Source organism: Parahaemophilus parainfluenzae (assembly GCF_001055095.1).
GTDB lineage: Bacteria > Pseudomonadota > Gammaproteobacteria > Enterobacterales > Pasteurellaceae > Haemophilus_D > Haemophilus_D parainfluenzae_Z.
The window spans coordinates 1-115,343 of record NZ_JVHG01000015.1; the positions used below are offsets into that span (position 1 = coordinate 1).

Consider the following 115,343-nt stretch of genomic DNA (forward strand, 5'->3'; position numbering starts at 1 on the left):
TTCAATTCAAGTTCAATCGCTCAATACTGCTGACATAAAATGTCACTACTTAAAAAGTATATGAATTTCTAGTTAGCACCTATTAAGACTTCAAAATTAAAAAATATTTTTAAAACAAGTCAATCAACAAGTGCCCACACAGATTGTCTGATATATTGTTAAAGAGCAAAAAATAACGACGCACTGGTTTTTCTTAAGATTCACAACAGTGCGTCGTTGTGTGGGGCGTATTATAGGCATTTCAGACGCCTTTGCAAGATCTTTTTGTAAAAAAATGTAAATTTTTTTGCTATTTGCTTACAAACGCATCAACGTGACGAGAAAAAATCATTTTAAAACGGTAATTCCATCAAATCCCCAGAGAGCCAACGCTTGTTCTAATTGGTACTTATTCTCTACATCTTGCGTACAAAAAACCTGATTTTTCATCTCAGATTTTGACCGCACTTCTAATTTATCAAGTAAAAATTGTAGCCGTTTGGCAATAGCGAATCCTGGATCCATAAAATTCTTCACTTGAGGTAAGCAAATTTGAATTTCATCTTTAATTAAAGGGAAATGCGTACAGCCTAAACAAATCGTATCTAAATTCTCTATTGAGGCCCAGGGACTTAATTCATTTTTCAATGCAATCAAATCAACCGATCTCCCTTGGATTTTATGCTCTGCGATTTCAACCAATTTAGTTGAGCCTAACCGTTCAACCACACAATGGGCGGCAAACTGATGGATAAGCTCATTAACATAAGGGCGTTTAACCGTCCCCTTTGTCGCCAATAGTCCAATATGTTTCGTTTGTGATATTTCTGCCGCCGGCTTAATGGCAGGTACGGTGCCCACAATAGGAATAGAAAATTGTTCACGTAAAGGCGGTAACACCACCGTACTCGCGGTATTACAAGCAATCACAATGGCATCAAGTGGATAATTCCGATTAATTTTTTTACAAATACCCAATGTTCGCTGAATAATTGTTTCTTCTGATTTTTCTGAATAAGGAAAGCCAGCATTGTCAAAGCAATACAAATAATGGTTATCTGGCATCAGCTTTTTCGCTTCGCGATAAACGCTTAAGCCCCCCATTCCAGAATCAAAGAAAAGTACCGTTGATTTATTCATTTATAAAACTCTTTCCAAAATAACCGCACTTTAGGCATTCGAATAAATTTCTCGATTATTTAGCCAACGGCGGATTAAACTTTCTGCCACATCCGGATATTTTACAATTAATGCCTTAGCATAATGTTGAACTGTTGGGATCATTTTACGATCGCGCATTAAATTCGCCACTTTAAATTCGGCAATTCCCGTCTGTTTGGTGCCTAACACCTCACCTGGACCGCGAATTTCTAAATCTTTTTCCGAAATCACAAAGCCATCTTGGCTATCACGCAACACCTGTAAACGTTTTTGCGACACTTTGCCCAACGGCGGTTTATACATTAAGACACAAAAAGACGCCGTACTGCCACGCCCTACTCGTCCACGCAGCTGATGAAGTTGTGATAAACCCAAACGCTCAGCATTTTCAATGATCATGAGACTGGCATTCGGTACATCTACGCCTACTTCGATTACGGTTGTCGCCACAAGCAAGTCGAGTTCTGCATTTTTAAAGGCAGCCATAATATCTTGTTTTTCTTGCGGTTTCATTCGCCCATGTACAAGACCAATTTTGAGCATTGGCAAGGATTTCGTTAAATCTTCCCAAATTGCCTCTGCAGCTTGCGCTTCTAATACTTCAGATTCATCAATTAACGTACAAACCCAATAAGCCTGGCGTTTTTCATTAATACAGGCGTTTTTGACTCGAGCAACGATTTCATCTCGACGCTCTTCAGAAAGAACAACTGTCGTAATCGGCGTTCTACCTGGAGGCAATTCGTCAATAATTGACGTATCGAGATCGGCATAAACCGTCATCGCTAAAGTTCTCGGAATTGGCGTTGCCGTCATAATCAGTTGGTGTGGATAAAATCCTGCTTTTTCGCCTTTTTCTCGCAACATTAAACGCTGATGCACACCAAAACGATGCTGTTCATCAATAATCACCAAGGCTAAATCAGCAAATTCCACTTCCTCTTGGAACAAAGCATGCGTGCCCACCACCATTTGTACCGCACCAGACCTAATTTTTTCTAGCTCGGTTTGGCGAGCTTTCCCTTTCACCTTACCCGCTAACCAGCCAACTTCAATACCGAAAGGCTCTAACCAACGGCGGAAATTATTCGCATGCTGTTCAGCCAAAATTTCCGTTGGCGCCATTAATGCCACTTGTTTACCATTATCAATCGCTAATAAGGCAGCTAAGGCAGCAACTAACGTTTTCCCTGAGCCCACATCACCTTGAACAAGTCGCATCATCGGATAATCTTTTGCTAAATCCTGTTCAATATCGGCCACCACTCTATTTTGAGCATTCGTTGGTTGAAAAGGCAAAGATGCAAGAAAACGTTGTTTCAAATCGGTTTGATAATGCAATGGTAACGCTAAAAACTGCTGCGTACCCAACCGCACTTTTTGCATCGCAAGATTATGTGCAAGAAGTTCTTCAAAGATAAGTCGTTGTTGTGCCGGATGCTGTCCTTTCTCCAAAATATCTAATGAGATATCTGGTGGTGGACGATGCAAAAATCGAATAGCCTCCTTTAGGCTAAAAGGATGCGGATTAAATTCATTAGGTAAAATTTCCGTTAATTGGATTTTATCGAGTAAAGCCAATGCTTGATCGGTTAACTTACGTAATGAATTTTGTTTTAAACCTTCTGTTGTGGAATAAATCGGCGTGAGCGTTTCCTCTAGAACCAATGGTGCATTATCCCGAATGATTTGATACTCAGGATGATGTATTTCCGCCATAAAGCGTCCACGTTTAATTTCACCGAACGCTTTGACGCGCGTACCAATCTGAAAACTATTTTTCATTCCCGCGTTAAAATTGAAAAAACGGAGCATAATCTTGCTCGTTCCATCAGAGAGACTTACAGTTAAAATAGGACGGCGCCCAAAGGCAACTTCACAGGTTTGAACAACACCTTCAATGGTGGCATATTGTTCAGGACGAAGATCAGCAATAGGCGTAATTCTCGTGCGATCTTCATAACGGATAGGTAAATGAAAAAGTAAGTCTTGGAGATTATGAATTCCAAGACGGCTTAATTTATCGGAGATTGCCGCCCCAACACCAGATAAAGTGGTTAGAGGAACGGCATCGAGAAGTTGCGTGCTCATTATGCTTCATTAATATTGCGCTTCAAACGAATCACACTGGTAATTTGTTTTATTTTTCGCATAATGTTTTCTAAATGATAGATATCTCTCGCGCCAACTTGGATAATGACTAATAGCACATTATTCTCTAATTCTTCCGTCCAAATACTTTGAATATTACTTTCACAAGTCGCGACGGCTGTCATGAGGCTACCTAATACATTTTGTTCATTAAGCATTTCAATGTGTAATTCGGCATCAAAATTGACCGCACTTTCAGCCTCTTCCCATTTTGCGGCAGTAAAATCTTTCGTATTACTTGATGCTAAATTCGAACAAGCTTGATGATGAACAACCACACCTTTCTTCGCGGTGCTTAATGCTACGATTGGATCGCCCGGAATTGGATGACAACATTGAGCGAAAGATGCTTTCATTTCACCATCTCGGCTCAATGTTAGTGTGCTTTGCGTATTTTCAGAAACACCATCCACATCAATTTCAATAGCTTCATCCATTAATTGGTGAGCAATAACGCTCGACATTTGATTGCCCACACCAATTTCCTCAAAAAGCTCATTAAGGCTTGAGAGATTCAATTCATTCAATACGGCTTGGATTTTCTCTTCAGAAACTTCAGAGAGATAATGTGGTTTCAAAGCCATTTCCAACTGTTTTTTACCAGTTTGAACGGCATCATCTGCACGCAATAATTTTAAGAAATGACGAATACGAGTTCTTGCGCGAGCGGTCACTACAAAGTTTAACCAGCTAACACTTGGATGAGTATTTTCACTGGTCACAATCTCAACGGTTTGACCAGATTCTAAAGCTTGTGATAATGGATAAGGTTTATGCTCTACTACTGCCGCAACACAATGATTTCCCACATCAGAATGCACGGCATAAGCAAAATCGACAGCTGTTGCGCCCATTGGTAATTCAACGATACGACCTTTCGGCGTAAAGACATAAATTTCTTTCGGGAAAAACTCTGATTTTACATTTTCAATAAACTCAAAGGAGTTACCCACATTTTGTTGAATATCCACCAAACTTTGTAACCAACGTTGTGCACGCACTTGAGCCGTGGTGCTATCGTTTTTACCACCTTCTTTATACACCCAATGGGCGGTAATTCCCATTTCGGCAACCTGTTCCATCTCTTCAGTTTGCAAGTGGACTTCCACGGGCACACCATGAGGGCCAATCATTGAGGTTTGTAAAGCTTGGTAGCCATTTGCGCGTGGCACAGCAATATAATCTTTCACTTTACCCGGGCGAGGCTTATACAAACTATGCATTTGTCCCAATCCACGATAGCAATCATCAACCGAATTCACAATAACGCGGAAAGCATAAATATCCATAATCGAATGGAATTTCTGATCTTTCATGCGCATTTTTTGATAGATTTTATAGAGATGTTTTTCACGTCCCCAAATACGACTTGGAATACCCGCATCCTCAAGGCGTTGTGAAATATCATTAGAAATACGTTGGATCAATTCTTGACGGGAACCACGTGCCTGTTCGACGAATTTTTTAAGCACTTCATAACGACGAGGATGCATTGCCTCAAAAGATAAATCTTCTAATTCATTCTTGATATGTTCAATGCCTAAACGGTGAGCTAATGGACAGTAAATCTCTAGGGTTTCTTTTGCTATTCGACGACGTTTATCTGGACGTAATGCTCCCAGTGTTCGCATATTATGGGTACGGTCAGCCAGTTTGATTAAGACGACACGAATATCTCGAGTCATCGCTAAAATCATTTTTCGGAAGTTTTCAACCTGTGCTTCTTGGCGGGTGCGGAATTTTAATTTATCTAGTTTAGATACGCCTTCCACAATTTCGGCTACGCTAGCGCCAAATTCATCTTTTAATTGGGATTCAGTATAAGGGGTATCTTCGATAACATCATGCAATAATGCAGCCATGATTGCTTCATGGTCTAAATGCATTTCCGCAATAATTGAAGCTACCGCAACAGGATGAGTAATGTAAGGTTCGCCGCTTGAGCGAAATTGTCCTTCGTGAGCATCTCGCGCAATGACGAATGCACGTTTGATTAATTCAATTTTATCGGCGGGCAAATACCCCTGAATAATTCGATCTAAATCTGCAAACAATTCCAAAGGACACCTGACTTTTTGTAGAGAGAAAGACTAGGCGATCAAAATAGCTTTAATTTTGACCGCACTTTAATGAGATTATTCTGCGATTAACGCTACTGCCACTTCTTCGTTACGTTGAGAAACTGCCGCATCTAAATACTCTTTTGCATCCATGATTTCTTGGTTGATTAACCCTTTTTCGATTTCACGTAATGCAATGACAGTTGGCTTATCGTTCTCTTCCGGCACTAACGGCTCACTTTGATGTAACTCTAATTGTCTTGCACGACGAGCGGCGGTTAAAATTAAATCAAAACGGTTACCAATTTTTTCTACTGCATCTTGCACAGTCACTCGAGCCATGTTTTACTCCGATGTTAAAAATAATGTCTATAAAGGGAAAATATTGTACTCAATTCAAGCTTATTTTGCTAGTAGCTGATGAATTAAGTCTGCATTTTCTGTTTGTTGATAAGCTTTAGTCAAGCGTTCTGCCTGCAAAATGCTCTGCAAATCCGCTAATGCCTGTTCAAAATTATCATTCACAATAACGTAATCATATTCATCATAATGCGAAATTTCGCTGATTGCTTTTGACATTCGCTCCGCAATGACTTCTTTACTATCCTGTCCACGTCCAATCAAGCGACGTTCTAATTCAGGCAATGAGGGAGGCAAAATAAAAATACTTTTTACAGAAGGTACTTTTTGACGAATTTGCTGTGCACCTTGCCAATCAATATCTAAAAACACATCAATGCCTTTAGCCAAGTTTTCTTCAATTGCTGGTAATGAAGTGCCGTAATAATTACCACCAAACACTTTTGCATATTCTAAGAAGTGGCCTTTTGCAATTAAGGTTTCAAATTCTTCTACTGAAACAAAATAATAATGCACACCATGACTTTCGCCTGGACGAGGAGAACGCGTTGTGTGTGAAATAGACACCATTTTTTTCGTGCCTTGATTTTTTTCTAATAACGCCGAAATTAATGATGACTTGCCCGCCCCACTTGGTGCAGAAAGAATATATAAATTACCTTGAGACATAATTGAAACCTCTTCTTGTTGTTTGTTTTTATTATACAAAAAGAAAATGAAAAGTGCGGTCAAATTTTCATTTGTTTTACCAAATTGTTAAAAAGTGATCGAGATCACAAAAAAGTGGTATATACCCTTTTTTTTATCAAAATGCCCATGCTATAATCGGCGGGAACTCGTTAGAGCAACGATTTTGTTTAACTTAAAAAATAGAAGGTGAAAATCTTATGGCTATTAAAATTGGTATCAACGGTTTCGGCCGTATCGGTCGTATCGTATTCCGTGCAGCACAACATCGCGATGACATCGAAGTTGTAGGTATCAACGACTTAATCGACGTTGAATACATGGCTTACATGTTGAAATACGATTCAACTCACGGTCGTTTTGACGGTACTGTTGAAGTTAAAGACGGTAACTTAGTCGTAAACGGTAAAACTATCCGTGTTACTTCTGAACGTGATCCTGCAAACCTTAACTGGGGTGCGATCGGCGTTGATGTTGCAGTTGAAGCAACAGGTTTGTTCTTAACTGATGAAACAGCACGCAAACACATCACTGCTGGTGCGAAAAAAGTCGTATTAACTGGTCCTTCTAAAGATAGCACACCAATGTTCGTACGTGGTGTAAACTTCGGTGCATACGCAGGTCAAGACATCGTGTCTAACGCTTCTTGTACTACAAACTGTTTAGCACCTTTAGCACGTGTTGTTCACGAAACTTTCGGTATCAAAGATGGTTTAATGACTACTGTTCACGCAACAACAGCGACTCAAAAAACTGTTGATGGTCCATCAGCTAAAGACTGGCGCGGTGGTCGTGGTGCATCACAAAACATCATCCCTTCATCTACCGGTGCTGCGAAAGCTGTGGGTAAAGTATTACCAGCATTAAACGGTAAATTAACTGGTATGGCGTTCCGTGTTCCTACTCCAAACGTTTCTGTAGTTGACTTAACTGTAAACTTAGAAAAACCAGCAACTTACGAACAAATCAAACAAGCAATCAAAGATGCAGCTGAAGGTAAAACTTTCAACGGCGAATTAAAAGGCGTTTTAGGCTACACTGAAGATGCAGTAGTTTCTACAGACTTCAACGGCTGTACTTTAACTTCTGTATTTGATGCTGATGCAGGTATTGCATTAACTGACTCTTTCGTTAAATTAGTATCTTGGTACGATAACGAAACTGGTTACTCAAACAAAGTATTAGACTTAGTTGCACACGTATACAACTACAAAGGCTAATCAAAATAGCTAAAAAATTAACCGCTCTTTTTAGAGCGGTTTTTTATTTCTAATCAATTTAAATTTTCTCAATACTTTATATATTCTTTATTGCTCATTTCAATATAAAAATAGAAAAATAATATGTCTATTATTTATTCTATATTCACAAAATAATAACATTTTACTAGATTTTAAATTTATTTCGTTTATATTAGCGTACAGTTGTTCGCTCAAATAAGGCTTATATGAATTTAGAACGTCATTTCGTCAATCGAATTCGCCAGCAGGCAAAAACTCGTCAAAATGCAACCGCACTTCGCCATAAAATTAATGGCTTGTGGAAAGATATTTCATGGAACTCATTCCAACAACAGCTTGATCAGCTTTCATTAGCTTTTCTTGCTTGCAATATTCAAGTACAAGATAAAATTGCAATTTTTGCGCACAATATGTCACGTTGGACAATCGCCGATATTGCGGCACTTCAAGTCCGAGCTATCACCGTTCCAATTTATGCAACCAATACGGCACAACAGGCAGAATTTATTTTAAATCATGCCGATGTCAAAATTCTGTTTGTTGGCGATCAAGAACAATATGATCAAGCGTTAGAAATTGCGCATCAGTGTCCACAATTACAAAAAATCGTGGCCATGAAAGAACAAATTCAACTGAGTGAAAACACTCTTTCTTGCCATTGGGAAGATTTAATTCAATTAAGTACAGCCGAATTTCAGACTGAATTTGAAACTCGCTTGGCAAATAAAACGATGGATGATTTATTCACGATCATCTACACCTCTGGCACAACAGGTGAACCGAAAGGCGTAATGCTCGATTACAATAACTTGGCTCATCAACTTGAAGCCCATGATATTGCATTAGATGTTAATCAAGATGAGGTTTCACTTTCTTTTTTACCATTTAGCCATATTTTTGAGCGAGCTTGGGTTGCCTATGTGTTACATCGTGGAGCAATCCTTTGTTATCTCGAAGATACCAATCAAGTACGTGAAACATTAACAGAAGTGCGCCCAACCTTTATGTGTGCAGTACCGCGTTTCTATGAAAAAATTTATTCTGCCGTGCTTGATAAAGTACAAAAAGCCCCTTTTATTCGTCAGATGATTTTCCACTGGGCGATTGCAGTGGGGCAAAAACGTTTTGATCTTCTCTCTCAAAATAAAAAAATCCCGTTCTTCTTGCAAAAACGCTATGCGCTTGCTGATAAACTGGTACTGTCTAAACTGCGTTCATTGTTAGGCGGACGTATTAAAATGATGCCTTGCGGTGGTGCAAAATTAGAACCAACCATTGGGCTTTTCTTCCATAGTATTGGGATTAATATCAAACTTGGTTACGGCATGACTGAAACCACAGCTACCGTTTCTTGTTGGGATGACCATCATTTTAATCCAAATTCTATTGGTAAATTAATGCCAAATGCCGAAGTTAAAATTGGGGGAAATAACGAGATTCTGGTTCGTGGTGGCATGGTGATGAAAGGCTACTATAAAAAACCTGAAGAAACGGCCCAAGCCTTCACTGAAGATGGCTTCTTAAAAACGGGAGATGCCGGTGAATTTGATGCTGAAGGTAATTTATTTATTACCGACCGCATTAAAGAATTGATGAAAACGTCTAACGGTAAATACATTGCGCCGCAATATATCGAAGGTAAAATTGGTAAAGATAAATTTATCGAACAAATTGCAATTATTGCTGATGCAAAAAAATATGTTTCAGCGTTGATCGTGCCTTGTTTTGATAGCGTAGAAGAATATGCGAAAAAACTGAATATTAAGTATCAAGATCGCATGGAATTACTCAAACACTCTGAAATTATCAAGATGTTTGAACAACGTATCGAAAGTCTTCAAAAAGAATTGGCGCACTTCGAGCAAGTGAAGAAATTTACGCTACTCTCTCAAGCATTTAGCGTAAAACTTGGTGAAATCACGCCTACGCTAAAATTACGCCGAAAAGTGATTATGGAACGCTATCGTCATATTATTGACTCGATGTATTCCAACAACAAAGAAAACAAGGAAAATAAAGAATAAAAAAGTGCGGTGAATTTCACCGCACTTTTATTTTGACGAAAATAATTTATTCAACTTTAACCAATACACCCTCTTGATGAGGTTTTAATACACCGACCTCGCTAAGCTCAATACCGGCTTTTTTCGCAATCTCTAAGATTTCCACCTCACTTTCTGGTTTCACCGCAATCAACAAGCCACCAGAGGTTTGAGGATCGCAAAGTACCGCCTTTTGATAATCCGTAAGAGGACCAATTTTATGACCATAGCTTTCAAAGTTACGGTTGGTTCCACCTGGGACACAACCTTCTGCAATGTAATCTGCTACGCCATCTAATAATTTGATTTTATCAAAATGCACAACCGCATTAAGATTTGAGCCTTCACAGATTTCAGCTAAGTGCCCCAATAAACCAAAACCAGTTACATCCGTCATGGCGGTTACACCTGCAACTTCTGCAAATTGGCTACCAATCAGGTTCATTTGACACATGGCTGCTGTTGCCAATCCTTGATGTTCTGGTTTTAATTTGCCTTTTTTCTCTGCAGTAGTCAGCACACCGATACCTAATGGTTTGGTTAAATAAAGCTTACAACCCGCTTCTGCTGAGGCATTACGTTTTACACGATCCGTTGCAATAACGCCTGTTACCGCTAAACCAAAAATAGGTTCTGGTGCATCAATCGAGTGTCCTCCTGCAAGGGAAATCCCCGCTTGATGACAAGCAAAACGGCCACCATCAACAATTTTCTGTGCCACTTCCGCCGGCAATTTATTAATCGGGAAACCTAAAATGGCAATTGCCATAATCGGCTTACCGCCCATTGCAAAAATATCGCTAATGGCATTGGTTGCGGCAATACGACCAAAATCAAAAGGATCATCCACAATTGGCATGAAGAAATCCGTGGTACTAATAATTGCAGTACCATTGCCAAGATCATAAACCGCAGCGTCATCCGCTGTTTCATTTCCCACTAATAAATTGGGGTCAGCAAATTTTTCGAGTTTAGTCTGTAAAATTGTCCCTAACACCTTAGGCGAAATTTTACAGCCTCAACCTGCGCCGTGGCTGTATTGTGTTAAACGAATCTCATCCGTCATATTCAATCCTTTGTAAAAATAACGTACTTCTTAAAAAAGAGCAGTCAGAAAAAGCCATATTTAGGAGGCTAACTTCTCCACTTTTGCTTGCTTGATCATGTTATCGCTGACTTCTAAAATGGTAATTCTTAAGCCATTGATTTCACAAACAGTTCCTTCATCAGGAATATCTTCAAGATGCTCGAGAATCAAACCATTAAAGGTGCGTGCATCTTCTGTATCTAATTCCCAACCAAACATTTTATTCAAATCACGAAGATTTGCCGAGCCTTCAATAATCATCGAACCATCAGATTGCTGAACGACTTCTTGTTCAATAGTCGGTGCAGTAGTGGTTGTAAAATCACCCACAATTTCTTCTAAAATATCTTCAAGCGTGACGAGTCCTTTAATGTCACCATATTCGTCCACTACTAAACCAATACGTTCTTTTTTCGTACGGAAATTCGCTAATTGTGTTTTAAGTGGTGTCCCTTCTGGAATGAAGTACACTTCATCGACGGCACGTAATAAAGTTTCTTTGGTGAATTCATTTTTTTCTAATAACAAACGAAAGGCTTCACGCACACGCAAAATCCCTAATACTTGCTCATCAAGGCTACCTTTATACAACACAATTCGGTTGTGTGGTGCATGATTAAGCTGACGCATAATGGCTTTCCAATCATCATCAATATCAATCCCTGCTATTTCATTACGTGGCACCATGATATCGTCGACGGTAACCGTTTCCATATCTAAAATAGAGAGCAACATTTGTGGATGCTGTTCATCGGGTGTGGCTTCTCCCGCTTCTGATACAATACTACGTAGTTCTTCACGGCTAATCACTTGTTTTTGCATATCGGGTTTTAAACCCACCATTCGCATTAACGTTTTCGTGAAAATATTCATTAACCAAACTAATGGATAGAATACTTTTAACAATAGCGACAAAATGTGACTTGAAAAAAAGCCCACTTTCTCTGGGTGCATCGCCGCGACGGTTTTAGGGAAAATTTCAGAAAAAACAAGCATCACAAAGGTTAATAAACCTGTTGCAATAGCCACACCCGCATCGCCATATAAACGCATACCAATCATGGTTGCAATAGCTGAGGCACTGATGTTAACAAGGTTATTAAAAATCAGAATAAAACTTAACAAGGTATCAGGCTTTTCGAGCAGTTTTTCTGCTTTTTGCGCCCCTTTATTACCTTGTTCCGCCATAAAACGAAGGCGATATTTATTGAGAGAGAGTAATCCGGTTTCTGAGCCGGAAAAATAGGCTGATAAAACTAAACAAATAATGAGTGTAATAAATAAAGTACTAAGGGGGATACTGTCCAAGGGTAAATCCTTTTGTTCGTTAATCAACAAAAAGTGCGGTTATTTTCACCGCACTTTTTACCTGTTCTTTGATTTTGATTAAATCAAACGGCTACCAAAATAGCCAATCGTGAGCAGAATGATACCTGAAATTGCGTAAATAATCATCCTTTTTCCACGCCAGCCTAATCGCCAATGACCAAAACAAGCAATACCAAAACTAATCCAAGCAAGGAAAGAGAAAATTGCTTTGTGCAGATTTTCTAGAGTCACCGCTTGTAATACATGATAAGTACCCGAAATTAAAGTCAGTGTCAGTAATACTTCTCCCATCGCAAATAAACAGAAGAAATGACGTTCTACCGCCATTAATGGTGGAATCGCTGGCGAAAATTGAATTTTACGTTTTTTCAAATTACGGTCTAACCAGACCAACTGAATCACATAAAGCGTTGCAATAAAACAAACTGCATAGGTAAACAGCGACAAGCCGATATGGAACAGCATCAATGTATTTTGATTAAGCATCTGAATGATATGGCTTGATAAGAATGTCGCAAAGATCAAGCTAATGATCGAAAACGCATACACTATCGGTAAAACAAACCACATCGTGGAAACCAGAAACATTGAAAGCGTCGCTAAGGCAGCAATAATTACGCTCATTAAAGAAGCGATTTCCATTAGCGTAAAACTCTGCCCTGAGGCCAAATCCTCTAACAAAGGAAAAGTGCTGACCGCATGCAGAATAATTGCGACAAGTGCGGTCAGAAAAAATGGAATTTTGCTTTGACTCAACTTCCCTTCTGATGAGTTCATCAAAAATGGAGCGATCAGCAATAGACTAAGAATGTAAAAAATAATCGAAAAAAGGGCAAACCACATAATGCGTTCTCTTTACTAGGAATTATTCTTATTTTAACGGATCTTTTCTCTAGATCGCCATAATTTTATTTGAAATGATGAAAAACGCCCAAATTTCGGTATAATCACGGCAATTTTTTAAGAAAAAACAGGATTTAAAATGTTTGAGAATTTATCGGATCGCCTTTCCAAAACGCTACGCAACATTAGCGGTAAAGGTCGCTTAACTGAAGATAATATTAAAGAAACCCTACGCGAAGTACGTATGGCTTTATTAGAAGCTGACGTTGCGTTGCCTGTCGTACGTGAATTTATCGCCAAAGTAAAAGAAAGCGCATTAGGCGAAGAAGTCAATAAAAGCTTAACACCAGGCCAAGAGTTCTTAAAAATCGTTCAACGTGAGCTCGAAAAAGCCATGGGTGAAGCCAATGAGAGCTTAAACTTAGCAACACAGCCACCTGCAGTTATTTTAATGGCGGGTTTGCAAGGTGCAGGTAAAACCACCAGCGTGGGTAAATTAGCGAAATTCTTACGCGAACGTCATAAAAAGAAAGTGCTCGTGGTATCTGCCGACGTATATCGTCCTGCGGCGATCAAACAGCTTGAAACCTTAGCACAATCTGTTGGCGTGGATTTCTTCCCATCGGATGTCAAACAAAAACCGGTAGAGATTGCAAAAGCGGCACTTGCTGACGCTAAACTCAAATTTTACGATGTATTAATCGTGGATACCGCGGGTCGCTTACACGTTGATAGCGAGATGATGGATGAAATCAAGCAAGTTCATGCAACATTAAATCCAATTGAGACGCTTTTCACGGTTGATGCGATGACCGGTCAAGATGCGGCTAATACAGCAAAAGCCTTCAATGAAGCCTTGCCACTTACGGGGGTTATCTTAACCAAAGTGGATGGTGATGCACGTGGCGGTGCGGCCTTATCTATTCGTCAAATCACAGGAAAACCGATTAAATTCCTTGGTGTGGGTGAAAAAACAGAAGCCCTTGAACCATTCCATCCTGATCGTGTAGCGTCGCGTATTTTAGGCATGGGTGATGTGCTTTCCCTTATCGAAGATCTTGAACGTTCAGTGGATCGCGAAAAAGCGGAAAAAATGGCACAGAAATTCAAGAAAGGCGATGATTTCACCCTAGACGATTTCCGTGAACAGCTCCGCGAGATGAAAAAAATGGGTGGCATGATGTCGATGCTTGAAAAATTACCGGGTGCGAAAAACTTACCTGATCATGTCAAAAATCAAGTAGATGACAAAATGTTCATCAAAATGGAAGCTATTATTAATTCCATGACCTTAAAAGAACGTGCCAATCCAGATATTATCAAAGGATCTCGCCGTCGTCGTATTGCATTAGGTTCTGGTACACAAGTGCAAGATGTGAATAAGTTGCTGAAACAATTTGACGAAATGCAACGTATGATGAAGAAAATGCGCAAAGGTGGAATGGCGAAAATGATGCGCGGCATGCAAGGCTTAATGAGCGGAGGCGGCTTAGGTGGGCTTGGTGGTTTAGGTGGTATGTTTAAACGTTAGTTTTCTTATAAAGATCAACCTATAAAATCAAATAGATCAATTAATAATATTCTGAGTTCTGTATAATACAGAACTCAATTATTTTTACTCAAAATTAATTTATTTTTGATAGAAAGTGCGGTCAAAAAATTAAATGTTTTTTGTTATACTTTCGTACAAAATATTCATAATTACTCATTTCAATGAAACAAAAACGCCCTACTTTACAAGATATTGCCGACCATCTTGGAATGACTAAAATGACGGTAAGCCGTTATTTACGCAATCCTGATTCTGTTGCAAAAGATACCCAACAACGTATTGCTGCCGCCATTGAACAGTTTGGTTATATCCCTAATCGTGCACCGGAAATTTTGTCTAATGCAAAGAGTAAAGCAATTGGTGTGTTACTCCCTTCTTTAACTAATCATGTGTTTGCCGATGTATTAAAAGGCATTGAGCAAGTTGCCGATATTGCAGGTTATCAGACGATGCTTGCGCACTATGGATATAGTGTCAAAAAAGAAGAAGAACGTATTGAAAGTTTACTTTCTTACAATGTGGATGGGTTAATTTTATCGGAAAACTACCACTCTTTGCGTACGCTTAAAATGATTGAAATCGCCAATATTCCAGTCATTGAAATCATGGATAGCTCACAAGCAGGCATTCAACAAGTTATTGGTTTTGATAACGTTGCTGCGGCACAAACTATGGTAGAAACCATGATTCAACGTGGTTATAAAAATATCGTCTATTTCACGGCAAGAATGGATAAACGAACCCAATTAAAAATGCAAGGTTATGAACAAGCCATGAAAAAGTATGGGTTAGAACCTTATAGTTTGATTACTGAAGCCGCCTCTTCTTTCACCTTGGGTGGAAAGCAGCTACGTAAAATTTTAGAAGAACGCCCAGAAACAAACGGCATATTTTGTACAAATGATGACTTAGCAATTGGTGCATTATTTGAATGTCAGCGCTTAGGTATTGCTGTGCCTAAACAGATTGCAATTGCAGGGTTCCATGGACATGACGTAGGCTTTTCGGTCTCGCCTCAGCTCGCAACGGTTATGACTCCTCGTTTAGAAATTGGAAAACTTGCCGCACAAGAATTATTAGCGAGACTGAATAACGAGCCACTAAAAGAAAAAATAATTGATCTGGGATTTAAAATCCATTTAGGCGAAAGCATATAAGCTGTGCGATCAAAAAAATACTCACATTTTGACCGCACTTCTTTTATTTTAGATCAGTGGTTTTAATGCCTCTACACAACGTTCAACCACTTGCTCAAAGCTACCAGAAATATCCACATGAATAACATCTGATTCGTCTTGACCTGGCACTTCTAACGTCTCAAACTGACTTTTTAGCATATCGGTTTTCATATAATGTCCTTTACGCTGTTTCATGCGCTCAAGTACCAGTTCAAAAGAGCCTTCTAAAAATAAGAATTTCACATTTCCATTCCCTTCACGGATGAGATCGCGATATTTTTTCTTTAGTGCTGAACAAATAATGATCCCCACTTCACTTTTTCGTTCTAAACTAAATGCTGCATCACGAATACGCTCCAACCAAGGTGCGCGATCTTCATCATTTAACGGATGTCCCTCTCCCATTTTAATGATATTCGCTCTAGGATGAAGATCATCACCATCAATTAATTTTATTCCTAAACGGTGAGCCACCTCTGTTCCTACGGAGGTTTTACCCGTACTTGATACGCCCATTAGAATAAAACTTTTTCCCATATTTTCTTGTTTATGACTCATCATACACCTCTTCAAATTTTCATTTACCATACTCTAATTACAAACAAAATGTTACTGGTAACATTTTGTTTTGTGATCCAGATCACAAAATAAATTCGTCGCCATAATTAACCGCACTTTTAAAGATAAAAATAATGTGAATGAGATCACAATTTTAAAAAGTAATCGTTTACCAAATGTTAAATCAAGCGTATGTTACGGGTAACAATTCAATTCGGAGAACAACCATGCTCATTGCAATTATGATCGTAGCAATCTTATTGCTACTTTTACTCATTATTAAATTCAAAGTTCATGCTTTTGTGGCATTAATTATTGTGAGTTTACTTACCGCACTCGCTGCTCAGATTCCGGTAGATAAGATCTTGCCAACCTTGCTCAGTGGATTTGGTAACACGCTTGCAGCAGTTGCCTTATTGGTAGGTTTAGGCGCAATGATTGGTCGACTTCTTGAAATTACTGGCGGAGCTAAAGTCCTTGCAGATTCACTAATCAACAAATTTGGGGAGAAAAAAGCCCCCTTTGCATTAGGTATTGCTGCATTACTTTTTGGCTTCCCAATTTTCTTTGATGCAGGTCTCGTCGTGATGTTACCTATCGTCTTTAGTGTCGCTAAAGGTTTTGGTGGCTCTGTTTTACGTTATGCCTTCCCTGTTGCTGGTGCATTTGCTGTAATGCATGCCTTTTTACCTCCGCATCCCGGTCCGGTAGCATCTGGTGATTTATTAGGTGTGAATATCGGTTTATTGGTGATTGTTGGCTTAATTTGTGCAATTCCAACATGGTATATCGGTACTTATTTATTTAGCCTATTAATTAGTAAAAAGGTTCATATAGATTTACCAAAAGCATTCTTAAATGCCACTGCAATCAGTGAAACATCGGTACAAAATCCACCGAGCTTTGCCCGTGTAATAACAATATTATTACTCCCAATTTTATTGATCTTATTAGACACGGGATTAAATACATTAAGCGTAGCCAAAGTCATTGATGGCTCACAAACTTGGGTTGAAGCACTTCGCTTAATTGGTAAAACGCCTGTTGCACTGTTAATCACCTTAATCGTCGCAATTCTGTTACTAAAAGACCAACGTAGTTATGAACAAATTGAAAAAATTTGTGATAATGCCTTAGGTCCTATCTGTTCTATCGTACTCGTTACTGGTGCAGGCGGTATGTTTGGTGGTGTATTACGTGCCAGTGGTATTGGTGATGTGTTATCTACGATGCTTTCCAATACCGGAATGCCAATCATTGTTGCCGCTTTCGTTATCGCCATGGTAATGCGTGTCGCACAAGGTTCTGCAACCGTTGCTTTAACCACTGCTGCTGCACTAATTTCTCCTACTATTGCTGCGGCAACTGACTTAAGTCAATTTGATCTTTGCTTTATTGTGATCGCTATTGCATCAGGTGCAACAGTGCTTTCTCATGTAAATGACTCAGGTTTCTGGCTAATCAGTCGTTTCTTAGAAATGGATACAAAAACGACTTTAAAAACATGGACATTACTAGAAACTTCAATCGGTGTCGTAGGTTTTATTATTGCATTAATTGGCAGCATCATTCTCTAGTCTTTAAATAAAATATTTTCTTACAATTAATACCTTCTATTCTGAGCTTTACCATCGTAAAGCTCAGTCTTTTTTATAATCTGCTTGATTTTTCCTTAGCCTCTATCCTTTCCTTTTAAACTTAATAACACCATTCATCGCCAGAGAAACACATTATCTTTCGCCCAGCATTCCTATTACCTTATTAAATTACTCAATTTTAGGTAATTTGGGAAAAACATACCATATATAATTGCTCAGGTATTCTACTTGGCGTAGAATCTAGGATCTGATGATTATCTACAGCATTTAATCATCAGGAAGTGATATTTTCTAATAATCTAGGAGTGATAAAATGGGACAGTATAAAAAGTTCTGGTACCTATTAGTCGCCGTATTGATTGGAGCTTTCTCCATCCTCGGTTACTATGGGTTCGAAGTTTATCGTGAAGCACCACCGATTCCGCAACAATATGTTTCTGAATCTGGCGAAAAAGTGATTACTCACGATGATATTTTACATGGTCAAACAGCTTGGCAAACTACTGGCGGTATGCAAGTGGGGTCGGTTTGGGGGCACGGTGCATACCAAGCACCTGACTGGACGGCAGATTGGCTTCACCGTGAATTAACTAACTGGTTGGATATTACAGCGAATCAAGAATTTGGTAAAAACTTCGCTGATTTAAATGATGAACAACAAACGTTATTAAAAGCGCGTCTAACCAAAGAATATCGTGGTAGCAAAGTTGAAAACGGTACCGTTGTCCTTTCAAACACCCGTTTAGCGGCAATGGAAAAAACAGCACAATACTACATCTCTTTATACGGTGATGATCCTGCAACCAAAGTGACTCGTGAACACTTTGCGATGAAGGATAATACTCTTCCTGATTTACAAGCGCGTAAAGACTTAGCAAAATTCTTCTTCTGGACAGCATGGACTGCATCAGCTGAACGTCCAAACACTCACGCAAGTTACACCAACAACTGGCCACATGAACCGTTAATTAATAACGTACCAACACCAGAAAACGTGATTTGGTCTATTGCGAGTGTGGTATTCCTCATTGCAGGTATTGGTTTTGTTGTATGGATTTGGTCATTCAAAAAACGTGAAGATGAAAAAGAACCACCAATGCCTGAGTTCGATCCACTCACCAAATTACAACTTACTCCTTCTCAACGTGCGTTAGGTAAATACCTCTTTACTGTGCTTGCTCTTTTCGTATTGCAAGTCACATTAGGTGCGGTTGTAGCACACTATACGGTTGAGGGTCAGGAATTCTATGGTATTGATATTTCTCAATACTTCCCATATTCATTAGTGCGTACATGGCATATTCAAGCTGCCTTATTCTGGATTGCAATGGCATTCTTAGCCGGTGGTTTATTCCTTGCACCAATCATTAATGGCGGTAAAGATCCGAAATTCCAAAAATTGGGTGTGGATGTTCTCTACTGGGCATTAGTGGTATTAGTCGTTGGTTCATTCACTGGTAGCTACTTAGCAATTGCTCATATTCTCCCTGAAGAATGGAGCTTTATGTTCGGCCACCAAGGCTATGAATTCATTGACTTAGGTCGTTTCTGGCAAGCAGTGAAATTCGCAGGCATCTTATTCTGGTTAGTCTTAATGCTTCGCGGCACAGTGAATGCATTCAAACAACCTGGTGATAAAAACTTATTGGCATTATTCTTCGCCTCAGTAATTGCGATCGGTTTATTCTATGGCCCAGCATTATTCTATGGCGAGCACACTCACATTTCTGTGATGGAATACTGGCGTTGGTGGGTAGTTCACCTATGGGTAGAAGGCTTCTTTGAAGTATTCTCTGTAGCGGCACTCTCATTCATTTTTGTAAGTTTAGGTTTAGTTTCACGTCGTACTGCAACTGTGGCAACCATTACTGAAGCGGCGTTATTCTTAATCGGTGGTATCCCTGGTACTTTCCACCACTTATACTTCGCAGGTGCAACCACTCCAATTATCGCAGTAGGTGCATCATTCTCTGCGCTTGAAGTGGTTCCATTAGTGTTATTAGGTCATGAAGCTTGGGAACACTGGGCAATGCAACAAAAAACACCTTGGATGGACCGTTTAAAATGGCCTCTTTACTGCTTCGTAGCTGTAGCGTTCTGGAATATGTTAGGTGCTGGCGTATTTGGTTTCTTAATCAATCCACCAATTTCGCTTTACTATATCCAAGGCTTGAACACGACTGCTGTTCATGCTCACGCCGCATTATTCGGTGTGTATGGCTTCTTAGCACTAGGCTTCGTATTCTTAATCGCTCGTTATTTACGTCCGGATACACCATTTAACGATAAGTTAATGAAATGGGGCTTCTGGTTATTAAATGGCGGTTTAGTATTAATGATCGTATCAAGCTTATTACCAATCGGTATTATTCAAGGTTATGCAAGTATCTCTGAAGGCTTATGGTATGCACGTAGTGAAGAATTTATGCAACAACCATTATTCGATACCCTACGCTGGGTTCGTTTCGGTGGCGACGTGGTATTCATCTTCGGTGCACTAGCCTTCTTCTGGCAAATCTTTACGATGATTTTCTTTAAACCGAAAAAAGCAGCGTAACTAAATTTATTATCGTACAAAAGCGGCTAAGTAATTGGCCGCTTTTTATTTGTGAAAAATTCGTTAAATTTTCTGACTCTACTTTGATCTCCATCAAATCATTTACCTTCTTTTAAGTATGATTAAATTTGTCTTTAGATCTATACTTTCCATACTTTTCAACTTTTCTTATAACATTTCAACATGAGTGACAATCCATTCAACGCTAGTTGGTCATCAAAGGGCAATACGCTATGTCTAGGTCATTGGGACATTACTTATCTTAGTTTACCTGTGGTACTGCCACTTGAACGCCGTGATAAAGATATGGGAACAAATAATATTTATAATTTTATGGATCCCGAGGATGAGCTTTATCGAGAAGGCTTAATGGAAGATGATTGGATTGTGGAAAACATCGATTGGCTTTCGGATGTTTTTATTGAGCACAATATCCCCTTAGAAGAAGAAATCATGCGTGCATTCTATCAAGCGGTGAATAAGGAAGATTGGCGATGTGGGAGCTGTGGTGGATGTATTTAATAGCAAAGTGCGGTCAATTTTATCCCTGTTTTTATACCGAACTGTCATAATAAAAACACTAGGAAATTCAATATTTCTGATATAGAATTCTTCGATTTGTTTTTTAAAAGGGAGAAAAAAGATGAAACTTGTTGAAGTTAAACATCCGCTAGTTAAACATAAATTAGGCGTGATGCGCGAAGCTGATATTGATACCAAAAAATTCCGTGAACTTGCAACTGAAGTGGGTAGCTTACTTACCTATGAAGCCACTGCCGATCTTGAAACAGAAAAAGTGATTATTGAAGGCTGGAATGGTCCTGTTGAAATTGAACGTATCAAAGGTAAAAAAGTTACTGTTGTGCCAATTTTACGTGCTGGCCTTGGCATGATGGATGGCGTGTTAGAACATGTTCCTAGTGCTCGCATCAGTGTAGTCGGGATTTATCGTAATGAAGAAACCCTTGAACCCGTTCCTTATTTCCAAAAACTTGCGAGTGATTTAGAAGAACGTTTAGCTATCGTTGTGGATCCAATGCTCGCAACCGGTGGTTCAATGATCTCCACAATTGATTTATTAAAAGCAAAAGGTTGCCAACACATCAAAGTATTAGTATTAGTTGCGGCACCTGAAGGAATCAAAGCATTAGAAAAAGCACATCCGGATATCGAACTTTATTGTGCATCGATTGATGATCACTTAAATGAACAAGGCTACATCATTCCAGGCTTGGGTGATGCAGGCGATAAGATTTTTGGGACGAAATAATTCCCTTTTAATAAGACGGCATTTATGGCCGTCTTTTTTCCGTGCGTGAAAACACAAAAGCTAAAAAAGCATTAAAACCGACCGCACTTTCAGTTAATTCAAACCGAGAGTTGAAACTAAATGAGTAATCAAACTACAACCGCACCTGTTGAGGTGCAAAGCATGGGCAAACAAGCGTTTGTCGGTTTACAGATGTTATTTGTGGCCTTCGGCGCCTTAGTATTAGTTCCCTTAATCACCGGATTAAATTCTAATACAGCCCTTCTCACAGCCGGTATCGGTACACTACTTTTCCAACTTTGTACCGGTAAACAGGTTCCTATTTTCTTAGCCTCCTCTTTTGCCTTTATTGCGCCTATTCAATATGGCGTACAAACTTGGGGCATTCCAATCACAATGGGTGGACTTGCTTGTGCAGGCTTCGTCTATTTCGCACTATCAACTTTAGTAAAATTGCGTGGTAGTGCTGCGCTCGAACGAATCTTCCCGCCTGTTGTTGTGGGTCCCGTAATTATCATTATTGGTATGGGACTTGCCCCCGTTGCTGTGGATATGGCATTAGGTAAAAACAGTGCATATAGCTATGAGCATTCTGTATTGGTTTCTATGATCACCCTAGTCACAACCCTTTCTGTTGCGGTATTTGCCAAAGGCATGATGAAACTGATTCCAATTATGTTTGGTATCGTTGCTGGCTATGTGGTTTGTTTATTCCTAGGATTAATTAACTTCCAACCAGTTTTAGATGCAAAATGGTTTGAATTACCTGAATTAACCAAACCAGAATTTAATTTAGAAGCGATTCTTTATATGCTACCAATTGCTATCGCACCAGCTGTTGAACACGTGGGTGGTATTATGGCAATCAGTTCTGTAACAGGTAAAGATTTCCTTAAAAAACCAGGCTTACATCGCACCTTATTAGGCGACGGTGTCGCAACGGCTGCAGCGTCATTAGTAGGAGGTCCTCCAAATACCACTTATGCAGAAGTAACAGGGGCTGTAATGCTAACTCGCAACTTCAATCCAAACATTATGACCTGGGCAGCGGTATGGGCAATTGCAATTTCCTTCTGTGGTAAAGTAGGCGCATTCCTTTCTACTATTCCAACCATCGTAATGGGTGGCATCATGATGTTGGTATTCGGCTCGATTGCTGTTGTCGGGATGAGTACCTTAATTAAAGGCAAAGTAGATGTAACTGAACCTCGCAACCTTTGTATCATTTCGGTAGTTATGACCTTCGGTATCGGTAATATGTTTGTCAACGTAGGCGATGTTGTTTCCCTAAAAGGAATTAGCCTTTGTGCCATCGTTGCCATTGTGCTGAACTTGATTTTGCCAAAAGCAAAAAATGAAGTAGAATAAAACCTCCCAAACAAAAGGGTTAAATGAAAATTTAGCCCTTTCTTTTTTATTTTAAATCAACTCGTTAATCCGTGAATCAGCAACTTTCTTTACCTATTCATCAAATTGATGATAAAACGCTTGAGAATTTTTATAGCGATAATAATGCATTATTGCTTAATTCTTTACGTCAAAACATGACTGATTTACAACAACAATTCTTCTACCTTTGGGGCAGCCAAAGCGTTGGGAAAACCCATCTTTTGCGCGCACTTTGTAATGAATATATTCAGCAACAACGAAGTGCCATCTATGTCCCACTGAGTAAATCACAATATTTTTCCACGGCGGTTTTTGAGAATTTAGAACAACAAGAACTGGTTTGCTTAGACGATTTGCAAACAATTATTGGAAATTCAGAATGGGAAATTGCCTTATTTGATCTTTTTAATCGCATTAAGGCTAATGGTAAAACCTTATTAGTTGTCAGTTCAGATCAATCTCCAACTGCCCTACCCGTTAAATTACCGGATCTTGCTTCTCGCTTAAAATGGGGAGAAAGTTATCAATTGATTCCACTCAGCGATGAACAAAAATTTGCAGTATTGAAACAGAATGCCCATCAACGAGGTATCATACTTTCAGATGATACTGTCAATTTTATATTCACGCGTTTAGATCGTGATATGGCGACACTAAAAGAAGCATTAGTGAAACTCGATGAAGCCTCACTACAAGCAAAACGAAATCTGACGATTCCTTTTGTAAAATCGATTTTAGGCTTATAAACAAGCAAAAAAATAACCGCACTTTTTCAAGCGCGGTTATTTTTTCTTTATTTAATTACCAGCAATGATGGCAATAACCGAATGCCGGCATAATAGCCACTGGATAACGAGAATAGCCTGTCATTTTTGGACGATGATCGCTTGCATTCACTTCATTTGGAACACTATCTCTTTGTGCGACTCTCGCTTTTTCTCGAGCTGTAACAGTATTACCACTTGTTACTCGAGCATTATAATCTTGTACAGCATTCATATCATACTCAGCTGCGCCATTACCAATACTTGAAGCTTCCTGAGGTGCAGTACACGCAGTTAAAACAGCTAACGCTGCAATAGAGATCAATTTTTTCATAAATTTTACCTTTTGTTACAAACCACTTTATTAAGTGTTTCTCTGCCTTCTTTGATCCGTTCGTTCGCTTTTCTTCTAACATTCGGATCTTCGTTATTTTCAATGTATTTCGCTACATTGGCATTCTTTATTGCATAAACAGGCACATACTGCGAAGTTTTTGTTTCGCCCTGTTTATAAATTGTCGCCCCTAACACGCTTCCATAATATTCACTGGCATCATTTGGCTTAATGTAATAATTACTAGAATTTGTTACATCTACACCATCTGTGCTTTTAAAACCACTACAGATTCCCGCGGGTGACAGAAACGTTGTTTTAGATGCCGCAACTTCGTTAAATTTATATACTTCAAATTCAACACTGTTGGCCAGCTCTTCCATATCTTTTTCAGATTTAGGATCTAAACTTCTTTGTCCTTTTCCATCAATATATTTCACCGTTTCAGAAATATTAATTTCAGAAACATAATTTTCAGGTGTCTTCGCTTTTGTTGCATATACAACACTACTACCTTCGGCTAAAACAACTGATGATGCTAAAACACAAAAAGAGTAAATCCCAATTTTTTTCTTAATATGACTCATAATAATTTGATTTTCTACGTTAATAATTATTTTCGTATAATTCGATGGGTAAATAATCTGGGTCTCGGAAGAAAGTGTACTTCATTCCCGTTAATTCATCAACTCGAATTGCTTCACAATCAATGCTATTTTCCAAAAGATAAGCAACATATTCATCAATATTTTCGACTTTTAATGCTAAATGTCGCAAACCACAAGCCTCTGGAGTGGTTACTCTTAATGGCGGATTTGGAAAAGAAAACAATTCTATTTGACTCCCATCGGGAAAACTTAAATCCAATTTATAGCTATCCCTTTCTGCCCGATAAGTTTCATTTAGCTGTTTAGCGCCTAAAATCTCCATATAAAAATGCTTCGAACGTGCGTAGTTCGAAGCAATAATCGCAATATGGTGAAAACCTAATAATTGAGGCTTCATTATTTCTCCGGTGTGACACTCTTCGCTTTTTCTTCTTCCTGTAAAGCGAGTGCATCACGTGCTGCACGAATACTTTTCTCAAGCATTGGCACACGAGGATCATCTGGCTCCAATAAACGTAACATCATCGCCCAGGTTACTGCCGCCATTTTATAATCTTCCCCTTCAAAATAACTGAAAGCAAGTAAACTTAAGGCTTCAGGATTCGAATGATCTTGACGAATAACATCACGTAAAAGCTGGTTACCTTTGAGTTTATCTGTTTGATCTTCAGAAGACATTAACATACGCGCATAAGAAAGCTTATAATCTAAATTATCCGGCTCAAGTTTATTCGCTTGTTGGTAACTATCAAAGGCTAATTTTCCATTACCTAAATTCATCCCTACCTGACCGAGCAACCACCATTTTTTAGCATCCTTTGGAGTTTTTTGTAAATCCAAACGAAGTGCGGTAGAAAATTGCTGCATCTCTGCATCTGTCATTGGATTTGTGTCTTCTTCTTTGATTCGTTCAAAGAAATAAGGTAATTTTGCCAATGTTTTTTCCATCATATCTTCAGCTTTCCAAGATCCCAAAGGGAAATAAGTCCCGCCTGCAATAATGGCCAAACCTAATAAACCAGAAACAAACCACAACTTACCGTAATTTTTGGCATTTTTATCGATGGTTTGGCTCTCTTGTTGAGGAATATCTTCTAATAATGTTTTTTGTAATTCTTGTTTGAGTTGTTCAACATTCTCGACTAAGCCTTGCTGATTATCTTGCTCAATCTCTTTTAAGCGAGAAAAATACAATGCTTTATTTAACTCATCACGCTTTTTATCTTCTTTCGCTTTAACTGAACGCAACAATGGATAAAAACAAATCAATGCTACGACTAAAGTGAGCGCAATAATACTTAATGCAAAATTCATTATTTATCCTTTTCTTTGAGTAAAACCGATAAACGCGCATTCTCTTCATCATCTAAAATCGCGTCGGAATTAACCGTACTTGTTTTTTTTGATTTACGTTTAAATACAAATAAAATGCCAATCAACACTAACAAAATTGGGGCAATCCATAATACGATTGTTGACGTCGTCATTGGTGGATCATAGGTCACAAAATTGCCATAACGTTGAATCATATAATCGACGACTTCACTTCGTTTTTTGCCTTCTTGTAACAATTCAAATACTTTGCCACGCATATCTACAGCAATAGTTGCATTCGAATCTGCAATATTATTATTTTGACATTGAGGACAACGAAGCTCTTGCGTTAATTGATGATAATCCTTTTCTTGCTCTGGTGAAGCAAAATTTAGCGCATCAATTGCGGCAGTCGCAGAGACGCTCATAAAAAGTGCGGTCAAAAAAAGCCATGATTTTCTCATTATGGTTTCTCCGCGAGTTTGTCATAAATCGGTTTTAAAGTCTCATTCCAAACGCGTTCATTCACATCACCCGCTAAGCGATAATGAATCACACCTTTGCCATCTACAATGAATGTTTCCGGTGCGCCATAAACGCCTAAATCTAATGCAAAAGAACCTTTCTCATCTTTAAGCACAAGACTATAAGGATTGCCTAAATCTTTTAGCCATTTTACAGCTTTTGGTGATTCATCTTTATAGTCGATACCAATGATTGTTACGCCCTGTTTAGCCAATTGATTCAAGTATTGATGCTCTGCATAACAAGTTGGACACCAAGTCGCCCACACATTTAAGAGAACCGGTTTACCTTGTTGGAAAATTTCATTACCGTACGTTTTATTTTCCAATAAATCCGTTAATATTTTCTGTGGCACAGGTTTCCCCACAAGAGCAGATTCCAACGCTTTGGGATCATCACCTTGTGCATTGCGTCCTAACTGAACTAAAAAAGCTGCAGCTACCGCAAGAAAAACAATAAGTGGGATAAGTAGTTTTTTATTCATAACACTATCAATTTCACATCTATTTCTAGGGGCAATGCGCCCCTTATTACAATTAAGACTGTTTAACTAATCGACTAAAACGATAACGACGGTCAAACATACAGAGCAAACCACCTAATGCCATAAACAATCCTCCAATCCAAATCCAACGGATAAAAGGTTTATAGTAAAGGCGTAGCGCCCATGAGTTATCATCTATCTTTTCGCCCAAAGCAACATACAGATCGCGAGTAAAGCCCCAATTAATTGCCGCTTCCGTCATTGGCATTTTACTGACGGTATAAAAGCGTTTTTCGGCAAATAATGTTGCTTCCGTTTTACCCTCTTTTGAAATATCAATTTGTGCTTTACCGCCCATATAGTTAGGACCATTTGCATCACTCACGCCAGCAAATTTAAAGTCATAATTAGCAATCTGCACTGTATCACCAACAGCCATTCGCACATCACGTTCCACACTGAAGTTTTGGCTAAAGGCTATTCCCCAAACTGTCATGGCTACACCAAGGTGAGCCAAAATCATCCCCCAATGGGAACGGGAAAGCTTGGTAATACCTTTAAAGAAAGATTCACGGTGTGTTGCACGTTGTTTCATTTCGTAGAGGCTCAGTAATACAATAATGACAGACATCATAGTACCAAGCACCGCACTAACAGTGAGTTTATTTTGTAGGAAATATGGTAAGGCAAAGCCTGCAATCGCCATCACAATCACACTCACTACAACCGGTGTACGAATTTCAGAGAACTGATCACGACGCCATTTAACCAATGGCCCAATACCTAGTAATAAGGCAAATGGGGTCATAATAATCAGGAACATTTGATCAAAGAACGGCGCACCGATCGAAATAGAGCCCAGACCTAATTGCTTGTGAACTAACGGCAATAATGTCCCTAAGAACACCACACAAAGTGCGGTCATTAATAGGATATTATTCAATAACAATAAGGTTTCGCGAGAATAACGTTCTGCATTATCACGCGAACGAATTTGATTGCCTTTGTAAGCGTACAAAGTTAAAGAACCACCAATTACTACAACCAAATAAGCAAGAATATATAAACCACGTGTAGGATCTGAAGCAAAGGCGTGTACTGACACTAAGATACCGGAACGAACTAAGAACGTACCCAGTAAGCAAAGTGAGAAAGCAAGGATCGCTAAAAGCACTGTCCAAGCTTTAAAAGAGCCACGTTTTTCAGTAACCGCTAAAGAGTGGATTAATGCGGTTCCTGCAAGCCAAGGCATTAAAGAAGAGTTTTCTACTGGATCCCAGAACCACCAGCCACCCCAGCCGAGCTCATAATAGGCCCACCAAGAACCGAGCACAATCCCGAGTGTTAAAAAGACCCAAGCTGCCATCGTCCAAGGGCGAGACCATCTTGCCCAAGCGGAGTCTAATTTGCCCGTCATTAATGAGGCAATCGCAAAGGCAAAAGCCACAGAAAAACCAACATATCCCATATAAAGTAATGGAGGATGGAAAATCAAGCCCACATCTTGCAACATTGGGTTGAGTTCTCTGCCATCTACTGGGAAGTCTGGGAATGTACGGGTAAATGGATTTGAGGTAAATAAGACGAAGAGTAAAAAGCCGATGCTAATAATCCCCATAATACCTAATACACGAGCTACGGCTTCTTGTGGCAAGTGTTTGCTAAATAAGGCTACGGCTGCGCCCCAAAGTGTTAATAACCAAATCCAAAGTAATAATGAGCCCTCATGTGAACCCCAAACGGCAGATAAACGATAATAAATCGGTAAGCTACTGTTAGAGTTATTCACCACATATTGCACACTAAAATCATTGACTGCAAAGAGGTAGAACAATGCAGCAAACGCAATGGTTAAAGTAAAAAATAAACCATAAGTCATTGGACGAGCCAATGACATTAATTGAGGGTGACCTTTTTCTGCGCCCCATAATGGGAAAATCGCTAAAAAGAATGAAACGGCAAGACTTAAAGCAAGCGCATAATTTCCTAGTTCAGCAATCATTATTGACCTTCTTGCGGTTTTTGCTGGGTTTCTTTATAACGACGATCAGCTTCACTCTCGCCTTTTAACTCTGCGCCCATTGGCTTATGTACTTTCTGCATTTTTTCGCCTAATTCTGGTGGTACATAATTTTCATCGTGTTTAGCAAGTACTTCTGTCGCCTCTAATAAAGTTGGCTCTTTTAATACGCCTTGCGCGACGATACCTTGCCCTTCACGGAAAAGATCAGGAAGAATACCTTCGTATTCTACAGTGATCGATGGACCAATATCATTTAAGTCAAAGCGAACTTTTAAGCTTTTTGGATCGCGTTTTACTGTGCCTTCCACAACCATGCCACCTACACGGATGCGTTGCCCCACTTCAGGTTTTTGATCTGCTTTGCCTTCTTTACCTTCAATGACTTCTGATGGCGTATAAAATAAATCGATATTTTGGCGAAGCGCATAAAGGACTAAACCTGTTGCAATCGAAATACCTAAAATCACAAAGATAATGATAGAGAGTCTTGATTTACGTCTTGGATTCATAGTGTATTCCCTTTATTTGCTTGGTTTAAACGGGTTTCACGCTGTTGCTCGCGTAACACTTCTTTTAACACCGTTTTACGCCCTTTGACACTTTGTATCGCCAAAATGATCATTGCCACAAGACTAATGCCGTAGGAAAGCCACACATAAAAACCATAGCCTCCCATATTGATAAAATCACTCCAACTTTGGAAAAACATTTTCCGCTCCCTAAAATAAAAATAAAAAACTATTTCAGCTTACTTGCTAACTCTTTTACCCATGGACGTTTGCTATCTTCTTTTAGCAATTCAACGCGATAACGCACGAGCGTAAACCAAATGGATAAAAATAAAAATCCAAAAATACATAAAATCAGTGGAATTAACATCGGCGTTGCAATAGACGGTTTTTCAAACTTCGTGATACTTGCCCCTTGATGTAAAGTATTCCACCACTCTACGGAGAAGTGAATGATTGGTAAATTCACCACACCAACAATACACAAAATACCCGCTGATTTTGCACCCACAGCACGATCAGAAAATGCAGAGTAAAGGGCTAATACACCGATATATAAGAAGAAAAGAATGAGTTCTGCGGTTAAACGCGCATCCCACACCCACCAGGTTCCCCACATTGGTTTACCCCAGATTGCGCCTGTAACTAACGCGATAAAGGTAAACATCGCACCAATAGGTGCCATGGCAACCATCGAAAGGTGTGCGGCTTTAATCTGCCAAACTAACGCAATAATCGCTGCAATCGCCATCGAACCATACACACCCATTGACCAAATCGCCGCCGGCACATGCACATACATAATTCGGAAACTATTGCCTTGCTGATAATCTGCCGGTGCATAAGCTAAGCCCCACACGATGCCAACAGCCAATAATAAAACCGCAATCGCACCAAAAAATGGGCTTAATTTGCCACATAAATGATATTGGGTTTCATGTTTTGCGTAAGGATGTAACCACTTCCACATAAAAGATCCTTAATTCCAAAAAATAAAAAACAGTTAAAAATCTGACCGCACTTTCACCGTAATAGTGATTAATTATCTAAACTAATTCGTAGTGCCGCTGCAATAGCGAAGGGCGATAAGGTTATCGCGCCAGCCAAAATTGCGCCTAAAATAGCAAGCTGTCCACCATAAGGGAGATTTAACGCAGCGGCATCTAAAATTGCTGAGGCAAAAATTAAAACCGGAATGAATAATGGTACCACAAGTAAACTCAGCAATACGCCACCTTTACGTAATCCTACCGTCAATGCTACGCCAATCGCACCAATGCAGCTTAAAATTGGTGTTCCCACTAGCAAAGTGACCACCAGCGCCCACCAAATATTTACTTCCAACGAAAGTAATAAAGCCGCAATAGGTGAAAGTAAAATCAACGGCAAACCTGTTAATAACCAGTGCGCAACAACTTTTGCGAGCGCCGTTAGCGCTAAAGGTTGAGCCGTAAGCATCAATTGTTCTAAAGAGCCATCAATAAAATCATCTCGAAATAAGCGCTCAAAAGACAGCAACGCAGAAAGCAGTGCCGCCACCCAAGCAACCCCCGGTGCAATGCGAGAAAGGAGTTTAGGATCCGGCCCAATCACCAATGGAAACAGCGTGATAACGATCAAAAAGAACCAAAGCGGGTTCAATATTTCCGCTTGTTTACGGGTCGCAATCTTCAGCTCACGCTTTATAATCTGTAAAAATATCATAAAAATCTAAGAGTTATATTTATAATCAGCAAGATTGATTTTTTTCAATAACGTACTTGGCACTTCTTGGTGGCTCGTTAAAATTACCATTCCACCTTTTTTAGCATGATTTTCAAAAAGTGCGGTCAAAACTTCAACCCCCTTTTTGTCTATTGCTGTAAAAGGTTCATCCAAAATCCAAAGAGGTGCTTCTGAGATCCATAATCTCGCCAAGGCAATGCGCTTTTGCTGACCTGCTGAAAGTTGAGCTGCCGGTAAATCTTCACGTCCAAGTAAACCCACAGTTTCAAGCACATCCCATAAAATATCGGTGCCTTGCTGGCTTTGACTAATCTGCTGATAAAATTTTAAATTTTCCCATGCTGTTAATTCAGGTTTCACACCAGAATGATGGCCGAGATAAAGTAGCTGATGATAGTATTCTTCTCGTTGTTTTGTAATCTCGTCTGAATTCCACCGCACTTTACCTTCTACAGGCTGTGCAAGGCCAGCTAAAATGCGCAATAAACTTGTTTTGCCGATACCATTGTGCCCTTCAATTTGCACGAAATCACCGCTTTGAAATTGCAGTGAAAGATCGGTGAACAACACACGATCGCCACGCTGGCACGCTAATTGTTCTAATTGAAGTTGATGAGCAGGAAACATAGCCTCAGCCTTAAAAATAAAATCTTGTGAAAAATCAGCGGGTATTCTACCACAAGGGGAAATTTTGACGAGATTTTAAGGGCTAAAAGGTATAACTATTTAGAAGTAGATTGGTGTGTTTATTGATTTAAAACAAATTAAGCTTTTCTAGTCTATTCATCGGATAATCAAATAATTAAAAGATTTACTGATCTAAATCAAATTTTCTGCTACTATTTAACTACTTTTTGATGTTTTTTATCAAAAACATTACCCTAACTTCATTTAAAAAAGGAACATATTATGTCTTATACTCTACCTGAATTAGGTTACGCTTATGATGCGTTAGAACCACATTTTGATGCACAAACAATGGAAATTCACCACACTAAACACCACCAAGCCTATGTAAACAATGCAAACGCGGTGTTAGAAACTTTACCTGCTGAATTTTCTGAAATGTGCTCAGGTCAATTAATCAGCCAATTAGACAAAATCCCAGCTGAAAAACGTACCGCATTACGTAACAACGCAGGTGGTCATGCAAACCACAGCTTATTCTGGAAATCATTGAAAAAAGGTACTACTCTACAAGGTGATTTAAAAGCTGCTATCGAACGTGATTTTGGTTCTGTAGAAAACTTCAAAGCTGAATTTGAAAAAGCAGCGGCAACTCGTTTCGGTTCTGGTTGGGCATGGTTAGTGATCAACCAAGGTAAATTATCTGTTGTTTCTACCGCAAACCAAGATTCTCCATTAATGGGTAAAGAAATCGCAGGTTGTGAAGGTTTCCCACTTTTAGGCTTAGATGTTTGGGAACACGCTTACTACTTGAAATTCCAAAACCGTCGTCCAGACTACATCAAAGAATTCTGGAACGTAGTTAACTGGGATTTCGTTGCGGAGCGTTTAGCTAAAAAATTAGCAGATTGCGGATGTGCAGCTAAATAATCGCTTCTCAAAATATATAAAAAATCGCCTATTTTTAGGCGATTTTTTTATTGGTTAAATCCAGCGTCTCACTTTTTTCTTGTAAGCCAAATAAGACTCACCAAACTTCTTCTCTAGCCAGTATTCTTCAGGTTTAATTTGCCATTGTGTGATGAGATAAATAAATAGAAAAACACCTAAAAAACTAACCGCACTTTGCAAATAAAGCGCCCATGCCACTAACAAGCCAGCTAAGCTTAAATACATGGGATTACGGCTAAAACGATAGATACCACTTACCACAAATACTTTGCTTTTCTCTAAATGGATGGGATGAATATTGGCTTTATTTTTGTAGAATTGCCAAACACTGAAAAAACCAACAAAAGATGAAGCCAACGCAATCAGATAAGCAATCACGATATTGATTGTAACAGGATAAGGATTAGGCAAATATGCCATGATAAGTGCACAGCCAATAAAAATGACGGGTGGCGGCACAATAGGTTTCTGAATCATAAGATCAAAAATCCAATAAAAAAGCCCGAGCAATTCGGGCTAAATTAAAATATTACAGATTATTTAATTTCATCTGCGCCATTTGTTTCTCTAACGGGTTACCGCTTTTTTGTGCATTCTCAAAGCTTGCTTTAGCACCATTTACATCGCCTTTTGCGATTTGAATATCGCCCGCTAAAAGATCTTTACGCGCGCTAAAGCCTTGGCTTTTCACTTGATTTAGACTTGCTAATGCTGCATCAAATTGACCTTGTTGGAATTGCACGGCAGACAAACGAAGCGCTGCAAGAGAAGTTAAGATATCATCTTGTGATTGAGCAATCGCTTGTTTTAAGCTATTTTCAGCAGAGGCGTAATCTTGTTTTGCAACAAAACCTTTTGCTTCATCTAATAAGCTAAATACCGCATAGCTGGTTTTATCATGCGCTTTCACAAATTCAGCTACTTTAGCTTGTTGTGCGGCGGCATCTTTGTTTGTGGTATAAACTAAGGCATCATATTCAGCAGACGCTTGCATAATTTGATTGGCTTGATAAGACTGCCAATAACGCCAGCCCAACATCCCGCCTACGCCAAGAATAAAAGCGGCAATAATGGTTTTGCCATTGTCTTTCCACCACTCTTTTAACTGGTTCAGTTCTTGTTCTTCTTCAATGGTATATGCCATTTTCCTATCCTTCTAAAATTAAAATTGGGCTTTCACGTGTTCAATTAAATTGTCCACATCAATGGTTTGCTGCTCTGCTGCGCCAAGTAAGTGTTTTACCACAACTTGATTATTTTGCACTTCACTTTCGCCAAGTACAAGGGCTAGAGTCGCACCAGACTTATCTGCGCGTTTAAATTGTTTTTTAAAGTTACCGCCGCTGCAATGCAACATTGTGCTTAAGTGCGGTAATTCTGAGCGAAGTTTTTCAGCGAGCTGGAATGCGGCTAATGTTGTACCTTCACCTTGATAAACAACGTAAATATCTACCGCACTTTTTACCGGAATCGATTTATTCACTTCTTGAACGAGTAGTACTAAACGCTCTAAGCCCATTGCGAAACCAACACCACTTGTTGCGTGGCCACCAAGTTGTTCAACTAAGCCGTCATAGCGTCCACCACCACATACAGTACCTTGAGCACCTAATGCTGATGTCACCCATTCAAATACGGTTTTATTATAATAGTCTAAACCACGAACCAATTTTGGATTAATTTCATATTGAATACCAACTGCATCTAATAGACCACATAGCTGCGCAAAATGCTCGCGACTTTCATCATCTAAATAATCCAATAATTTTGGCGCGCCATCCAATACATCTTGTAATGCTTGATTTTTAGTATCCAAAATACGTAATGGATTTTTTACAAGACGTTCTTTCTCTTCTTCGCTCATTAAATCTTGGTGATTTTCTAAGAAGGCCACTAATGCAGAACGATAGTTTGCACGTGCTTCTAATGAACCAATCGAATTTAATTGAAGTGAAACATGTTTATCAATACCTAACGCTTTCCACAGACGTGCCGTTAAAATAATTAACTCTGCATCAATTTCAGGGGTTGCGATACCAAATACTTCGACACCCGCTTGATGGAATTGACGGTAACGACCTTTTTGTGGACGTTCATGGCGGAACATTGGTCCCATATACCATAAACGTTGTTCATTGTTGTAAATCCAACCATGTTCAATCGCAGCACGCACGCATCCCGCCGTACCTTCTGGACGAAGTGTTAATTGTTCATCATTATCCCAGAATGTGTACATTTCTTTTGAGACGACATCTGTGACTTCACCGATTGCACGAGCAAATAATGGTGTGCTTTCCACGATTGGCATACGCACTTCTGAATAGCCGTAGCTACTTAAAATTTGGCGAATCTGCCCTTCAATCCATTGCCAAAGTGGAGATTCAGTTGGGGAACAGTCATTCATTCCACGAATTGCTTGAATATTTTTTGCCACGAGTTTTCCTTAAATAATTCGATTTTTTGGATCTTGTTGTGCAACTTTGGCACGAATTTTTGCTTCTAATTGGTCAATAATCGCGTCGTTATCAAAACGTTCTTTTTGACGCTCACCATCTAAATAATAACCACTTTTCTTATTACCACCGGTAACGCCAAGATCAGACACTAATGCTTCACCTGGGCCATTTACCACACAACCAATAATAGACACATCCATTGGGGTAATAATATCTTCTAAACGTTGTTCCAGTGCATTCACCGTGCCGATCACATCAAACTCTTGACGAGAGCAAGTTGGGCAAGCAATAAAGTTAATCCCACGAGAACGAATACGTAATGATTTCAAAATATCAAAACCAACTTTGATTTCTTCTACAGGATCGGCGGCTAAAGAGACACGCAAGGTATCACCAATGCCTTCCGCTAACAACATACCTAAACCAATCGCTGACTTCACAGAGCCCGCACGCGCGCCACCTGCTTCTGTAATACCTAAATGCAACGGCTGTTTAATGGCTTTTGCCAATAAACGGTAAGATTCTACCGCAAGGAAGACATCGGATGCTTTTACGCTCACTTTAAATTGATCGAAGTTTAAACGATCCAAGATCTCAACGTGGCGTAACGCTGATTCTAATAAGGCTTCTGGTGTTGGTTCACCATATTTCTCTTGAATATCTTTTTCTAATGAGCCAGCATTGACACCGATACGAATCGGGATATTTTTATCACGCGCACAATCCACCACTGCACGAATACGATCTTCACGACCGATATTGCCTGGATTAATACGTAAACAATCCACCCCATATTCAGCCACTTTTAACGCAATGCGATAGTCAAAATGAATATCCGCCACTAATGGCACATTCACTTGCTGTTTAATGATTTTAAAGGCTTCGGCTGCATCCATGGTCGGAACAGAAACACGCACGATATCTGCGCCCACACGTTCCAAAGATTTAATCTGTGCAACGGTCGCTTCAACATCAGTTGTGCGAGTACTTGTCATGGATTGCACGGCAATCGGTGCATCACCACCGATTGGTACATTGCCCACATAAATTTTTGTCGATTCACGACGTTTGATAGTAGGTTTTACTGCTGACATTCTTTCGTAAATTATTCGTTAAGGTTTTGGTAATTTAAATTTAGCCACACGGCCATCAACTGTAAGCGGATACGCTTCGCCTTTATAAGTAATGCGAACGTTACCCGGCGCACCGATAATCAAGGCGTATTCGTCACCATTAAAGGTTAAGGTTTCACCTTGTTTATATTCTTTTTGCGCTAATACTTTACGGTTTTTGTCTTTCACACTAATCCAGCTTGAATTTTTGGTAATCTCAATAACGAGATCACCTTTCACCGTAGTTGGTGCTTCAGAAATAGCGGGGTTTTCAACCGCACTTTGTGTATCTGGCACCGTTTGCTCTGTTGTTGGTTCTGTGTTAGGTAACGTTTGTTCCACAACAGGTGCTTGAGCTTGTTCAACAGTAGGTGCTGAAGTTGCTGTGGTTGAAACTTCAGTGTTTACGGTTTGAGCTTGATTTTCTTGAGTAGTTGAAACAGCGGGTTCAGTAGCATTATTTGTTTTTTCCGCTACAGACGTAGTTTCACTGCTTGACACCGCAGGCTGACTATTTACTGTTACTGGAATTTCATTCGAATGAGTAACAGGTACCTCTGCTGTTTTTTCTTTTTCAACGTAGGTTTGCACTAAATTATCACGTTCTTCGTTTGATTTTTGATAATTTTGCCACCACCATAAGCCAGTCATTCCAACAGCAGCGAGTAAAATAATAGTTGTGAGTGTGCCTACCCAACGGCTGTGAGATGAATATTGGTTAACTGAACGAGTCGCACGTGTATTTTTACTTAAATCATTTTTATGTGCTTCACCAAAAGTTAAATGTGCCCATTCAGCATCAGGAATACGTAAAAATTTCGCATAACTGCGAACATAACCTCTCAAAAAGGTTGAAGGTACATTTTTTTGGACAAACTCATTATTTTCTAATTTTGCCAAAATGCTTGGACGTAAAGAAATGGCCTTTGCCACATCTTCTAGAGAAAGGTTTAGTGCTTCGCGTGTTTGGCGAAGTTTATCCCCAAAAGAGATTTCAGTTGTTTCAGTTTGTTCGACGATTGTATTCATAGGTATAAAAATAGAGAAATAGAAATAAAAAACTAAATACCAAATTTTAAAGTCGAAAGGGGCTTTTGGCAATGATTATTTGAGTGTGCGGAGCTTTTCCGCTCTAGAAGGATCAACTTGACGCAATTTCTCCAACGCTTGTTGATAAACGTCGGTTTGTTTTCCGGCAAAAGCACAAAGTGCCATGTTTTCGTAGGTATCTGCTTGATGATAATAATTTGGTGCAGCGAGTGCCGCATTAAATTGTGAATAAGCTTGTTCAAACTCACCTTGCCCACATAGAAATGCACCAAAGTTGTTATACACATCGCCTTGCTTATCATCTAACTTAATCGCCAGTAAATAAGCTTGCTTCGCTTTTTCCGTATCGCCTTGTAATTGATAAAAATGCGCAAGTGCCGAGTGCACAAGATAATAGCGTTCATCATGTTCAAAGGCTTTATCTAAGTTAAGTTTTGCTTGAACAAAATCCTCTTGTTGCAGATAGCCTAATGCCAATTCAACGCGCGCTTTTGCTGCTTGTTGTTTATTAAAATCAACAGAAGACTGAGAGACGCAAGCAGAAAAAACAAAAGGAAAAATGACCGCACTTAGAATGTTAATTGGGATTAATTTCATCTTATCACTCCTCTATCTTATCACTCTTAGCTAGACCATTTTCCCTTTACAAGTATTGCTATATTTAGCTTAGTTAACCGCTTTTACGTCAATACCTTCGCCAAACTTACGTTTCATTGCTGTACGTTTGGTTCGGTCGATAACATCCCCCGCCAGCTGACCACAAGCGGCATCAATATCATCACCACGGGTTTTGCGTACAATGACCGTAAAGCCGTATTCCATTAAGGTTTTTTGGAAGCGATCGACACGGCTATTTGAGCTTTTACCATAAGGTGCTTCTGGGAACGGATTCCATGGGATCAAGTTAATTTTACACGGGGTATTTTTTAACACTTGAGCTAATTGATGCGCATGCTCTGTACCATCATTCACATGATCTAATAACACATATTCAATAGTCACTTTACCATGGTTAGCATTTGATACTTCTAAGTATCTGTGTACCGAATCCATCAACATTTTGATGTTATATTTTTTATTGATCGGCATAATTTCATCACGCAATTCATCGTTCGGTGCGTGAAGCGAGATCGCTAATGCTACATCAATCTTATCACGTAACATATCGAGTGCAGGCACGACTCCTGAAGTGGATAACGTCACGCGTCGTTTAGATAATCCATACGCGAAATCATCTAGCATAATTTCCATCGCGGGTACAACATTGGCTACATTTAACAATGGTTCACCCATACCCATCATTACCACATTGGTAATAGGACGTACACCCGTCACACCAAAATTACCGATAATTTTTGATGCACGCCAAACCTGACCGATAATTTCAGACACTGTTAAATTACGGTTAAAGCCTTGCTGTGCTGTGGAACAGAAGGTACAAGCTAACGCACAGCCTACTTGAGAAGAGACACAAAGTGTTGCGCGATCCGCCTCAGGAATATAGACCGTTTCAACTTGCTGTTCACCTACCTGCATCGCCCATTTAATGGTGCCATCCGCAGAGCGTTGCTCAACCGCGACTTCAGGCGCTTTAATTTCAGCGACCGCTTTTAATTTTTCTCGTAATTTTTTATTAATATTGGTCATATTGTCGAAGTTATCTTCGCCAAAATGATAAATCCATTTCACTAATTGATCCGCACGAAATGGTTTCTCGCCTAATTCAGCAAAAAACTCACGCATCTGCTGACGCGTTAAATCCATTAAGTTAATCTTTTTTGTATTCGTTTCGGATAAAAGGGGTTGTTCTAACATAAAGCCTCGTTATTACACATTACGGCGATGATGTTACTCAGAATTGAGCAACAAAAAATTCGCATATTAAAAATGAGCCGAGATTTTACAGATTTACCGACAGATAAGCTAGCAGATTTAAAAAACAACGAAAATTTTGACCGCACTTATTTGCGATCCGCATCGCAAAAATCAAAAAAACAAAAGAAAAAAGTGCGGTTAAAAAACTTCGAATTTTTTATCTTTCATACATCCCAAACCCCTACAAAAACTGATAGAATGTGCACTTCGTTTTATTCTCTGAGTTAGCTATATTGAAGATATGTTAAAAAAAGTTCTTTCTGTATTGTGTTTAGTACCCGCAGTCGCAACGGCACAATCTTATATCGTATATGATTTCACCCATGATAGAGTGCTCGAAAGTAGCTCACCTAATCATGTGCAACCTATCGCCTCTGTCACCAAGTTAATGACGGCGAATGTGTTTCTTGAAAATAATCGAAACACAAACTGTACAGCCTCAATTACAGACGATGATTTCGATTACATCAAAGGCACTCATACAAAATTACCTAAATATACGCCAATTTCTTGTAATGAATTGTTAAAAGCAATGCTCGTTCATTCTGATAACTATGCTGCCCATGCACTTTCTCGCTCTGCGGGCATGAGTCGTTTGCAATTTATTCAAAAAATGAATGAGAAAGCGAGAGAATTAGGTATGCGCTCTACCCGCTTTTCAGATAGCTCAGGTTTATCTGACAGTAACATTTCAAGTGTGATGGATCTGGTTAAATTGGCTAAATACTCTCTTAACAAAGCACAAATCAAAAACCTCTCGAATATGCCAAGCGCTTTCATTCAAGCAGGCGGACGCAGCGTTTTTGTTAAAAACACCAATAAATTAGTGCGTGAAGAAGTGTTTGATGCGGCAATTAATAAAACCGGTTACATTCGCGAATCTGGCTATAATTTAGTCTTTGTGAATAAAAATCCATGTAATCGCGCGACCATTGGGGTGATCAGTTTAAATAACCATTCATCTGCGTTTCGTACTAACTTTACTAAAGGAAAATTGGAACAATACGGTTGTATCGCAGGGCGTAGCATGCACAACTTTACTGTTGATGAAGCCCAATATGAAGAAGGCTATGATGAAGCGGGTATGGATCGCCTAATTCAACAAGTTGGTGGTTAATCATTTCAAAAAGAGCGGTCAATTTTGCACAAAATTTTCCGCTTTTTAATTTTAATCACCTATCGATTTGATAATTATTTTCATTTAAAAAGCTTGTAAAAAATGATATTATTATGCAGAATGCTAATTCATCATTATTTTTAAGGAGATCTCATGAAGCATTTATTTAAAAGCCTATCTGTTATCGCTCTAGGTTTAGCAGCTTTACAAGCCGAAGCGAAATTTAAAGTGGTGACCACATTTACGGTTATTCAGGATATCGCACAAAATGTTGCGGGCGATGCCGCGACGGTGGAATCTATCACCAAACCTGGTGCAGAAATTCACGAGTATGAACCGACCCCTAAAGATATTGTAAAAGCTCAATCTGCTGATTTAATTTTATGGAACGGATTAAATTTAGAGCGTTGGTTTGAGCGTTTCTTCCAAAATATCAAAGATAAACCAGCCGTTGTGGTAACCGAAGGCGTCACGCCACTTTCTATTTATGAAGGCCCTTATAAAGATGCCCCTAACCCACACGCTTGGATGTCGCCATCTAATGCGTTGATTTATGTCGAAAATATCAAAAATGCATTAGTTAAATACGATCCGCAAAATGCTGATACTTATCAAAAAAATGCAGCGGCGTATGCAGAAAAAATCAAACAACTCGATAAACCTTTACGTGAAAAACTCGCACAAATTCCTGCCGACCAACGTTGGTTAGTGACCAGTGAAGGTGCCTTTAGTTATTTAGCGAAAGATTACGATCTCAAAGAAGGCTATTTATGGCCAATTAACGCTGAACAACAAGGTACGCCTCAACAAGTACGTAAACTTATCGATTTAGTGAAAAAAAATCACATTCCAGTGGTATTTAGTGAAAGTACCGTGTCAGCCAAACCTGCTCAACAGGTAGCGAAAGAAAGCGGTGCTAAGTACGGTGGCGTACTTTATGTCGATTCTCTTTCTGCCGCTGACGGTCCTGTACCAACTTATATTGACTTACTGAATGTCACTGTATCCACCATAGTCAAAGGATTTGAAAAATAATGACTGAACTTTCCGCTTCTATTTCCGTTAATGATGTAACCGTACGTTACAACAACGGGCACACTGCAATTTATGATGTTACCTTTGCATTACAAGGGGGAACAATCTGTGCTCTTGTCGGCGTAAATGGGAGCGGAAAATCAACGCTATTCAAAAGCATCATGGGCTTAATCAAGCCACAGCAAGGCAATATTGCGCTTTGTGGTTTGCCAATTAATCGAGCGTTGAAACAAAATTTGGTTGCCTATGTGCCGCAAGCGGAAGAGGTCGATTGGCAATTTCCAGTCTCCGTTTATGATGTTGTCATGATGGGACGCTACGGCTACATGAATTTCCTACGCATTCCAAAAGCTGAAGACAAACAAAAAGTGCTCGAAGCGATGCAACGAGTAAACATCGAGCATTTAGCTGAACGACAAATCGGCGAGCTTTCTGGTGGACAGAAAAAACGCGTATTTTTAGCTCGCGCGTTAGCACAACAAAGTAAAATTATCTTACTCGATGAACCTTTTACAGGTGTGGATGTTAAAACTGAGAATGCCATTGTGGAACTCCTTCGCCAATTACGTACTGAAGGCCATTTAATTTTAGTTTCCACCCACAATTTAGGCTCTGTACCAGACTTCTGTGACCAAGTGGTAATGATTAACCGTACTGTGATTGCTGCCGGTAAAACAGAAGATACATTTAATCAGCATAATTTGGAAAAAGTCTTTGGTGGTGTATTACGGCACATCAAATTATTGGGTGAAGATCTGCATAATGATGAAGATAAACGTGCAGTCACCGTGCTTACGGATGATGAGCGCCCTGTTGTCTTCTATGGCGAAACCAAAAATGATCCGCCTGCAACGGCTGTAAAATCCTGTCGTCTACCTCCGTCTGACAAGGAATAAGTCATGCTTGAATATTTACTGGAACCTTTCTCCTATGAATATATGCAAAAAGCCATGTGGATAAGTGCCGCAGTTGGTGGCATTTGTGCCTTTCTTTCTGCCTATTTAATGTTGAAAGGCTGGTCATTAATTGGCGACGCGCTCTCTCATTCCGTGGTTCCGGGTGTGGCGATAGCTTATGCCTTTTCACTCCCCTATGCTTTAGGTGCTTTTTTTGCCGGAATTTTGGCCGCACTTTCCATTTTATGGATCAAATCCATTTCTAAACTCAAAGAAGATGCCGTTATCGGCTTTATTTTCAGCACATTCTTTGCCTTGGGATTGTTGATTATTTCTCTGAATCCAACTTCAATAAATGTGCAAAACATCATTCTCGGTAATATCCTCGGGATTGCTGATGAAGATATTTATCAAGTAGCTATCATTATGTTGATTTGCTTGGTCTTATTGCTTATTTTTTGGAAGGATCTGTTACTGATTTTCTTTGATGAAACACAAGCAATTACAGTTGGACTTTCACCACTGTTTTACAAAGTTCTCTTTTTTACACTCTTGAGTGCTTGTGTCGTTGCGGCATTACAAACTGTCGGGGCGATTTTAGTGATTGCGATGGTAATCACACCAGGCGCAACCGCCTATTTACTTACTGACAAGTTCAAAACTCTTATCAAAATTGCCGTAGCATTAGGCGCAATCACTGGTTTCGTCGGTGTCTATTTAAGCTATTATCTGGATGGCGCAACAGGTGGTGTCATCGTAACATTACAAACCTTGTTATTTTTATTGGCTTTTCTATTCTCGCCCAAATACGGATTAATCAGTCAAAAACGACGTAAGGTGGTGGATTATGACTGAGATGTTCACTATTTTCGTTGAGCCATTTCAATTTGCCTTCATGCAAAATGCGCTACTCACCGCATTAGTGGTTGCCGTGATTTGTGCACTACTCTCTTGCTATTTGGTGTTGAAAGGATGGTCATTGATGGGCGATGCCATTTCCCATGCTGTACTACCTGGGATTGTCTTGGCTTTTCTAGCGGGTATTCCATTAGTGATTGGTGCCTTTATCTCAGGTATTGCCTGTGCCTTAGGGGTAGGTTATTTAAAAGAGAACAGTCGAATCAAAGAAGATACCGCGATGGGAATTGTATTTTCGGGAATGTTTGCCATTGGGTTGGTGCTGTTCACTAAAATCCAAACCTCACAACATCTTACACACATCTTATTCGGAAACGTACTGGGTGTAAGCCAACAAGAGCTGATTCAAACGGCTATCATCGCCTTGATCATTTTTATTTTACTTGGATTAAAGCGTCGTGATTTTCTGCTTTATTGCTTTGATCCTAGCCATGCTCGCGTTGCGGGTCTCTCGCCTAAATTATTGCATTATGGACTACTCACCCTGCTTGCACTCACCATTGTGAGTACGATGCAAGTTGTTGGGGTGATTTTGGTTGTAGCCATGCTAATTGCACCGGGCATCACCGCGCTAACCTTAACAAATCGCTTCGATAAGATGCTTATTATCGCTATCATCAGTGCTGTAACTGCAAGCCTACTAGGCGTCCTACTTAGCTATCATTTTGATGCGTCCACTGGTGCATGCATTATTTTGTTACAAGCTTTATTTTTCTTAATTGCCCTGGTTTATAGCAAAATAAAAGTGCGATTAAATTTTTAAATAAAAAAAGCTAACAGAGATGTTAGCTTTTTTATTAGGAATTGAGTTTCAGCAATGTCAGTACTTCATAATGCGCTGTATGCGGGAACATATCAAATAATTGAATTTGAGTAAGTTTATAATTGGTTAGATGCTGCAAATCTTTTCCCATGGAAATCGCATTGCAACTGGAATAAAGAATAAAGTGCGGTTGCATTTCATTGAGAAATTCAGAAAGTTCCTTTCCGATGCCTCGACGAGGCGGATTGACGATCACTAAATCGGGTTTGTTTTCATCTTGTGTTAAAGCAAAATTAGCCGCATCCAAAGATTGGAATTTAACGTTGTTTAACCCTAACACCTGGGCGGATAGAGTCGCCGCTTGAATAGCTGATGGGGAAATTTCAATCCCAGTCAATTCCACTTCTTGTTGATGTTTATCTTGTAAAGCTTTGGCACAATGAAGTCCAAAACCACCTGCTCCACAAAAGAGATCCCAAAGTTTAGTAATCGGCAAATCTTGCACCCAATCTTGCGCCGTTGCATATAATCCTTGTGCTACTAGTGGGTTCGTTTGAAAGAAACCTTGAGGGCGAATAAAGAGCGGAATACCATTAAAACTTTCCAATAAAGTATGTTGGTTCGTCAAAAAGATTTCTTTCTCACCTTCTAAGATCGCTGCATGTTGGGGTTGGATATTCACACTCACCACTTCAAGTTGTGGTAATTTTTCCAATAGCCCTGCAAATTCACGTTGAATTAACGGCAATTTAGTTTCTGAACGTAATACAAAACGCAACATCAATTTTTTTGTATGTTGGCTTTCTGTGAGCAGAATATATTTGAGCTCACCTTTTTGTTTAGCCACGTTATAAGGGACTAAACCAGCGCGCCCAATAAAATCTTTTATAATTGGGAATATCTCTACAAAGCGTTGCGGATAAAGCGGGCAATCACATAAATCCACCGCACTTTGTGGATCATTCGGGTCTTGTAAAATACCTAAAATAGGACGTTCCACCGCGCCACTTACCACCATTTTCGCTTTATTACGAAAGGCATACTCGGAGGAATAAAAAGGCGGATGCCAAATTAAATTATCACAATCTAATTTGGCAAGTTGTTGTTTAAGATCCTCTTCTTTCTTGGCGAGTTGCTGCTCATAAGGCATTTCAAGCCATTGACAAGAACGGCAATCGCCTTTTTGATAATGATGGCAATCAATCATTTAGAAGCAAGCCACTCTTGTTGAAGTGCGGTCAGTTTTTGATGATTTTCAATCCAACGAGAAGTTTTGATGAGTTCTGACCAATCAAAGGATTTTTGTTTAAAGAGCGATTTCAAGCGAGCTTGGCGTGCTGCAAAATGCTCTGTGGTTTCCTCTAACTTCAGATTATCAAGCACTTGGATGACACCTTCTCGTTCATTACAAAGCAATAATAAGTCACAACCAGCATTCAAGGCTTTTTCACTACGAGCCACAAAATCCCCCATAAAACCTGCGCCCTTCATGCCTAAATCATCAGAGAAAATCGCCCCTTGGAAGCCCAACTGTTTACGCAAAATTTCTTTTAACCAATAAGTCGAACCACTTGCTGGCTGGCTATCACATTGTGTATAAATCACGTGAGCCGGCATAATCGCATCAAGCTTACTCTGTTGAATTAACTGCTGGAATGGCAAAATATCATGATTAAAAATCACTTCTTTTGCACGCTCATCATAAGGGGTTTCAAGATGAGAATCGGCTAAAACATGACCATGCCCAGGGAAATGTTTTCCCGTTGTTGCCATGCCTGCTTGGTGCATACCATCAATAAAAGCAGCCGCCAAATTGACCGCACTTTTTACATCACAGCCAAAACTACGATCACCAATCGCACGACATTCATGACCCAAATCCAACACCGGAGCAAAACTTAAATCAATATCTAGCGCCACCATTTCAGCCGCCATTTGCCAACCCGCTTCTTTCGCTATTTTCTGTTGCTGAGTTGAATCCTTAACTAATGTCGCAAAAGCCTGCATTGCAGGGAGCTGAGTGAACCCTTCACGGAAACGTTGCACGCGACCACCTTCTTGATCGACAGTGATCAATAAAGGCTTTTTCACTCGTTGACGAATGGATTTAATTAACGCTTGAACTTGCTGACGATCATAAAAATTGCGGGTAAATAAAATCAACCCAGCAACTAAAGGATGTTCCAGTAATTCAACTTCTTCTTGTTTGAGTTCATGACCTTCAAGGTCAATTAATAATGTGGACATAAACTATTGTAAGTAAAGACGATAATTGCTACTTTCTGTGCTTGGTTTTGGTAGTTCAAACACTTTCTTTTCTTGTGGTTGCAATAAAATATTGCCTGATTGGCTTTCTTGCTGATTCGGCCAAACTTGCGTTACACCTTGTGTGTTATACCAATAAAGATGGTAAAGAACATTGAGTTGTTGTGTAGTTTTATTTTTTAAAGCCGCTGTATTATCAGACAAATCAACATCTAAAGCCGGTGCTAAATTTGCCGCCATATTTAAAATTGGCTTATTGGTTCCCACAATATTTGGTGCAGATGAACAAGCCGTTAAAAATAATACCGTTGCTGTAATTAGGATCTTTTTCATTATTTCGCCAACATTCTACCTAAAGGTTCACCACCAACAAGATGCATATGAATATGGAATACTTCTTGTCCACCATGTTTATTACAGTTCACAATTAAACGATAACCGTCTTCGGCAATGCCTTCTTCTTTAGCAATTTTAGCCGCAACAGTAAATAAGCGACCCAAGGTAACCTCATCTTGTTCTGTCACATCATTCACCGTTGGAATCACTTTATTAGGGATAATCAAAATATGGGTTTTCGCTTGAGGTGAAATATCACGGAATGCGGTTACTAATTCATCTTGATAAACAATATTGGCCGGAATTTCTTTGCGAATAATTTTGCTGAAAATGGTTTCTTGAGCCATAGTCTTCTCCTTATTTTATATAAAAAAGTGCGGTCAAAATTTACCGCACTTTGCTTTTATTTTCCATCAGAAATTGATGATGAATGACATTTCAATCAACTTAGTGAGAGGCACCTTCTTCTGAATCATCTTGATTAATAAAGGTGTTATTAATCTCAATTTGTGCTTTTTCACGTAATGCTTGCATTAACTGTCCTTGCAATTCACCTTGACGTGCAAGAACAAGTTGAGTGCTAAATTTCGCTAATTCTTGTTCACTTAAAGTAGGCTCTTCTACACGTTCAAGAGCAACCACAACCACATCACCTTTGCTGTTACGAGCAACTTGATAAGCCGCTTTACCATCTTGTGGTTTTGCAATAGCAAATACACCTTCATAAAGCACTGGATCTTTATTATCTACTAAGGTAAAGGTTTGTGGCTCACCAAAGCTAATACCTGCAGGTAATTTGGTTGGATCGGCTGATAGCGCTTTAACCGCTTGCTCTGCTTTTTCAACTAATACTTTATCGGCTTTTTCACGTTTTAAGAATTGCTCAATCGTTGATTTTGCTTCATCAAGGCTTTGTAAACCTTCATCTTTGTGATCCACGACACGTACCACTACAAATTCATTTTCACCTACAGTTAATGGCTCAGAATTTGCACCGCCGTTTGCAATATCAGATTCAAAAATAGCAGAAGTCACATTTGGGAAATTTAATGCCGCAGGGACATTATTTTTACCAAAGTAATCCGTTTCTTCCACTTTCACGCCTGCCGCTTCAGCTACCGCAGCTAATGAATCACTACTTTCTGCTGCTTTTTCACGAACCGCTTTTTCTACTGCTTGGAAGCGGCTTTCTGCTAAGTTTTTACGTACAGTCTCTGCGATTTGTTCTTTCACTTCTTCTAAAGTACGTTCTTTACGATCTTGCACTAAAATAATATGGTAAGCCCCATCCACATTAACCGGTGTGCTGTATTGACCAACATTTAACAATAATGCTGCATCTTCAAAGTTTTTCGGTAATTCGTTGTCTTTTACCCAACCTAATTCACCGCCTTGAGCACCAGAAAGTTTATCAATGGATTTTGTTTTTGCTAACTCAGCAAAATCAGCGCCTTTTTGCAGTTCTTGATAAACGGCATCCGCTTCTTTCTCAGTTGATAATTGAATATGTGCTAATTTTTGGCTAATGAATTGCGCTTTATTTTCTTGATAATATTGCGCAATTTGCGTTTCAGTTACTGGTTGTAATTTACCTAATGCATTTGCTGAGACGCGAATATATTGGACTTTAGCCTGTTCAGGTTGAACAAGTGATTTCGCATTCGCATCGTAATACGCTTTAATTTCTTCGTCCGTCACTTTTTGTTTTGCAATTTCATCGGCTAATGGAAGAGTTGCAAGACGAGCGATACGTTTTTGGAAAAAGACTTGTGCATTATCTTTGACTTGAGCCGGCACGACAAACTCACTGTCCGCCAAACCGTTTTGCATTTGTTCAAGTGTTAATGCATTACGTAAAATAGCCGCATAAGTATCGGATGTTAAACCATTTTGAGTCAATAATTGTTGATAACGCGCGTTATCAAATTTACCATTAGATTGTAAGTTAGGATCGCTCACAATCGCACGTTTGATCATCTCATCACTTACACCTAATTTTAATTCTTTCGCATATTGACGGATTAATTCTTGATCCACCAAACGTTGAATTAAATTTTGACGAAGTGCAGTCACAAATTCCACAGAGTCAGTTTTTGCTAGGAAGCTCTCGCCTTCTTGTTGAGCTCGCGCTTCAAACTCTTGGTTATAACGATTTAAGAAATCTTGTTGAGAGATAGTCTCGCCATTTACTTTTGCCGCAAAACTCTCACTGCTGCTATACAGATAACCTGACATCCCACCAATCAAAAATGAAACTGGAATTAAAGCAAAGATCGCTTTTCCGATAAAGCTATGGGCGATGCCATGCATTTTTTCAATTAACATTCAATTATTACCCTTTTAAAAAAGACAAAGTTCGTAAGATTATAATCTAAAAGGCGAAAATTCGCACTTAAAAAACACCATGTTCGTGTAGGATTTTCACAGCCATGACTAATAACACTAAACCGCCAAAAATCTCTGCTTTGCTTTTGAATTTTTTCCCTAAAAAATGACCGCTCTTTACACCAATAAAAGAGATGACAAAGATGATTAAACCAATGATAAAGACAGCCAACAAAATGTCCACGGAAAGAAAAGCAAAAGAGACACCAACGGCTAGCGCATCAATGCTCGTTGCCACACCAAGTGTTAGTAGGTGCTTTAAACTAATCAATGAGGGTACAGGTTCATCATCTGAGCTCAGCCCTTCTCGAATCATATTCACACCGATAATCGCAAGTAAAGCAAAGGCAATCCAATGATCCCAATTTTGAATCATCTGACTAAATTGAAGCCCAACAACATAGCCGATTGCGGGCATAATGCCTTGAAATAGTCCAAAACAGCATGCAATGGCCAGTGCTTGTTTCCACCGAAAAGCGCGCATTGCCAAACCTTTGGAAATGGATACCGCAAATGCATCCATAGAAAGCCCCAAAGCTATGACCCACAACATATGAAAAGTCATAACCTAAAACCTATTTTCCAATACAAAAAGAGCTGAAAATGTTACCGAGTAAATCATCCGAGGTAAATTGCCCCGTAATTTCACTGAGATTAGCTTGTACTAAACGAAGTTCTTCCGCCAATAATTCACCTGCATGAAACTCGGTTAATTGGACTAATCCAATTTGTAAATGTTCTGCCGCTTTTTCTAAGGCATCAAGATGACGACGTCGCGCTAAGAAACCGCCTTCCATGCCAGTTTGGAAACCCATCACCTGTTTTAAATGCTCACGTAATAAATCTACGCCTTGATGTGTTTGAGCCGATAAACAAACGGTCGTTGTTCCATTTTCTTCTTTTAGTCCAACTGTCTCGCCGCTTAAATCTACTTTATTGCGGACAATGGTCACCGGCATATTACTTGGCAATTTTGATAAAAATTCTGACCGCACTTTTTCAATATTTTGGCTATCAGGATCGCTACTATCTAACATTAAGATAATACGGTCGGCTTGCTCAATTTCAGTCCACGCACGTGAGATCCCGATACGTTCAACTTCATCTGTCGCTTCACGAAGTCCTGCGGTATCAATAATATGTAAAGGCATGCCATCAATATGAATATGCTCACGCAACACATCACGCGTTGTCCCTGCAATATCCGTCACAATAGCCGCTTCTCTACCCGCTAAAGCATTCAGTAAACTTGATTTACCTGCATTTGGACGACCGGCAATCACCACTCTCATCCCTTCACGTAAAATTGAGCCTTGTTTCGCTTCGCTACGGACTAAATCAAGTTGATTGATGATTTCTCGTAATTTTGCTTCGATTTTACCGTCTGCCAAAAAGTCAATTTCTTCATCGGGGAAATCAATCGACGCTTCCACATAAGTACGAAGATAAATCACGGAATCCACTAACTGATTCACTTTATTAGAAAATTCACCTTGTAATGATTTTAATGCTGAACGAGCAGCTTGCTCCGAAGTGGCATCAATTAAATCCGCGATCGCTTCTGCTTGAGCTAAATCTAATTTATCGTTTAAAAAAGCCTGTTCAGAAAATTCACCTGGACGTGCAAGACGAACGCCATCAAGTTGTAAGATTCGTTTTAGCAACAAATCTAATACCACTTGTCCACCATGGCCTTGTAATTCCAGTACGTCTTCACCAGTAAAGGAATTAGGTGATTTAAAATAAAGCGCAATACCTTGATCTAAAACTGTGTCATCAGCATCTTTAAAAGGTAAATAGTCTGCCATTCGTGGTTTAGGACATTTACCTAGTACCGCTTGTGCAACCTCAACCGCTTTTGGGCCTGATACACGCAAAATACCAATACCGCCACGACCAGGCGCTGTCGCTTGTGCGACGATTGTTTCTTTCATAAAAACTCACTAAAAATTGACCGCACTTTTATCTGCGATAAAAAAATGAGAGGGCGCATTAATACGCCCATGTGATTATATATCAATCAATGATAGAAAAAAGGCATCTTTCGATGCCTTCTATCTGTTATTTTTTACGGGTATGTAACCCTTTTTTCTCTAAACCACGGTAGATCATTTGTTGTTGTACGATAGTGATTAAGTTAGACACTAACCAGTAAAGTACTAGACCTGCCGGGAACCAGAGGAAGAAGAACATGAAAATCAACGGCATAAAGTTCATCACTTTTTGTTGCATTGGATCGGCAACTGGTGTAGGTGACATTTTTTGTAACAAGAACATTGATCCACCCATTAAGATTGGGAGAATGTAGTAAGGGTCTTGTGCAGATAAATCTTGAATCCAACCAAAGAATGGCGCATGGCGAAGTTCAACAGCTTCCATAAACGTCCAGTATAATGCAATGAAAATTGGCATTTGGAGGATTAATGGTAAGCAACCGCCAAGTGGATTTACTTTTTCTTCTTTGTAAAGTTTCATCATTTCTTGGCTCATACGTTGGCGATCATCACCAAAACGTTCACGCATTTCTTGCATTTTTGGTTGCAACATACGCATTTTCGCCATAGAAGTGTATTGTGCTTTTGTAAGCGGATATAAAATCGCTTTAACCACTAAGGTGACACAAATAATTGCCACACCCCAGTTAGATACAATACTTTGAATGAAAGTTAATAACCAGAATAATGGTTTCGCGATAAACCATGCCCAACCATAATCAACAGTTAAGTCTAAGTGGTTAGCCACTTCAGCCATTTTGTTTTGTAATTTCGGACCTGTCCATAATGAGCTGGTAATAGTCTCTGTTGCACCTGCTGGAATAGAAACGACTGGACCACGATAACCAATAGACGCAACGTTATTTTTGCTGTCTGTAATACTATAAAGTTGGTTATTTACATCTTGATTTGGGATCCAAGCTGATACGAAATAGTGTTGTAAAATAGCAACCCAACCTGCTTTGGTATCGATAGAAAGATTTTTGTCTTTCATATCGCTGAAGCTGTATTTTTTGTAATTGGTTTCTGAAGAAGAATACGCACCACCGGTATAAGTAGGCATTGCCACGTTACCGCTGCTTTCAACTAATGTGTGTTTTAATTGGCCGTAAGGTTCAACTTCAATTGTGCTACCACTTTGGTTCACAATTTCAAAGTTAACCCCTACATCGTAGCTATCGCGTTTTAACACAAAGATTTTATGATAAGTCACACCATCTTTTTCAAATGTTAATGGCACAGAAAGTTCATTTTGACCTTCTGCTAATTTGAAATTATCACCCGTAACTTGATATTGCGCGCGACCTGCTTTTGTATCGATCCCGTCTTTACCAATTAAACCGCTTTGTGCAATGTAAACATGCTCGTTTGTATCTTTTAACAAGACGAAAGGTTCTTTTGAACCTAATTCCGCATCATATTTTAATAGTTCAGAACTGATTACATCACCACCTAATGTATCCACTTTCAAACGGAGTACATCATTTTCTAATGTGATAATTTGACCTTTTGTTTGTGAATCTGCCACTACTTCAGCAGATGAAGAAGAACTTGCCGGGACATCAGAAGAGGCGGCTGTTGTTTGTTCCGTGGTCTGTTGTTGAACAGGTGGATTTTTATCAAGTTGCCATTGCTGATAAACAAGGAAAGAAATAAAGAGTAGTGCAAGCACTAATAGGCTACGTCTTGAGTCCATTATTTTTTCTCATCGTTATTATTAATCTTTTTCGGCGGAACAGGATCGAATCCACCGGCGCTTAAGGGGTGACATTTTAATACACGTTTTAGCGTAAGCCAACTACCTTTTAACAATCCATGTGTTTTTAACGCCTCAATACCATAGCAAGAACAGGTTGGCACAAAACGACAACGGGGCCCGATTAAAGGGCTAATCGCTACTTGATAAAACTTAATTAAAGCGATGAGGATTTTTGTGCCAAACGAATGTGACGTGCCCATAATTTATCCAAAGTTTGTAAAAACGTTTTATTATCAAGCTGACCAATGCCACGTTTCGCCACAAAGACAAAGTCACAAGAAGGCAAATTATGTTGGGATAAACGAAAACTTTCACGAACTAAACGTTTGATACGATTACGATCATGTGCTCGTTTAAGATGTTTTTTAGCCACAGTTAAACCTAAGCGTGGATGCTCAAGATTATTTTTGCGTGCGAGAATGGTAATTTCAGGGGTGCTTGCTCGAAACGGTTGTTCGAAGACATTTTTGAATTGAGTGGGAGTTAACAATCGTAACTCCCGAGAGAAGTTTAGCTTAATCACTAAAAGAGGTGATTATGCAGATAAACTCTTACGACCTTTAGCACGACGACGAGCTAAAACTTGACGGCCGTTTTTAGTTGCCATACGAGCACGGAAACCGTGAGTACGGCTACGTTTTAATACAGAAGGTTGAAATGTACGTTTCATTGTAATCTACCTAAATCAAAATGGTTTACTGTTTTGATATTCAAAACACAACAAGGGTTATAAAAAATAGACCGCAATTTTAATCATAAATTGGGCTTTCGTCAAATAAGAAAAGAGAAAATTCCGAAATAATCTTCTGTTTCTTCTAAAATCGTGGGGATTATACGGATTTTGGACAAAATCTCAAGCAACCTTTTTGTCTTTTTTTGACGACCAACAGAAGATCTTTTGCCTAAATTATTGTAAAATTCTCCTCGATTTTTAACCGCACTTTTGCGGCTTTTATTTTATACGCATATAACATAAGGATAATTTATCGTGAGCCTTTCTACCCTATGGCAAGATTGCTTATCACAACTACAAGATCAGGTTTCTCCGATGGATCTCAGCACTTGGTTACGCCCATTACAAGCGGATGTCATCTCGCAAGATCAAGTGGTGTTATATGCGTCAAATATGTTTGTGAAAAGCTGGGTGGAAAATCATTACTTAGCTCAAATTCATCAAATTTGCCAAGCCCTTGCTAAAAATCCAAATTTACAAATTATCGTAAAAGAGGGGGTAAAACCGGCTCCAAAAGCAGTTGAGTCGTCCCTAACTCAAACAGCTAACCATCAAGAAAGTGCGGTGGGTTTTCAGCAAGAATCTGATGCGCCAACTAAATTTGAATCACACTTAAATCGTAAACATTTATTTGAAAACTTTGTTGAAGGTAAATCAAACCAACTCGCCCGTGCAGTAGGTCAAAAACTCGCTCTTGCGCCTGGTGAACCAACAGCAAACCCATTCTTTTTATATGGGGGGACAGGTTTAGGTAAAACTCACTTATTACACGCAATCGGTAATGGCATTTTAGCGAATAAACCGAATGCCAGAGTGCTTTATATCCATGCTAATAATTTTATGCAGCACATGGTAAAAGCGATGCGTGATAATAAAATGGATCAATTCAAAAAATTCTATCGTTCTCTTGATGCATTATTAGTGGATGATATTCAATTCTTCGCAGAAAAAGAAAAAACACAAGAAGAATTTTTCCATATTTTCAATAGTTTATTTGAAACTGGACGTCAAATCATTTTGACTTCTGACCGCTATCCAAAAGAAATTGAAAAAATTGAAGAACGCTTAAAATCTCGTTTCGGTTGGGGTTTAACCACTGCGATTGAACCACCTGATTTAGAAACTCGAGTTGCGATTTTGCTGAAAAAAGCAGAAGAACATCATATGGAACTGCCGGAAGAAGTGGCATTCTTTATTGCACAACGTTTACGCACGAATGTTCGTGAATTAGAAGGCGCATTAAACCGTGTGAAAGCGATGCAAGACTTCAAGGGTGGTCACATTGATATTGATTTTGTGCGTGACACATTAAAAGATATTCTCGCTTTACAAGAACGTTTGGTAACCATTGAAAATATTCAGAAAGTCGTGGCAGAATACTATCGAATTAAAGTGGCGGATTTAAAATCAAAAAGCAGAGCAAGATCAGTCACTCGCCCACGCCAAATTGCGATGGCGTTAGCAAAAGAATTAACCAATAAAAGCTTACCGGAAATTGGCCGAGCCTTTGAACGCGACCATACGACAGTCTTAAATGCCTGCCGTGAAGTGCCAAAATTCCGTGAAAAAGACAGCAGTATTCAAGAAGATTGGGCGAATTTAATTCGCACCTTATCTGCATAAGGAGCCAATGATGCAATTTAGCATTTCAAGAGAAAATCTACTAAAACCCTTACAGCAAGTTTGTGGCGTATTAAGCAATCGTCCGAATATTCCTGTATTAAACAACGTGTTATTACAAATTGAAGATAACCGTTTAACGATTACAGGTACAGACCTTGAAGTTGAGCTTTCTAGCTATACTCAACTTTCATCTTCAACCGCTGATGGTGCGTTCACCATTCCGGCTAAAAAATTCTTGGATATTTGCCGCACGCTATCAGATGAATTTGAAATTACCGTTACCTTTGAAGAAGATCGTGCCATTGTTGAGTCTGGTCGCAGTAAGTTTAATCTCACTACGCTACCCGCTGAAGAATATCCAAATCTGACGGATTGGCAATCTGAAGTGGATTTTGCCTTACCGCAAAGCACCTTGCGTCGTTTAATTGAAGCCACCCAATTTTCAATGGCAAATCAGGATGCCCGCTATTTCTTAAACGGCATGAAATTTGAAACGGAAGGTAATTTATTACGTACTGTTGCAACTGACGGTCACCGTCTTGCGGTTTGTACGATCGAATTAGATCAAGATCTGCAAACACATTCAGTTATTCTGCCACGTAAAGGTGTATTAGAACTGAATCGCTTATTAGAAAGCAGTGACGAACTTGCTCGTTTGCAAATCGGTACTAATAATCTTCGTATTCACTTAAACCACATTGTGTTTACCTCAAAACTCATTGATGGTCGCTTCCCTGATTACCGTCGAGTTTTACCACGTAATGCAACTCGTATCGTAGAAGGAAACTGGGAAACCTTAAAACAAGCTTTTGTACGCGCTTCTATCCTTTCAAATGAACGTGTACGTAGTGTGCGTTTAAACTTAAGTGAAAACCAACTTAAAATTACCGCATCTAACCCAGAACATGAAGTGGCAGAAGAAATCGTGGATGTGAATTACCAAGGTGAGGAAATGGAAGTGGGCTTTAATGTGACTTACATTTTAGATGTATTAAACGCCTTAAAATGCCAACAAGTACGTATTCGCCTCACTGATGCGTCATCAAGCTGTTTAATTGAAAACAGCGAAGATGCAAGCGCAGAATACGTCATTATGCCAATGCGCCTCTAGAAATAATGGCCATTTCCCGCTTAATTGTTGAAAAATTTAGAAATTTAAATGCCGTGGATCTTAAATTTGATCACGGCTTTAACTTTTTAGTTGGTAATAACGGCAGCGGAAAAACGAGCTTATTAGAAGCAATTTTTTATCTCGGGCATGGGCGCTCTTTCAAAAGTGCGGTCGCAAATCGCATCATTTCTTACGACGAACCTCATTTCACGCTTTTTGGCCAAATTCAAGAAAGTCAGCATCAATGGTCTGTCGGCTTACAAAAACTTCGTCAAGGTAATACCATTGCAAAAATAAATGGTGAAGACGGCAATAAAATTGCCGATCTCGCTCACCTTTTACCCATGCAATTAATTACGCCTGAAGGACTTACCCTATTAAATGGCGGACCAAGTTTTCGACGTGCATTTTTAGATTGGGGCTTATTCCACCACCATAATAGCTTTCATTCCTCTTGGGTTGCCTTAAACCGTTTATTAAAACAACGAAATGCCGCTCTCAGTCAAAATCAGCCTTATTCTGCAATAAAAATATGGGACATTGAATTAGCTAAATTAGCCCATCAAGTGAGTGATTGGCGCGCTGAATATGCAGAAGCCTTACGTCCTGAGATCGAAAAAACCTGCCAGTTATTTTTACCCGAATTAGAGATTACTGTGAGTTTTCATCAAGGGTGGGAAAAAGAGACTGAATATGGTGAATTATTGGCGCAAAACTTTGAGAGAGATAAAGCCATTGGCTATACGGTTTCAGGTCCACAAAAAGCCGATTTCCGCTTTAAAGCCAATGGACTCCCCGTGGAAGATGTGCTCTCTCGTGGTCAATTAAAATTATTGATGTGTGCACTACGTTTAGCACAAGGTGAACACTTAATGATTCAAAAACAACGTCATTGTATCTTTTTAATTGATGACTTTGCCTCTGAATTGGATCAACATAAACGAGCCCTGCTTGCTGAACGCTTGCAACAAAGTGGTTCTCAAGTCTTTGTTACGGCCATCACGCAAGGCCAGCTCAAAGAGATGCAAGTGGGAAAAGGAAAATTGTTCCAAGTGGATACTGGTAAGATCACCGAATTGCAACCATAAAAAATAATCCGATCGGTTTAAGGATCGGATTACGTTTAAAACAATGCTATTTTTGACCGCACTTTAGTTTGGTTTCCATTCACCATTCAATACGGTACCTATCACGTCATAATCTTTTGTGAATACCGCTAAGTTTGCGACTTTACCTGCTTCAACAGAGCCTAAACGATCATCTACGCCAATCGCTCTTGCTGGGTAAAGGTTACTCATGCGAATTGCTTCCGCTAATGGAATTTCTACATACTCTACAGCATTCTTAATAGATTCCATCATGGTAATCGATGCACCCGCAATCGTACCATTTGCATCGTAGCAACGACCTTCTTTCACATAAATCGGTTTTCCTACAAAAGTGAAAGTTTCCAATTCAGGTGGTGCACCTGCAGCTGCAAGAGAATCGGTTACAATGCAAAGTTTGTCACCTTTCGCTTTTTTATCTAAGCGAACATTACCAAAATTCACATGCACACCATCTACAATAATTCCCGTGTAAACATCGGAATCTAACACTGCGCCAACTACGCCCATCGCACGTCCTGAACTGATCGGCGACATCGCATTATGCAAGTGTGTCGCAAAGGTTGCCCCTTTATGAAAGGCGGCTTTTGCTACTTCATAAGTTGCATTAGAATGACCTATAGATACGATAATACCCGCTTTTACAAAGTCAGGAATATATTGTACCGTTGGATTTTCAGCGGCAATGGTCAGTTTGGTGATAACATCCGCATTATCACATAAGAAATCTTTCATCTCTGGTGTCGCTTCACGGATATATTCCGGGCGATGCACGCCTTTTTTCTCAAGACTTAAATAAGGGCCTTCGATGTGTAAGCCAAGCGCTTGATTTTTATGCTTATTTAAATACTCGCGCATAATATTTACTGCGCGTTTGATATCTTCATCTGGTGCAGTAATAAACGTTGGTAAGAAACTGGTACAGCCTGATTTCAAATTAGTGGCTTGCATAATTTCTAATGTTTCTACGCTTGTTTGATCGTTAAACATCACGCCGCCGCAGCCGTTTAATTGCAGATCAATAAAGCCGGCTGTGAGATTATGCCCTTGTAAATCAATGGTTTTAATTCCACTTTCTAATTCGCTTTGTGGAATAACGGATTGAATATATTCCCCTTCAATAACCACTGCATAATCTCTTAACACTTCATTTTTCGTGTAGATTACACTGTTAATTAATGCATACTTCATCATACCTTCCTAAAATCCAATTAAAATTAACCGCACTTATAATACACTATGAATCGCGCGTCCTTCCAATTCAGTAAAATATTTCACTGTTTTGACTTTCAATTCTTGCAATGCAGGCTCATCACATACCAAAACGAAATGACGATGAAGCTGTAAAGCACTCACTGTCCAAAGGTGATTAATACTGCCTTCTACGGCGGCTTGCACAGCTAAGGCTTTATTATGACCCGTTGCTAAAATCATCACTTCTTCAGCATCAAGTAATGTACCCACACCGATTGTTAAGGCATATTTTGGCACTTGATTTACGTCATTATTAAAGAAACGAGAATTCGCGATAATAGTATCTGGCGTTAAAGTTTTAATACGGGTACGCGAACTTAAAGAAGATGCAGGTTCATTAAAGGCAATATGTCCGTCAACACCTACTCCGCCCATAAATAAATGAATTTTGCCATAAGATTTAATTTTTTCTTCATAACGGCGGCATTCTTCATCATGGTCATTGGTATTACCATTTAAAATATTGATATTTTGCGGTTGAATATCAATATGGTTGAAGAAATTATTATGCATAAAACTGTGATAGCTTTCTGGATGTTCTTTTGGCAAGCCCACATATTCATCCATATTGAAGGTCACCACATATTTAAAACTCACTTCTCCCGCTTGATTTAATTTAATCAATTCTTGATAGGTCTTAAGTGGCGTACCACCTGTTGGTAAACCTAATACAAAAGGACGTTCTGCGGTAGGTTTAAAATGATTAATTCGATCAGCAATATGACGCGCCGCCCAACGGCTGACTTGTTGTTCATTGTTCAGAGGAATGAGACGCATAATAACCTTCCTTATCGGTACCACACAGACATTCTTTCCTCCCCGCTATAGAGAGAGGAAAGAAGTAAGTGCGGTCACTTTTCCATTAATTTATAAATATTTTGCTTTTAACTCTTTCGCTTTCGCTAATTGCTCTGGCGTTGCTTTCGCTGTCATTGGCTCACGACAATAACCTGCATCCACACCTTCTAATTTCAATAACTCTTTGATAGTGAGATATAAGCCATTCGCTAAAATGCCTTCGATAAGATCATTGGTCACATGTTGAACTTGAAGCGCATCAGCCAATTTACCTTGTTTGGTTAATTCAAAGATTTGTCTTGCGCGTACACCATTAACGTTGAATGTACTACCGATCGCACCATCTACACCGAGAGATACTGCAGGAACCATCATTTCATCAAAACCAGCCCAAATGAGGTGATTTGGATAAGCTTTTTTCAAACGTTCTAATAAATAGAAGTCCCCAGCGGTAAATTTCACACCAAGCACTTTCGGGTTTTTATAAAGTTCGCCAAATTGCTCAATACCCATGTTCACACCTGTTAAGAACGGAATTGAGTACACGATCATGTTATTGCCTGTTTCCGCAATAATAGTGTCGTAGTAATGTTTGATTTCAGGGAAACTAAATTTGTAGTAGAACGGTGTTACCGCAGAAAGACTGTCATAGCCTAATTCGGTTGCATATTTACCTAATTCCACTGCTTCATGTAAGTTCACGCTACCCACTTGTGCGATTAACGCGACTTGGTCTTTTGCTTCATCTTTCGCAATACGGAAAATTTGTTTTTTCTCTTCCGTAGAAAGCATAAAGTTTTCACCTGTTGAGCCGCCTACATATAAACCATCAATTTTCATCTTATCAATGTTATAGCGAATAATCTCGCGTAAGCCTTTTTCATTGATAGAGCCATCTTCATTGAATGATACTAATAACGCACTAAAAATACCTTTTAAGTTACGCATTTTTCTCTCCTATTTAATACGTTGTTCTAAAATGACATTTAATGTTTTTTGCTTTATTTTGACCGCACTTTCCTGCGATGCCTGTACCAATAAAGCATAAATCAAATCTAATACAAATAATTGAGCAATCTTCGTGCCAATAGAGTCGCCTTGTAGCTTGCCTTGCTTATTGCCATTCACTAAAACAAGATCGGCATATTCTGTGATGGGTGAACGCAAACTGTGCGTAATCGCAATGGTTTTGGCGCCATTTTCTTTGGCGATTTTCATGGTATGAGTGGTTTCTTGAGAATAACCAGAATGGCTCAAACCAATTGCCACATCTTTTTTCGTCAATAAAGATGCCTGCATATACATAAAATGGTTGTTACCTGTCGCATCGACTTGCACACCGATACGCATCAGTTTATTTTTGGCATCTTCCGCGGTAATACCAGATGTACCCACACCAAATAAGAAAACACGATTCGCTTGTTGAATAGCTTTTACTGCCTCTTCCAACTGCTCAAAATCTAATAAATTAATGGTTTCATCCATCACGTTATTGATGGCAGATTTCAGCTTATGTGCAATATTCAATGAGTTGTCAGAATCGGTAATATCTGAATCTAATACGGTATTATCTTTGCCATCTTTCGTCGCAAGCTCGATGGATAATTCCAATTTAAAATCACTGAAGCCTTTAAAGCCGAGAGTGCGACAAAAACGCACAAAGGTTGCTTCCCCGACTTCTAAATGGGCGGCAATTTCAGCTAAAGGCGCTTGCACTGCAAGATCAGGATTCAATAAAATTGCATCCGCAATTTTCTTTTCCGTCTTCGTTAAACTGCGATACAACGAGCTGATGGTATTTAAAATATTGCCGTTTTTAGCCATAAACCACTCCCGTATTTTTTGCTTGTAATAAGCAATCTTTTACCCAGTACGCCGCACCAATCAAGCCTGCATCTTGTCCAAATTGAGCACTTTCTAATTCGCAGTGATAAACAGCGGGAAGTTCACTTAATAAAGATTGAACCAACGGTAAATAACCTTCCGCCAACCCGACACTACCGCCCACCACGACCTTTTGCATGTCTAATCCAATCTTCAAATCCGCAATTAAATTCGCAATAGCTTGGGCTGAACGAGTCACAAGTGCGGTCGCTTTTTCATCATTTTGACGGAAACGCGCAAAGACTTCTTTCGGATCACAAGGCTCATCCCACTGAGAAGAAACCGCTTCAATCGCGCGACCAGATGCAATGGCTTCAACACAACCACGGCGACCACATCCACAAACGGGGCCATTAGGATCGGCTAAAGTATGACCAATATGTCCTGCTATGCCATTTGGCTCAGTAAGTAAACGATGATTTAAAATTAAACCGCCCCCTACGCCTGTAGAAACCGTAATAAAGGTAAAGTTTTGAACATCATTAGGATTTTGTAGTTGATACTCGGCATAGGCTGCAGCTTGTACATCATTAAGTAAGCCAATTGGTTTATCGGTGTGCTGTGCAATACTGTCTTTTAATGGGAATTGGGCTAATCCACCCAAGTTTTTAGGGTTAAGTGCGGTCAGAATGCCTTGATTAATAATGCCCGTTGAAGCAACGGCGACATAATCAAACTGCCCTTCATATTCTTTTAACAACTGAGCAAGGGTTTGATGCATCGCTTGCGCAGCATCATCTTGTGGCGTGGAAATCTGTTTTCGCTGTTGAATTTCACCATTTTTCACTATAGCAGAAGCGATTTTCGTGCCACCAATATCTAATGCCAAACAACGCTGTAATGTCTGACCACTATCCACTGTTAATGACATATCTTCTTCCTTTATTTTTTTGCTGAATGAATGGCTTCTGTAAACCAACTTACGATATGCTCTAAACGAGTTAATGCAGAACCTACAGTCACGCAATAAGCACCAATTTCAATGGCCGTTTTCGCCAATTCAGGGGTGTTATAACGTCCTTCCGCCATGACTCGACAGCCTGCTGCTTTCAAATCTTTAACTAATTGATAATCAGGCTCTTCCGGCACAGTGCCACCTGTGTAGCCAGACATCGTACTGCCCACAATATCAAAACCGAGTTTTTGACAGTACAAGCCTTCTTCTAAATTCGAACAATCCGCCATGGCCAAACAGCCTAATTCGTGGATTTTTTTAACCGCACTTTCAATATCTACCGGTCTAGGGCGATTCGTACCATCCACGGCGATAATGTCTGCTCCGGCTTTCGCTAAATCTTCAATATCATGCAAAAACGGGGTAATTCGTACAGGGCTGTCAGGTAAATCACGTTTCACAATACCAATGATCGGTACATTCACAGTAGGGCGTGTTGCTTTAAGATTTTCTACACCCTCAATGCGTAAACCCGCTGCACCACCAATAGCAGAAGCCTGTGCCATGGCTGCCACGATTTCTGGTTTATCCATCGGGCCGTCATCAACAGGCTGACAAGAAGCAATAAGACCAAATTTGATTTTATCTAAGACTTCATTATGTGATAATTTCGACATATAAACTCCTACATTAGACAGTAACACTTGGTTTCCTTTTTGGCTTTCTGAGCATTATAGTAAAACGCAGCAAAGCTTGCACCATAAAAAAAATATTTTTGAAGTGTAATTTCAAAATTTGTGATCGGCTTCTCAATTTTGAGATAAAGTTACCACATTTGTACAAAATATTTTTTTTTACTTTAGAATATGAAGTAATACTTCATTACTATAAATAGGAGAAAAAAATGAATGTGTTAGGTTATGCGCAAAAAATTGGGCAAGCCTTAATGGTACCTGTTGCTGTCTTACCAGCAGCGGCTGTACTGATGGGTATTGGTTATTGGCTTGACCCAGATGGCTGGGGCGCGAACAGTCAACTTGCTGCATTTTTAATTAAATCAGGCGGTGCTATCATCGATAACATGGGCCTGCTTTTTGCCGTTGGCGTTGCTTTCGGTTTATCTAAGGACAAACATGGTTCTGCTGCACTTTCAGGTTTAGTGGGTTACTATGTGGTAACCACTCTACTTTCACCTGGCAGTGTTGCTCAGCTACAACATATCGACGTAAGTGAAGTGCCAGCCGCCTTCGGGAAAATCAATAACCAATTTATTGGAATTTTGATCGGGGTGATTTCGGCTGAACTTTATAATCGTTTCTATCAAGTGGAATTGCCAAAAGCACTCTCCTTCTTTAGCGGAAAACGCCTTGTGCCAATCGTTGTTTCTTTTGTCATGATGTTCATCAGCTTCGTATTGCTTTACATCTGGCCATATATTTTCGGCGGTTTAGTGTCATTCGGTGAAAGCATTAAAGACTTAGGCGCGGTTGGTGCAGGTCTTTATGGTTTCTTCAACCGTTTACTCATTCCTGTTGGCTTACACCATGCATTGAACTCAGTATTCTGGTTTGACGTTGCAGGCATCAATGACATTCCAAACTTCTTGGGTGGTGCTAAATCACTTGCTGAAGGTACTGCAACGGTTGGTGTAACGGGTATGTATCAAGCCGGTTTCTTCCCTGTTATGATGTTCGGTTTACCGGGTGCCGCATTAGCGATTTATCTCAGCGCTAAACCAAGCCAAAGAACTAAAGTGGCATCAATCATGCTTGCGGGTGCATTTGCCTCATTCTTTACTGGTATCACCGAGCCATTAGAATTCTCTTTCATGTTTGTTGCACCAGTGCTTTACTTCATCCACGCGGTATTAACCGGTATTTCTGTCTTTATCGCGGCAACAATGCATTGGATCGCAGGCTTCGGTTTCAGTGCGGGTCTCGTGGATATGGTACTTTCATCACGCAACCCATTAGCCGTTGAATGGTATATGCTAATCGTACAAGGCTTAGTATTCTTCGTGATTTACTATGCAGTATTCCGTTTTGCAATTAAGGCTTTCAACTTAAAAACATTAGGTCGTACAGAAGAAGCAGAAGAAACCACTGCAGCACAACCAGCAGCGAGCCAATCTCGTGAAGAAAGAGCGGTCAAATTTATTGATGCTTTAGGTGGTGCTGATAACTTCAAAAATATTGATGCTTGTATCACTCGCTTACGTTTAAGCTTAGTCGATCAACACAAAATTAATGAAGAACAGCTTAAGTCTCTTGGCGCAAAAGGTATCGTGAAAATCGGTAACGATGGCTTACAAGTAGTTCTCGGCCCTGAAGCTGAACTTGTGGCAGAAGCCATGAAACAAAAAGTGAAATAACACACACCAAATGAAATGCCGACTCAGAAATGGGTCGGTATTTTTTTGCCAAAAATAAAGTAAAAAATGACCGCACTTTAGCTGAGAATTTCTTGTTCGAAGTGAGTTAAATGAAAGTTTGAAAATTGAAGATTGTTTTGAAGGGTGGTGGAACTAAGCAGAATTGGTCTTAACAGCAAGTGGCTTACTGCATCGCATCCCTGCGGGATTTCTACCTAGCCCACCATAGATTTAAAGCATCTCTGGGGTTCCAGTCTGCGATATAAAATTAAAAGATTAAGAATCTTTTAAAAGCCACTTATATATTCAGGAGACCAATCCTGACTTCCAAACAAACTACGTTGAAAGGCAGTGTTATGATAGAAGTCTTCCGCTATTTTGTCAATTAAGATATTGCACTAAAAGAAGTATTTTTTCGCTTTTTGCATAAAAATTAACAAAGACATTTCAACTATCACATCAATGTAACAAAAATAAAATAACCGCCTGATTAAAGGCGGTTATTTTTGCTATCGAGTGCCGTAAACCACAATAGTTTTACCATGTGCATGAATGAGATTTTGATCTTCCAGCATCTTAATTATTCGCCCTACGGTTTCACGTGAACAGCCCACCATTTGACCGATTTCCTGACGCGTAATTTTAATCTGCATACCATCTGGATGAGTCATCGCTTCAGGTTGTTTTGCTAGATGCATAAGCGCCTGAGCAATACGGCCTGCCACATCCAAAAAGGCCAAGTTAGTCACTTGCCGGGATGTATTCTGCAAGCGTTTTGATAACTGAGAAGTAAGGAACATTAAAATCTCAGGATTAATTTGGATAAGCTGACGATATTTTTTATAAGAAATTTCTGCAATTTCACAAGGGGTTTTCGTTTTTACCCAAGCAGAACGTTTCGAGCCTTCATCAAATAAACCCGCTTCACCAAAAAATTGTCCAGCACCTAAATAAGATAAAATCATCTCTTTGCCTTCATCATCTTTCGATGAAACCATCACCGTTCCTTTAATTAAGAAATATAGAATATTGGCATCTTCCCCCGCATGAATTAAGGTAGATTTAGCTGGATATTTATGTAAATGACAGTGGGTTAGGAACCAATCCAGAGCAGGATCACGTTGCTGATCATCGTCCTGGGGCTTTTGTTCTTCTAATAATTCTACATTTTCTGACATATAAGCTCCTATTGATTTATTTTAGAAATTCCATTTTATCTTTTATATCAATGGATTCATATAACTCTGACCAAACAATCACAGCACTTCCATTGTGAATCTTGTTTAGTAGGTGTTGTTTTTTTTGTTCTAAAGAAAATTCGTGTGAACCATAATCGGTGCCTTCTCTAAGCACCACACTTTCCACAATATTTTCTAAGGTTTCTGTTGGCAATTCTTGCCACGGAATAATCATATATTTATCAACTAAAGTCAATTAAGCAAAAAGCGGTTCTAGAAAACGCCATTGCTGTTCAAAACTTTGATTTGCACCTAAACGGAAGTTTGTGCGGACATAACGCATAAACTGCCCTTCACAAAGGGTCACTAAATGCCCCGCAATAATACGTTCATCAACGTTAAAACCCCGTCCTTCACGTAATTTTCGCATTTGTAAAATATTCACAAATTGCATTTCAAGACGATCGAAAAATTGCGCGACACGAGCCTGTAAAAGTGGTTCTTCAAACATCAATGCATGTCCGGTTAAAATACGTGTCAAACCCGGGTTTTTACGCGCAAAGTCGAGGATCATCTGCATAATGTCGCGCACTCGATTCATCGTATTGGTTTCATTACGAATTGATGTGGTGATACGGCTAAATAAATTCGCTTCAATATTATCGATCAACGCTTCAAACATTTTAGTTTTACTTGGGAAGTAACGATAAAGTGCCGCTTCTGACACCCCGACTTCTTCCGCTAAACGCGCTGTTGTCATACGCTCCATTCCCCGTTCAGAATGCAGCATATGGGTAAGCACCGTCAACACTTGTTGGCGACGTTCTTTTACCGTACGTTTTTCGATTTTTGGCGGTTTGATTTCCGCGGCAATCTCATCAACTTCTACGAGAGATAATTGTTCTACCATAGTTTATTTTTTACCTGAATGACCAAAACCGCCCTCACCGCGTTCAGTTTCGGTAAATTCGCTGACAATATTGAATTCCGCTTGTACTACTGGCACAAAGACTAATTGCGCAATACGGTCACCAATTTCAATTTTGAACGGTTCATGACCACGATTCCATACAGACACCATTAATGGACCTTGATAATCTGAATCAATTAAGCCCACTAAGTTACCCAATACGATACCGTGTTTATGACCTAAACCAGAACGAGGCAGAATCACTGCTGCAAGGTTCGGATCGGCAATATAAATTGAAAGGCCTGTTGGAATAAGTTTGGTTTCGCCTGGTTGAATTTCGATGCCCTCTTCAAGCAATGCACGTAAATCCAAACCTGCTGAACCTTCAGTTGCATAGGTTGGTAAAGGAAATTCGTTGCCAATACGGCTATCTAAAATTTTTACATCAATTTTTTTCATGCTTATTTATCCTTTAAAAGAAATCTGTCATACAAAAGTGCGGTCACAAAATCCAATGAATTTTGAATGTATTTTATTTGTGATAATGCTCAACAATTTCGGTGACCAATACTTCTGCCAATTTATTTTTATCAGCTAATGGCAACGCTTTTTCGCCTGTTTTCCAAAAGATCTGCAAGGCATTTTGATCTTGTCCGAATACTTGCCCACCCGATACATCATTGGCACAAATCATATCTAAATTTTTGCGTTGAAGTTTGATCTTCGCATATTCAGCGACATTTTGCGTTTCAGCTGCAAAGCCTACAACAAATGGACGATCTTTTTCTAAACTTGCCACACTAGCGATAATGTCTGGATTTTTCACCAATTTAAGAGAAAGCTCATCGTTATCATTGGTTTTCTTAATTTTTTGATCAGCAACTTCCGCGACTCGATAATCAGCCACCGCAGCACAGCCAATAAAGATGCGATTTTTGACCGCACTTTCAAGGGAGGCTTGCCACATTTCATGGGCAGTTGTCACATCAATACGATGAACATTTTTCGGTGTAGCCAGATTAACAGGCCCTGCAATTAAGGTGACATTTGCTCCACGTTTTGCAAAGACCTCGGCAATTGCAAAGCCCATTTTACCTGAGCTGTGATTAGAAATATAACGAACAGGATCGATAGCTTCACGCGTTGGGCCTGCCGTAATGGTGACACTTAAATCGGCTAAATCCTGCTGAACAGCAAAAAGTGATTGAAGTGATTCGAAAATTTCAGCCGGTTCAGACATTCTGCCTGCGCCCACATCGCCACAAGCTTGAAAGCCACTATTTGGCCCAACAAAATGAATACCTCGCACAGAAAGAGCTGTCAAATTTTGTTGTGTAATCGCCTGGCGGTACATTTGCTGATTCATAGCAGGTGCGAGCAAAATAGGGGCACTTGTCGCGAGACAGATCGTGCTGAGTAAATCATTTGCCATTCCAACGGTTAAACGCGCAATAAAATTGGCACTGGCTGGCGCAATCACAATCGCATCAGCCCATTTGGCCAGCTCAATATGTCCCATGGCTAATTCAGCTTGTGGATCAAGTAAAGATTGAGAAACCGCATTGCCAGAAATGGCTTGTAGCGTTAAAGGCGTGACAAATTCAGCAGCGGCAGGCGTTAAAGCCACTCGAACTTCTGCGTTAGATTTGCGTAACAAACGAATAAACTCAATGGTTTTATAGGCGGCAATGCCTCCTGTAATTCCGACAACAATACGCTTTCCGCTCAAGCTCATTTGCTACTCCGCTACGACTTAATAGAATGGATATGTTTTTTGTGTGTTAGTACTTAACAACTTAAGGTTGCCTATTTTACTTCAAATTTCGCCAATAAAAAATTTTATTTTTGCGATCGCTATACCAAAAATAAAACAGACTTCTCGCAAAGATTCAAAACATCATGAAAATTAACCGCACTTTTTCTTTTCATTAATTAATATGCAAACAAACTCCCCTTTAATGCCTCGTGAAAAATTGTTGAAATACGGCGTTGAAGCCTTAGAAGATCACGAACTACTCGCTATTTTCTTACGTACAGGGATTAAAGGCTGCCCCGTCATGGAATTATCACATAACGTGCTGCAACATTTTGGATCTCTTCGAACCTTATTAAGTGCAGATAAAGAAGCCTTTTGCAAAGTAAAAGGATTAGGTATTACACAGTTTATTCAACTACAAGCTACTACAGAGATGACGAAGCGCTATCTGAAACAAGAGTTACTCATAGAGCACGTATTTAGTGATACATCCACGGTAAAGCTTTATCTTCAAGCAGAACTTCACCACGAAGAACGTGAAATTTTTATGGTGTTATTTTTAGATAATCAACATCGTTTGATTAAAAAAGAGCGGTTATTTTTAGGCACAATTAATGTGACGAATGTTTATCCGCGTGAAATCATCAAAGAAAGCCTTTACTGCAATGCAGCTGCCTTAATTTTGGCTCACAACCACCCCTCTGGTCTGGCAGAACCAAGCTATTCTGACAAAATGATCACACAAAAAATTATTGATGCTGCTGAGTTAATGGATATTCGTATTTTGGATCATTTTATTGTCGGCAAAGGCACTTGTTATTCTTTTGCAGAGCATAATCTGTTATAGTTTTAGGGAGTTTGATGATTTTTTTATCGTTCATTTCCATTTTAAGACGGAAAAATCGCTTTTAGACTTGAGAAATGAAAATAAAGTCAGTATAATTTGCCACCTTTAATATAGTAAGTGGGTCGGATACTGCGACCTGACGAGGAAGCAAGCTTAGTTTTAAGCTTCATTATCCGAACCATAAGCTCGAGCTTATATTTAAATTATTGGAGATTATTATGTCTAGAGTTTGTCAAGTAACAGGCAAGCGTCCAGCTGTGGGTAATAACCGCTCACACGCGTTGAATGCGACACGTCGTCGTTTTCTTCCTAACCTTCACACTCACCGTTTCTGGGTTGAAAGTGAAAACCGTTTCGTAACCTTACGTTTAACTGCGAAAGGTATGCGTATTATCGATAAAAAAGGCATTGATGCAGTGTTAGCTGAAATCCGTGCTCGTGGCGAAAAAATCTAAGGAGCTAAAACATGGCAGCTAAAGGCGCTCGTGAGAAAATCCGTTTAGTTTCTACAGCAGAGACTGGTCACTTCTACACAACTGATAAAAACAAACGTAATATGCCTGAAAAAATGGAAATCAAAAAATTTGATCCAGTAGTGCGTAAACACGTTATCTATAAAGAAGCAAAAATCAAATAATTTTGCTGATTTGAAAAAAGCCCGACATTGTTCGGGTTTTTTTATACCACAAATTCATTACCGAGATTATCTATGCCAGAACTTCCTGAAGTCGAAACAGCCCTGCGAGGTGTCAGCCCCTATCTGAAAGGTTTTACCATTGAAAAAATTGTAGTACGCCAACCACAATTACGTTGGACAGTTTCTCCAGAATTAACAACGCTTAAAAACGTCAAAATTTTGGATACTTCTCGTCGTGCGAAATATCTGATTATTCACACAGAAAAAGGTTATATCATTGGTCATTTAGGCATGTCTGGCTCTGTTCGAATTGTGCCGCACGATAGTCCTATTGATAAACACGATCACCTTGATATTGTGATGAATAATGGCAAATTACTGCGTTATAACGACCCGAGACGCTTCGGTGCATGGTTATGGACGGAAAGCTTAGGTGACTTTCATCTTTTTCTAAAACTTGGTCCAGAACCACTTTCTGATGAATTTAATGCGGAATACCTTTTTAAAAAATCACGTCAAAAATCGACCGCACTTAAAACCTTTTTAATGGATAATGCTGTCGTCGTGGGCGTAGGAAATATTTATGCCAATGAAACACTCTTTTTATGTGGTTTGCATCCTATGAAATTAGCCGAAAATCTCACACGAAACCAATGTGCCTTACTCGTTGAAACGATTAAAAACGTATTAGCGAAAGCCATTACACAAGGTGGTACAACATTAAAAGATTTCTTACAACCCGATGGCCGTCCAGGTTATTTTGCTCAGGAATTGTTAGTGTACGGAAACAAAGATAAACCTTGCCCTAAATGTGGCACTAAGATTGAAAGCATGATTATTGGGCAACGCAATAGCTTTTATTGCCCTCATTGTCAGAAAAAGAAATAGGCGTTATACACGCCTATTTTTTAGAAAAAGGTACTCCAGAAATGAGAAATCGGCATAGCGAGGAAAAGAGCCGGCAGCATATTCGCCACATGGAACATTTGGATATTACAAATGCGAAAGCCCGCCGCAATCATTAGCATACCGCCTACCGCAGCAAAATCACCTCGCATTTCAGGTGTCACGAAAGGAATAATAAACACCGCAGAATAAGCTAAAATCACTTGAACCAATGTTTGTGGCACAAAAATACTTGCTACAGAAATGCCGAGTGATGTGGCAAAGATCATCGCGGTGAAAAAATCTAAAAAGGATTTCACAATGAGGATATCAAAATTACCACTCATCCCCTCATTCATCGCCCCAAAAATCCCCGTTCCACTAAATGAAAACAAAACCACAATCGCAACAAATTTAGATAAGAACTCTTCTTGGCTAGGCATGCTACTTGGCTTATCAGGAAACATCTTTTCAACAATACCTTTGGCTGATGATGCTAGTTTATTGATCCCCTGTTCCAATAAAAGCAACTCGCCAATTATCGTCCCTAATAACAGCGATAAAATCATTGCCGGCATATTGTTGGTTTTCGCCACCATCACAATACCCATGCCCATCGAACATAAGCTAAAGATTAAGGTTAGATTAGTGCGTAAACGCTCTGGAATGCGCCCACCGAGCACCGCACCGATAACTGCACCACTGATAATCGCCAGTGCGTTGATATAAGGTCCGATAATCATATTCTTCTCCGAGTTGACTCACCCTATTATACGAAAAATAGGGGGAAAATCGACCGCACTTTTAACAATAAAAAAGGCATGGTTTCCCATGCCTTTTGTTTATTAACGATAAATTACCAATGGTAACCTGCGCCTACTGCTACACCTACTTTACCTTGAGTATCGCTTGTACCAGCTAAACGAATAATGATTTTACCGTTATCTGAAATACGTGACATACCTAATGCCACTGCATTTTGACCTTGGTAATTACCCGCTGCCACAGATACCATGCTCTTACCTGGAATGTAAGCTTGTGGTAATTGAGACGCTGCTAATGCACTTGCTGTACCTGCATTGACACGTTTACCTAACTTGTTCACTTGACCATTTAACTTATTGATCTTGTTATTCATGTCAGCTTTTACTTCGTGTAATTGGCTACCGTTTACCGCATCAGTACTGTCTGCTGCAATGCGCCCTGGTGCAACATTAGTAATTTGTTTATTACCTGCATCAATACCATTTTTAGTCATACTTGGACCATTTTTAATGGTTACGCCATTGCCATCAATCACCGTATCGCCCGCAGTGAATTTGTTTGCAGTTACGCTTTCCACTTTAAGGTTTTTCTTGATACCTACACGAATATTGCCGCTCTTATCAATGTTGGTCATCACATTATCGCCACCATCAAACTCACTCCAGTTTGTGTTGCTATCTGCGCCTTTCACATTGATTTGGCTATTTAATTTCGCACCATAAACATCGCCTACGTTTGCGCCAAATTTTAAGCCATCGCTTAATGTTGCGATAGTTTCGCCACCAAAGTTCATACGATTTGGTGTTTTACCATCAAGATTTGGTGCTGCATCTTTACCACTTACTACTGTAATTGGCGTTGAGTTATCACCCTCACCAAGATTAATTGTTGTAGTATTAACTGTTTTTGCGGTGACATTTTCAGCTTTCAAGTCTTTTGTGGTAGAAATCGTGAAGTTAATACCATTCTGTTCAAGTTTGATATTATCACCTGCGATATAGTTTACAGTCGCACCTGGCGCTACATTAGCAACTTCAGTACCACTTACTTCACCAGTAGAGCCATCTTTCTTCGTTGCAGTTGCATTCCAACCTTTACCCGCAAGCTCCTTCACTTCGTATAACTGACTACCATTCACTGCATCTTTGCTATTGGCATTAACATCACCATTTGCAACATTGCTAATTTTATTACCCGCAGCATCAATACCTGCTTTAGTTACACTCGGGCCACCTTTAACAGTTAAACCATCATTGTTAATGGTTGTATCACCAGCTTTTACGCTATCAACTTTGATGTCTTTGTTTAATTTAACTTCAACTTTATCATCAGCTGCTTCAGTGGTGATGTTGTCATCACCTTTAATCGCAACGGTTGAACCTAATTTTTCCACATTAGTTGAACCGCTATCACCAGTAAAAGTTAAACCTTTGTTGGTGACAATATCGTGAGCATCAACACCTTTTTTGATATCGTCTTTCGTCTTATCTGACAAATCAATCTCATAATTGGTCACTGTAGTATTACCAGCATCATCTAAAGCTGGGGTACCTTTTGTTACTTTTAATGCATCAGAACCGCTTGTCACACTCGCTGATGTATCCACGGCATCAATGGTATAAATACTTTCACCATTATCGCCTTTAGTTTCCTTGATAGACGTATTTTTGCCTGCTTTCACTCCAGTTTTAGCAGCATTAACGGCTTTGTTTAATTGTGAAACATTGACTGCATCTGTATCATCAGTACCAGCGGCTACACCTGTGATTTTATTGCCTGCAGCGTTAATACCTTTTTTAGTGATACTTGGACCACCAGCAATCGTTAAACCATCCTGATCAATGGTTGTATCGCCAGCTTTTACGCTATCAACTTTGATATCCTTAGCCAATTTAATTTCTAACTTATCATTGCCATCTGCTACCACACCGATATTACCATCAGAAAGTTTAGTCGCATCAGTTTCACCACCAACCAAGTTAACTTTTTGACCTAATTTACGCTCTACATCCTTTCCTGTATCACCAGCAAAGGTTAATGGCATGTTACGTACTTTATTAATTGCGCTAGTCACATCACCTGCAGTTGCTAGGTTGCTTGGATTCTCTGCAGTTGCATTGCCGTCTCCGTCTGTTTCGATAGTTGTTGTGTTGACATTAAATGTCACATCCGAACCATTACCGTTCTTAGTCACGCTTGCAGTTGTCAATGTACCATTCACAAAGTTCACAAAACCATTGTTATTGATACGTGATTTAGAAGTACCATTTTCTTGTACGTTAAAGCCACTATTGTGTAATACCGTATAAAGTTGTGAACCATTTACAGCATCGGTAGAGTCCTTAGCAAGACGACCAGCTGCTACGTTTTGGATTTGACGCTCAAAACCAGCTTTACCAACAGAAACTGCACCACCAGAATTATTTGTTAAACCAGCTTGGAATGTCACATTTGTATCAGTACCGTCATCAACTTTAAACGTTGCATGATCAGATGAGTCATTAAAAGTATTTGAACCTGCAACTGAATTATGACCTAATGCTACCGCATTTGCCGCTGTTGCATTAGAGCCTAAACCAATTGCAATTGACGCAGTTGATGTATTCGTTGTATGAGCATTTGGTCCAATAGCAATAGAATTTTCACCTTTAGCACCTTTATTGATACTATTAGTTGGATTTTCCTCAGTTGCATCATCTTTAACACCAATTGTTGAATTCACAGAGAAGTAGCGTATTTTTTCAATCTGTTGAATTGCTGAATAAAGCTGAGAACCATTGATTGCATCAGTTGAATTTTCAGAAACATCACCAGGTGCTAAGTTAATAATTTGACGTTCAAATTGTTTCTTACCCACTGATACAACATCACCCGGATCAACCGATGCACCACCAGCCCAAGTATAAGTATTTCCTAGAATTTCCTTACCTTTATAAGCTATACCTTCTTTATCCGTTTCAGATGCCATACCAATTGCAACAGCGTTGGTTATATTAGCATTTGCACCTGTTCCAAGCGCAAGCGTACCAAATTTTGTTGCAGTTGCATTAGTACCTAGTGCAGTAGAGAAATCACCCAGTGCTTGTGTTTTAACACCAATAGCTATCGCGCCCTCACCACTTGTCGCGGAAGAATACCCATTCAAACTCCCACCTGTTAATTTTTTGTAAATCAAACCTCGATTTGCAAAACTATCTAATCGAATTTGTTTTTTAGTAGCAACTGTTCCATCTTCATTAAACGTATATTCATAAACAACTTCGTCACCACTGTATTTACCACCATTAACTTTATCAACATCATCGTTACCAATAACAATAGATGAGTTACCTTTTGCTAAAGTATTTGCACCAATAGCAATCGATTGATCTCCTCTAACCTCTGTACGTTGAACCGTTGGATGCTTTCCAGAACTACCTATTGCAATAGATTCTTCGCTATATTCTGCAGATACATAAGCTCCTGAACCAATAGCTATATTTCTTCCCTTAGGTTTTCCATTTGCAACTGTTGCATTATTACCTATCGCAATATTAGAACCACCACCAGCATCAGCTTCCCCCGTAAACACATTACCTGGTCCAGTCGTAATTTTAATAAGAGGATCACTTAAATCTACAGCTTGTGCCGGCATCATCACTGCAGATAAAGAAAGTGCAAATGCTGAAAGTTTGAAAAGAGAAGACAAACGTGTTTCGCTTGCTACACGTTGTTCGGAGTTTGAAGAAGCTTTTACGGCTCCTTTTGCTAATTCTGATGTCACGACGAAAGATTGTGTCGTTTTGTTCCAAATAATCTTAAATACTTTGTTCATAAGAAAGTTCTCCTAAGTTAAATAGATTTAGGTATTGATCACATCCCAACAATAGGAACAAGCTGGGGAAAAAATAAGGTGCTGGGAGTATAACTGACTCATCTATAAGATCAAGAAAATGATCGTTTTTTATACCATTTTTCACGAGAAATTTACATTTTCTATGCAAGGTATCGCTTGCGTAAAAAGAATGCTCATTAAAATTAGGTCAAAGTCAGTAATAATGAGCATGGAATCGTCTTTATATAAGTCAAAAACAATGTAAAAATTGACCGCACTTTTTTCCTCTTTCAAGGTATCTTCCTCTATCACTTTCCCAATACCCAATATACCCCTTTGTGAGTATTTTGATTTTAAAGTTTGATCAACCTCAAAGTTTTGAAAAAAAACCTTAGGAAAACTACTGCTTTTTGGTATCTTATGCTTGCGTTGAGCTATTTTTATGAGTGAATTCAAAAGCTTAATAGGAATTGTTCGCATTTAAAATTGTTTTTTTATTCTTTCCTAATGGAGTGATTATCGTGAACGCATTGAGAAAAAGCCTTATTCTGGCGACTTCTTTCGCAGCTTTAGGTGTATACAACTCAGCGATGGCTGAAATGGTATATAAGCCTGTTGACCAACCTGTGGAAGCACCAAACCCTAATTTAAAAATCGAAGCAGTGAATGAAAAATTTGCTGAGAAATATCCTAGCCAATTCAATTCGTGGAAAGCGACTGAAAAAGGTGACAAAATTATCTACGCCGACGAACAAGATCCTCGTTTAATCGTGTTATGGGGCGGCTATTCTTTTGCAAAAGAATATAACGCACCTCGTGGTCACGTTTATGCAGTAGAAGATGTACGTAATATTTTACGTACTGGTGCGCCCAAAAATGCAAATGATGGCCCACAACCAATGGCATGTTGGACTTGTAAAGGTCCAGACGTTCCTCGTTTAATTGCAGAATGGGGTGAAGATGGTTACTTTGGTGCCAAATGGGCTAAAGGTGGACCAGAAATTGTCAACTCGATCGGTTGTGCTGACTGTCACGATACGACCTCTAAAGACTTTGCTGAAGGCAAACCTGCATTACGTATTGCTCGTCCACACGTTCTTCGTGCATTAGATCACTTAAATAATGCACTTCAAGCAAAAGCAAAAGCTGAAGGTAAAGAACAAGCTAACTTAAGCTTTAACACAGCTGCTCGCACTGAAAAACGTGCTGAAATCTGTGCAAACTGTCACGTTGAATACTACTTCGCAGGCGACTTAAAACAAGTAACCTTCCCGTGGAACAACGGTCAAACTGTTGATGACATCGAAAAATACTACGATGATATCGGCTTCAGTGACTGGACTCACTCGCTTTCTAAAGCACCAATGTTAAAAGCGCAACACCCTGACTTTGAAATTTGGTCTTTAGGTATGCACGGTAAAAACGGCGTAACTTGTATCGACTGTCACATGCCTAAAGTACAAGGTAAAGACGGTAAAGTTTACACCGACCACCAAATCCAAAACCCATTCGATGCATTTGATACCACATGTGCAAACTGTCACGATCAAAGCAAAGAAAAACTTAAAGACATCGTTGCTTCACGTAAAAAAGAAGTGAAAGATGTAATGGGTCGTTTAGAAGATCAAGTTGTTCGTGCTCACTTTGAAGCGAAAGCAGCATGGGATGCTGGTGCAACTAAAGAAGAAATGGAACCTGCTTTAATGGATATCCGTCACGCTCAATGGCGTTGGGACTACGCAGCAGCAAGTCACGGTGGTCACATGCACGCACCTGATGTAATGCTTCGCGTATTAGGTTCTGGTATCGACAAAGCAGCAGATGCACGTGCTAAACTTGCAGCAATCTTAACTAAACATGGCGTGAAAACTCCGGTTGAAGTACCAGATATTTCTACAGCTGATAAAGCATGGAAAGTAATGGGTATTGATATCGAGAAAGAACGTCAAGCGAAAAAAGAATTCTTAGAAACTGTTGTACCTCAATGGGTAAAAGAAGCGAAAGCCAATGGCAAATTAGCTGAAGATACCGCAACAAAACAATAAAAAAAGAACCGCACTTTGTAACTAAAGTGTCGAAGTGCGGTCATTTTTAACCATATATTTGAGGTAATCAGAATGAATTTAACTTCTTTAATCAGCAAATCGGCAAAATCCCTCGCATTGCTTGCAATGCTTGCGGCAATGCCAATGGCTGCAAGTGCGGAAGAGATGGCAAAAACACCTGCCTCTCAACTCACTTATGAGCCACAATTGGATAACCAACGTGACCCAAACCAATATTGTGCGAAATGTCACAAATTTGACCAAGTTGATAAAAACCAAACTTTAGATCAATCTGGTGGTGAATTACACTTTGGTAAATTCCACGGCGCACACTTAAATCAAAAAAGCCCTAACACAGGTAAACCGATTAACTGTGTAAACTGTCACGGTAATATTTCGGAAGATCACCGTCGTGGTGCAAAAGATGTGATGCGTTTTGATGGCGATATCTTTGGTGATAAAAAACCAATGTATACCGCACAAGAACAAAACCAAGTTTGTTTTGCTTGTCACCAACCTGCAAAACTTCGTGAAAAACTTTGGGCGCACGATGTTCACGCAATGAAATTGCCTTGTGCAAGCTGCCACACATTACACCCGAAAGATGATGCGATGAAAGGTATTCAACCGAAAAATCGTGTGAAACTTTGTGTAGATTGCCACGGCGAACAACAAAAACGCAAAGCGGCAAAAGACGCACAATCACAAACGCAATCAACCGAACAAAAGGATAAATAATGACAGCTTGTTCACGCCGAAACTTTGTTTCCGGCATGGGGGCATTAATCCTTATGACGGGGACATCAGTTACCTCTTTAGCGAAAGAGGAAAAGGCGGATAAACCGAAACGCTATGCAATGGTACACGACGAAACAGCTTGTATCGGCTGTACCGCTTGTATGGATGCTTGTCGTGAAACAAACCACGTTCCTGAAGGCGTTTCACGTTTGGAAATTCTCCGTAGTGAACCTTACGGTGAATTCCCAAATCAAGAATACGAGTTTTTCCGTCAATCTTGCCAACACTGTACAAACGCCCCTTGTGTGGCAGTTTGTCCAACCGGTGCATCATTTATTGATCCTGAAACAGGTATCGTAGATGTGCATAAAGATCTTTGTGTAGGTTGCCAATACTGTGTTGCAGTTTGTCCTTACCGCGTACGTTTCATTCACCCGGTACACCGTACTGCGGATAAATGTAACTTCTGTCGCGATACAAACTTAGCAGCAGGCAAACAACCTGCTTGTGTAGAAGCTTGTCCAACCAAAGCATTAACCTTTGGCGATATGAATGATCCAAGCAGTGCAGTTTCCCGCAAAGTGAAAGAAAATCCGGTTTATCGCACTAAAGTGGAATTAGGTACTCAACCAAATCTTTACCATATTCCATTCCAACACGGGGAGCCAAGAAGATGACATTAGATTATCCTGTTCCGTTTCACACACCTAATTTGGTGTGGGATTCAACAATCGCTATCTATTTGTTCTTACTTGGTATTTCTTCCGGTGCGGTACAATTAGCGATTGCTTATAAACGTAGTCACAAATTAGAAAATCCTAGCAAAAACTGGATTATCCGAGCGGCCGCCGTTTTAGGTTCTGTGCCAACATTAATTGGTTTAACCCTGTTAATTTTCCACTTGGCACGTCCTTGGACATTCTGGAAATTGATGTTTAACTATCAATTCAACTCTGTAATGTCTATGGGGGTAATGTTATTCCAAGTTTATATGCTGTTCTTGGTATGTTGGTGTGCGGTTATCTTCAAAGAAGATATCATGGCACTGATCCAACGTTTTATGCCAAAACTTAGTTTTGTCGGTAAAATTATCAATGTATTAGAACGTTTAACTGGTCCTGTAGAAGTTATTCTCTTCATCTTAGCTGCTGTGCTAGGGGCTTATACCGGTTTCTTACTTTCAGCATTGATCAGTTACCCAATGTTAAATAACCCTGTTCTACCAGCGTTATTCTTGGCTTCTGGTACCTCTTCAGGTATCGCTGCAACCTTCTTATTTATCCTCATTGCAGGTAAATTAAAAGGTGATAGCCATGAATCTCACTTCATTCATAAATTTGAAGTGCCAATCATGGTAACTGAGCTTGGTTTATTAGTTTGTTTCTTCGTGGGTCTTTATTTTGGTGGTGGCCAAAAAGTGGTTGCCTTACAGAATGCATTATCTGGCTTCTGGGGTGCAGTCTTCTGGATTGGGGTATTCTTAATTGGTATCTTAATTCCACTACTTGCCAACCTTGCCGTAAAAGACAACTTAAAATACAACAAGAACTTTATTATCCTTGTGTCAATCTTCGACTTAATCGGGGTTCTCTGCTTACGTTACTTCATCTTGTATGCAGGACAACTTACCGTTGCGTAAGGATAAACTTCTTATTTAATCAAAAGGCGTATACAATACGCCTTTTGTTTATTTAAAAGACTAAAGTGCGGTTAATTTTACGTATGTTTTTCATGCTTAAAATTAACCTTATTTTGTCAAATACAACCATTAATACTGAAGAATACTATGCTCCCCGAATTCGGATTTCTATCACTACTCTTCGCCACTACTGCTGCACTCTTACTTTCTATCGTGCCACAAATTGGCATTTGGCGAAATAAACCCTCTCTCACCAACACGGCTTGGGGATTAAGTTATTGCTTCGGTATTTTTACGAGCGTTTCAATCGGTATTCTTGCCTACTCTTTTGCAACAGATGACTTCACGTTGGAATATGTGGCAACGCACTCCAATTCTCAACTACCGACATTTTTTAAAGTCGCAGCCACATGGGGCGGACATGAAGGCTCCATTTTATTTTGGCTTTTCACATTAAGTCTTTGGTTAGTGGCTTTTGCCTTTTTCTCTCGCAAAAATGACCGCACTTTTTCTGCACAAACCCTTTCTTTACTCGGCTTAATTTGTCTTGGGTTTGCTATTTTTATTTTGTTTTACTCCAATCCATTTGGACGTGCGTTTCCTGCCCCTGCGGAAGGGCGAGATCTCAACCCAATGCTGCAAGATATTGGTTTAATTTTCCATCCACCGCTTTTATATGTCGGCTATGTGGGCTTTGCCGTTAACTTTGCCATGTCCATTTCTGCCTTAATCTTTAATCGTTCTGCACAAGCAATCGCGCGTGCGATGCGAGCCTGGGTTCTCGTTTCTTGGTTATTCTTAACGTTAGGGATCGTACTCGGTGCATGGTGGGCATATTATGAATTAGGCTGGGGAGGCTGGTGGTTCTGGGACCCAGTAGAAAACGCCTCACTTATGCCATGGTTATTAGGACTTGCACTTTTACACAGCTTAATGGTAACTGAAAAACAAGGTGTTTTCAGCTATTGGACAACACTCTTTTCCCTGCTCGCTTTTGCATTTAGTGTATTAGGCACATTTATTGTTCGCTCAGGTGCATTAACATCAGTTCACGCTTTTGCCTTGGATAGTTCTCGCGGTTACGTATTATTGCTTATTTTCTTCTTACTAACTGTTGGTTCTCTGAGCTTATTTGCCCTACGCACAAATACCAATGAAAGTGCGATCAAATTTCCACTCATTTCTAAAACTGGGGCTATTTTAGGTTTAAACATCGTATTGACTGTTGCCACCGTCAGTACCTTCTTAGGTACCTTCTATCCAATGCTATTCCAAGCCATGAATTGGGGAAGTATTTCTGTGGGAGCCCCTTACTTTAATAGTATTTTCTTGCCCTTGCTCACGTTAGTACTTTTTGCTATGGCGGGCACGCTTTGTTTAAACTGGTTTAAATCAGACAAAAAACGCTTTTTCAAACGTCTGTTATTACTTATTCCCGCTGCAGTGATTGCTTATGGCATGATTTGGAACGCGCTGCAAAATGACAGTGCGTTACATTTCCATTTCTTTGCTTATGTATTACTCACCCTCGCTATTTGGGTATTATTCGTCACCTTATGGCAAAATTGGGCAAAAGTAAGACTTGCCTATTTTGGAATGATTCTTGCACACTGCGGCGTGGCGATTGCCACAATGGGAGCCGTGATGAGTAGTTACTTTGGTAGTGAATTAGGTGTTAGATTCGCACCACAACAAAGCCAACAATTAGGCCAATTTGAATTCCACTACGATCGTTTTTCCAATGAAATTGGACCAAACTTTACCGCCGAAGTCGCGTTCTTTAGTGTGTCAAAACAAGGCAAACCTTACGCTGAAATTATACCGGAGCGCCGTTATTATGATGTTCGAACTATGACCATGAGTGAAGTGGGCTTAGATGCAGGTTTTTGGGGCGATTTATATATTGTAATGGGCGATAACTTAGGCAAAGGTGAATTCACATTCCGCTTGCATTACAAACCACTTATTCGCTGGTTATGGCTCGGAGGCATTTTAATGGCACTTGGCGCATTATGTTCAGCCATCAATTTAAAGAGAAAACGTGATGAATAAAAAGTTTATTTTGTTTTTACCGCTGATTTTGTTATTGAGCATTTGCTTACTACTTTTTGTTGGCTTACACAAAGATCCAAAACAAATTGCCTCTGCACTCATTAATAAGCCCGTGCCGGAATTCTACCAAGCGAATTTGCTTGAACCAAGTCAAATTGTCAGCCCGAGAGATTTTCCAAAGAAACCTTTCCTACTTAATGTGTGGGGAAGTTGGTGTGGCTATTGCCAACAGGAGCACCCTCTTTTGATGGAAATATCAAAAGACGTACCCATTGTGGGAATCGACTATCGTGACAAACCTCAAAACGGCATTGCGATGCTCGAACGTATGGGCAATCCGTTCATACTCACTATTGACGATAGCCGTGGTGAATTTGCAATGCAATTGGGCGTAGATGGAGCCCCAGAAACCTATGTTGTCGATGAGCACGGCATGATCCGTTATCGTCATTCTGGCTATATGGATCGCGAAACATGGCTCACTGAGATCAAACCAAAACTTGATGAATTAACTAAAAAGTAAAATGAAAAAATTAACCCGATTTCTGACCGCACTTTTACTGACGTTTGCCCTTTTTGCTCACGCAGAAATGGTCGATACCTATGCGTTTAAAAACCAAGCCGATCGTACTCGTGCTGTTGAACTGGCGAAATCCTTACGTTGCCCACAATGTCAGAATCAGAATTTAGTTGAATCCAATTCGCCGATTGCTTATGACTTACGCATTGAAGTCTATAAAATGGTGGATGAAGGAAAATCGAATCAGCAAATTATCGACACGATGACAGCACGTTTCGGTAATTTCGTGAACTATAAACCACCTTTCCAATGGAATACCGCACTACTCTGGCTATTGCCTATTTTGCTATTAATTGGGGCTTTTGCATTGATTTTGTTTTCCACCAAAAAATCAGAAGGCGAGCCAACACAACTCGAAAATCAACCTTATACAGCCCCTAAAGAAGAAAAAAGTGCGGTCAAATTTGAAACAAAATCCGCCATTTGGGTCTTTGCTATTTTATTAGTTCTTCCTTTAAGTTATTACTTCTCCCTTGATCGTTTTGAGCGGGTTCAGCAAGGCGAAAAAGAGATGCTTGAGCTTGCCAATAAAAAAGCAGATACATCAATGGTGCACCAAAAAGAAGATATGGTGCTCAAAATTCAAAATAAAATTCGAGAAGATGTAAATAACCCTGAGCTTTGGGCTCAGCTAGGTGATGCCTATATGCAAAATGATGAATTTGATCATGCGCTCATCGCTTATAGCAATGCAGAAAAAATTTCAGGCACAACACCCGCGATTTTAGGCCTAAAAGCAACCGCACTTTATTATCAAGCAGGTCAAAATATCACACCACAAATCCAGCAAATAATGGATGAGGCGTTAAAACAAGATAAACATGAAATATCAGTGATAACATTATTGGCGACTGAAGCCTTTAAAAATCATGAAGCTGAAAAAGCCAAAGCTTATTGGCAGCAATTATTAGATTCAGGTAATGCTGCCGTAGATCGCCGAACTGTCATCCAACGAATCAAAATGATAGACTATTTTGAAAAAGGGCAAGTATCACAATAAATTATGAGTCGCTATTCAGAAAATATCATTATTGGAGCCGGTGCTGCCGGCTTATTTTGTGCCGCACAGTTAGGCAAACTGGGAAAACAAGCCACGATTTTTGATAACGGTAAAAAAATTGGTCGAAAAATTTTAATGTCTGGCGGCGGATTCTGTAATTTTACCAATATGGAAATCACATCTGGCCGTTATATCAGCCAAAACAAACACTTCGTCAAATCTGCCTTAAAACGTTATACACAATGGGACTTCATTGCTTTAGTCGCCGAATACGGCATTCCTTACCACGAAAAAGAATTAGGTCAGTTATTTTGTGATAACGGTGCAGAAGACATTGTGAAGATGCTCGGAACGGAATGTGACAAATACGGTGTTAGCATTCAACTACGCAGCGAAGTGAGTGATGTTGAAGCCGTTGAAAACAACCCTAAAGTTCGGTTCAAATTAAAGGTAAATGCGGTGGACTGGCAATGCCAGAATTTGATTATTGCCACGGGTGGGCTCTCCATGCCTGGCTTAGGCGCTTCGCCTTTTGGCTATCAAATTGCAGAACAATTTGGATTAAATGTGATTTCTCCGCGTGCAAGCCTTGTGCCATTCACATGGCGAGAAAGTGACAAATTCTACGCGGCACTCTCAGGTATTTCATTAGATGTGGCGGCGACAAATCAAAACAAAACCTTTACTCACCAAATGCTATTCACCCATCGTGGTTTATCAGGCCCTGCTATTTTACAGATCTCCAATTATTGGCAACCGGGTGAAAGTATTCATTTAGATTTATTGCCCTATAACAGCATTCGTCATCACCTGGATAAAATGCGTCAATCTTCGCAAAAATTGCAGTTAAAAACCGTATTAAGTCGCTTATTACCGAAAAAATTAGTTGAACTTTGGTTAGAACAAGGCTTGATTCAAGATGAAGTGATTGCGAACTTAAGTAAAGTGCGGTTAGAAAATTTAGAGAATTTAATCCACAACTGGAAATTTATTCCTAATGGCACTGAGGGCTACCGAACGGCTGAAGTCACGATGGGTGGTGTTGATACTCATGAGATCTCATCTAAAACCATGGAGGCTTCAAAGATTAAAGGTCTCTATTTTATCGGTGAAGTGCTAGATGTTGTCGGCTGGTTAGGTGGCTACAACTTCCAATGGGCATGGAGTTCTGCAGCCGTTTGTGCGATGGGAATTGCTGAAAGCTAATCTTTCTCTGCATTAATTATTTTCATCATGAATGAAAAAATCATTACTTTGATCATGAAATATCCTTACGTTAAAATCATCATACTAAAATTAAAAGAAGGATATAAACATGACATCAAAAACACTCCCCTTCCACGCTGATACTGTGGGCTCATACTTACGTTCTCAACCTTTAAAAGAAGCTCGTGCAAAATTTGCAGCAGGCGAAATTTCTCGTGAACAATTAACGGAAGTTGAAGATCAAGAAATTGCTAAATTGGTACAAGCTCAGTTAGATGCAGGTATTCAAGTCATCACGGATGGGGAATATCGCCGTGCATTTTGGCATATTGATTTCTTAGAAAACCTAAATGGCATCGAAGGTTATCACCCTGAACATGGTTATAAATTTAATGGTGTGGAAACCAAACCTTACAATACTCGCTGCTGCGGTAAAGTATCTTGGAATCCAAATCATCCATTTATCGAACATTTCAAAAAATTAAAAGACATCGTTGGGGATCGTGGCGTTGTAAAATATACCATCCCGAGTCCAAACCAATTAATGTATCCAATCCAATGGGATACAGGCGTTTATGCGACACGAGCAGAATTTGCCAAAGATGTTCAACAAGCTTATAAAGATGCGATCAAAGCCTTCTATGATGCAGGTTGCCGTTATTTACAATTTGATGACGTGTATTGGGGTTCACTCTGTAACAATCACCTAAAACCAGAATTTGAAGCAGATAAAGCACAGGCGCTTGAAAATATTCAAGTTGTATTAGCCGCTAAACCAGCAGATATGGTTATCACCACGCACGTTTGCCGTGGCAACTTCCGTTCAACTTATTTATTAACTGGTGCATACGATCCTATTGCGGATGCGTTATTTGGCCAAACCCAATACGATGGCTACTTCCTAGAATATGATGATGAACGTTCTGGTGGGTTTGAACCATTAAAACACTTTGCCAATAATCCACACAAAGGCCGTGTTGTATTAGGCTTAATCAGTTCAAAATTCCCTGAATTAGAAGATAAAGCGGCTATTAAAGCTCGTATTAAAGAAGCGACGCAATATGTTCCACTTGAACAGCTTTGCTTAAGCCCACAATGTGGTTTTGCGTCAACTGAAGAAGGAAATATTATGACGGAAGCACAGCAATGGGCAAAAGTCCGTTATGTTGAAGAAATTGCTAAAGAAGTATGGGGTGAAGATTAATTCTTTTCATATCTGATGTTAAAAACACACTGTTTTTTAACCGCACTTTTATAATCTGAGTGCGTAGCAATACGCTCTTTTTTACTGCTTCCTTTCAACAAATAAAAAAGCTGATGTAATTTACATCAGCTTTTTCATTATCAATTTATCACTAGATTTGCGTTAAATCGACGTTTTTTGTTTCTTTTGAGGCTAATAATGCTAACAAAGTTAAGAATGCATTAATGGCTAAATAAATCCCCACGCCCATTAATCCATAAAGCGCATTGATTTTTAATGAAATCATTGCCGCAATGGTTGCCCCGATAATGGATGCAATATTGTAGGCTAAAGAGGCACCAGAATAACGTACTTCTGTTGGGAATAATTCAGGTAATAACGCCGCCATTGGGCCAAATGTCATGCCCATTAATGCCATACCAATTACTAAGAAAGCAAATACAGAAGCTGGTGTACCGTTTCCAAGGAATAATGGCATACATAATGCAAAAATTAAAATGCTGACTGTTGTCCAAATTAACCATTTGCGACGACCGATTTTATCTGCATAAAGACCTGAAATACTAATAAAAATCGCAAAAACGATCGCACTCATTAAAAGTAATCCCGTGAAGGTATTGGCAGGAATGCCTAATCCCATAGGATAGCCCGCTTCTGAAAGGGTTGCCGGTGTACGAGAATACGCTTGAGCAAAGGCAGTCATAATATAGAACAAGGAATAAGTCGCCACCATAATAAAGGTACCAATCACCATCGGTTTAAAGTGTTTAGTGAATACCACACTCACTGGTGCTTTTAATTTTTTCCCTTTTTCTTCCGCTTCAATGAAAACATGGCTTTCATGTAGGGTTAAACGAACATATAACCCAACTAAAACTAAGGCTAAAGAAGAGATAAACGGAATACGCCATGCCCACTCAACAAGAGCTTGCTGCCCCCAGAAATAGCTCACTAAGAAGAAGGTTGCATTAGCCACAAATAAACCAATTGGCGCACCTAATTGAGGGAATGTACCATACCAAGCACGTTTTCCTTCTGGCGCATTTTCTGTTGCCACTAAAGCAGCACCACCCCATTCACCACCAAGACCAATACCCTGACCGACTCGGCAAATACATAACAAAATCGGAGCCCAAATACCAATTTGAGAATAAGTCGGCAACAAGCCGATAACGACCGTAGATCCGCCCATTAAAACCAAAGAGGCGACCAAGGTTTTCTTACGACCAATCTTGTCACCAAAGTGCCCAAATAAAGCGGAGCCAATTGGACGAGCAAAGAACGCTAAGGCCAACGTAGAAAGAGAAAGTAAATCATCTGAAAGCGGATCGCCACTATGGAAGAATTGCGTGTTAAAAACTAATACTGCCGCAGCGGCATAGATATAATAATCGAAGAATTCAATTGCGGTACCCACCATAGATGCTAAAGCAACCTTAAGTGGATCATTACGAAGTTGTGAGGACATTTTGCTTCCTTAAGAGTCAAATAAAATGAAAGGGCTAAATCCTAGCATTTCTCTTAAGGTTGAGCAATTTTTAATACGATATTTTCTATTTTTTCAGCAAAATATGTCGGATTTTCTAAATGTGCATTATGACCAGCATTAGGAATAATCGTTAAATGAAGTTGATTATCCTCTGCCATTTGACGAAACTTCTGATCTCGTTCACCACAAAAATAAAAAAATGGCAGCAAACTTGACCGCACTTTCTCTCTGAAATCAGGCTGTTTGGCAAGACTAGTGGCTAATAACATATGACCAATATTTGCTCCACAATTGGCTTTTCGCTTTTCAATTAATGCTTTGCGTTGCGGTTCATTTAAATGAGAAAAGACAGGTTGTTGATACCAATCTTCTAACACGGTTTCAGGGTTTTCATGGAAAAAACGCTCCGCCCACATGTTGTCATTGACTAAACGGCTTTGTTTTTCTTGCTCTGACTGCAAACCTAAATTCGCCCCTTCTAAAATCACTGCTTGTAAATTGCCTCTTTGCACTTGAGCCTGCAATGCATAATATTGTGCAATTCGCCCACCAAGTGAGTAACCGATAAGGATATAAGGTTCATCTTTTATGAGGCTTTGTATTTGGCTTTCAAGAAATTGAGCCGTTTGCTCAAAATCTTCAACCGCTACAGCTTTATTCTCTCCATGAAAGGGTAAATCGAGAGAGAGACAACGAAAGTGCGGTAAATTTTCGATGACTTTTTGCCAATCTGATTTCGTACCTAATAAGCCATGGAGAAAAACAAGATTCATCATAATAATGCCATATAAAGAAATCCCCTCTATATTAAGAGGGGAAAAAATTATTCACCAATCACCGCATGGCTGATTTGTTCAATCAAGCGCTTATAGGTTGCGCTGCCATCACTTGGGTTTGTTTTGATTTCAATTAATGTCGCACGACGGCGAGTATAAGCTTGTTTTAACACGGAGCTTAAATCTGCCCAAGTGTAAGGTAAAGCATATTTTAAACCAAACATTGCCGCAACTTGAGAGAAATCGCCATTATGTGGCAAGCGATAGAACTGCTCTTTTACCTCTTCATCCACCGGCAACATATCAAAGATTGCACCGCCATTATTATTAATCACAAAAATAATAGTCGGTTGAGTGACATTCTTAAATAAGGCTAAAGAGTTCAAATCATAAAGTGTAGACGTATCACCAATCATGGCTACCACAGGTTGATCTGCACCGATACCGATACCTGCAGCCGTTGCTAATAAGCCATCAATTCCGCTTGCACCACGGTTGGTATAAATCGGATACCCTTCAGGCAATTTGGTTAAAGCATCAACCAAACGGACAAAAAGACTGTTTCCTAAGAACAAAATACCGTTGTAAGGTAAAACTCGTTCAATATGATGGGCTAATGAGGCTTCATTAAGATTGCCACCAACTTGTTGTTCGATAAAGGTTGCACAGAATTTTGAAAGCGCAAGTGGCTCGAGTAACCAAGGTTTTTGACGCAATGGCGGATGTGCACGTAACCAATGATGTGCTTTGGCGTTAAAACGAGTTTGCGTATGGTGATTTGGATCAACTGCATTTTGACTTTGCTCCACCACCCAAAATTCGCCTTGGAATTCCGCTAAGAATTGGTTAATACGTTTACTGATAAAACGAGAGCCAAATTGAATCACGATATCAGCTTGAAGTAATTTTTGCTTTACGGTTTGGTTTGCTAGCCAAATATCCGCATAAGGCATGAGCGGTTCAACACCGGATTGAATATCCGTCAGCAAAATCCATCCCATGGTATTTGCCCATGAGTTAATACCCATTGCTTGTTCAGGCGTTAATTGCCCTGCCACAATCACACCACGTTTTGTACGCCAGCTATCCCAATTCTCATGCATCAACACTTCTTGTTGCAATGGTTGATGATCAACCCAATTTTTAGGCTGACTTAACCAACGTTGAATTGGCATTAACCATGGATGACCGTCAATTTCTTGCTCTTGGGCATTATAAAGTGGCTCTGCAAAAGGCACATTGATATGTACCACACCTGGTTGTTGTTTTTGTTTATAGCACGCTTGTTCCAACGTAGAAATTAACCATTTTGCCGCATAATCGGCTTGAGGTTTCGGTAGATTGACACTTGCCACAGGGTAATCGGCAAACATATTTTGTTGCACGATAGCTTGATTCGCCCCACATTCCCATAATTCAGGTGGGCGATCAGCGGTAAGAATAATTAAATTCACGCCTGTTTGACGAGCTTCGATAATTGCTGGATATAAATTTGCTGCTGCGGTGCCCGAGGTGACAATCACGGCAACAGGTGCTTGAGTAGATTTTGCAATCCCTAACGCAAAAAAGCCTAAACCACGTTCATCAAAGTGACTATGGCACGTTGCACGAGAAGCATTTTGTAAACGCACAGCTTCTAGCGTTAAAGGTGTTGAGCGTGAACCAGGCGCAATACAAAAGTGACTCACGCCTTGGCGAACCAAGGTTTCTAAGATCACCTTTGACCAACAACGATTAAATACGCTTACAGACATTCTTCTTATTCTCCGTTATTCTCTGCAAACAGGGAAATCAGCCCTGCCGCTTTACGTTCAATTTCTAACCACTCTTCTAGGGGTTGTGAGCCTTCCACAATACCGGCACCAGCAAATACACGCACTTGGTTTTCTTCAATAAAAGCCGAACGAATAGTAACACAAAATTCTGAGAGATTTTGGCTCATCACGCCTAATGTTCCGGCATACCAACGACGATCAAAGGTTTCTATTTCAGCTAAAGCTTTCTTCGCTTGTTGCTGTGGTAAACCTGATACCGCTGCCGTTGGATGAATTGCCTTCAGTAAATCGGCATCCGTACAAAGTGCGGTCAATTTTGCGTGCATTTTTCGAATCAAATGCTGCACTTTGCGTAATGACTTTAATGCGACATCATCAACGGTAATTTGTTCCACTAAGTGACTGATATTTTGTGAAATATCTTCAACCACCAACCAGTTTTCATTGAGGTTTTTTTCATCATTTAACAGCCAATTCGCACGTTCATCATTTTCACTCGGATTATCACTAACAGGTGCAGTACCCGCAAGCGCCTCCGTAAATAACTGACGATCATCTCGTGCAAATAAGCGTTCAGGCGTCGAACCTACAAAACAGTGTTCAGCATTATCTGCCCATAAAAAATGGTAACAACCACTATTTTTGGCTTGGCTTGCTGCAAGAAAATCTTTTCCGTTTAACTTACTATGAAGACCAAACACGGTTTCATTTGCCAAAACAAGCTTGGTTAATTCCCCTTGTCGAATACGAGCGAGTGCTTGATTGACCCAGTCACACCACGTTTCTTGGTTTGCTTTTGGCACCATGCTTTCGATGGTTAATTGATTAAGTGGTAAAAGTGCGGTTGTTTTTTCGAATGAATTCAACACCGCTTTTGCTGAATCAAGCTCATTTGTTTCAACAAACACAGAAACTACTGTCTCACCATGTTGTTGTTCAATTAAAACTTGAGGCAAAATAAACTGGCTTTCACCTTGAAACTGTAAACCGCCCACTAACGGGAAATCGTACTCTTGAATAAATTGCTGTGCCAAATTCACATCTGAAAATGACCGCACTTTCCCCACCGCTGCGACGGTTTTAGCTTCATCACGAAAACGTAAATAAAATTGTGGATAAACAAGTTGCCCCTTCATCCATGCCAAAAGATCAACACCCAATTTCATCTTCGTCTGAAGACGTGCAATAGCGGGTTGCTGATCAGTTGTCACCAAGGTTTCAAACTGGCGAATTAGCTCAGATTTAGCTTGTTCTAAAGGGCCCATGAAAAATAATAAAACACACAAAAAATTAGCCCATATTCTACCGCACTTTAATACATTCAAAAAATTTTTTTATTAAATCTTTTCAAGATAAGAATTTAAGCGTAAATTAGACGTAATTTTTGAATGAAAATCTAATTATCATAGGATGTTACTAATGAGATCTTTTCCTAAATCAGACAAATTAGAACACGTTTGCTACGATATTCGTGGACCGGTTCACAAAGAAGCTTTACGCCTAGAAGAAGAAGGCAACAAAATCTTAAAACTTAATATCGGCAACCCTGCCCCATTTGGTTTTGAAGCGCCTGATGAAATTTTAGTTGATGTTATCCGCAACCTACCATCTGCACAAGGTTATTGTGATTCCAAAGGGTTATATTCGGCACGTAAAGCTATCGTGCAATACTATCAATCTAAAGGTATTCATGATGCGACAGTAAACGATGTATACATCGGGAATGGTGTATCTGAATTGATTACCATGTCCATGCAAGCTCTTCTCAATGATGGTGATGAAGTCTTAGTTCCAATGCCAGACTATCCATTATGGACAGCGGCTGTGACATTAGCGGGCGGAAATGCAGTACATTATTTATGTGATGAAGAAGCGGGTTGGTTCCCTGCTATTGATGATATTCGCGCGAAAGTCAATGCCAAAACCAAAGCTATCGTCGTGATCAACCCGAACAACCCGACAGGTGCGGTTTATAGCAAAGAGTTACTCGAAGAAATTATCCAAGTTGCACGTGAAAATAATCTGATTATTTTTGCTGATGAAATTTATGACAAAATTCTCTACGATGGTGCTATCCACCATCATATTGCTGCCCTTGCACCAGATGTATTAACCATTACATTCAATGGCTTATCAAAAGCGTATCGTGTTGCGGGCTTCCGTCAAGGTTGGATGATTTTAAATGGGCCAAAACAACATGCTAAAGGCTATATTGAAGGCTTGGATATGCTGGCGTCTATGCGTTTATGCGCAAATGTACCAATGCAACACGCCATTCAAACCGCATTAGGTGGCTATCAAAGTATTAATGAATTTGTTCAACCGGGTGGTCGTTTACTGGAACAACGCAATAAAGCCTATGATTTAATTACTCAAATCCCGGGTATTAGTTGCGTAAAACCAATGGGGGCAATGTATATGTTCCCGAAACTCGATATCCAAAAATTCAACATTCATAGTGATGAAAAATTTGTGCTCGATTTATTACGTAAAGAGAAAGTGCTTCTTGTTCATGGTAAAGGCTTTAACTGGCATTCACCGGATCACTTCCGTGTGGTAACACTTCCTTATACCGGTCAATTAGAAGAAGCCATTGGCAAATTGGCTCGTTTCTTAGAAACCTATCGTCAATAATAAAAAAAGAGCGGTTAATTAACCGCTCTTTTTTTATTTCATGATTTATAACTATGCCCAGAAATAGCGCACCATATGGAAGAAAATTGGTGCGGAGAAACAAAGCGAATCCATACGGTCTAAAATACCACCATGGCCACTGATCATATTACCCCAATCTTTCACGCCCATACTGCGTTTCATGGCTGACATCACGAGCCCCCCTAAGAATCCCATTAAGCAAATTAACAGACTCATTAAAAAGGCTTGCCATGCATTAAATGGTGTCAGCCAATGAAGCAACATCCCTAATAAACTTGCGCTTAATACCCCACCAACAAAACCTTCTACCGTTTTAGATGGCGATAAGGTTGGTGCAATTTTATGCTTACCAAAAAGTTTACCCCAAACGTATTGCAACACATCACTTGACTGTACTACCAAGATTAAGAAGATCATTAATAAAAGATTTTTTCCTTCATAACCTAAGATATCAAGAGCCAATAAAGCGGGGATATGTGAAATACAGAATACACTAATCATCAATGCCCACTGAATTTTCGTTGAACGATCTAAGAAATGCGCCGGATCGCCGAGTAATGCCGACAGAATAGGTAAAAATAAGAAGCCATATACGGGAATGAAAATTGTGAACATGCTAAACCAATCAATGGCGACTAAAAAATATTGCAATGGTAAGATCACATAAAAACAAGCGGCTAGCGCAAGATGATCGCCTCGACGAATATTCAATAGAGAAAGAAACTCACGCAATCCCATAAATGAAATAATCAAAAATAGCCCAATCACGCCATAAAAGCCTAATAAACTCGCAATAAAGATAATCCCAATCATCACCCACCAAGCATTGATGCGTGCATTCAGGTTATCAATAACGCTATTCGGTGTATCTACACCCGATCTGCGTTTTAAAATATATCCCACTGAGGAAGCAAAAATTAAGGCGATAAATAAACCACCGAAGAGTTGCCATATTTCTGTCATCATTTGCTCCTAAGATTTGCCTTTTTCACTGACGTTTAAACTTAATAATGCCGATTGAGCACGTGTCAGAAACACCTCTTTAGTTTCATCTGTCCCTATCTTTAATGGCTCGCCCACATAAAGATCACATAACAATGGTATCGGTAAAATAAAGCCTTTTGGTAAAACATTATTCATATTACTAATCCAAACAGGCACAAATTCACAATCAGGATTTTCTTTTGCTAAATAAAACAATCCGCTTTTAAATGGTTGAAGCGGCAAATCATCATCCATCTTGCGAGTTCCTTCAGGGAAAATAATCAGGGAGTTATTGACTAATGCTTCACTCATTTGTCGTATGGCAGCTTTTGGATCTTGGCTATTACGTTCAATCAGTAACATATTGAACACTTTATAGGCTAAAAAGCGACGAATTGCGCCTTTCGTCCAATAATCTTTGCCTGCAACAGGACGAGTTTGTTTTCTCACTTCATAAGGCAATGAAATCCAAAGTAAGATAAAATCTCCATGACTATTATGATTGGCAAAATAGACACGATGCCCTTCTGAAGATTGTTCTGCAATTGCGGGTTGAGGTCGAACGCCTGTAATAAAAGAAGCAAAACTACACAATAAAAAATCGATTAATCTCGCAAACATATTTGCTCCTATTATTCCGTCACTTCGGCTAAACCATTTTTTACTCGCTTAATACAAGTCACAATAAGCAAGATAATGACGATATTGGCTACCCACCAGAAAAATGAATGCAAGCTACCATTCACCCCATAGAGTAAACCGAGTACACCAAATACGAACGCACGATCACTTTTACCCATTGGGCCATCATAACGACGCGTTTTGCCTTGAACTTGCCCTAAAATGCCACATAACTCACTCAACGCGGCAAGCCAAATAATACTTGAGATTTGAATACCATCAAAAGGCGCGACAAAAGCAAAAGGAAGGTAAAGTGCTGCATCAGAGACGACATCAGTAATTTCATTAAGATACCCCCCTAATCGACTTTTTTGATTAAATTCACGTGCTAGCATGCCATCAATGGCATTCAACGCCATACGCAAAAACAACCAAATAGGGATAAGGAAGAAAAGAGAAGAAAATGTCGGAAATAGTGCGAGAATCACACCGAGTAAAATAGAAAGTAAGCAGGCAATTAGCGTAACTTGATTTGCCGTTACGCCTTTTGCCGCTAATTGCCTAACTAAAGGCCGAAGTAAATTCTGAAATTTGGGTTTTAAGGCATAGATACTCATCTACCATCTCCTTGTTTTTATTAAAAAACATAAATATGTTTCTAATAATAGGACGGTATAGAGTATTACTCAAGTTTTTTATTCATCCATATAACCTAAACTTCTTAAGGCACGTTCATCATCCGCCCAACCGGACTTCACTTTTACCCAAAGTTCAAGGTGTACTTTATTATCAAATAAGCGTTCCATGTCAGCGCGCGCTTCCATACCAATGGTTTTAATTTTTTGCCCTTGAGCACCGATCACCATTTTCTTTTGGCCTTCGCGTTCAACTAAAATCAAGCCATTGATTTCATAAGTACCACGCTCATTTACTTTAAATTGTTCAATTTCAACCGTTACCGAATAAGGTAGCTCTTCCCCTGTGAAACGCATTAATTTTTCACGAATAATTTCTGACGCCATAAAACGCTGTGAACGATCCGTTACATAATCTTCAGGGAAGTGATGAACGCCTTTACGTAATGATTGGCGAACAATTTTCTCTAATTGATGGACATTATTACCACGTTGTGCAGAAATCGGCACAATGTGAGCAAAATTAAACTTACTGCCTAAATCTGTAATAAATGGCAATAAATCATCTTTATTCTTAATATTATCAACTTTGTTGATGGCGAGTACGACAGGCGCTTTCGCATTACGTAATTTGTTTAACACCATTTCATCATCGGCATTCCAATGTGTACCATCCACGACGAAAATAATGAGATCTACATCCCCGATTGCCGAGCTTGCTGCACGGTTCATTAAACGGTTAATCGCTCGTTTTTCTTCAATATGAAGCCCCGGCGTATCGACGTAAATTTCTTGGTAGATACCTTCCGTTTTAATTCCCACAATACGATGACGTGTAGTTTGCGCCTTGCGAGATGTAATCGAAATTTTTTGTCCTAAAATTTTATTTAACAGGGTGGATTTCCCTACATTTGGGCGACCTACTATAGCGATAAAGCCACAATAGGTCTCTTGTTCTTGATTTAATTCGGTCATTTAATTTCCAATGTTTTTAAGATTTGTTCTGCGGCCGCTTGTTCTGCTTTACGGCGGCTAGAACCTTTCGCAATAAAAGTGCGGTCAATATTGGGTACATTTTTTACTGTACATTCTACGGTGAAGGTTTGGCAATGGGCTTCGCCTTCAATTTTTATTACTTCATAGGTTGGTAAGGCAAAATGCTTACCTTGTAAATACTCTTGCAAGCGCGTTTTGGCATCTTTTTGGTTATCACCCGGTTTAATTTCGGCGAGTAACGTTTTATACCAGCTACGCACAATATCTGCCGCTTTATCAAAGCTTGAATCTAATGCCATTGCGCCAATTACTGCTTCAACACAATCCGCCAAAATCGATTCACGACGAAAGCCACCACTTTTCAATTCACCAGAACCTAAGGACATATAATCCCCAAGCTCAAAATTGCGGGCAATCATCGCCAGGGTTGGCTCACGAACTAATGTGGCACGCATTCTGCTAAGTTCACCTTCATTACAACGAGGGAATTGATGATAAAGCGCATCCGCGATGACATAATTGAGAATCGAATCACCTAGAAATTCTAGGCGTTCATTATGTTGAGTGGAGGCACTGCGGTGTGTCAGTGCCAATTTTAAATTTTTTAGATCGGAAAATTGATAACCAATTTTTCGTTCTAGACGATCTAAATGATTCATATTAATTAATTTTTGTAAAGAAACGGTCTAAACGGAAGCCTGTAGGCCACTCATTTGGTTCTTTTTCTAAACTCATCCAAATATAAGTGGCTTTACCCACGATATTTTTTTCTGGTACAAATCCCCAAAAACGGCTGTCATCACTATGATCACGGTTATCCCCCATCACAAAATATTGCCCTTCAGGCACAATCCATTCAGCAGTAGGTAAGCCTTCTTGTGGATAGAATTCAATCCCCGAATAACGGCGCATTGGCTCCACTAAAATACTGTGTGTCACGTCACCGATTTCCAAATATTCCACTTGCGTTGGGAATGCTGGATTTGTGGGTTCTTGTTTATATTCAAACGCTTTAGTTTGGCAATCTACTTCGCAAGGTTTGCCATCTTTGCCATAAACCAGTGTTAAAGCACTTTTTTCAACATCAAGGATAATGCGGTCACCGCCTTTCCCTATAATACGTTTAATGTAATCTACACCAGACATATTGTTTTTAGATGTTAACGCAAGATTTTCAGCATAAGCCGCTCGTGTTGCCCCTAAACTTGTACGAAGTAACGCTTGCTCCGGTGCTTTAAACACGATCACATCACCACGTTCTGGTTTATTACCTTCAATAATCGTATTTTGGAAAATAGGATCTTTAATGCCATAAGTATATTTGTTCACGACGAGGAAATCCCCTACGCGCAAGGTCGCTTCCATTGATCCAGATGGAATTTGAAATGGCTCAAAAATAAATGAACGCACAAGGAATACCACGGATAACACAGGGAAAAGCGAAGAAATAAATTCTGAGCCTTCTGAAATAGGCTCAATTTTCGCTTTTTCTTCATCCGTTAATGCTTTGCCTGAGCGTTGTTCTGCGCGTGCGATTTGACGACGACGTCTTGGCATCACGGCAAAGCGGTGATAACACCATAAAATGCCGGAAAGTGCGGTTAAAATCAGCAATAAAATACTGAATGTGTTAGGCAGTTGGAAATAATCTAACGCTTTCCAACCAGCAAAGCCTACGGCTAACAACAGAATAAAAAATACATTCGACATTGCTCTACTTTCCTATTTATCTTTACCAACATGTAAGATCGCTAAAAACGCTTCTTGCGGTACTTCCACGTTACCTAAAGATTTCATTCGTTTTTTACCTTCTTTCTGTTTCTGTAAGAGTTTTTTCTTACGGCTCACATCACCACCATAACATTTTGCTAATACGTTTTTACGCAATTGTTTTACCGTTGAACGCGCAATAATGTGGTTGCCAATCGCGGCTTGGATCGCAATATCAAATTGTTGACGTGGAATGAGTTCACGCATTTTTTCAACCAATTCTCGACCACGATAAGGTGCATTATCTTTATGAACGATTAACGCTAACGCATCGACACGATCACCGTTGATCATGATATCCACGCGTACCATGTCTGCTGCTTGGAAACGTTTGAAACCATAATCCAAAGACGCATAACCACGCGATGTTGATTTCAAGCGATCGAAGAAATCTAAGACTACTTCGCCCATTGGAATTTCATAGGTTAACGCAATTTGGTTACCGTGATATACCATATTGGTTTGTACACCACGTTTTTCCACACAAAGAGTGATGACATTTCCTAAGAATTCTTGTGGCACGAGCATATTACACTCTGCAATTGGCTCACGAATTTCCGCAATATTATTTAATGGTGGTAGTTTTGATGGACTATCCACATAAACCACTTCACCATTGGTCATTTCAACTTCATAAATTACAGTTGGTGCTGTGGTAATCAAATCAAGATCGTATTCACGTTCTAAACGCTCTTGAATAATCTCCATGTGTAAAAGCCCCAAGAAGCCACAACGGAAACCAAAACCTAAAGCCGTTGAGTTTTCTGGCTCATAGAACAACGATGCATCGTTTAAGCTTAATTTACCTAATGCATCACGGAAAGCCTCATAATCGTCAGAGCTAACTGGGAATAAACCAGCATAAACCTGCGGTTTTACTTTCTTAAAGCCTGGCAATACATGACTTGCCGGATTGTGTTGATGCGTTAAGGTATCCCCTACTGGTGCCCCTAAAATATCTTTAATCGCACAAACAACCCAACCTACTTCGCCGGTATTTAATACAGTCGTATCCACTTGTTTTGGCGTGAAAATCCCTAAACGGTCGACGTTGTAAGCTTGTCCTGTGGACATTACTTTGATTTTGTCACCTTTACGCAACACACCATTCTTAATACGAACTAATGACACCACGCCTAAATAGTTATCGAACCAAGAGTCAATAATCAAGGCTTGTAACGGTGCATCAGGATCACCTTCTGGCGCTGGAATTTTCGCAACAATTTCTTCTAATACATCTTCAATACCCACACCGGTTTTCGCCGAACAACGTACCGCTTCCATCGCATCAATACCAACGATATCTTCAATTTCTTCTGCAACACGTTCAGGATCCGCTGCGGGTAAGTCGATTTTATTTAAAATAGGCACGACTTCTAAATCCATTTCAATGGCGGTATAGCAGTTTGCCAAGGTTTGAGCTTCTACGCCCTGTCCTGCATCCACAACTAACAATGCCCCTTCACAAGCCGCAAGAGAACGCGACACTTCATAAGAGAAGTCCACGTGTCCTGGTGTATCGATAAAGTTTAATTGGTATGTTTCACCGTCTTTCGCTTGATAATTTAAGGTTACACTTTGCGCTTTAATGGTAATGCCACGCTCGCGCTCAAGATCCATGGAATCCAACACTTGCGCTTCCATTTCACGATCCGAAAGTCCACCACAGGTCTGAATTAATCGGTCAGAAAGGGTCGATTTACCGTGGTCAATATGGGCAATAATAGAAAAGTTGCGAATATTCTTCATAAATAGATTAGTTTTCTCAAAAATCATTAAATTTAACTGGCGGATTGTACCTGAAAAGCGCGGAAATCGCTAGGGATGAAAAGGAAAAGTGCGGTCAAATTTTCAAACCTTTTAGATAAAACAAAACCCCGAATTACTTCGGGGTTTCTTTTTTATTCAAACTGAAATTATAGGCTTTCAGTGAAAGTACGAGTAATAACGTCGCGTTGTTGTTCTGGTGTTAAAGAGTTGAAACGTACTGCGTAACCAGAAACACGGATAGTTAATTGTGGGTATTTATCCGGGTTGTTTACTGCATCTTCTAACGTTTCACGACGTAGTACGTTTACGTTTAAGTGTTGACCACCTTCAACTTTAACAGTTGGTGCTACGTTTACCGGTAATTCACGGTATTCGATTTGGCCTAATTCGCTTACTGCTACTACTTGGTCTTCTGCGAATTCAGCTTTTGCACATAAACAACGAGCTTCATTTTTTTCGCTGTCTAATAACCAGAATGAGTTTAAAAGATTGTCATTTGCTGCTTGAGTAATTTGAATACCTTTGATCATAAAGTGCCTCCTAATTTGGCGGTTGTATATTTATTAAACTGTGCAAATTTTATCAAACTATTTGAAGAATTCAATTAATTTTGACCTAAAACAGGTTCTTTTTTATGACTAATTTTTAAAAATTGATCTATATTAAAGTTTTAGTCGTAACAAGAACTCAACATGCCCATGTTTTTAACAAGATATTAACATTATTCTCAAATAAAGCCTTTCTCAGAAATTTCATTTATAATGTCTCCAAGCTTATCCAATAAGGAAATACAGAATGAAAACCTGGACAGATGTTATCGGTCAAGAGAAAGAAAAACCTTACTTTAAACACATTCTACAGCAAGTTCATCAAGAGCGACTAGCCGGAAAAACCATTTACCCACCGCAAGATGAAGTATTTAATGCCTTTAAATATACGGCATTTGATGAGGTGAAAGTCGTCATTTTAGGACAGGATCCCTACCATGGCCCAAATCAAGCACACGGTTTAGCTTTTTCGGTAAAACCCGAAGTCGCTATTCCGCCCTCTCTGCTGAATATGTATAAAGAATTGGCTAACGACATTCCTGGCTTTCAAATGCCAAATCATGGCTATTTGGTGAAATGGGCGGAGCAAGGTGTACTACTGCTTAACACCGTGCTCACTGTAGAGCGCGGCATGGCACATTCACACGCTAAATTTGGTTGGGAAGTTTTTACAGATCAAGTGATTGCAGCACTTAATGAACATCGTGAACAAGTCGTATTTTTACTTTGGGGAAGCCATGCACAGAAAAAAGGGCAATTTATTGATCGCAATTGTCATTATGTTTTAACTGCTCCTCACCCTTCTCCACTTTCGGCACATCGTGGTTTTCTAGGATGTCATCACTTTTCTAAAACGAACAAATACTTAAACCAAAATGGTTTAACTGAAATTGATTGGCAAGTTTAAGATTGCGATTCAACATCAAGCGGGAGATTTTTTTCCCGCTTCTCTTCCTTTTTCTGCTCTCGTCTCTTTTTGAAAAAATCACTCAATTTCTGACCACACTTTTCTGCAAGCACGCCAGACGTGATTTCTAACGTGTGATTCATTTTATAATCATCAAAGAAGTGAAAGCGAGAACCTACAGCCCCTGTTTTATAATCTGACGCACCGAAGACTAATCGTTTAATACGGCTATGCAAAATCGCACCTGCACACATGGTGCAAGGCTCAAGGGTGACATAGAGTGTGGTATTGAGCAGACGATAATTTTGAATATTTTGTGCTGCATTACGCAATGCGACAATTTCAGCGTGAGCGGTCGGATCATTTTCAATGATAGATAAATTCCAGCCTTCACCGAGAATATTACCTTCATCATCTACCAACACCGCCCCGACAGGAATCTCGCCAAATGCTTCTGCATGATCGGCAAGCATCAGGGCGTGTTGCATAAATTTCTCGTCTAAATCTGACCGCACTTTGAATGCCTAAACTGAGAAAGGATACTTGATCGGTTCGTGAGATTGATAGCCCACCACCTTGAAGTCATCCATCGTTACCCAAGTTTCAAGATCTTCAAGGGTTTTAATATCAGGATTAATTTCTAATTGTGGTGAAGGGAATGGTTCACGTTTTAATTGCACATCACGCATTAACTCAAGTTGGTCTTCATAAATATGCGCATTTACAATTTTATGATATGCCTTACCCGGTTTATTGCCAGTAATTTGCGCCATCAAAGCAAGGAAAGTAAAGACCTGAATTTGATTGAAGTTTAAGCCAAGTGGTACATCACAAGAGCGTTGGTAGCTCGTTAAGTGCAATGTATCGCCTACTAAAGAGAAAGTATGTGTATGCATGCAAGGACGCAAACAGCCTAGATCAAATTCGCCTGGATTGAAGAACGTCAGAATTTCACCGCGGTCATCAATCCCTCGGCTTAAATTATTCACAATTTTACGAAGTTGATCGATGGTTTCGCCATTCGGTTTACGCCATGCTCTGCCTTGTACGCCATAAACGCGGCCCATATCATCGGTGCCTTTACGATGTGGATTGGCAAGCCACGCTGCATTTTCATTGGCATTTGCATCCCACGTTTTGGTGCCAAGCTTACGGAAATCTGCCGCATTATCATAACCACGAATATAACCTAAAAACTCCGCAATCGCTGCTTTCCAATAGCTTTTACGTGTCGTAATTAAGGGGAATTGATTATTAGCAACATCATATTCTAAATCAGCATTAATCACAGTAAGGCAACGCTTGCCAGTACGCTCGTTAGCAACCCACTCACCTTCATTTACAATGCGTCGACAAAGATCTAAATATTGTTTCATAAAAAACTCCTTACTGATGAACCGCACTTTTAGAGCGATTGTATGCCCATGCGATAATTAATCCACCACCAATAATCATCGGTAAGGAAAGGGCTTGCCCACGTGTCATGATGCCTAAGAAAGACTCCACTTCCGGCTCACGAACATATTCAACGATAAAACGGAAAATCCCGTAACCAACCAGGAATAATCCTGCTACCGAACCTGCTGGGCGAGGCTTTTTAATAAAGACATTCAGAATAATAAACAGCACGAAACCTTCTAAGAATGCTTCATAAAGCTGTGAAGGATGGCGCGGTAATAAGAATGGATCATTTGGGAAAATCATGGCCCAAGGAACTTTAGTTTCTCGTCCCCAAAGTTCTAAATTGATAAAGTTACCAATTCGTCCCATCCCTAAACCAAATGGAATCAAAGGCGCCATAAAATCTGCTGTCTGCCAGAAGCTTCTTTTTTGAGAATAAGAGGTCCAAATCATTGAGATAATCACCCCAATTAATCCACCGTGAAATGACATTCCCCCTTCCCAAACACGGAATAAATACAGCGGATCTTGCATAAAATGATCAAAGTTATAGAAGAAAACATCCCCAATACGTCCCCCTAAAAACACTCCCATAAAAGCATTAAAAAGTAACGTATCCACTTGATCGATAGTCCAACCACTATTAGGTTGATTTGCACGACGAACCGCTAGCCAACGAGCAAAAATGAAACCTAATAGATACATTAAGCCATACCAACGCAGCCCTATATTGCTATTACCAAAAGTAAAAATAGTCGGATCAAAATGTGGAAGCATCAAAAATTCTGAATTCATAACATTCCTTATTTCATAAACATATCAACTGCGATTGCAATTAATAGCAAGGCGAAGCCTTTTTTCAAGGTTGATACAGGGAGTTTTGAGGTCGCTGTAGCCCCTAATTTAGAAGTGAAAAATGAGGTGGCTGTAATACCGAGCACTGCGGGTAAATAAATATACCCTAGAGAATAATCCGGCATGGAAGGGTTACCCCAACCGCTCACCATAAAGCTTAACATGCCAGATAAACCAAGAAGTGCCCCACAAAAAGCGGAAGAACCGATGGCTTTTTTCATATCAATCCCGCGGGAATTTAAAAATGGCACGATAAAACCACCACCACCTACGCCCGCTGCACTAGATGCCATCCCAATTAAAATCCCCCCAATAACAGAAGCTTGCGTTGTTAAAGGTTTGGTTTTCCCTGTGCTTTTCTTAATAGAAATTACCATTTTTGCCGCTAAATACACAACTAAACAGGCAAAGATTTTAGCTGATACATCACGATCAAGCTTGCCAATAAACAAACCAGAGATAAAGACCGAAATCATGACCATCGGTGCCAATACTTTAACTGCACTCCAAACTATATTGCCTAGTTTATGATGACGCTGTGCAGAAGAAAATCCAGTAATCACAATGGTCGCAAATGAAGTCCCTAATGCCGTGGACATCAACAAGGGTTCAGGCACGCCTACCATCGGCAATAAATAGACTAAAGTTGGGACGATAATTAACCCACCACCTATACCAAATAATCCGGCAAGAAAACCAACAACAGACCCAACAATCAAACAAAGCAGAATAAAAGTGAGCATTATTGTCCCCTTGATTTATAAGATGAACGTTTTTGATATTTAGAAAAACCATTTTTACGCAGCGCATGATAAGGTTTATTTGTCTCATGCTCTTGCGTATTTTCAAGCAATGTTTTTTCGTTGCCAAACATCACTTGAGCAAACTCTTTCATCGCTTTGCGATAAACATCTTTCTTAAAGGACACTACCTGACGTACGGGATACCAAAAACTCACCCAACGCCAACCATCAAATTCGGGTGATTTTGTTGTGTTCATATTAATATTTTTTTCATCACCCACTAATTGCAACAAAAACCAACGTTGTTTTTGCCCAATACACATGGGTTTGCTGTCATAACGCAGCAATCTTTTCGGCAGCTTATAACGCAACCAATGTTTAGAGGCATAAAGCACCTTCACATCTTTGGGTTGCAAGCCAACCTCTTCATATAATTCACGATACATGGCTTGTTCGGCACTTTCGTTATCGTTAATTCCACCTTGCGGGAATTGCCACGAATTCTGCCCGTATCGTTTAGCCCAAAGCACCTGCCCTTTGCGATTACAAATGACAATGCCTACATTTGGACGGTAGCCATCAAAATCGATCACTATCGTTCACCTTAAATTTTGTACAAAAATAATTTACAGATTGTTTCATAAATTCGCTTTTTTATCAACCGAATGGGCATATTTACCCTATTGTGGATAACTCTGTGGGTAACACTTGGATAATCTAAATTTAACTGTGTATAAAGATCAAAAATCGCTTTTCACACTTCACTTTTTTCATTTTTATATAACCTTTAATCAAAAATTTTCCAAAAAAAATGACCGCACTTTTTCTCATCAAAGTGCGGTCAAAAATTCAGCCATTTTTTAGTTTAAACATTCCTTGTTTGGTGAAGAAATAATAGCTGTGAGTTATTCAATATTTCTGTGGATAAAATTGTGATTGAGCAAATGGCGAGTGTTGCATAACTCTTCTCAGCATTTTAGCTTCAATTTTAGAGAGAAAATTTTCTCTTTAATTTCATTAAGATAAGGCTTATTCCCAGAAATTATCTTACTCACATTCAATCAAAAATTTTAGTGATTATTTTTTATCCAAGCCTTTTTTGACTAACGCTAAATAGCGTTCCCACTCAAAATATTGACCCGGATCGATCTTACGACCTGGCGAAATATCGCAATGACCAACGATACGATCGAGCGTTATTTTCGGATAAGCTTGCATGATATCTCGTGTTAATGCAGCAAGCACTTGGTATTGTGCCTCTGTAAAAGGCTGTTCATTACTGCCCTCTAGCTCAATACCAATCGCAAAATCATTACATTTATCGCGTCCTTCAAAGCAAGAAAGTCCCGCATGCCATGCTCTATCATCGAAACTCACATATTGCGTCACCTTGCCATCCCGTTCAATTAAACAATGGGCTGACACACGAAATTGATAAATCTCTTCAAAATAAGGATGAATAGTGGGATCGAGTTTTCCTTGGAAAAAATCATCTACATATCCCCCACCAAATTGTTCTGGCGGCAAACTGATGTAATGAATGACGAGTAATGAAATATCCTCTACATCAGGGCGAGCATCAAAATGTGGTGAAATTACTTTTCTTGTCTGGCTTAACCAGCCATTTTTTATCTTATTCATCTGTTTTTCTACGATTAAATTTCATTTTTGCGATCTTGATCGCAAAAGAAGTGCGGTCAGTTTTACTTTCATTTTTCCCTTTTAGACAATGTTGCCGCCAATTCTGGCATTTTTTTATTCAACCAAAAGGAAATTTAATTTAATGAAACTGACTTTTTCTAAACCTTTACATAAAGGTTTTACGTTAATTGAATTGATGATCGTAATTGCGATTATTGCTATTCTCGCAACGATCGCCATTCCGTCTTATCAAAATTATACCAAAAAAGCGGCTATCTCCGAATTGTTACAAGCTTCTGCACCTTATAAATCTGATGTGGAACTATGTATCTATAGCACCAATGCCCCGACAAACTGTTCAGGTGGTTCAAATGGCATTGCAGCAGACATCACTACTGCAAAAGGCTATGTCAAATCCATCACCACGAAATCGGGGGTGATTACGGTGACAGGAAATGGTGCATTAGATGGGATCAGTTATTCTTTAACGGCGACAGGTTCAACCTCATCAGGTGTCACCTGGACAACCGCTTGCCCAAGCAATGCAGATTTATTCCCTGCAGGTTTCTGCTCTTCAGCTAAATAGCGAAACATGGCTTATCAAGCAATCGCAAAAAATGGCGAGATTTACCAAATCTCGCCACAATATTGGCAACAAAACCAACAGCAACAAGCATTGCTGTTACGTTACTTTGCACTCCCTCTTAAAGAAGACGAGCACCATTTATGGCTTGCAGTGGATTCACTCAATAATCTTGCAGCTTGTGAAACCTTTGCTTTTTTAAGCGGTAAATTAGTTGAACCGATTTTATTTGAAACGCCCCAACTCAAACAACTTTTACAATCCCTTGCACCTAAAGCCAATCAAATCGAAGAACAAACGACGTTTTACCATCATTCTGAAGATGAAAACACAGCTAATTTATCTCATGAAGATGAACCCGTTATTCAATTATTAAATGGTATTTTTGAAACCGCCCTACAAAAAAATGCCTCCGATATTCATTTAGAAACTCAGCCAAATGGGCTCTTAACTCGTTTACGTATTGATGGCGTACTCCAACCACAGCCGATTATCAGTAAATCACTCGCCAATCGTGTAATTTCTCGTTTAAAACTCTTAGCCAAACTGGATATCAGTGAAACTCGGCTACCACAAGATGGCCGCTTTCAATTCAAAACGACATTCTCCGATATTTTAGATTTCCGCCTTTCTACCTTGCCCACGCATTGGGGAGAAAAAGCGGTATTACGGTTACAACAAAATAAACCTGTCCAACTAAGTTTTGCTGAGTTGGGTATGACACAAAAGCAACAAAGTCAATTTCAACATGCACTCAGCCAACCGCAAGGTTTAATTCTTGTGACTGGACCAACGGGAAGCGGAAAAAGTATCTCACTTTATACCGCACTTCAATGGCTCAACACACCAGATAAACATATTATGACGGCAGAGGATCCCGTTGAAATTGAATTGGAAGGTATTATTCAAACTCAAGTAAATCCACAAATCGGTTTAGATTTTAGCCGATTACTTCGTACATTTTTACGACAAGATCCCGACATTATTATGCTTGGTGAAATTCGAGATGAAGAAAGTGCATTAATGGCATTAAGAGCAGCTCAAACCGGTCATTTAGTGCTTTCTACCTTACATACCAACGATGCCATCTCAGCGATTTCGCGCTTACAGCAATTAGGCATTCAATCTCATGAAATTGAAAATAGTCTCTTATTAGTTATCGCACAGAGATTGGTGCGTAAACGTTGTTTAAAGTGCGGTCAACATTTTAGTGATTCTTGCGATTGCCATCAGGGGTATCAAGGGCGTATTGGGGTGTATCAATTTTTACAATGTGAAAATAACTGTTACCAAACTGATTTCGATTCACTTTATCAAAGCGCATTAAAAAAAGTAAAAGATAACATCACCGATCTCGATGAAATTCAACGTGTGTTAGGTAAAAAATAGGAGTCTCTATGGCAAAGCAAAAACTCTTTTATTTCCAAGCCCATGATCAGCGACAACAATGGCAAAAAGGCAACCTTGTTGCTCAATCTAAACAAGCCGCACAATTTCTGTTAATTGCAAAAGGTTTTAGTCACATTCGCTTGCAACAAGATTGGCAACTTAATCAGAAACCGAAAAATGCAGAAATCAGTGCTTTATTGAATCAACTGGCTACATTGCTCAGTTCTGCCATTCCATTAAAAAATGCATTACATATTTTGCAAGACAACTGCACACAATTGGGTTTGCATCAGTGGCTTAGCACCTTAATTGAGTTAATTGAAAGTGGTCTTCCGTTTTCACAAAGCTTGGAAATACAAGGAAAGTATTTAAACTTTCAAGAGATTCAACTTATTCAAGTGGGAGAAATGACCGGAAAACTGGCAGAGGTATGCACTAAAATTGCAGAACGTCGAACGCAATCATTAACGCTTCAACGCAAATTGCAAAAAATTATGCTTTATCCCGCCATGGTATTAGGTATTTCGCTTTCACTTACGTTGATTTTATTACTCTTTGTTGTACCACAATTTGCTGAAATGTATGGCGAAAATTCCGCTGAATTGCCTACATTGACTGCCGTATTATTAGCTATGTCTCAATTCCTACAACATCATTTTGTTGCGTTAATGATTACCTGCACTTTCGCGATTTTTATGTTGAAGATGGCATTAAAACATTCCCTTTGGCTAAATCAAAAAAAGAATGCCCTAATTAGTCGCATGCCAATTTGGGGCAATATCATTTGCCTTTCTCGCCTAATCAGTTTTAGTCATAACCTGCAATTAATGCTTCAATCCGGTGTGGCATTGACGCCAGCGTTAAATAGCTTCCTCCCCAAACAACAAACCTGGCAAACACAACGTACATTAAAAGGCGATATCCTGCTACAACAAGAAGTACGGTCAATTTTACAGTGGGTTTCTCAAGGTTATCCATTTTCAGAAAGTGTCAGTAGTCATCTTTTCCCAATGGAAGCACAACAAATGCTACAGATTGGAGAGAAAAGTGGAAAACTTGCATTGATGTTGCATCATATTGCTGATAACTATCAAGAAAAACTTAATCATCAAATTGATTTACTTTCCCAACTTTTAGAGCCTTTAATGATGCTCATCATTGGTAGTTTAATTGGTATCATAATGATGGGCATGTATCTGCCGATTTTTAATATGGGATCCGTAATCCAATGATGATATTAGCCTTTTTCTTATTGGGTGGTTTAGCGGGTATCTTTGTTTGGCTTTATATTGATCGTTTTATCCCCAATCTCCAACAAGAGATTTATCAGAACTATATCGAACTTTATCCTGAAAACAGTCCTATTTTCCAAACTGAAAAAGCCATAATTCAATCTCAAAAGTGCGGTCACATTTTTCTTTATTTTTTAGGGTTTGGACTCTGTTTTGCTGTACTCTGTTATTTTCTTCAAGATGAATTATTTACTTTATGGCTCGCGATTACGCTTAGTCTACTTTTTGTCATTAGTTGGCTAGACTGGCATTATCAACTAATTTCACCGACACCTTGCCTACTTTTATTTTTCCTGGGTTTATTCGGCGCACATCAAGAATGTTCAATTCTGACGCTTTCTCAAAGTTTAGAAAGTGCGGTTAGTTTTTTCGGTGTTTTTTATATTATCTATCATTTGTCTAAATGGTTTTATAAGAAGGAAGCGTTAGGCCGTGGCGATTATTGGCTCGCTTTAGGAATTGGCACTTATCTCACTATCGCGCACTTACCACTTTTCTTATTCATTGCCAGTCTATTAGGCATCATAGGTTATTGGATTTCTCGTCAACCTGTTTTACCTTTTGCGCCCTTTCTTTGCTTATCGTTAATCATCACCAGTGCAATCAACCTATAAATGTAATATATTGGCAACATTGAAAAATATTATGTTTAAGAAGTGGATGTAAAACATCCTCCTCTTAAATCAAGTAGCAAGGAATATCATGACTTATATTGTAGGCCTTACTGGTGGTATCGGTAGTGGAAAAAGCACGATTGCAAATCTCTTTGTTGAACTTGGTGTACCCATTGTTGATGCGGATATAGTGGCAAGAGAAGTGGTTGAAAAAGGCTCACCGCTGCTTGCTCAAATTGCTGAGCACTTTGGAAAATCAATTCTGACTGAAGTGGGCGAATTAAATCGAGCTGAACTACGAAAAAAAGTATTTGCAGACGAAAATGAAAAAAACTGGCTCAATCATTTATTGCATCCTGCTATTCGCGAAAGAATGTTAGCGCAGTTAAATGCTCAGACCGCTCCCTATACTTTGTTTGTCGTTCCACTGCTTATTGAAAACAAGCTCACCACGCTTTGCGATCGCGTACTTGTTATTGATGTTAAACCTGAAACTCAACTCGCTCGTGCATCATCGAGAGATCATAATAATATTCAGCAAATTCAAGCTATTATGAATGCACAAGTCAGCCGAGAAGAAAGATTAAAATGGGCGGATGATATCATTTCAAATGATGCAAAATTGCCAGAAAACTTACCGCACTTAAAACAAAAAGTGCTAGAATTGCACCAATTTTATTTAAGTGAATCGAGAAAGAAAAATGTCTGATGAAATTTTTGAAGTCCCCTGCCCAACATGTCAAAAGCCAGTGCCTTGGACACAGGAAAGTCAATTTCGCCCTTTTTGCAGCAAACGTTGCCAACTCATTGATTTAGGCGAATGGGCTGCAGAAGAAAAAGCCATTCCAAGTGATACTGCTGATTTTGCCATGGATCCCAATCTCAGTGATGAATGGAGTATCAAATGAGTCTTCAGCATCAAGATAATGGTAAACAGGGTGAGTTTTTCTTACTCGATGAGCAAGGAAAGAAAATCGCTAAACTCACCTATTTTTATGAAACACCCGATACCATTAATGCTAATCACACGTTTGTTGATGAGTCTCTTCGAGGACAAGGTGTGGCAGACAAACTCTATCAAGCCTTAATTCATTTTATCCAGGCTAAAAAGCTGACATTGCACCCAACTTGTAGCTATATTGCAAGAAAATGGGAACGAACCCAATCTGCACAATCTAAAGCTTAAGCCTATTAATAAGCGTGTCATTTTTAAGGATATTTTTCCGACTTCGTGCTATCCTTAGCCCCATTTATTTCTGAGAACCTGTTATTTATTATGCAAGAAAATTATTTAAGTCAGCAGCGATTTGCTGATCTTCCATTACATCCTATCGTGAAAAAAGCTCTACAAGACAAGGGATTTGAATATTGCACCCCTATTCAAGCGTTATCATTACCTATTACCTTACAAGGAAAAGATGTTGCAGGCCAAGCACAAACCGGCACAGGTAAAACAATGGCATTTTTAACGGCAACCTTTCATCATTTATTAACGCATCAACCTGATTTTGCTACCGATCAACCTCGCGCATTAATTCTTGCACCAACCCGTGAACTAGCAGTACAAATTAATCATGATGCAGAATTATTAGCAAAAACAAGTGGATTACGAACCGCACTTGCTTATGGTGGGGATGGCTATGATAAACAGCTCAAAGCGATTGAAGTCGGTGTGGATATTTTAATTGGTACCACTGGTCGTGTGATTGACTACGTGAAACAAGGGATTATCCGTTTAGATGATATCCAAGTCGTAGTATTGGACGAAGCGGATCGTATGTTTGATTTAGGTTTCATTCGTGATATTCGTTATTTATTGCGTAAATGTCCTTCTCCGCAAGAACGTCTCACCATGCTCTTTTCTGCAACGCTCTCTTACAAAGTGCGCGAACTTGCCTTTGAAGATATGAATTCCCCTGAATATATCGAAATTGAACCAGAACAAAAAACGGGACATCGAATTAAAGAGGAACTCTTCTATCCATCAAATGAAGATAAAATCGCCCTCTTACTGACGTTAATGGAAGAAGAATGGCCTGAGCGCTGTATTGTCTTTGCAAATACTAAACATAAATGTGAAGAAATTTGGGGCTATTTAGCCGCAGATGGTCATCGAGTAGGATTACTCACGGGTGATGTAGCACAGAAAAAACGTCTTTCATTGCTCAAACAATTTACTGATGGGGAACTCGATATTCTCGTCGCAACCGATGTTGCCGCACGTGGGTTACATATTTCAGATGTGACACACGTCTTTAACTTTGATTTACCTGATGATCGAGAAGATTACGTTCACCGTATTGGCCGTACTGGTCGAGCGGGTGAAAGTGGTGTATCTATCAGCTTTGCTTGTGAAGAATATGCGATGAATTTACTGGCAATTGAAGAATACATCGGGCATTCTATTCCCGTCAGTCAATATGACCCGAATTCATTGATTACTGATATTCCAAAACCTTATCGTTTAAAACGCAACCCTACGCCTCAAACGAGAAATACTACGACAAGAAAAACAAACTATCGTCGTAAAAACTAAAAAGAAAAGCTGATGAATATCTTCATCAGCTTTTTTTATGATTAATGCAATCCAACTCGTCGACGTGCTGTGCGCATCAATAAGAATACCCACGGCCATAATACGCCTGATGCAATGGCACCAAAGATTTCCTGCCAGTTAAAGAATGCTCCGTGTAACGAGAATTCAACCAAGAAAATAGCCACTCGAATGGCAAAAACGAAAAGAAGGACCAATAAACTTTGAAACCAAAGGGAAAGATTGCGCAACATTAAGTAATATTTGGAAACAAAATAGAAGGCGACAGAAAGCACTAATGCATGAACGCCTAGAATAGAGCCTAGCACAATATCCCATAAAACCCCGAGTAAAAACGCCCAACCAATGCTTACTCTATCAGGTAAAGCAAGGGTCCAGTAAAGCAAGACTAAAATCAACCAAGAAGGCTTAAAGGCTTGAAAGCCTGCTGGCCATGGTGCTAACTCCATCACTAGTGCTACAACAAAGAAGCATAAAATGGTCGCCCATTGAAAAATAAAACGCCCTTGCATTAGTCTTCATCCCTATGTTCTTGTTGTTCTGGAGAAACCGGCTCCTCTTGTTGAGGCATTGTGGTTGGAATTTCAGGATCCACGATTTCTTTTCCTGTATGCGGTTGAGTGCTATCCGCTTGGTCATCTGTAATTTTGGTTTTACTCACTGAATGTGTCGCTTCATGGGCTTGGCTTTCTAAACGTTGCTGTACTAAACGACGCACTTCTTCTGGCGACATGGATTTCACTTTCGACATATCAAGATTGCTCGGCCAGAGTAAAAGTAAATAACGTAAACGATCTAATTCAGCTAAAGGTTTTGCTTTCACTGTTGCAAAATAATTAGAACCATCGCGAGACACACTTTGTACGACTGCCACCGGATAGCCTTCTACAAAGCGACCGCCTAAACCGGAAGTCACCAATAAATCGCCTTTTTCAATATCCACGGAACGAGGCACATTATCTAAAGTAAGTTCATCAGAGTGTCCTGTACCACTCGCGATCACGCGTACATCATTACGTAAAACTTGCACTGGTATAGAATGGGTTACATCCGTTAAAAGCAAGACTCGGCTGGTGTTCTCGCCGACAGATATAATCTGTCCAATCATCCCTTTTTCATCAATCACAGGCTGACCAACATACGCACCATCTCGTTCGCCTTGATTGATCACCACTTGCTGACGATAGACATCAGTTTCAGCAGTAAGCACTTCTGCAATCTTTTTATATTCATCGGTGCGTAAAGGTGAATTAAGCAGTAAACGAAGACGTTGGTTTTCTACTTTGAGTTGATCCAATAATAAAAGATCAGCATTTTTCTCACGCAATTGCTCACGCAATACTTTATTTTCAATGAGTAGCTTATTGGTATCAACCAAGTTGCTTGATACACCATCTAGAACTGTTCTTGGCCCATTCGCAAGGTAATACAAGCCTCCAACAGCAGTTTCCATGACACTACGCGCCTTTGTCATTGATGAGGTTTGTCCATCAACTAAAATGAGTGTCATCGAAGCAATCACCGCTAATGCGAGTCGGATACCTAATGGTGGTGCTTTACCAAAAATGGGTTTCATTCACTGTCCTAGGGTTAAAAGGAAAAGTGCGGTCAAAAAATCAGACGAATTAAAAACGCCGATTTTTCTGACCGCACTTTTAGAGATTAAATTTCGTCGCTAAAAATATCGCCGCCGTGCATATCAATCATTTCGATTGCTTCACCGCCGCCACGAGCTACGCAAGTTAATGGTTCTTCTGCGATGATTGCCGGCACACCACATTCTTTTGATAACAACACATCAATGTTGCGTAATAAGGCACCACCACCCGTTAACACCATACCGCGTTCAAAAATATCTGCTGCGTGTTCTGGTTGGCATTCTTCAAGCGCTGTGCGTACTGCTGCAACAATACCATTTAATGGTTGTTGAAGAGCTTCTTGTACATCACGAGAGGTTAATTTGAATGAGCGAGGCGCACCTTCAGCAAGGTTATGACCGTGCACTTCCATTTCTAAAATTTCATCACCTTCTTGAATATAAGCTGAACCAATTTCGTGCTTGATACGCTCTGCAGTTGGTTCACCAATCACAGAACCAAAAGTACGACGAACATAAGAAATGATTGCTTCATCAAAACGGTCACCACCAATACGTACAGAAGATGAATACACGATACCGTTTAAAGAAATCACTGCCACTTCAGTGGTACCACCACCGATATCAATGACCATTGAACCGATCGCTGTAGAAACCGGTAAGTTTGCACCGATTGCTGCCGCCATTGGCTCTTCAATTAAATAGACTTCACGCGCACCTGCACCTAATGCTGATTCTTTAATTGCACGACGTTCAACTTGAGTCGCACCTGCCGGTACACAAACGAGCACGCGCGGGCTAGGACGCATGAAGTTACCACTATGTACTTGTTTAATAAAATATTGCAACATTTTTTCAGTCACAGAGAAATCGGCAATTACACCATCTTTCATCGGACGAATTGCAACAATGCTTTTTGGTGTACGACCAAGCATTTGTTTTGCTTCTTTACCTACAGCCGCAATGCTTTTGTATGCGCCCATACGATCTTGACGAATTGCCACTACTGAAGGCTCATCCAGTACGATACCTTGGCCTTTCACATAAATTAATGTATTTGCTGTACCTAGATCGATAGAAAGATCGTTTGAAAATAAACCACGAATTTTTTTGAATAACATAAGAATTCCGTCATTAGTTTGGTGAAAAATCACTCATTTCTGAGCATAGAAAAAAATTGTGCTAAATGTACCAAAAAATCGAGCTTGATAACAGGATTTTTTGCCTTGATCCTCTACACTTACCTCGCTATTTTTTCTAACAAGGTAAGTGCGGTCAATTTTAGTGGTATTTTATACCTGATTTTGATCAGTGAATTGCCACTTACCGTTACCTAAAATCATCAATTGTTGCTGATGGAAAGCCTGCAAGGTTGAACGATGCCCTACGCTAATAACCGTTGTATGAGATAAGCGTTCTTTTAATAGACGATACATCGTATCTTCTAAACCTTCATCCATACTCGCCGTGGCTTCGTCCAGAAAGGCGACTTTCGGCTTATGTAATAGCAAACGAGCAAAAGCCAAACGCTGTTGCTCACCTAGCGAAAGAATACGTGTCCAATCTTGTTCTTGATCTAAACGATCTTGTAAATGCCCTAAAGACACTTGTTTTAATACCTCAATCATCTCATCACGATTAAAGGCCTTTTCTTCATTCGGATAAGCCAGCGCAGTCAATAAGCTGCCTTGTGGTAAATAAGGCTTTTGCGATAAGAAAAGCTGATGAGTTGGACAATACACATCCCCTTCAGAATAAGCCCAAAGTCCTGCCACAGTTCTCAATAACGTGGTTTTACCCACGCCTGAATGACCTTGAATTAATAGGGTTGAACCTTGTGGAAGTGTTAA

Annotated in this window: 118 protein-coding genes (1 of these 118 running past the window's edge); 43 read left to right on the forward strand and 75 right to left on the reverse strand. The window is 39.6% G+C overall.

Features of this window, described 5'->3' with window-relative positions:
* Positions 1 to 327 precede the first annotated feature (327 nt).
* The 5 genes from murI to gmk all read right to left on the reverse strand — a co-directional run bounded on the left by murI (position 328) and on the right by gmk (position 6,380).
* Positions 328 to 1,119: a glutamate racemase gene (gene murI, locus ADA56_RS03860; protein ID WP_049369347.1), complete on the reverse strand. Its 792-nt coding sequence runs from the start codon at positions 1,117 to 1,119 to the stop codon at positions 328 to 330.
* Positions 1,120 to 1,149: 30 nt separating this feature from the next.
* On the reverse strand, positions 1,150 to 3,231 hold the full coding sequence (gene recG / locus ADA56_RS03865; RefSeq protein WP_049369352.1) for an ATP-dependent DNA helicase RecG: 2,082 nt from the start codon (positions 3,229 to 3,231) through the stop codon (positions 1,150 to 1,152).
* Entirely contained in the window at positions 3,231 to 5,351 is a 2,121-nt protein-coding gene (gene spoT, locus ADA56_RS03870; protein WP_049369353.1) for a bifunctional GTP diphosphokinase/guanosine-3',5'-bis pyrophosphate 3'-pyrophosphohydrolase, read from the reverse strand. The genes recG and spoT overlap by 1 nt, the downstream gene beginning before the upstream one ends.
* 75 nt (positions 5,352 to 5,426) lie before the next feature.
* Complete coding sequence (gene rpoZ / locus ADA56_RS03875) at positions 5,427 to 5,693, reverse strand: DNA-directed RNA polymerase subunit omega (RefSeq protein WP_049369354.1); 267 nt, start codon at positions 5,691 to 5,693, stop codon at positions 5,427 to 5,429.
* A gap of 60 nt (positions 5,694 to 5,753) precedes the next feature.
* Positions 5,754 to 6,380, reverse strand: a complete 627-nt coding sequence (gene gmk / locus ADA56_RS03880) for a guanylate kinase (RefSeq protein ID WP_049369356.1) — start codon at positions 6,378 to 6,380, stop codon at positions 5,754 to 5,756.
* A gap of 218 nt (positions 6,381 to 6,598) precedes the next feature.
* On the opposite strand from gmk, the gene gap reads away from it, so the two are divergent.
* Together gap and ADA56_RS03890 are read left to right on the forward strand one after the other, a co-directional pair.
* Positions 6,599 to 7,618 (forward strand): type I glyceraldehyde-3-phosphate dehydrogenase, encoded by a 1,020-nt coding sequence (gap, locus tag ADA56_RS03885; RefSeq protein ID WP_049369358.1) that lies wholly within the window; start codon positions 6,599 to 6,601, stop codon positions 7,616 to 7,618.
* Positions 7,619 to 7,845: 227 nt separating this feature from the next.
* Positions 7,846 to 9,663, forward strand: a complete 1,818-nt coding sequence (locus tag ADA56_RS03890) for an AMP-dependent synthetase/ligase (protein WP_049369364.1) — start codon at positions 7,846 to 7,848, stop codon at positions 9,661 to 9,663.
* Positions 9,664 to 9,709: 46 nt separating this feature from the next.
* Here ADA56_RS03890 and selD read toward each other — a convergent pair whose 3' ends face one another.
* The 3 genes from selD to ADA56_RS03905 form a co-directional block, all read right to left on the reverse strand.
* Positions 9,710 to 10,747 carry a selenide, water dikinase SelD gene (selD, locus tag ADA56_RS03895; RefSeq protein WP_080972335.1) on the reverse strand — a complete coding sequence of 346 codons (1,038 nt, stop codon included), beginning with the start codon at positions 10,745 to 10,747 and terminating at the stop codon, positions 9,710 to 9,712.
* 60 nt (positions 10,748 to 10,807) lie between these two features.
* Positions 10,808 to 12,076 (reverse strand): HlyC/CorC family transporter, encoded by a 1,269-nt coding sequence (locus ADA56_RS03900; RefSeq protein ID WP_049365011.1) that lies wholly within the window; start codon positions 12,074 to 12,076, stop codon positions 10,808 to 10,810.
* A gap of 78 nt (positions 12,077 to 12,154) precedes the next feature.
* Positions 12,155 to 12,940, reverse strand: a complete 786-nt coding sequence (locus ADA56_RS03905; RefSeq protein WP_049369367.1) for a cytochrome C assembly family protein — start codon at positions 12,938 to 12,940, stop codon at positions 12,155 to 12,157.
* Between the two features lie 139 nt (positions 12,941 to 13,079).
* On the opposite strand from ADA56_RS03905, the gene ffh reads away from it, so the two are divergent.
* Complete coding sequence (gene ffh, locus ADA56_RS03910; RefSeq protein ID WP_049369373.1) at positions 13,080 to 14,471, forward strand: signal recognition particle protein; 1,392 nt, start codon at positions 13,080 to 13,082, stop codon at positions 14,469 to 14,471.
* 182 nt (positions 14,472 to 14,653) lie between these two features.
* Positions 14,654 to 15,649 (forward strand): gluconate operon transcriptional repressor GntR, encoded by a 996-nt coding sequence (gntR, locus tag ADA56_RS03915; protein ID WP_049369375.1) that lies wholly within the window; start codon positions 14,654 to 14,656, stop codon positions 15,647 to 15,649.
* A 48-nt stretch (positions 15,650 to 15,697) separates the two neighbouring features.
* On the opposite strand, the gene ADA56_RS03920 is transcribed toward gntR, so the two are convergent.
* Positions 15,698 to 16,228 (reverse strand): gluconokinase, encoded by a 531-nt coding sequence (locus ADA56_RS03920; RefSeq protein ID WP_239658988.1) that lies wholly within the window; start codon positions 16,226 to 16,228, stop codon positions 15,698 to 15,700.
* A gap of 227 nt (positions 16,229 to 16,455) precedes the next feature.
* Here ADA56_RS03920 and ADA56_RS03925 point away from each other — a divergent pair, with 227 nt between their 5' ends.
* From ADA56_RS03925 to hda, 6 genes are all read left to right on the forward strand, one after another.
* On the forward strand, positions 16,456 to 17,805 hold the full coding sequence (locus ADA56_RS03925) for a GntP family permease (RefSeq protein ID WP_049369377.1): 1,350 nt from the start codon (positions 16,456 to 16,458) through the stop codon (positions 17,803 to 17,805).
* Positions 17,806 to 18,139: 334 nt separating this feature from the next.
* Positions 18,140 to 20,383 carry a nitric-oxide reductase large subunit gene (locus ADA56_RS03930; protein WP_049369378.1) on the forward strand — a complete coding sequence of 748 codons (2,244 nt, stop codon included), beginning with the start codon at positions 18,140 to 18,142 and terminating at the stop codon, positions 20,381 to 20,383.
* A gap of 183 nt (positions 20,384 to 20,566) precedes the next feature.
* Positions 20,567 to 20,905, forward strand: coding sequence for a hypothetical protein (locus ADA56_RS03935; protein WP_049369380.1), 339 nt, complete (start codon positions 20,567 to 20,569; stop codon positions 20,903 to 20,905).
* Positions 20,906 to 21,026: 121 nt separating this feature from the next.
* Positions 21,027 to 21,653, forward strand: coding sequence for a uracil phosphoribosyltransferase (upp, locus tag ADA56_RS03940; RefSeq protein ID WP_005695610.1), 627 nt, complete (start codon positions 21,027 to 21,029; stop codon positions 21,651 to 21,653).
* Between the two features lie 120 nt (positions 21,654 to 21,773).
* Positions 21,774 to 23,021 (forward strand): nucleobase:cation symporter-2 family protein, encoded by a 1,248-nt coding sequence (locus tag ADA56_RS03945; protein WP_049369382.1) that lies wholly within the window; start codon positions 21,774 to 21,776, stop codon positions 23,019 to 23,021.
* A gap of 71 nt (positions 23,022 to 23,092) precedes the next feature.
* Positions 23,093 to 23,788, forward strand: coding sequence for a DnaA regulatory inactivator Hda (hda, locus tag ADA56_RS03950; RefSeq protein WP_049369384.1), 696 nt, complete (start codon positions 23,093 to 23,095; stop codon positions 23,786 to 23,788).
* A 55-nt stretch (positions 23,789 to 23,843) separates the two neighbouring features.
* Here hda and ADA56_RS03955 read toward each other — a convergent pair whose 3' ends face one another.
* The 12 genes from ADA56_RS03955 to ccmA all read right to left on the reverse strand — a co-directional run bounded on the left by ADA56_RS03955 (position 23,844) and on the right by ccmA (position 31,955).
* Positions 23,844 to 24,140 (reverse strand): hypothetical protein, encoded by a 297-nt coding sequence (locus ADA56_RS03955; protein WP_049369386.1) that lies wholly within the window; start codon positions 24,138 to 24,140, stop codon positions 23,844 to 23,846.
* Positions 24,141 to 24,145: 5 nt separating this feature from the next.
* Positions 24,146 to 24,727, reverse strand: coding sequence for a hypothetical protein (locus tag ADA56_RS03960; RefSeq protein WP_049369388.1), 582 nt, complete (start codon positions 24,725 to 24,727; stop codon positions 24,146 to 24,148).
* A 19-nt stretch (positions 24,728 to 24,746) separates the two neighbouring features.
* The gene (locus ADA56_RS03965) at positions 24,747 to 25,145 is read right to left on the reverse strand and encodes a VOC family protein (protein ID WP_049369390.1); all 399 of its coding nucleotides are present in this window, start codon (positions 25,143 to 25,145) and stop codon (positions 24,747 to 24,749) included.
* On the reverse strand, positions 25,145 to 26,062 hold the full coding sequence (gene ccmI, locus ADA56_RS03970) for a c-type cytochrome biogenesis protein CcmI (protein ID WP_049369391.1): 918 nt from the start codon (positions 26,060 to 26,062) through the stop codon (positions 25,145 to 25,147). Before ccmI ends, ADA56_RS03965 begins: the two co-directional genes overlap by 1 nt.
* On the reverse strand, positions 26,062 to 26,526 hold the full coding sequence (locus ADA56_RS03975; RefSeq protein WP_049369393.1) for a cytochrome c-type biogenesis protein: 465 nt from the start codon (positions 26,524 to 26,526) through the stop codon (positions 26,062 to 26,064). Before ADA56_RS03975 ends, ccmI begins: the two co-directional genes overlap by 1 nt.
* The gene (locus ADA56_RS03980; RefSeq protein WP_049369395.1) at positions 26,526 to 27,071 is read right to left on the reverse strand and encodes a DsbE family thiol:disulfide interchange protein; all 546 of its coding nucleotides are present in this window, start codon (positions 27,069 to 27,071) and stop codon (positions 26,526 to 26,528) included. Before ADA56_RS03980 ends, ADA56_RS03975 begins: the two co-directional genes overlap by 1 nt.
* 52 nt (positions 27,072 to 27,123) lie before the next feature.
* Complete coding sequence (locus tag ADA56_RS03985; protein ID WP_049369396.1) at positions 27,124 to 29,073, reverse strand: heme lyase CcmF/NrfE family subunit; 1,950 nt, start codon at positions 29,071 to 29,073, stop codon at positions 27,124 to 27,126.
* Complete coding sequence (gene ccmE, locus ADA56_RS03990; RefSeq protein WP_014063989.1) at positions 29,073 to 29,603, reverse strand: cytochrome c maturation protein CcmE; 531 nt, start codon at positions 29,601 to 29,603, stop codon at positions 29,073 to 29,075. The genes ADA56_RS03985 and ccmE overlap by 1 nt, the downstream gene beginning before the upstream one ends.
* On the reverse strand, positions 29,600 to 29,803 hold the full coding sequence (gene ccmD, locus ADA56_RS03995) for a heme exporter protein CcmD (RefSeq protein ID WP_049369400.1): 204 nt from the start codon (positions 29,801 to 29,803) through the stop codon (positions 29,600 to 29,602). The genes ccmE and ccmD overlap by 4 nt, the downstream gene beginning before the upstream one ends.
* Positions 29,804 to 29,832: 29 nt before the next feature.
* Positions 29,833 to 30,573, reverse strand: a complete 741-nt coding sequence (locus ADA56_RS04000; RefSeq protein ID WP_049369402.1) for a heme ABC transporter permease — start codon at positions 30,571 to 30,573, stop codon at positions 29,833 to 29,835.
* A 68-nt stretch (positions 30,574 to 30,641) separates the two neighbouring features.
* Entirely contained in the window at positions 30,642 to 31,307 is a 666-nt protein-coding gene (ccmB, locus tag ADA56_RS04005; protein WP_014063992.1) for a heme exporter protein CcmB, read from the reverse strand.
* A 6-nt stretch (positions 31,308 to 31,313) separates the two neighbouring features.
* Positions 31,314 to 31,955 carry a cytochrome c biogenesis heme-transporting ATPase CcmA gene (gene ccmA, locus ADA56_RS04010; protein ID WP_049369404.1) on the reverse strand — a complete coding sequence of 214 codons (642 nt, stop codon included), beginning with the start codon at positions 31,953 to 31,955 and terminating at the stop codon, positions 31,314 to 31,316.
* Positions 31,956 to 32,237: 282 nt separating this feature from the next.
* Here ccmA and sodA point away from each other — a divergent pair, with 282 nt between their 5' ends.
* A complete protein-coding gene (sodA, locus tag ADA56_RS04015) occupies positions 32,238 to 32,885 on the forward strand; it encodes a superoxide dismutase [Mn] (RefSeq protein WP_049369405.1) in 648 nt (215 codons plus the stop codon).
* Between the two features lie 54 nt (positions 32,886 to 32,939).
* On the opposite strand, the gene ADA56_RS04020 is transcribed toward sodA, so the two are convergent.
* The 7 genes from ADA56_RS04020 to ADA56_RS04050 all read right to left on the reverse strand — a co-directional run bounded on the left by ADA56_RS04020 (position 32,940) and on the right by ADA56_RS04050 (position 39,339).
* Positions 32,940 to 33,383, reverse strand: a complete 444-nt coding sequence (locus ADA56_RS04020; protein ID WP_049369408.1) for a methyltransferase family protein — start codon at positions 33,381 to 33,383, stop codon at positions 32,940 to 32,942.
* Positions 33,384 to 33,435: 52 nt separating this feature from the next.
* A complete protein-coding gene (locus ADA56_RS04025; RefSeq protein WP_049369410.1) occupies positions 33,436 to 34,050 on the reverse strand; it encodes a YfgM family protein in 615 nt (204 codons plus the stop codon).
* An 18-nt stretch (positions 34,051 to 34,068) separates the two neighbouring features.
* Positions 34,069 to 35,340, reverse strand: a complete 1,272-nt coding sequence (gene hisS, locus ADA56_RS04030) for a histidine--tRNA ligase (RefSeq protein ID WP_049369412.1) — start codon at positions 35,338 to 35,340, stop codon at positions 34,069 to 34,071.
* 9 nt (positions 35,341 to 35,349) lie between these two features.
* Positions 35,350 to 36,456: a flavodoxin-dependent (E)-4-hydroxy-3-methylbut-2-enyl-diphosphate synthase gene (ispG, locus tag ADA56_RS04035; RefSeq protein ID WP_049369414.1), complete on the reverse strand. Its 1,107-nt coding sequence runs from the start codon at positions 36,454 to 36,456 to the stop codon at positions 35,350 to 35,352.
* Positions 36,457 to 36,474: 18 nt separating this feature from the next.
* Positions 36,475 to 37,503, reverse strand: a complete 1,029-nt coding sequence (locus ADA56_RS04040; RefSeq protein ID WP_049369576.1) for a RodZ domain-containing protein — start codon at positions 37,501 to 37,503, stop codon at positions 36,475 to 36,477.
* Positions 37,504 to 37,578: 75 nt separating this feature from the next.
* Complete coding sequence (gene pilW / locus ADA56_RS04045) at positions 37,579 to 38,121, reverse strand: type IV pilus biogenesis/stability protein PilW (protein ID WP_049369415.1); 543 nt, start codon at positions 38,119 to 38,121, stop codon at positions 37,579 to 37,581.
* A gap of 69 nt (positions 38,122 to 38,190) precedes the next feature.
* The gene (locus tag ADA56_RS04050; RefSeq protein ID WP_005698372.1) at positions 38,191 to 39,339 is read right to left on the reverse strand and encodes a bifunctional tRNA (adenosine(37)-C2)-methyltransferase TrmG/ribosomal RNA large subunit methyltransferase RlmN; all 1,149 of its coding nucleotides are present in this window, start codon (positions 39,337 to 39,339) and stop codon (positions 38,191 to 38,193) included.
* Between the two features lie 301 nt (positions 39,340 to 39,640).
* On the opposite strand from ADA56_RS04050, the gene ADA56_RS04060 reads away from it, so the two are divergent.
* The 5 genes from ADA56_RS04060 to ADA56_RS04080 all read left to right on the forward strand — a co-directional run bounded on the left by ADA56_RS04060 (position 39,641) and on the right by ADA56_RS04080 (position 44,128).
* Positions 39,641 to 40,516 (forward strand): D-alanyl-D-alanine carboxypeptidase family protein, encoded by an 876-nt coding sequence (locus ADA56_RS04060; RefSeq protein WP_049369419.1) that lies wholly within the window; start codon positions 39,641 to 39,643, stop codon positions 40,514 to 40,516.
* A gap of 153 nt (positions 40,517 to 40,669) precedes the next feature.
* Positions 40,670 to 41,551, forward strand: a complete 882-nt coding sequence (locus tag ADA56_RS04065) for a metal ABC transporter substrate-binding protein (protein WP_049369420.1) — start codon at positions 40,670 to 40,672, stop codon at positions 41,549 to 41,551.
* Positions 41,551 to 42,447, forward strand: coding sequence for a manganese/iron ABC transporter ATP-binding protein (locus ADA56_RS04070; RefSeq protein ID WP_049369422.1), 897 nt, complete (start codon positions 41,551 to 41,553; stop codon positions 42,445 to 42,447). Before ADA56_RS04065 ends, ADA56_RS04070 begins: the two co-directional genes overlap by 1 nt.
* 3 nt (positions 42,448 to 42,450) lie before the next feature.
* Complete coding sequence (locus ADA56_RS04075) at positions 42,451 to 43,302, forward strand: metal ABC transporter permease (protein ID WP_049369424.1); 852 nt, start codon at positions 42,451 to 42,453, stop codon at positions 43,300 to 43,302.
* Positions 43,295 to 44,128 (forward strand): metal ABC transporter permease, encoded by an 834-nt coding sequence (locus ADA56_RS04080; protein ID WP_049369426.1) that lies wholly within the window; start codon positions 43,295 to 43,297, stop codon positions 44,126 to 44,128. Before ADA56_RS04075 ends, ADA56_RS04080 begins: the two co-directional genes overlap by 8 nt.
* A gap of 34 nt (positions 44,129 to 44,162) precedes the next feature.
* Here the strand turns inward: ADA56_RS04080 and rlmC are convergent, their stop codons facing one another.
* The 11 genes from rlmC to rpmH all read right to left on the reverse strand — a co-directional run bounded on the left by rlmC (position 44,163) and on the right by rpmH (position 53,537).
* Positions 44,163 to 45,335 carry a 23S rRNA (uracil(747)-C(5))-methyltransferase RlmC gene (gene rlmC / locus ADA56_RS04085; RefSeq protein ID WP_049369427.1) on the reverse strand — a complete coding sequence of 391 codons (1,173 nt, stop codon included), beginning with the start codon at positions 45,333 to 45,335 and terminating at the stop codon, positions 44,163 to 44,165.
* Positions 45,332 to 46,375, reverse strand: coding sequence for a beta-N-acetylhexosaminidase (nagZ, locus tag ADA56_RS04090; protein WP_049369429.1), 1,044 nt, complete (start codon positions 46,373 to 46,375; stop codon positions 45,332 to 45,334). Before nagZ ends, rlmC begins: the two co-directional genes overlap by 4 nt.
* 3 nt (positions 46,376 to 46,378) lie before the next feature.
* Positions 46,379 to 46,726 carry a DUF1425 domain-containing protein gene (locus tag ADA56_RS04095; protein ID WP_049363082.1) on the reverse strand — a complete coding sequence of 116 codons (348 nt, stop codon included), beginning with the start codon at positions 46,724 to 46,726 and terminating at the stop codon, positions 46,379 to 46,381.
* Positions 46,726 to 47,076, reverse strand: a complete 351-nt coding sequence (gene hinT, locus ADA56_RS04100; protein WP_005695575.1) for a purine nucleoside phosphoramidase — start codon at positions 47,074 to 47,076, stop codon at positions 46,726 to 46,728. The genes ADA56_RS04095 and hinT overlap by 1 nt, the downstream gene beginning before the upstream one ends.
* Before the next feature lie 100 nt (positions 47,077 to 47,176).
* The gene (gene ppiD, locus ADA56_RS04105) at positions 47,177 to 49,054 is read right to left on the reverse strand and encodes a peptidylprolyl isomerase (RefSeq protein ID WP_049369431.1); all 1,878 of its coding nucleotides are present in this window, start codon (positions 49,052 to 49,054) and stop codon (positions 47,177 to 47,179) included.
* 67 nt (positions 49,055 to 49,121) lie between these two features.
* Positions 49,122 to 49,679 (reverse strand): manganese efflux pump MntP family protein, encoded by a 558-nt coding sequence (locus ADA56_RS04110; protein ID WP_049369432.1) that lies wholly within the window; start codon positions 49,677 to 49,679, stop codon positions 49,122 to 49,124.
* A gap of 10 nt (positions 49,680 to 49,689) precedes the next feature.
* On the reverse strand, positions 49,690 to 51,048 hold the full coding sequence (gene mnmE / locus ADA56_RS04115; protein ID WP_049369433.1) for a tRNA uridine-5-carboxymethylaminomethyl(34) synthesis GTPase MnmE: 1,359 nt from the start codon (positions 51,046 to 51,048) through the stop codon (positions 49,690 to 49,692).
* Positions 51,049 to 51,175: 127 nt separating this feature from the next.
* Positions 51,176 to 52,804, reverse strand: coding sequence for a membrane protein insertase YidC (yidC, locus tag ADA56_RS04120; protein ID WP_049369435.1), 1,629 nt, complete (start codon positions 52,802 to 52,804; stop codon positions 51,176 to 51,178).
* Positions 52,804 to 53,067 carry a membrane protein insertion efficiency factor YidD gene (gene yidD, locus ADA56_RS04125; RefSeq protein WP_005695569.1) on the reverse strand — a complete coding sequence of 88 codons (264 nt, stop codon included), beginning with the start codon at positions 53,065 to 53,067 and terminating at the stop codon, positions 52,804 to 52,806. The genes yidC and yidD overlap by 1 nt, the downstream gene beginning before the upstream one ends.
* On the reverse strand, positions 53,022 to 53,390 hold the full coding sequence (gene rnpA, locus ADA56_RS04130; protein WP_049369437.1) for a ribonuclease P protein component: 369 nt from the start codon (positions 53,388 to 53,390) through the stop codon (positions 53,022 to 53,024). The genes yidD and rnpA overlap by 46 nt, the downstream gene beginning before the upstream one ends.
* A 12-nt stretch (positions 53,391 to 53,402) precedes the next feature.
* Entirely contained in the window at positions 53,403 to 53,537 is a 135-nt protein-coding gene (rpmH, locus tag ADA56_RS04135; RefSeq protein WP_005539760.1) for a 50S ribosomal protein L34, read from the reverse strand.
* 318 nt (positions 53,538 to 53,855) lie between these two features.
* Here rpmH and dnaA point away from each other — a divergent pair, with 318 nt between their 5' ends.
* The 3 genes from dnaA to recF are packed head-to-tail and all read left to right on the forward strand — an operon-like array spanning position 53,856 to position 57,422.
* The gene (gene dnaA / locus ADA56_RS04140; RefSeq protein ID WP_049369438.1) at positions 53,856 to 55,223 is read left to right on the forward strand and encodes a chromosomal replication initiator protein DnaA; all 1,368 of its coding nucleotides are present in this window, start codon (positions 53,856 to 53,858) and stop codon (positions 55,221 to 55,223) included.
* A gap of 10 nt (positions 55,224 to 55,233) precedes the next feature.
* Positions 55,234 to 56,334 carry a DNA polymerase III subunit beta gene (gene dnaN / locus ADA56_RS04145; protein WP_014064018.1) on the forward strand — a complete coding sequence of 367 codons (1,101 nt, stop codon included), beginning with the start codon at positions 55,234 to 55,236 and terminating at the stop codon, positions 56,332 to 56,334.
* A gap of 5 nt (positions 56,335 to 56,339) precedes the next feature.
* The gene (gene recF, locus ADA56_RS04150) at positions 56,340 to 57,422 is read left to right on the forward strand and encodes a DNA replication/repair protein RecF (RefSeq protein ID WP_049369440.1); all 1,083 of its coding nucleotides are present in this window, start codon (positions 56,340 to 56,342) and stop codon (positions 57,420 to 57,422) included.
* A gap of 63 nt (positions 57,423 to 57,485) precedes the next feature.
* Here the strand turns inward: recF and nagA are convergent, their stop codons facing one another.
* From nagA to ADA56_RS04180, 6 genes are all read right to left on the reverse strand, one after another.
* A complete protein-coding gene (gene nagA / locus ADA56_RS04155) occupies positions 57,486 to 58,631 on the reverse strand; it encodes an N-acetylglucosamine-6-phosphate deacetylase (protein ID WP_005698404.1) in 1,146 nt (381 codons plus the stop codon).
* A 36-nt stretch (positions 58,632 to 58,667) separates the two neighbouring features.
* Positions 58,668 to 59,471, reverse strand: coding sequence for a glucosamine-6-phosphate deaminase (gene nagB, locus ADA56_RS04160; RefSeq protein WP_049369442.1), 804 nt, complete (start codon positions 59,469 to 59,471; stop codon positions 58,668 to 58,670).
* A gap of 90 nt (positions 59,472 to 59,561) precedes the next feature.
* On the reverse strand, positions 59,562 to 60,440 hold the full coding sequence (gene nanA / locus ADA56_RS04165; protein ID WP_049367080.1) for an N-acetylneuraminate lyase: 879 nt from the start codon (positions 60,438 to 60,440) through the stop codon (positions 59,562 to 59,564).
* A gap of 9 nt (positions 60,441 to 60,449) precedes the next feature.
* Positions 60,450 to 61,316, reverse strand: coding sequence for a MurR/RpiR family transcriptional regulator (locus ADA56_RS04170; RefSeq protein ID WP_005698439.1), 867 nt, complete (start codon positions 61,314 to 61,316; stop codon positions 60,450 to 60,452).
* A complete protein-coding gene (locus ADA56_RS04175) occupies positions 61,309 to 62,247 on the reverse strand; it encodes an N-acetylmannosamine kinase (RefSeq protein ID WP_049369443.1) in 939 nt (312 codons plus the stop codon). The genes ADA56_RS04170 and ADA56_RS04175 overlap by 8 nt, the downstream gene beginning before the upstream one ends.
* A gap of 11 nt (positions 62,248 to 62,258) precedes the next feature.
* The gene (locus ADA56_RS04180; RefSeq protein WP_049369444.1) at positions 62,259 to 62,948 is read right to left on the reverse strand and encodes an N-acetylmannosamine-6-phosphate 2-epimerase; all 690 of its coding nucleotides are present in this window, start codon (positions 62,946 to 62,948) and stop codon (positions 62,259 to 62,261) included.
* A gap of 227 nt (positions 62,949 to 63,175) precedes the next feature.
* Between ADA56_RS04180 and nagE the strand changes: the two genes are divergently transcribed.
* Entirely contained in the window at positions 63,176 to 64,642 is a 1,467-nt protein-coding gene (gene nagE, locus ADA56_RS04185; RefSeq protein WP_014064025.1) for an N-acetylglucosamine-specific PTS transporter subunit IIBC, read from the forward strand.
* 509 nt (positions 64,643 to 65,151) lie between these two features.
* On the opposite strand, the gene crp is transcribed toward nagE, so the two are convergent.
* The 5 genes from crp to coaBC form a co-directional block, all read right to left on the reverse strand.
* Positions 65,152 to 65,820, reverse strand: coding sequence for a cAMP-activated global transcriptional regulator CRP (gene crp, locus ADA56_RS04190; protein ID WP_049369445.1), 669 nt, complete (start codon positions 65,818 to 65,820; stop codon positions 65,152 to 65,154).
* A 16-nt stretch (positions 65,821 to 65,836) separates the two neighbouring features.
* Complete coding sequence (locus tag ADA56_RS04195) at positions 65,837 to 66,055, reverse strand: YheU family protein (protein ID WP_049369446.1); 219 nt, start codon at positions 66,053 to 66,055, stop codon at positions 65,837 to 65,839.
* Between the two features lie 21 nt (positions 66,056 to 66,076).
* On the reverse strand, positions 66,077 to 66,730 hold the full coding sequence (slmA, locus tag ADA56_RS04200) for a nucleoid occlusion factor SlmA (RefSeq protein WP_005698358.1): 654 nt from the start codon (positions 66,728 to 66,730) through the stop codon (positions 66,077 to 66,079).
* A 3-nt stretch (positions 66,731 to 66,733) separates the two neighbouring features.
* Positions 66,734 to 67,189 (reverse strand): dUTP diphosphatase, encoded by a 456-nt coding sequence (dut, locus tag ADA56_RS04205; RefSeq protein ID WP_049369448.1) that lies wholly within the window; start codon positions 67,187 to 67,189, stop codon positions 66,734 to 66,736.
* A 73-nt stretch (positions 67,190 to 67,262) separates the two neighbouring features.
* A complete protein-coding gene (gene coaBC / locus ADA56_RS04210; RefSeq protein ID WP_049369451.1) occupies positions 67,263 to 68,465 on the reverse strand; it encodes a bifunctional phosphopantothenoylcysteine decarboxylase/phosphopantothenate--cysteine ligase CoaBC in 1,203 nt (400 codons plus the stop codon).
* A 202-nt stretch (positions 68,466 to 68,667) separates the two neighbouring features.
* On the opposite strand from coaBC, the gene radC reads away from it, so the two are divergent.
* The 4 genes from radC (at position 68,668) to mutM (ending at position 70,858) form a co-directional block, all read left to right on the forward strand.
* Positions 68,668 to 69,333 carry a RadC family protein gene (gene radC / locus ADA56_RS04215; RefSeq protein ID WP_049369452.1) on the forward strand — a complete coding sequence of 222 codons (666 nt, stop codon included), beginning with the start codon at positions 68,668 to 68,670 and terminating at the stop codon, positions 69,331 to 69,333.
* Between the two features lie 218 nt (positions 69,334 to 69,551).
* Positions 69,552 to 69,788 carry a 50S ribosomal protein L28 gene (rpmB, locus tag ADA56_RS04220; protein ID WP_005599762.1) on the forward strand — a complete coding sequence of 79 codons (237 nt, stop codon included), beginning with the start codon at positions 69,552 to 69,554 and terminating at the stop codon, positions 69,786 to 69,788.
* A gap of 11 nt (positions 69,789 to 69,799) precedes the next feature.
* The gene (rpmG, locus tag ADA56_RS04225) at positions 69,800 to 69,970 is read left to right on the forward strand and encodes a 50S ribosomal protein L33 (RefSeq protein ID WP_005613503.1); all 171 of its coding nucleotides are present in this window, start codon (positions 69,800 to 69,802) and stop codon (positions 69,968 to 69,970) included.
* Positions 69,971 to 70,042: 72 nt separating this feature from the next.
* Entirely contained in the window at positions 70,043 to 70,858 is an 816-nt protein-coding gene (mutM, locus tag ADA56_RS04230; RefSeq protein WP_049369455.1) for a DNA-formamidopyrimidine glycosylase, read from the forward strand.
* Positions 70,859 to 70,878: 20 nt separating this feature from the next.
* Here mutM and ADA56_RS04235 read toward each other — a convergent pair whose 3' ends face one another.
* The 3 genes from ADA56_RS04235 to ADA56_RS09835 form a co-directional block, all read right to left on the reverse strand.
* Positions 70,879 to 71,598, reverse strand: a complete 720-nt coding sequence (locus ADA56_RS04235) for a DUF554 domain-containing protein (protein WP_049369457.1) — start codon at positions 71,596 to 71,598, stop codon at positions 70,879 to 70,881.
* A 113-nt stretch (positions 71,599 to 71,711) separates the two neighbouring features.
* Complete coding sequence (locus tag ADA56_RS09690; RefSeq protein WP_080972337.1) at positions 71,712 to 75,434, reverse strand: YadA-like family protein; 3,723 nt, start codon at positions 75,432 to 75,434, stop codon at positions 71,712 to 71,714.
* A 141-nt stretch (positions 75,435 to 75,575) separates the two neighbouring features.
* Entirely contained in the window at positions 75,576 to 75,914 is a 339-nt protein-coding gene (locus ADA56_RS09835) for a hypothetical protein (protein ID WP_049369459.1), read from the reverse strand.
* A gap of 41 nt (positions 75,915 to 75,955) precedes the next feature.
* Here ADA56_RS09835 and nrfA point away from each other — a divergent pair, with 41 nt between their 5' ends.
* The 9 genes from nrfA to ADA56_RS04290 all read left to right on the forward strand — a co-directional run bounded on the left by nrfA (position 75,956) and on the right by ADA56_RS04290 (position 85,898).
* Positions 75,956 to 77,479 carry an ammonia-forming nitrite reductase cytochrome c552 subunit gene (gene nrfA / locus ADA56_RS04250; RefSeq protein ID WP_192829118.1) on the forward strand — a complete coding sequence of 508 codons (1,524 nt, stop codon included), beginning with the start codon at positions 75,956 to 75,958 and terminating at the stop codon, positions 77,477 to 77,479.
* 72 nt (positions 77,480 to 77,551) lie between these two features.
* Positions 77,552 to 78,217: a cytochrome c nitrite reductase pentaheme subunit gene (gene nrfB, locus ADA56_RS04255; protein WP_049367089.1), complete on the forward strand. Its 666-nt coding sequence runs from the start codon at positions 77,552 to 77,554 to the stop codon at positions 78,215 to 78,217.
* The gene (nrfC, locus tag ADA56_RS04260) at positions 78,217 to 78,894 is read left to right on the forward strand and encodes a cytochrome c nitrite reductase Fe-S protein (RefSeq protein ID WP_005695543.1); all 678 of its coding nucleotides are present in this window, start codon (positions 78,217 to 78,219) and stop codon (positions 78,892 to 78,894) included. Before nrfB ends, nrfC begins: the two co-directional genes overlap by 1 nt.
* Complete coding sequence (nrfD, locus tag ADA56_RS04265; protein WP_049369462.1) at positions 78,891 to 79,856, forward strand: cytochrome c nitrite reductase subunit NrfD; 966 nt, start codon at positions 78,891 to 78,893, stop codon at positions 79,854 to 79,856. The genes nrfC and nrfD overlap by 4 nt, the downstream gene beginning before the upstream one ends.
* Before the next feature lie 147 nt (positions 79,857 to 80,003).
* Positions 80,004 to 81,908 carry a heme lyase NrfEFG subunit NrfE gene (gene nrfE / locus ADA56_RS04270; protein WP_049369465.1) on the forward strand — a complete coding sequence of 635 codons (1,905 nt, stop codon included), beginning with the start codon at positions 80,004 to 80,006 and terminating at the stop codon, positions 81,906 to 81,908.
* Positions 81,901 to 82,431, forward strand: coding sequence for a DsbE family thiol:disulfide interchange protein (locus ADA56_RS04275; RefSeq protein WP_049369467.1), 531 nt, complete (start codon positions 81,901 to 81,903; stop codon positions 82,429 to 82,431). The genes nrfE and ADA56_RS04275 overlap by 8 nt, the downstream gene beginning before the upstream one ends.
* Before the next feature lies 1 nt (position 82,432).
* Positions 82,433 to 83,488, forward strand: a complete 1,056-nt coding sequence (gene nrfF / locus ADA56_RS04280; protein WP_049369468.1) for a heme lyase NrfEFG subunit NrfF — start codon at positions 82,433 to 82,435, stop codon at positions 83,486 to 83,488.
* Positions 83,489 to 83,491: 3 nt separating this feature from the next.
* Positions 83,492 to 84,694, forward strand: coding sequence for an NAD(P)/FAD-dependent oxidoreductase (locus ADA56_RS04285; RefSeq protein WP_049369470.1), 1,203 nt, complete (start codon positions 83,492 to 83,494; stop codon positions 84,692 to 84,694).
* A gap of 109 nt (positions 84,695 to 84,803) precedes the next feature.
* Entirely contained in the window at positions 84,804 to 85,898 is a 1,095-nt protein-coding gene (locus ADA56_RS04290; protein ID WP_049369472.1) for a 5-methyltetrahydropteroyltriglutamate--homocysteine S-methyltransferase, read from the forward strand.
* A 151-nt stretch (positions 85,899 to 86,049) separates the two neighbouring features.
* Here the strand turns inward: ADA56_RS04290 and ADA56_RS04295 are convergent, their stop codons facing one another.
* Genes ADA56_RS04295 through ADA56_RS04310 form a run of 4 tightly spaced genes read right to left on the reverse strand, consistent with a single transcriptional unit; the run spans position 86,050 to position 91,203 of the window.
* Positions 86,050 to 87,366: an MFS transporter gene (locus tag ADA56_RS04295; protein ID WP_049369474.1), complete on the reverse strand. Its 1,317-nt coding sequence runs from the start codon at positions 87,364 to 87,366 to the stop codon at positions 86,050 to 86,052.
* A gap of 53 nt (positions 87,367 to 87,419) precedes the next feature.
* Entirely contained in the window at positions 87,420 to 88,163 is a 744-nt protein-coding gene (gene menH, locus ADA56_RS04300; RefSeq protein WP_049369477.1) for a 2-succinyl-6-hydroxy-2,4-cyclohexadiene-1-carboxylate synthase, read from the reverse strand.
* A 47-nt stretch (positions 88,164 to 88,210) separates the two neighbouring features.
* On the reverse strand, positions 88,211 to 89,917 hold the full coding sequence (gene menD, locus ADA56_RS04305) for a 2-succinyl-5-enolpyruvyl-6-hydroxy-3-cyclohexene-1-carboxylic-acid synthase (RefSeq protein WP_049369479.1): 1,707 nt from the start codon (positions 89,915 to 89,917) through the stop codon (positions 88,211 to 88,213).
* A 5-nt stretch (positions 89,918 to 89,922) separates the two neighbouring features.
* Positions 89,923 to 91,203: an isochorismate synthase gene (locus tag ADA56_RS04310; RefSeq protein ID WP_053086265.1), complete on the reverse strand. Its 1,281-nt coding sequence runs from the start codon at positions 91,201 to 91,203 to the stop codon at positions 89,923 to 89,925.
* A gap of 154 nt (positions 91,204 to 91,357) precedes the next feature.
* On the opposite strand from ADA56_RS04310, the gene ADA56_RS04315 reads away from it, so the two are divergent.
* Complete coding sequence (locus ADA56_RS04315) at positions 91,358 to 92,572, forward strand: pyridoxal phosphate-dependent aminotransferase (RefSeq protein WP_049369481.1); 1,215 nt, start codon at positions 91,358 to 91,360, stop codon at positions 92,570 to 92,572.
* A gap of 51 nt (positions 92,573 to 92,623) precedes the next feature.
* Here the strand turns inward: ADA56_RS04315 and ADA56_RS04320 are convergent, their stop codons facing one another.
* From ADA56_RS04320 to grcA, 8 genes are all read right to left on the reverse strand, one after another.
* Complete coding sequence (locus tag ADA56_RS04320) at positions 92,624 to 93,556, reverse strand: phosphatidate cytidylyltransferase (protein WP_180365035.1); 933 nt, start codon at positions 93,554 to 93,556, stop codon at positions 92,624 to 92,626.
* A 9-nt stretch (positions 93,557 to 93,565) separates the two neighbouring features.
* The gene (locus ADA56_RS04325; RefSeq protein ID WP_049369484.1) at positions 93,566 to 94,198 is read right to left on the reverse strand and encodes a lysophospholipid acyltransferase family protein; all 633 of its coding nucleotides are present in this window, start codon (positions 94,196 to 94,198) and stop codon (positions 93,566 to 93,568) included.
* A gap of 11 nt (positions 94,199 to 94,209) precedes the next feature.
* Positions 94,210 to 94,815: a CDP-alcohol phosphatidyltransferase family protein gene (locus ADA56_RS04330; protein ID WP_049369486.1), complete on the reverse strand. Its 606-nt coding sequence runs from the start codon at positions 94,813 to 94,815 to the stop codon at positions 94,210 to 94,212.
* 78 nt (positions 94,816 to 94,893) lie between these two features.
* The gene (era, locus tag ADA56_RS04335) at positions 94,894 to 95,808 is read right to left on the reverse strand and encodes a GTPase Era (RefSeq protein WP_005695525.1); all 915 of its coding nucleotides are present in this window, start codon (positions 95,806 to 95,808) and stop codon (positions 94,894 to 94,896) included.
* Positions 95,805 to 96,488 (reverse strand): ribonuclease III, encoded by a 684-nt coding sequence (gene rnc / locus ADA56_RS04340; RefSeq protein ID WP_005699979.1) that lies wholly within the window; start codon positions 96,486 to 96,488, stop codon positions 95,805 to 95,807. Before rnc ends, era begins: the two co-directional genes overlap by 4 nt.
* 1 nt (position 96,489) lies before the next feature.
* Entirely contained in the window at positions 96,490 to 97,539 is a 1,050-nt protein-coding gene (gene lepB / locus ADA56_RS04345; protein ID WP_049369487.1) for a signal peptidase I, read from the reverse strand.
* A gap of 12 nt (positions 97,540 to 97,551) precedes the next feature.
* Entirely contained in the window at positions 97,552 to 99,348 is a 1,797-nt protein-coding gene (gene lepA / locus ADA56_RS04350) for a translation elongation factor 4 (protein WP_049362389.1), read from the reverse strand.
* A gap of 167 nt (positions 99,349 to 99,515) precedes the next feature.
* Positions 99,516 to 99,899 carry an autonomous glycyl radical cofactor GrcA gene (gene grcA, locus ADA56_RS04355; protein ID WP_005697846.1) on the reverse strand — a complete coding sequence of 128 codons (384 nt, stop codon included), beginning with the start codon at positions 99,897 to 99,899 and terminating at the stop codon, positions 99,516 to 99,518.
* A 250-nt stretch (positions 99,900 to 100,149) separates the two neighbouring features.
* Between grcA and ung the strand changes: the two genes are divergently transcribed.
* On the forward strand, positions 100,150 to 100,824 hold the full coding sequence (ung, locus tag ADA56_RS04360) for a uracil-DNA glycosylase (protein WP_275042120.1): 675 nt from the start codon (positions 100,150 to 100,152) through the stop codon (positions 100,822 to 100,824).
* Here ung and tadA read toward each other — a convergent pair.
* The 6 genes from tadA to ampD form a co-directional block, all read right to left on the reverse strand.
* Positions 100,821 to 101,339 carry a tRNA adenosine(34) deaminase TadA gene (gene tadA / locus ADA56_RS04365; RefSeq protein WP_152671325.1) on the reverse strand — a complete coding sequence of 173 codons (519 nt, stop codon included), beginning with the start codon at positions 101,337 to 101,339 and terminating at the stop codon, positions 100,821 to 100,823. The two genes, ung and tadA, sit on opposite strands and share 4 nt — an antisense overlap.
* Before the next feature lie 9 nt (positions 101,340 to 101,348).
* A complete protein-coding gene (locus ADA56_RS04370; protein WP_049364941.1) occupies positions 101,349 to 102,200 on the reverse strand; it encodes a thymidylate synthase in 852 nt (283 codons plus the stop codon).
* A gap of 10 nt (positions 102,201 to 102,210) precedes the next feature.
* The gene (gene lgt / locus ADA56_RS04375; RefSeq protein WP_049369493.1) at positions 102,211 to 103,020 is read right to left on the reverse strand and encodes a prolipoprotein diacylglyceryl transferase; all 810 of its coding nucleotides are present in this window, start codon (positions 103,018 to 103,020) and stop codon (positions 102,211 to 102,213) included.
* Between the two features lie 8 nt (positions 103,021 to 103,028).
* Positions 103,029 to 103,823 carry a sulfite exporter TauE/SafE family protein gene (locus ADA56_RS04380; RefSeq protein ID WP_049369496.1) on the reverse strand — a complete coding sequence of 265 codons (795 nt, stop codon included), beginning with the start codon at positions 103,821 to 103,823 and terminating at the stop codon, positions 103,029 to 103,031.
* Positions 103,823 to 104,416 (reverse strand): RNA pyrophosphohydrolase, encoded by a 594-nt coding sequence (gene rppH / locus ADA56_RS04385; protein WP_049369497.1) that lies wholly within the window; start codon positions 104,414 to 104,416, stop codon positions 103,823 to 103,825. The genes ADA56_RS04380 and rppH overlap by 1 nt, the downstream gene beginning before the upstream one ends.
* Positions 104,417 to 104,900: 484 nt before the next feature.
* The gene (ampD, locus tag ADA56_RS04390) at positions 104,901 to 105,464 is read right to left on the reverse strand and encodes a 1,6-anhydro-N-acetylmuramyl-L-alanine amidase AmpD (protein WP_049369498.1); all 564 of its coding nucleotides are present in this window, start codon (positions 105,462 to 105,464) and stop codon (positions 104,901 to 104,903) included.
* A 142-nt stretch (positions 105,465 to 105,606) separates the two neighbouring features.
* On the opposite strand from ampD, the gene ADA56_RS04395 reads away from it, so the two are divergent.
* From ADA56_RS04395 to rhlB, 8 genes are all read left to right on the forward strand, one after another.
* Positions 105,607 to 106,050: a prepilin-type N-terminal cleavage/methylation domain-containing protein gene (locus tag ADA56_RS04395; protein WP_049369499.1), complete on the forward strand. Its 444-nt coding sequence runs from the start codon at positions 105,607 to 105,609 to the stop codon at positions 106,048 to 106,050.
* Positions 106,051 to 106,056: 6 nt separating this feature from the next.
* Positions 106,057 to 107,436, forward strand: coding sequence for a GspE/PulE family protein (locus ADA56_RS04400; RefSeq protein WP_049369500.1), 1,380 nt, complete (start codon positions 106,057 to 106,059; stop codon positions 107,434 to 107,436).
* 8 nt (positions 107,437 to 107,444) lie between these two features.
* Entirely contained in the window at positions 107,445 to 108,668 is a 1,224-nt protein-coding gene (locus tag ADA56_RS04405) for a type II secretion system F family protein (protein WP_049369501.1), read from the forward strand.
* Complete coding sequence (locus ADA56_RS04410; RefSeq protein ID WP_049369502.1) at positions 108,665 to 109,342, forward strand: prepilin peptidase; 678 nt, start codon at positions 108,665 to 108,667, stop codon at positions 109,340 to 109,342. The genes ADA56_RS04405 and ADA56_RS04410 overlap by 4 nt, the downstream gene beginning before the upstream one ends.
* Positions 109,343 to 109,430: 88 nt before the next feature.
* Entirely contained in the window at positions 109,431 to 110,051 is a 621-nt protein-coding gene (coaE, locus tag ADA56_RS04415; protein WP_049369503.1) for a dephospho-CoA kinase, read from the forward strand.
* Positions 110,044 to 110,250, forward strand: coding sequence for a DNA gyrase inhibitor YacG (yacG, locus tag ADA56_RS04420; RefSeq protein WP_005695505.1), 207 nt, complete (start codon positions 110,044 to 110,046; stop codon positions 110,248 to 110,250). The genes coaE and yacG overlap by 8 nt, the downstream gene beginning before the upstream one ends.
* The gene (locus ADA56_RS04425) at positions 110,247 to 110,528 is read left to right on the forward strand and encodes a GNAT family N-acetyltransferase (RefSeq protein WP_014064065.1); all 282 of its coding nucleotides are present in this window, start codon (positions 110,247 to 110,249) and stop codon (positions 110,526 to 110,528) included. The genes yacG and ADA56_RS04425 overlap by 4 nt, the downstream gene beginning before the upstream one ends.
* A gap of 90 nt (positions 110,529 to 110,618) precedes the next feature.
* The gene (gene rhlB / locus ADA56_RS04430) at positions 110,619 to 111,878 is read left to right on the forward strand and encodes an ATP-dependent RNA helicase RhlB (protein ID WP_049369584.1); all 1,260 of its coding nucleotides are present in this window, start codon (positions 110,619 to 110,621) and stop codon (positions 111,876 to 111,878) included.
* Between the two features lie 41 nt (positions 111,879 to 111,919).
* On the opposite strand, the gene mreD is transcribed toward rhlB, so the two are convergent.
* The 4 genes from mreD to ADA56_RS04450 form a co-directional block, all read right to left on the reverse strand.
* The gene (gene mreD, locus ADA56_RS04435) at positions 111,920 to 112,408 is read right to left on the reverse strand and encodes a rod shape-determining protein MreD (protein WP_049364929.1); all 489 of its coding nucleotides are present in this window, start codon (positions 112,406 to 112,408) and stop codon (positions 111,920 to 111,922) included.
* On the reverse strand, positions 112,408 to 113,472 hold the full coding sequence (mreC, locus tag ADA56_RS04440) for a rod shape-determining protein MreC (protein WP_049369504.1): 1,065 nt from the start codon (positions 113,470 to 113,472) through the stop codon (positions 112,408 to 112,410). The genes mreD and mreC overlap by 1 nt, the downstream gene beginning before the upstream one ends.
* A gap of 86 nt (positions 113,473 to 113,558) precedes the next feature.
* On the reverse strand, positions 113,559 to 114,614 hold the full coding sequence (locus ADA56_RS04445) for a rod shape-determining protein (RefSeq protein WP_014064069.1): 1,056 nt from the start codon (positions 114,612 to 114,614) through the stop codon (positions 113,559 to 113,561).
* 171 nt (positions 114,615 to 114,785) lie between these two features.
* Positions 114,786 to 115,343 carry the 3' portion of an ABC transporter ATP-binding protein/permease gene (locus ADA56_RS04450; protein WP_049369505.1) on the reverse strand. 1,233 nt of this gene lie beyond the right edge of the window, so the window shows 558 of its 1,791 coding nt (coding positions 1,234-1,791); its start codon lies off the right edge, out of view — the gene reads right to left on this strand; the stop codon is at positions 114,786 to 114,788.

What these genes read in the sequence shown, in the direction of transcription:
- murI (WP_049369347.1), bottom strand. Translation starts at nt 1,119, where the DNA reads ATGAATAAATCAACGGTACTTTTCTTTGATTCTGGAATGGGGGGCTTA.
- recG (WP_049369352.1), bottom strand. Translation starts at nt 3,231, where the DNA reads ATGAGCACGCAACTTCTCGATGCCGTTCCTCTAACCACTTTATCTGGT.
- rpoZ (WP_049369354.1), bottom strand. Translation starts at nt 5,693, where the DNA reads ATGGCTCGAGTGACTGTGCAAGATGCAGTAGAAAAAATTGGTAACCGT.
- gmk (WP_049369356.1), bottom strand. Translation starts at nt 6,380, where the DNA reads ATGTCTCAAGGTAATTTATATATTCTTTCTGCACCAAGTGGGGCGGGC.
- gap (WP_049369358.1), top strand. Translation starts at nt 6,599, where the DNA reads ATGGCTATTAAAATTGGTATCAACGGTTTCGGCCGTATCGGTCGTATC.
- ADA56_RS03890 (WP_049369364.1), top strand. Translation starts at nt 7,846, where the DNA reads ATGAATTTAGAACGTCATTTCGTCAATCGAATTCGCCAGCAGGCAAAA.
- ADA56_RS03905 (WP_049369367.1), bottom strand. Translation starts at nt 12,940, where the DNA reads ATGTGGTTTGCCCTTTTTTCGATTATTTTTTACATTCTTAGTCTATTG.
- ffh (WP_049369373.1), top strand. Translation starts at nt 13,080, where the DNA reads ATGTTTGAGAATTTATCGGATCGCCTTTCCAAAACGCTACGCAACATT.
- gntR (WP_049369375.1), top strand. Translation starts at nt 14,654, where the DNA reads ATGAAACAAAAACGCCCTACTTTACAAGATATTGCCGACCATCTTGGA.
- ADA56_RS03920 (WP_239658988.1), bottom strand. Translation starts at nt 16,228, where the DNA reads ATGAGTCATAAACAAGAAAATATGGGAAAAAGTTTTATTCTAATGGGC.
- ADA56_RS03925 (WP_049369377.1), top strand. Translation starts at nt 16,456, where the DNA reads ATGCTCATTGCAATTATGATCGTAGCAATCTTATTGCTACTTTTACTC.
- ADA56_RS03930 (WP_049369378.1), top strand. Translation starts at nt 18,140, where the DNA reads ATGGGACAGTATAAAAAGTTCTGGTACCTATTAGTCGCCGTATTGATT.
- ADA56_RS03935 (WP_049369380.1), top strand. Translation starts at nt 20,567, where the DNA reads ATGAGTGACAATCCATTCAACGCTAGTTGGTCATCAAAGGGCAATACG.
- upp (WP_005695610.1), top strand. Translation starts at nt 21,027, where the DNA reads ATGAAACTTGTTGAAGTTAAACATCCGCTAGTTAAACATAAATTAGGC.
- ADA56_RS03945 (WP_049369382.1), top strand. Translation starts at nt 21,774, where the DNA reads ATGAGTAATCAAACTACAACCGCACCTGTTGAGGTGCAAAGCATGGGC.
- ADA56_RS03955 (WP_049369386.1), bottom strand. Translation starts at nt 24,140, where the DNA reads ATGAAAAAATTGATCTCTATTGCAGCGTTAGCTGTTTTAACTGCGTGT.
- ADA56_RS03960 (WP_049369388.1), bottom strand. Translation starts at nt 24,727, where the DNA reads ATGAGTCATATTAAGAAAAAAATTGGGATTTACTCTTTTTGTGTTTTA.
- ADA56_RS03965 (WP_049369390.1), bottom strand. Translation starts at nt 25,145, where the DNA reads ATGAAGCCTCAATTATTAGGTTTTCACCATATTGCGATTATTGCTTCG.
- ccmI (WP_049369391.1), bottom strand. Translation starts at nt 26,062, where the DNA reads ATGAATTTTGCATTAAGTATTATTGCGCTCACTTTAGTCGTAGCATTG.
- ADA56_RS03975 (WP_049369393.1), bottom strand. Translation starts at nt 26,526, where the DNA reads ATGAGAAAATCATGGCTTTTTTTGACCGCACTTTTTATGAGCGTCTCT.
- ADA56_RS03980 (WP_049369395.1), bottom strand. Translation starts at nt 27,071, where the DNA reads ATGAATAAAAAACTACTTATCCCACTTATTGTTTTTCTTGCGGTAGCT.
- ADA56_RS03985 (WP_049369396.1), bottom strand. Translation starts at nt 29,073, where the DNA reads ATGATTGCTGAACTAGGAAATTATGCGCTTGCTTTAAGTCTTGCCGTT.
- ccmE (WP_014063989.1), bottom strand. Translation starts at nt 29,603, where the DNA reads ATGAATCCAAGACGTAAATCAAGACTCTCTATCATTATCTTTGTGATT.
- ccmD (WP_049369400.1), bottom strand. Translation starts at nt 29,803, where the DNA reads ATGTTTTTCCAAAGTTGGAGTGATTTTATCAATATGGGAGGCTATGGT.
- ADA56_RS04000 (WP_049369402.1), bottom strand. Translation starts at nt 30,573, where the DNA reads ATGTGGAAGTGGTTACATCCTTACGCAAAACATGAAACCCAATATCAT.
- ccmB (WP_014063992.1), bottom strand. Translation starts at nt 31,307, where the DNA reads ATGATATTTTTACAGATTATAAAGCGTGAGCTGAAGATTGCGACCCGT.
- ccmA (WP_049369404.1), bottom strand. Translation starts at nt 31,955, where the DNA reads ATGTTTCCTGCTCATCAACTTCAATTAGAACAATTAGCGTGCCAGCGT.
- sodA (WP_049369405.1), top strand. Translation starts at nt 32,238, where the DNA reads ATGTCTTATACTCTACCTGAATTAGGTTACGCTTATGATGCGTTAGAA.
- ADA56_RS04020 (WP_049369408.1), bottom strand. Translation starts at nt 33,383, where the DNA reads ATGATTCAGAAACCTATTGTGCCGCCACCCGTCATTTTTATTGGCTGT.
- ADA56_RS04025 (WP_049369410.1), bottom strand. Translation starts at nt 34,050, where the DNA reads ATGGCATATACCATTGAAGAAGAACAAGAACTGAACCAGTTAAAAGAG.
- ispG (WP_049369414.1), bottom strand. Translation starts at nt 36,456, where the DNA reads ATGTCAGCAGTAAAACCTACTATCAAACGTCGTGAATCGACAAAAATT.
- ADA56_RS04040 (WP_049369576.1), bottom strand. Translation starts at nt 37,503, where the DNA reads ATGAATACAATCGTCGAACAAACTGAAACAACTGAAATCTCTTTTGGG.
- pilW (WP_049369415.1), bottom strand. Translation starts at nt 38,121, where the DNA reads ATGAAATTAATCCCAATTAACATTCTAAGTGCGGTCATTTTTCCTTTT.
- ADA56_RS04050 (WP_005698372.1), bottom strand. Translation starts at nt 39,339, where the DNA reads ATGTTAGAACAACCCCTTTTATCCGAAACGAATACAAAAAAGATTAAC.
- ADA56_RS04060 (WP_049369419.1), top strand. Translation starts at nt 39,641, where the DNA reads ATGTTAAAAAAAGTTCTTTCTGTATTGTGTTTAGTACCCGCAGTCGCA.
- ADA56_RS04065 (WP_049369420.1), top strand. Translation starts at nt 40,670, where the DNA reads ATGAAGCATTTATTTAAAAGCCTATCTGTTATCGCTCTAGGTTTAGCA.
- ADA56_RS04070 (WP_049369422.1), top strand. Translation starts at nt 41,551, where the DNA reads ATGACTGAACTTTCCGCTTCTATTTCCGTTAATGATGTAACCGTACGT.
- ADA56_RS04075 (WP_049369424.1), top strand. Translation starts at nt 42,451, where the DNA reads ATGCTTGAATATTTACTGGAACCTTTCTCCTATGAATATATGCAAAAA.
- ADA56_RS04080 (WP_049369426.1), top strand. Translation starts at nt 43,295, where the DNA reads ATGACTGAGATGTTCACTATTTTCGTTGAGCCATTTCAATTTGCCTTC.
- rlmC (WP_049369427.1), bottom strand. Translation starts at nt 45,335, where the DNA reads ATGATTGATTGCCATCATTATCAAAAAGGCGATTGCCGTTCTTGTCAA.
- nagZ (WP_049369429.1), bottom strand. Translation starts at nt 46,375, where the DNA reads ATGTCCACATTATTAATTGACCTTGAAGGTCATGAACTCAAACAAGAA.
- ADA56_RS04095 (WP_049363082.1), bottom strand. Translation starts at nt 46,726, where the DNA reads ATGAAAAAGATCCTAATTACAGCAACGGTATTATTTTTAACGGCTTGT.
- hinT (WP_005695575.1), bottom strand. Translation starts at nt 47,076, where the DNA reads ATGGCTCAAGAAACCATTTTCAGCAAAATTATTCGCAAAGAAATTCCG.
- ppiD (WP_049369431.1), bottom strand. Translation starts at nt 49,054, where the DNA reads ATGTTAATTGAAAAAATGCATGGCATCGCCCATAGCTTTATCGGAAAA.
- ADA56_RS04110 (WP_049369432.1), bottom strand. Translation starts at nt 49,679, where the DNA reads ATGACTTTTCATATGTTGTGGGTCATAGCTTTGGGGCTTTCTATGGAT.
- mnmE (WP_049369433.1), bottom strand. Translation starts at nt 51,048, where the DNA reads ATGAAAGAAACAATCGTCGCACAAGCGACAGCGCCTGGTCGTGGCGGT.
- yidC (WP_049369435.1), bottom strand. Translation starts at nt 52,804, where the DNA reads ATGGACTCAAGACGTAGCCTATTAGTGCTTGCACTACTCTTTATTTCT.
- yidD (WP_005695569.1), bottom strand. Translation starts at nt 53,067, where the DNA reads ATGGGCACGTCACATTCGTTTGGCACAAAAATCCTCATCGCTTTAATT.
- rpmH (WP_005539760.1), bottom strand. Translation starts at nt 53,537, where the DNA reads ATGAAACGTACATTTCAACCTTCTGTATTAAAACGTAGCCGTACTCAC.
- dnaN (WP_014064018.1), top strand. Translation starts at nt 55,234, where the DNA reads ATGCAATTTAGCATTTCAAGAGAAAATCTACTAAAACCCTTACAGCAA.
- recF (WP_049369440.1), top strand. Translation starts at nt 56,340, where the DNA reads ATGGCCATTTCCCGCTTAATTGTTGAAAAATTTAGAAATTTAAATGCC.
- nagA (WP_005698404.1), bottom strand. Translation starts at nt 58,631, where the DNA reads ATGAAGTATGCATTAATTAACAGTGTAATCTACACGAAAAATGAAGTG.
- nagB (WP_049369442.1), bottom strand. Translation starts at nt 59,471, where the DNA reads ATGCGTCTCATTCCTCTGAACAATGAACAACAAGTCAGCCGTTGGGCG.
- nanA (WP_049367080.1), bottom strand. Translation starts at nt 60,440, where the DNA reads ATGCGTAACTTAAAAGGTATTTTTAGTGCGTTATTAGTATCATTCAAT.
- ADA56_RS04170 (WP_005698439.1), bottom strand. Translation starts at nt 61,316, where the DNA reads ATGGCTAAAAACGGCAATATTTTAAATACCATCAGCTCGTTGTATCGC.
- ADA56_RS04175 (WP_049369443.1), bottom strand. Translation starts at nt 62,247, where the DNA reads ATGTCATTAACAGTGGATAGTGGTCAGACATTACAGCGTTGTTTGGCA.
- ADA56_RS04180 (WP_049369444.1), bottom strand. Translation starts at nt 62,948, where the DNA reads ATGTCGAAATTATCACATAATGAAGTCTTAGATAAAATCAAATTTGGT.
- nagE (WP_014064025.1), top strand. Translation starts at nt 63,176, where the DNA reads ATGAATGTGTTAGGTTATGCGCAAAAAATTGGGCAAGCCTTAATGGTA.
- crp (WP_049369445.1), bottom strand. Translation starts at nt 65,820, where the DNA reads ATGTCAGAAAATGTAGAATTATTAGAAGAACAAAAGCCCCAGGACGAT.
- ADA56_RS04195 (WP_049369446.1), bottom strand. Translation starts at nt 66,055, where the DNA reads ATGATTATTCCGTGGCAAGAATTGCCAACAGAAACCTTAGAAAATATT.
- slmA (WP_005698358.1), bottom strand. Translation starts at nt 66,730, where the DNA reads ATGGTAGAACAATTATCTCTCGTAGAAGTTGATGAGATTGCCGCGGAA.
- dut (WP_049369448.1), bottom strand. Translation starts at nt 67,189, where the DNA reads ATGAAAAAAATTGATGTAAAAATTTTAGATAGCCGTATTGGCAACGAA.
- coaBC (WP_049369451.1), bottom strand. Translation starts at nt 68,465, where the DNA reads ATGAGCTTGAGCGGAAAGCGTATTGTTGTCGGAATTACAGGAGGCATT.
- radC (WP_049369452.1), top strand. Translation starts at nt 68,668, where the DNA reads ATGCAAACAAACTCCCCTTTAATGCCTCGTGAAAAATTGTTGAAATAC.
- rpmB (WP_005599762.1), top strand. Translation starts at nt 69,552, where the DNA reads ATGTCTAGAGTTTGTCAAGTAACAGGCAAGCGTCCAGCTGTGGGTAAT.
- rpmG (WP_005613503.1), top strand. Translation starts at nt 69,800, where the DNA reads ATGGCAGCTAAAGGCGCTCGTGAGAAAATCCGTTTAGTTTCTACAGCA.
- mutM (WP_049369455.1), top strand. Translation starts at nt 70,043, where the DNA reads ATGCCAGAACTTCCTGAAGTCGAAACAGCCCTGCGAGGTGTCAGCCCC.
- ADA56_RS04235 (WP_049369457.1), bottom strand. Translation starts at nt 71,598, where the DNA reads ATGATTATCGGACCTTATATCAACGCACTGGCGATTATCAGTGGTGCA.
- ADA56_RS09690 (WP_080972337.1), bottom strand. Translation starts at nt 75,434, where the DNA reads ATGAACAAAGTATTTAAGATTATTTGGAACAAAACGACACAATCTTTC.
- ADA56_RS09835 (WP_049369459.1), bottom strand. Translation starts at nt 75,914, where the DNA reads ATGCGAACAATTCCTATTAAGCTTTTGAATTCACTCATAAAAATAGCT.
- nrfB (WP_049367089.1), top strand. Translation starts at nt 77,552, where the DNA reads ATGAATTTAACTTCTTTAATCAGCAAATCGGCAAAATCCCTCGCATTG.
- nrfC (WP_005695543.1), top strand. Translation starts at nt 78,217, where the DNA reads ATGACAGCTTGTTCACGCCGAAACTTTGTTTCCGGCATGGGGGCATTA.
- nrfD (WP_049369462.1), top strand. Translation starts at nt 78,891, where the DNA reads ATGACATTAGATTATCCTGTTCCGTTTCACACACCTAATTTGGTGTGG.
- nrfE (WP_049369465.1), top strand. Translation starts at nt 80,004, where the DNA reads ATGCTCCCCGAATTCGGATTTCTATCACTACTCTTCGCCACTACTGCT.
- ADA56_RS04275 (WP_049369467.1), top strand. Translation starts at nt 81,901, where the DNA reads ATGAATAAAAAGTTTATTTTGTTTTTACCGCTGATTTTGTTATTGAGC.
- nrfF (WP_049369468.1), top strand. Translation starts at nt 82,433, where the DNA reads ATGAAAAAATTAACCCGATTTCTGACCGCACTTTTACTGACGTTTGCC.
- ADA56_RS04285 (WP_049369470.1), top strand. Translation starts at nt 83,492, where the DNA reads ATGAGTCGCTATTCAGAAAATATCATTATTGGAGCCGGTGCTGCCGGC.
- ADA56_RS04290 (WP_049369472.1), top strand. Translation starts at nt 84,804, where the DNA reads ATGACATCAAAAACACTCCCCTTCCACGCTGATACTGTGGGCTCATAC.
- ADA56_RS04295 (WP_049369474.1), bottom strand. Translation starts at nt 87,366, where the DNA reads ATGTCCTCACAACTTCGTAATGATCCACTTAAGGTTGCTTTAGCATCT.
- menH (WP_049369477.1), bottom strand. Translation starts at nt 88,163, where the DNA reads ATGATGAATCTTGTTTTTCTCCATGGCTTATTAGGTACGAAATCAGAT.
- menD (WP_049369479.1), bottom strand. Translation starts at nt 89,917, where the DNA reads ATGTCTGTAAGCGTATTTAATCGTTGTTGGTCAAAGGTGATCTTAGAA.
- ADA56_RS04310 (WP_053086265.1), bottom strand. Translation starts at nt 91,203, where the DNA reads ATGGGCCCTTTAGAACAAGCTAAATCTGAGCTAATTCGCCAGTTTGAA.
- ADA56_RS04315 (WP_049369481.1), top strand. Translation starts at nt 91,358, where the DNA reads ATGAGATCTTTTCCTAAATCAGACAAATTAGAACACGTTTGCTACGAT.
- ADA56_RS04320 (WP_180365035.1), bottom strand. Translation starts at nt 93,556, where the DNA reads ATGACAGAAATATGGCAACTCTTCGGTGGTTTATTTATCGCCTTAATT.
- ADA56_RS04325 (WP_049369484.1), bottom strand. Translation starts at nt 94,198, where the DNA reads ATGTTTGCGAGATTAATCGATTTTTTATTGTGTAGTTTTGCTTCTTTT.
- ADA56_RS04330 (WP_049369486.1), bottom strand. Translation starts at nt 94,815, where the DNA reads ATGAGTATCTATGCCTTAAAACCCAAATTTCAGAATTTACTTCGGCCT.
- era (WP_005695525.1), bottom strand. Translation starts at nt 95,808, where the DNA reads ATGACCGAATTAAATCAAGAACAAGAGACCTATTGTGGCTTTATCGCT.
- rnc (WP_005699979.1), bottom strand. Translation starts at nt 96,488, where the DNA reads ATGAATCATTTAGATCGTCTAGAACGAAAAATTGGTTATCAATTTTCC.
- lepB (WP_049369487.1), bottom strand. Translation starts at nt 97,539, where the DNA reads ATGTCGAATGTATTTTTTATTCTGTTGTTAGCCGTAGGCTTTGCTGGT.
- lepA (WP_049362389.1), bottom strand. Translation starts at nt 99,348, where the DNA reads ATGAAGAATATTCGCAACTTTTCTATTATTGCCCATATTGACCACGGT.
- grcA (WP_005697846.1), bottom strand. Translation starts at nt 99,899, where the DNA reads ATGATCAAAGGTATTCAAATTACTCAAGCAGCAAATGACAATCTTTTA.
- ADA56_RS04370 (WP_049364941.1), bottom strand. Translation starts at nt 102,200, where the DNA reads ATGAAACAATATTTAGATCTTTGTCGACGCATTGTAAATGAAGGTGAG.
- lgt (WP_049369493.1), bottom strand. Translation starts at nt 103,020, where the DNA reads ATGAATTCAGAATTTTTGATGCTTCCACATTTTGATCCGACTATTTTT.
- ADA56_RS04380 (WP_049369496.1), bottom strand. Translation starts at nt 103,823, where the DNA reads ATGCTCACTTTTATTCTGCTTTGTTTGATTGTTGGGTCTGTTGTTGGT.
- ampD (WP_049369498.1), bottom strand. Translation starts at nt 105,464, where the DNA reads ATGAATAAGATAAAAAATGGCTGGTTAAGCCAGACAAGAAAAGTAATT.
- ADA56_RS04395 (WP_049369499.1), top strand. Translation starts at nt 105,607, where the DNA reads ATGAAACTGACTTTTTCTAAACCTTTACATAAAGGTTTTACGTTAATT.
- ADA56_RS04400 (WP_049369500.1), top strand. Translation starts at nt 106,057, where the DNA reads ATGGCTTATCAAGCAATCGCAAAAAATGGCGAGATTTACCAAATCTCG.
- ADA56_RS04405 (WP_049369501.1), top strand. Translation starts at nt 107,445, where the DNA reads ATGGCAAAGCAAAAACTCTTTTATTTCCAAGCCCATGATCAGCGACAA.
- ADA56_RS04410 (WP_049369502.1), top strand. Translation starts at nt 108,665, where the DNA reads ATGATGATATTAGCCTTTTTCTTATTGGGTGGTTTAGCGGGTATCTTT.
- coaE (WP_049369503.1), top strand. Translation starts at nt 109,431, where the DNA reads ATGACTTATATTGTAGGCCTTACTGGTGGTATCGGTAGTGGAAAAAGC.
- yacG (WP_005695505.1), top strand. Translation starts at nt 110,044, where the DNA reads ATGTCTGATGAAATTTTTGAAGTCCCCTGCCCAACATGTCAAAAGCCA.
- ADA56_RS04425 (WP_014064065.1), top strand. Translation starts at nt 110,247, where the DNA reads ATGAGTCTTCAGCATCAAGATAATGGTAAACAGGGTGAGTTTTTCTTA.
- rhlB (WP_049369584.1), top strand. Translation starts at nt 110,619, where the DNA reads ATGCAAGAAAATTATTTAAGTCAGCAGCGATTTGCTGATCTTCCATTA.
- mreD (WP_049364929.1), bottom strand. Translation starts at nt 112,408, where the DNA reads ATGCAAGGGCGTTTTATTTTTCAATGGGCGACCATTTTATGCTTCTTT.
- mreC (WP_049369504.1), bottom strand. Translation starts at nt 113,472, where the DNA reads ATGAAACCCATTTTTGGTAAAGCACCACCATTAGGTATCCGACTCGCA.
- ADA56_RS04445 (WP_014064069.1), bottom strand. Translation starts at nt 114,614, where the DNA reads ATGTTATTCAAAAAAATTCGTGGTTTATTTTCAAACGATCTTTCTATC.